The organism is Guptibacillus hwajinpoensis (assembly GCF_020524165.1).
Lineage (GTDB): Bacteria > Bacillota > Bacilli > Bacillales > Guptibacillaceae > Guptibacillus > Guptibacillus hwajinpoensis_D.
Map to the genome: position 1 here is coordinate 57,672 of NZ_JAIVKU010000004.1, position 115,343 is coordinate 173,014.

Annotated in this window: 120 protein-coding genes, 7 tRNA genes, 2 riboswitches and 1 other annotated feature (1 of these 130 only partly in view); of the genes, 99 read left to right on the forward strand and 28 right to left on the reverse strand. The window is 39.3% G+C overall.

All coding sequences use genetic code 11. From position 1 onward, the window contains the following. Nucleotides 1–51: 51 nt before the first annotated feature. Together LC090_RS07265 and sigK are read left to right on the forward strand one after the other, a co-directional pair. Nucleotides 52–210, forward strand: coding sequence for a hypothetical protein (locus LC090_RS07265; RefSeq protein ID WP_226656755.1), 159 nt, complete (start codon nt 52–54; stop codon nt 208–210). A gap of 128 nt (nt 211–338) precedes the next feature. Beyond that, nucleotides 339–1,046, forward strand: coding sequence for an RNA polymerase sporulation sigma factor SigK (gene sigK, locus LC090_RS07270; RefSeq protein ID WP_159783352.1), 708 nt, complete (start codon nt 339–341; stop codon nt 1,044–1,046). A gap of 457 nt (nt 1,047–1,503) precedes the next feature. On the opposite strand, the gene LC090_RS07275 is transcribed toward sigK, so the two are convergent. Further along, entirely contained in the window at nt 1,504–2,250 is a 747-nt protein-coding gene (locus LC090_RS07275) for a GDSL-type esterase/lipase family protein (protein WP_226656757.1), read from the reverse strand. 114 nt (nt 2,251–2,364) lie between these two features. Continuing rightward, nucleotides 2,365–3,483, reverse strand: coding sequence for a radical SAM/CxCxxxxC motif protein YfkAB (gene yfkAB / locus LC090_RS07280; RefSeq protein ID WP_226656759.1), 1,119 nt, complete (start codon nt 3,481–3,483; stop codon nt 2,365–2,367). A 187-nt stretch (nt 3,484–3,670) separates the two neighbouring features. On the opposite strand from yfkAB, the gene LC090_RS07285 reads away from it, so the two are divergent. Then, entirely contained in the window at nt 3,671–3,826 is a 156-nt protein-coding gene (locus tag LC090_RS07285) for a hypothetical protein (protein ID WP_168212300.1), read from the forward strand. A 41-nt stretch (nt 3,827–3,867) separates the two neighbouring features. Here the strand turns inward: LC090_RS07285 and mnhG are convergent, their stop codons facing one another. Genes mnhG through LC090_RS07315 form a run of 6 tightly spaced genes read right to left on the reverse strand, consistent with a single transcriptional unit; the run spans nt 3,868 to nt 9,128 of the window. Next, nucleotides 3,868–4,233: a monovalent cation/H(+) antiporter subunit G gene (mnhG, locus tag LC090_RS07290; protein WP_369522751.1), complete on the reverse strand. Its 366-nt coding sequence runs from the start codon at nt 4,231–4,233 to the stop codon at nt 3,868–3,870. Then, the gene (locus LC090_RS07295; RefSeq protein ID WP_224593558.1) at nt 4,205–4,495 is read right to left on the reverse strand and encodes a Na(+)/H(+) antiporter subunit F1; all 291 of its coding nucleotides are present in this window, start codon (nt 4,493–4,495) and stop codon (nt 4,205–4,207) included. Before LC090_RS07295 ends, mnhG begins: the two co-directional genes overlap by 29 nt. Then, nucleotides 4,492–4,968, reverse strand: a complete 477-nt coding sequence (locus tag LC090_RS07300; RefSeq protein ID WP_226656763.1) for a Na+/H+ antiporter subunit E — start codon at nt 4,966–4,968, stop codon at nt 4,492–4,494. Before LC090_RS07300 ends, LC090_RS07295 begins: the two co-directional genes overlap by 4 nt. A gap of 5 nt (nt 4,969–4,973) precedes the next feature. After that, on the reverse strand, nt 4,974–6,455 hold the full coding sequence (locus LC090_RS07305) for a Na+/H+ antiporter subunit D (RefSeq protein WP_226656765.1): 1,482 nt from the start codon (nt 6,453–6,455) through the stop codon (nt 4,974–4,976). Continuing rightward, nucleotides 6,448–6,786, reverse strand: coding sequence for a Na(+)/H(+) antiporter subunit C (locus tag LC090_RS07310; protein ID WP_226656767.1), 339 nt, complete (start codon nt 6,784–6,786; stop codon nt 6,448–6,450). Before LC090_RS07310 ends, LC090_RS07305 begins: the two co-directional genes overlap by 8 nt. Further along, a complete protein-coding gene (locus LC090_RS07315) occupies nt 6,786–9,128 on the reverse strand; it encodes a Na+/H+ antiporter subunit A (protein ID WP_226656769.1) in 2,343 nt (780 codons plus the stop codon). Before LC090_RS07315 ends, LC090_RS07310 begins: the two co-directional genes overlap by 1 nt. A 178-nt stretch (nt 9,129–9,306) precedes the next feature. Here LC090_RS07315 and LC090_RS07320 point away from each other — a divergent pair, with 178 nt between their 5' ends. Beyond that, on the forward strand, nt 9,307–9,765 hold the full coding sequence (locus tag LC090_RS07320) for a hypothetical protein (protein ID WP_226656771.1): 459 nt from the start codon (nt 9,307–9,309) through the stop codon (nt 9,763–9,765). 37 nt (nt 9,766–9,802) lie between these two features. On the opposite strand, the gene LC090_RS07325 is transcribed toward LC090_RS07320, so the two are convergent. Beyond that, nucleotides 9,803–9,946: a sporulation histidine kinase inhibitor Sda gene (locus LC090_RS07325; RefSeq protein ID WP_226656773.1), complete on the reverse strand. Its 144-nt coding sequence runs from the start codon at nt 9,944–9,946 to the stop codon at nt 9,803–9,805. 356 nt (nt 9,947–10,302) lie between these two features. Between LC090_RS07325 and LC090_RS07330 the strand changes: the two genes are divergently transcribed. Genes LC090_RS07330 through LC090_RS07365 form a run of 8 tightly spaced genes read left to right on the forward strand, consistent with a single transcriptional unit; the run spans nt 10,303 to nt 15,317 of the window. Next, nucleotides 10,303–10,818, forward strand: coding sequence for a YqeG family HAD IIIA-type phosphatase (locus LC090_RS07330; RefSeq protein ID WP_226656775.1), 516 nt, complete (start codon nt 10,303–10,305; stop codon nt 10,816–10,818). A 2-nt stretch (nt 10,819–10,820) separates the two neighbouring features. Continuing rightward, nucleotides 10,821–11,930: a ribosome biogenesis GTPase YqeH gene (gene yqeH / locus LC090_RS07335; protein WP_226656777.1), complete on the forward strand. Its 1,110-nt coding sequence runs from the start codon at nt 10,821–10,823 to the stop codon at nt 11,928–11,930. A gap of 10 nt (nt 11,931–11,940) precedes the next feature. Beyond that, a complete protein-coding gene (gene aroE, locus LC090_RS07340; protein WP_226656779.1) occupies nt 11,941–12,786 on the forward strand; it encodes a shikimate dehydrogenase in 846 nt (281 codons plus the stop codon). Continuing rightward, nucleotides 12,780–13,070 carry a ribosome assembly RNA-binding protein YhbY gene (yhbY, locus tag LC090_RS07345; protein ID WP_226656781.1) on the forward strand — a complete coding sequence of 97 codons (291 nt, stop codon included), beginning with the start codon at nt 12,780–12,782 and terminating at the stop codon, nt 13,068–13,070. Before aroE ends, yhbY begins: the two co-directional genes overlap by 7 nt. A 17-nt stretch (nt 13,071–13,087) precedes the next feature. Beyond that, a complete protein-coding gene (locus LC090_RS07350; protein WP_425590634.1) occupies nt 13,088–13,660 on the forward strand; it encodes a nicotinate-nucleotide adenylyltransferase in 573 nt (190 codons plus the stop codon). Then, nucleotides 13,647–14,213 (forward strand): bis(5'-nucleosyl)-tetraphosphatase (symmetrical) YqeK, encoded by a 567-nt coding sequence (yqeK, locus tag LC090_RS07355; protein ID WP_226656786.1) that lies wholly within the window; start codon nt 13,647–13,649, stop codon nt 14,211–14,213. The genes LC090_RS07350 and yqeK overlap by 14 nt, the downstream gene beginning before the upstream one ends. 20 nt (nt 14,214–14,233) lie before the next feature. Continuing rightward, complete coding sequence (gene rsfS / locus LC090_RS07360) at nt 14,234–14,587, forward strand: ribosome silencing factor (protein WP_226656788.1); 354 nt, start codon at nt 14,234–14,236, stop codon at nt 14,585–14,587. Between the two features lies 1 nt (nt 14,588). Continuing rightward, complete coding sequence (locus LC090_RS07365) at nt 14,589–15,317, forward strand: class I SAM-dependent DNA methyltransferase (RefSeq protein WP_226656791.1); 729 nt, start codon at nt 14,589–14,591, stop codon at nt 15,315–15,317. An 89-nt stretch (nt 15,318–15,406) separates the two neighbouring features. Here the strand turns inward: LC090_RS07365 and comER are convergent, their stop codons facing one another. Next, nucleotides 15,407–16,243, reverse strand: a complete 837-nt coding sequence (gene comER, locus LC090_RS07370; protein WP_226656793.1) for a late competence protein ComER — start codon at nt 16,241–16,243, stop codon at nt 15,407–15,409. Between the two features lie 101 nt (nt 16,244–16,344). Here comER and LC090_RS07375 point away from each other — a divergent pair, with 101 nt between their 5' ends. From LC090_RS07375 to LC090_RS07385, 3 genes are all read left to right on the forward strand, one after another. Next, entirely contained in the window at nt 16,345–16,956 is a 612-nt protein-coding gene (locus LC090_RS07375) for a helix-hairpin-helix domain-containing protein (protein ID WP_226656795.1), read from the forward strand. A 64-nt stretch (nt 16,957–17,020) separates the two neighbouring features. After that, nucleotides 17,021–17,584, forward strand: coding sequence for a ComE operon protein 2 (locus LC090_RS07380; protein ID WP_226656797.1), 564 nt, complete (start codon nt 17,021–17,023; stop codon nt 17,582–17,584). 17 nt (nt 17,585–17,601) lie between these two features. Continuing rightward, nucleotides 17,602–19,869, forward strand: coding sequence for a DNA internalization-related competence protein ComEC/Rec2 (locus LC090_RS07385; RefSeq protein WP_226656799.1), 2,268 nt, complete (start codon nt 17,602–17,604; stop codon nt 19,867–19,869). A gap of 21 nt (nt 19,870–19,890) precedes the next feature. Here the strand turns inward: LC090_RS07385 and LC090_RS07390 are convergent, their stop codons facing one another. Further along, entirely contained in the window at nt 19,891–20,022 is a 132-nt protein-coding gene (locus LC090_RS07390) for a YqzM family protein (RefSeq protein WP_224593611.1), read from the reverse strand. A 402-nt stretch (nt 20,023–20,424) separates the two neighbouring features. Between LC090_RS07390 and holA the strand changes: the two genes are divergently transcribed. Further along, nucleotides 20,425–21,447 (forward strand): DNA polymerase III subunit delta, encoded by a 1,023-nt coding sequence (holA, locus tag LC090_RS07395; protein ID WP_226656802.1) that lies wholly within the window; start codon nt 20,425–20,427, stop codon nt 21,445–21,447. A gap of 45 nt (nt 21,448–21,492) precedes the next feature. Here the strand turns inward: holA and rpsT are convergent, their stop codons facing one another. Next, entirely contained in the window at nt 21,493–21,759 is a 267-nt protein-coding gene (gene rpsT, locus LC090_RS07400) for a 30S ribosomal protein S20 (RefSeq protein ID WP_224593615.1), read from the reverse strand. A gap of 156 nt (nt 21,760–21,915) precedes the next feature. Here rpsT and gpr point away from each other — a divergent pair, with 156 nt between their 5' ends. The 12 genes from gpr to deoC all read left to right on the forward strand — a co-directional run bounded on the left by gpr (nt 21,916) and on the right by deoC (nt 35,812). Further along, the gene (gpr, locus tag LC090_RS07405) at nt 21,916–23,034 is read left to right on the forward strand and encodes a GPR endopeptidase (RefSeq protein WP_425590635.1); all 1,119 of its coding nucleotides are present in this window, start codon (nt 21,916–21,918) and stop codon (nt 23,032–23,034) included. Between the two features lie 65 nt (nt 23,035–23,099). Next, complete coding sequence (locus tag LC090_RS07410) at nt 23,100–23,447, forward strand: DUF3679 domain-containing protein (protein ID WP_226656804.1); 348 nt, start codon at nt 23,100–23,102, stop codon at nt 23,445–23,447. Between the two features lie 169 nt (nt 23,448–23,616). Continuing rightward, on the forward strand, nt 23,617–25,449 hold the full coding sequence (gene lepA / locus LC090_RS07415) for a translation elongation factor 4 (RefSeq protein WP_226656807.1): 1,833 nt from the start codon (nt 23,617–23,619) through the stop codon (nt 25,447–25,449). Between the two features lie 103 nt (nt 25,450–25,552). Continuing rightward, nucleotides 25,553–26,695, forward strand: coding sequence for a radical SAM family heme chaperone HemW (gene hemW / locus LC090_RS07420; protein ID WP_226656809.1), 1,143 nt, complete (start codon nt 25,553–25,555; stop codon nt 26,693–26,695). A gap of 202 nt (nt 26,696–26,897) precedes the next feature. After that, on the forward strand, nt 26,898–27,938 hold the full coding sequence (hrcA, locus tag LC090_RS07425) for a heat-inducible transcriptional repressor HrcA (RefSeq protein ID WP_224593624.1): 1,041 nt from the start codon (nt 26,898–26,900) through the stop codon (nt 27,936–27,938). Nucleotides 27,939–28,030: 92 nt separating this feature from the next. Further along, the gene (gene grpE / locus LC090_RS07430) at nt 28,031–28,603 is read left to right on the forward strand and encodes a nucleotide exchange factor GrpE (RefSeq protein ID WP_226656811.1); all 573 of its coding nucleotides are present in this window, start codon (nt 28,031–28,033) and stop codon (nt 28,601–28,603) included. 31 nt (nt 28,604–28,634) lie between these two features. Further along, the gene (gene dnaK / locus LC090_RS07435; protein WP_226656813.1) at nt 28,635–30,467 is read left to right on the forward strand and encodes a molecular chaperone DnaK; all 1,833 of its coding nucleotides are present in this window, start codon (nt 28,635–28,637) and stop codon (nt 30,465–30,467) included. A 347-nt stretch (nt 30,468–30,814) separates the two neighbouring features. Further along, a complete protein-coding gene (dnaJ, locus tag LC090_RS07440; RefSeq protein WP_226656815.1) occupies nt 30,815–31,924 on the forward strand; it encodes a molecular chaperone DnaJ in 1,110 nt (369 codons plus the stop codon). Between the two features lie 92 nt (nt 31,925–32,016). Further along, nucleotides 32,017–32,961, forward strand: a complete 945-nt coding sequence (gene prmA, locus LC090_RS07445) for a 50S ribosomal protein L11 methyltransferase (protein WP_226656817.1) — start codon at nt 32,017–32,019, stop codon at nt 32,959–32,961. Between the two features lie 12 nt (nt 32,962–32,973). Then, nucleotides 32,974–33,726: a 16S rRNA (uracil(1498)-N(3))-methyltransferase gene (locus LC090_RS07450; protein ID WP_226656819.1), complete on the forward strand. Its 753-nt coding sequence runs from the start codon at nt 32,974–32,976 to the stop codon at nt 33,724–33,726. Nucleotides 33,727–33,730: 4 nt separating this feature from the next. Beyond that, complete coding sequence (gene mtaB / locus LC090_RS07455) at nt 33,731–35,086, forward strand: tRNA (N(6)-L-threonylcarbamoyladenosine(37)-C(2))-methylthiotransferase MtaB (protein WP_226656821.1); 1,356 nt, start codon at nt 33,731–33,733, stop codon at nt 35,084–35,086. Between the two features lie 54 nt (nt 35,087–35,140). Further along, a complete protein-coding gene (gene deoC, locus LC090_RS07460) occupies nt 35,141–35,812 on the forward strand; it encodes a deoxyribose-phosphate aldolase (RefSeq protein ID WP_226656823.1) in 672 nt (223 codons plus the stop codon). A gap of 45 nt (nt 35,813–35,857) precedes the next feature. Here deoC and LC090_RS07465 read toward each other — a convergent pair whose 3' ends face one another. Next, nucleotides 35,858–36,790, reverse strand: coding sequence for a Na/Pi symporter (locus tag LC090_RS07465; RefSeq protein ID WP_226656825.1), 933 nt, complete (start codon nt 36,788–36,790; stop codon nt 35,858–35,860). Between the two features lie 261 nt (nt 36,791–37,051). Here LC090_RS07465 and rpsU point away from each other — a divergent pair, with 261 nt between their 5' ends. The 31 genes from rpsU to LC090_RS07620 all read left to right on the forward strand — a co-directional run bounded on the left by rpsU (nt 37,052) and on the right by LC090_RS07620 (nt 65,766). Then, a complete protein-coding gene (gene rpsU / locus LC090_RS07470) occupies nt 37,052–37,228 on the forward strand; it encodes a 30S ribosomal protein S21 (protein ID WP_224593651.1) in 177 nt (58 codons plus the stop codon). 17 nt (nt 37,229–37,245) lie between these two features. Further along, nucleotides 37,246–37,689: a GatB/YqeY domain-containing protein gene (locus tag LC090_RS07475; protein WP_226656827.1), complete on the forward strand. Its 444-nt coding sequence runs from the start codon at nt 37,246–37,248 to the stop codon at nt 37,687–37,689. Nucleotides 37,690–38,096: 407 nt separating this feature from the next. Beyond that, a complete protein-coding gene (locus LC090_RS07480) occupies nt 38,097–39,383 on the forward strand; it encodes an NfeD family protein (protein ID WP_226656828.1) in 1,287 nt (428 codons plus the stop codon). 21 nt (nt 39,384–39,404) lie between these two features. Next, nucleotides 39,405–40,394, forward strand: a complete 990-nt coding sequence (gene floA, locus LC090_RS07485) for a flotillin-like protein FloA (protein WP_098444295.1) — start codon at nt 39,405–39,407, stop codon at nt 40,392–40,394. Between the two features lie 35 nt (nt 40,395–40,429). After that, a complete protein-coding gene (locus LC090_RS07490; RefSeq protein WP_226656829.1) occupies nt 40,430–40,870 on the forward strand; it encodes a hypothetical protein in 441 nt (146 codons plus the stop codon). Between the two features lie 330 nt (nt 40,871–41,200). Beyond that, a complete protein-coding gene (locus LC090_RS07495) occupies nt 41,201–42,133 on the forward strand; it encodes a phosphate ABC transporter substrate-binding protein (RefSeq protein ID WP_226656830.1) in 933 nt (310 codons plus the stop codon). A gap of 115 nt (nt 42,134–42,248) precedes the next feature. After that, entirely contained in the window at nt 42,249–43,187 is a 939-nt protein-coding gene (gene pstC / locus LC090_RS07500) for a phosphate ABC transporter permease subunit PstC (RefSeq protein WP_226656831.1), read from the forward strand. After that, nucleotides 43,188–44,075 (forward strand): phosphate ABC transporter permease PstA, encoded by an 888-nt coding sequence (gene pstA, locus LC090_RS07505; RefSeq protein ID WP_226656832.1) that lies wholly within the window; start codon nt 43,188–43,190, stop codon nt 44,073–44,075. Nucleotides 44,076–44,145: 70 nt separating this feature from the next. Continuing rightward, nucleotides 44,146–44,886, forward strand: coding sequence for a phosphate ABC transporter ATP-binding protein PstB (gene pstB, locus LC090_RS07510; RefSeq protein ID WP_226658408.1), 741 nt, complete (start codon nt 44,146–44,148; stop codon nt 44,884–44,886). A gap of 105 nt (nt 44,887–44,991) precedes the next feature. Then, a complete protein-coding gene (gene pstB, locus LC090_RS07515) occupies nt 44,992–45,747 on the forward strand; it encodes a phosphate ABC transporter ATP-binding protein PstB (RefSeq protein ID WP_273850836.1) in 756 nt (251 codons plus the stop codon). 15 nt (nt 45,748–45,762) lie between these two features. After that, entirely contained in the window at nt 45,763–46,422 is a 660-nt protein-coding gene (phoU, locus tag LC090_RS07520) for a phosphate signaling complex protein PhoU (RefSeq protein ID WP_226656833.1), read from the forward strand. Nucleotides 46,423–46,581: 159 nt separating this feature from the next. Continuing rightward, complete coding sequence (gene yqfC / locus LC090_RS07525; RefSeq protein ID WP_226656834.1) at nt 46,582–46,872, forward strand: sporulation protein YqfC; 291 nt, start codon at nt 46,582–46,584, stop codon at nt 46,870–46,872. 45 nt (nt 46,873–46,917) lie between these two features. Continuing rightward, complete coding sequence (gene yqfD / locus LC090_RS07530; protein WP_226656835.1) at nt 46,918–48,105, forward strand: sporulation protein YqfD; 1,188 nt, start codon at nt 46,918–46,920, stop codon at nt 48,103–48,105. Between the two features lie 6 nt (nt 48,106–48,111). Next, nucleotides 48,112–49,074, forward strand: a complete 963-nt coding sequence (locus tag LC090_RS07535) for a PhoH family protein (RefSeq protein WP_226656836.1) — start codon at nt 48,112–48,114, stop codon at nt 49,072–49,074. A 194-nt stretch (nt 49,075–49,268) separates the two neighbouring features. Beyond that, a complete protein-coding gene (locus LC090_RS07540; RefSeq protein WP_226656837.1) occupies nt 49,269–51,395 on the forward strand; it encodes an HD family phosphohydrolase in 2,127 nt (708 codons plus the stop codon). Further along, nucleotides 51,392–51,865 (forward strand): rRNA maturation RNase YbeY, encoded by a 474-nt coding sequence (gene ybeY / locus LC090_RS07545; protein ID WP_226656838.1) that lies wholly within the window; start codon nt 51,392–51,394, stop codon nt 51,863–51,865. The genes LC090_RS07540 and ybeY overlap by 4 nt, the downstream gene beginning before the upstream one ends. Beyond that, entirely contained in the window at nt 51,849–52,238 is a 390-nt protein-coding gene (locus LC090_RS07550; protein ID WP_226656839.1) for a diacylglycerol kinase family protein, read from the forward strand. Before ybeY ends, LC090_RS07550 begins: the two co-directional genes overlap by 17 nt. Before the next feature lie 12 nt (nt 52,239–52,250). Next, nucleotides 52,251–52,649: a cytidine deaminase gene (locus tag LC090_RS07555; protein WP_226656840.1), complete on the forward strand. Its 399-nt coding sequence runs from the start codon at nt 52,251–52,253 to the stop codon at nt 52,647–52,649. Then, nucleotides 52,642–53,550: a GTPase Era gene (gene era / locus LC090_RS07560; RefSeq protein WP_226656841.1), complete on the forward strand. Its 909-nt coding sequence runs from the start codon at nt 52,642–52,644 to the stop codon at nt 53,548–53,550. Before LC090_RS07555 ends, era begins: the two co-directional genes overlap by 8 nt. Before the next feature lie 100 nt (nt 53,551–53,650). After that, complete coding sequence (locus LC090_RS07565; RefSeq protein WP_226656842.1) at nt 53,651–53,788, forward strand: YqzL family protein; 138 nt, start codon at nt 53,651–53,653, stop codon at nt 53,786–53,788. 39 nt (nt 53,789–53,827) lie between these two features. Further along, nucleotides 53,828–54,577 carry a DNA repair protein RecO gene (gene recO / locus LC090_RS07570; protein ID WP_226656843.1) on the forward strand — a complete coding sequence of 250 codons (750 nt, stop codon included), beginning with the start codon at nt 53,828–53,830 and terminating at the stop codon, nt 54,575–54,577. A 187-nt stretch (nt 54,578–54,764) separates the two neighbouring features. After that, a complete protein-coding gene (locus tag LC090_RS07575) occupies nt 54,765–55,406 on the forward strand; it encodes a helix-turn-helix transcriptional regulator (protein WP_425590636.1) in 642 nt (213 codons plus the stop codon). A gap of 15 nt (nt 55,407–55,421) precedes the next feature. Then, nucleotides 55,422–56,246, forward strand: a complete 825-nt coding sequence (locus LC090_RS07580) for a pyruvate, water dikinase regulatory protein (protein WP_226656845.1) — start codon at nt 55,422–55,424, stop codon at nt 56,244–56,246. 253 nt (nt 56,247–56,499) lie between these two features. Further along, nucleotides 56,500–56,991 carry a YaiI/YqxD family protein gene (locus LC090_RS07585; RefSeq protein WP_226656846.1) on the forward strand — a complete coding sequence of 164 codons (492 nt, stop codon included), beginning with the start codon at nt 56,500–56,502 and terminating at the stop codon, nt 56,989–56,991. A 19-nt stretch (nt 56,992–57,010) separates the two neighbouring features. Then, a complete protein-coding gene (dnaG, locus tag LC090_RS07590) occupies nt 57,011–58,831 on the forward strand; it encodes a DNA primase (RefSeq protein ID WP_226656847.1) in 1,821 nt (606 codons plus the stop codon). Between the two features lie 48 nt (nt 58,832–58,879). Then, complete coding sequence (gene rpoD, locus LC090_RS07595) at nt 58,880–59,995, forward strand: RNA polymerase sigma factor RpoD (protein ID WP_224593706.1); 1,116 nt, start codon at nt 58,880–58,882, stop codon at nt 59,993–59,995. A 346-nt stretch (nt 59,996–60,341) separates the two neighbouring features. Further along, a complete protein-coding gene (locus LC090_RS07600) occupies nt 60,342–61,481 on the forward strand; it encodes an acyl-CoA dehydrogenase family protein (RefSeq protein WP_226656848.1) in 1,140 nt (379 codons plus the stop codon). 92 nt (nt 61,482–61,573) lie between these two features. After that, nucleotides 61,574–63,226, forward strand: a complete 1,653-nt coding sequence (locus tag LC090_RS07605) for an AMP-binding protein (protein WP_226656849.1) — start codon at nt 61,574–61,576, stop codon at nt 63,224–63,226. A gap of 220 nt (nt 63,227–63,446) precedes the next feature. Then, a complete protein-coding gene (gene cccA / locus LC090_RS07610) occupies nt 63,447–63,809 on the forward strand; it encodes a cytochrome c550 (RefSeq protein ID WP_224593715.1) in 363 nt (120 codons plus the stop codon). 128 nt (nt 63,810–63,937) lie between these two features. Then, a complete protein-coding gene (locus LC090_RS07615) occupies nt 63,938–64,648 on the forward strand; it encodes a tRNA (adenine(22)-N(1))-methyltransferase (RefSeq protein WP_226656851.1) in 711 nt (236 codons plus the stop codon). Continuing rightward, nucleotides 64,645–65,766, forward strand: coding sequence for a Nif3-like dinuclear metal center hexameric protein (locus LC090_RS07620; protein WP_226656853.1), 1,122 nt, complete (start codon nt 64,645–64,647; stop codon nt 65,764–65,766). Before LC090_RS07615 ends, LC090_RS07620 begins: the two co-directional genes overlap by 4 nt. Nucleotides 65,767–65,796: 30 nt before the next feature. On the opposite strand, the gene LC090_RS07625 is transcribed toward LC090_RS07620, so the two are convergent. Both LC090_RS07625 and LC090_RS07630 read right to left on the reverse strand, forming a co-directional pair. Next, the gene (locus LC090_RS07625) at nt 65,797–66,741 is read right to left on the reverse strand and encodes a 4-hydroxy-3-methylbut-2-enyl diphosphate reductase (protein ID WP_226656855.1); all 945 of its coding nucleotides are present in this window, start codon (nt 66,739–66,741) and stop codon (nt 65,797–65,799) included. 92 nt (nt 66,742–66,833) lie between these two features. Beyond that, entirely contained in the window at nt 66,834–67,424 is a 591-nt protein-coding gene (locus LC090_RS07630; RefSeq protein WP_226656859.1) for a YqfQ family protein, read from the reverse strand. 274 nt (nt 67,425–67,698) lie between these two features. On the opposite strand from LC090_RS07630, the gene LC090_RS07635 reads away from it, so the two are divergent. Together LC090_RS07635 and LC090_RS07640 are read left to right on the forward strand one after the other, a co-directional pair. Continuing rightward, on the forward strand, nt 67,699–68,976 hold the full coding sequence (locus tag LC090_RS07635) for a DEAD/DEAH box helicase (protein WP_226656861.1): 1,278 nt from the start codon (nt 67,699–67,701) through the stop codon (nt 68,974–68,976). A 121-nt stretch (nt 68,977–69,097) separates the two neighbouring features. Beyond that, nucleotides 69,098–69,991: a deoxyribonuclease IV gene (locus LC090_RS07640; RefSeq protein ID WP_226656863.1), complete on the forward strand. Its 894-nt coding sequence runs from the start codon at nt 69,098–69,100 to the stop codon at nt 69,989–69,991. A 28-nt stretch (nt 69,992–70,019) separates the two neighbouring features. Here LC090_RS07640 and LC090_RS07645 read toward each other — a convergent pair whose 3' ends face one another. Beyond that, nucleotides 70,020–70,280, reverse strand: a complete 261-nt coding sequence (locus LC090_RS07645) for a DUF2624 family protein (protein WP_224593734.1) — start codon at nt 70,278–70,280, stop codon at nt 70,020–70,022. Nucleotides 70,281–70,420: 140 nt separating this feature from the next. On the opposite strand from LC090_RS07645, the gene LC090_RS07650 reads away from it, so the two are divergent. Next, nucleotides 70,421–71,287 (forward strand): YitT family protein, encoded by an 867-nt coding sequence (locus tag LC090_RS07650; protein WP_226656865.1) that lies wholly within the window; start codon nt 70,421–70,423, stop codon nt 71,285–71,287. A gap of 78 nt (nt 71,288–71,365) precedes the next feature. Beyond that, nucleotides 71,366–72,166: a lytic transglycosylase domain-containing protein gene (locus tag LC090_RS07655; protein WP_226656867.1), complete on the forward strand. Its 801-nt coding sequence runs from the start codon at nt 71,366–71,368 to the stop codon at nt 72,164–72,166. Between the two features lie 88 nt (nt 72,167–72,254). Here LC090_RS07655 and LC090_RS07660 read toward each other — a convergent pair whose 3' ends face one another. Both LC090_RS07660 and LC090_RS07665 read right to left on the reverse strand, forming a co-directional pair. Next, on the reverse strand, nt 72,255–74,360 hold the full coding sequence (locus LC090_RS07660) for an RNA degradosome polyphosphate kinase (RefSeq protein WP_305076509.1): 2,106 nt from the start codon (nt 74,358–74,360) through the stop codon (nt 72,255–72,257). Between the two features lie 96 nt (nt 74,361–74,456). Further along, complete coding sequence (locus LC090_RS07665; protein WP_226656869.1) at nt 74,457–75,995, reverse strand: Ppx/GppA family phosphatase; 1,539 nt, start codon at nt 75,993–75,995, stop codon at nt 74,457–74,459. 153 nt (nt 75,996–76,148) lie between these two features. Here LC090_RS07665 and LC090_RS07670 point away from each other — a divergent pair, with 153 nt between their 5' ends. The 3 genes from LC090_RS07670 to LC090_RS07680 are packed head-to-tail and all read left to right on the forward strand — an operon-like array spanning nt 76,149 to nt 78,202. Beyond that, nucleotides 76,149–76,925, forward strand: coding sequence for a metal ABC transporter ATP-binding protein (locus LC090_RS07670; RefSeq protein WP_226656871.1), 777 nt, complete (start codon nt 76,149–76,151; stop codon nt 76,923–76,925). A 3-nt stretch (nt 76,926–76,928) separates the two neighbouring features. Beyond that, nucleotides 76,929–77,768, forward strand: a complete 840-nt coding sequence (locus LC090_RS07675) for a metal ABC transporter permease (RefSeq protein WP_226656873.1) — start codon at nt 76,929–76,931, stop codon at nt 77,766–77,768. A 17-nt stretch (nt 77,769–77,785) separates the two neighbouring features. Beyond that, a complete protein-coding gene (locus LC090_RS07680; RefSeq protein ID WP_226656875.1) occupies nt 77,786–78,202 on the forward strand; it encodes a Fur family transcriptional regulator in 417 nt (138 codons plus the stop codon). 12 nt (nt 78,203–78,214) lie between these two features. Here the strand turns inward: LC090_RS07680 and LC090_RS07685 are convergent, their stop codons facing one another. Beyond that, complete coding sequence (locus LC090_RS07685; protein ID WP_226656878.1) at nt 78,215–78,793, reverse strand: hypothetical protein; 579 nt, start codon at nt 78,791–78,793, stop codon at nt 78,215–78,217. 157 nt (nt 78,794–78,950) lie between these two features. Here LC090_RS07685 and LC090_RS07690 point away from each other — a divergent pair, with 157 nt between their 5' ends. Next, on the forward strand, nt 78,951–79,352 hold the full coding sequence (locus tag LC090_RS07690; protein WP_226656880.1) for a DUF4190 domain-containing protein: 402 nt from the start codon (nt 78,951–78,953) through the stop codon (nt 79,350–79,352). 70 nt (nt 79,353–79,422) lie between these two features. Here LC090_RS07690 and ispG read toward each other — a convergent pair whose 3' ends face one another. After that, on the reverse strand, nt 79,423–80,541 hold the full coding sequence (gene ispG, locus LC090_RS07695; protein WP_226656883.1) for a flavodoxin-dependent (E)-4-hydroxy-3-methylbut-2-enyl-diphosphate synthase: 1,119 nt from the start codon (nt 80,539–80,541) through the stop codon (nt 79,423–79,425). Nucleotides 80,542–80,681: 140 nt separating this feature from the next. After that, nucleotides 80,682–81,011, reverse strand: a complete 330-nt coding sequence (locus tag LC090_RS07700; protein WP_226656885.1) for a hypothetical protein — start codon at nt 81,009–81,011, stop codon at nt 80,682–80,684. 181 nt (nt 81,012–81,192) lie between these two features. Between LC090_RS07700 and LC090_RS07705 the strand changes: the two genes are divergently transcribed. From LC090_RS07705 to LC090_RS07750, 10 genes are all read left to right on the forward strand, one after another. Further along, nucleotides 81,193–82,068 carry a DUF1002 domain-containing protein gene (locus tag LC090_RS07705; protein WP_425590637.1) on the forward strand — a complete coding sequence of 292 codons (876 nt, stop codon included), beginning with the start codon at nt 81,193–81,195 and terminating at the stop codon, nt 82,066–82,068. Nucleotides 82,069–82,138: 70 nt separating this feature from the next. Further along, complete coding sequence (locus LC090_RS07710) at nt 82,139–82,795, forward strand: NfeD family protein (protein ID WP_226656887.1); 657 nt, start codon at nt 82,139–82,141, stop codon at nt 82,793–82,795. 117 nt (nt 82,796–82,912) lie between these two features. After that, a riboswitch (SAM riboswitch) is annotated at nt 82,913–83,018 on the forward strand. 96 nt (nt 83,019–83,114) lie between these two features. Continuing rightward, nucleotides 83,115–83,258, forward strand: a complete 144-nt coding sequence (locus tag LC090_RS07715) for a YezD family protein (protein ID WP_224591871.1) — start codon at nt 83,115–83,117, stop codon at nt 83,256–83,258. 98 nt (nt 83,259–83,356) lie between these two features. After that, entirely contained in the window at nt 83,357–84,079 is a 723-nt protein-coding gene (locus LC090_RS07720; RefSeq protein ID WP_226656889.1) for a phosphoadenylyl-sulfate reductase, read from the forward strand. Beyond that, nucleotides 84,076–85,140, forward strand: a complete 1,065-nt coding sequence (locus tag LC090_RS07725) for an inorganic phosphate transporter (RefSeq protein WP_226656891.1) — start codon at nt 84,076–84,078, stop codon at nt 85,138–85,140. The genes LC090_RS07720 and LC090_RS07725 overlap by 4 nt, the downstream gene beginning before the upstream one ends. Nucleotides 85,141–85,165: 25 nt before the next feature. Then, complete coding sequence (gene sat / locus LC090_RS07730) at nt 85,166–86,314, forward strand: sulfate adenylyltransferase (protein WP_226656893.1); 1,149 nt, start codon at nt 85,166–85,168, stop codon at nt 86,312–86,314. Nucleotides 86,315–86,328: 14 nt separating this feature from the next. Then, nucleotides 86,329–86,952, forward strand: coding sequence for an adenylyl-sulfate kinase (gene cysC, locus LC090_RS07735; RefSeq protein ID WP_255648055.1), 624 nt, complete (start codon nt 86,329–86,331; stop codon nt 86,950–86,952). Nucleotides 86,953–86,998: 46 nt separating this feature from the next. Next, the gene (cobA, locus tag LC090_RS07740; RefSeq protein ID WP_226656895.1) at nt 86,999–87,781 is read left to right on the forward strand and encodes a uroporphyrinogen-III C-methyltransferase; all 783 of its coding nucleotides are present in this window, start codon (nt 86,999–87,001) and stop codon (nt 87,779–87,781) included. Between the two features lie 13 nt (nt 87,782–87,794). Further along, nucleotides 87,795–88,541 carry a sirohydrochlorin chelatase gene (locus tag LC090_RS22125; RefSeq protein ID WP_226656897.1) on the forward strand — a complete coding sequence of 249 codons (747 nt, stop codon included), beginning with the start codon at nt 87,795–87,797 and terminating at the stop codon, nt 88,539–88,541. After that, entirely contained in the window at nt 88,538–89,119 is a 582-nt protein-coding gene (locus LC090_RS07750; RefSeq protein WP_226656899.1) for a precorrin-2 dehydrogenase/sirohydrochlorin ferrochelatase family protein, read from the forward strand. Before LC090_RS22125 ends, LC090_RS07750 begins: the two co-directional genes overlap by 4 nt. A gap of 88 nt (nt 89,120–89,207) precedes the next feature. Here the strand turns inward: LC090_RS07750 and metH are convergent, their stop codons facing one another. The 5 genes from metH to LC090_RS07775 form a co-directional block, all read right to left on the reverse strand. Further along, complete coding sequence (gene metH / locus LC090_RS07755) at nt 89,208–92,651, reverse strand: methionine synthase (protein ID WP_226656901.1); 3,444 nt, start codon at nt 92,649–92,651, stop codon at nt 89,208–89,210. Further along, nucleotides 92,632–94,488 (reverse strand): bifunctional homocysteine S-methyltransferase/methylenetetrahydrofolate reductase, encoded by a 1,857-nt coding sequence (locus tag LC090_RS07760; protein WP_226656903.1) that lies wholly within the window; start codon nt 94,486–94,488, stop codon nt 92,632–92,634. The genes metH and LC090_RS07760 overlap by 20 nt, the downstream gene beginning before the upstream one ends. After that, nucleotides 94,485–95,684 carry a cystathionine beta-lyase gene (metC, locus tag LC090_RS07765; protein ID WP_226656904.1) on the reverse strand — a complete coding sequence of 400 codons (1,200 nt, stop codon included), beginning with the start codon at nt 95,682–95,684 and terminating at the stop codon, nt 94,485–94,487. Before metC ends, LC090_RS07760 begins: the two co-directional genes overlap by 4 nt. Continuing rightward, complete coding sequence (locus LC090_RS07770; protein WP_226656905.1) at nt 95,674–96,801, reverse strand: methionine biosynthesis PLP-dependent protein; 1,128 nt, start codon at nt 96,799–96,801, stop codon at nt 95,674–95,676. The genes metC and LC090_RS07770 overlap by 11 nt, the downstream gene beginning before the upstream one ends. Nucleotides 96,802–96,876: 75 nt before the next feature. Then, a riboswitch (SAM riboswitch) is annotated at nt 96,877–96,987 on the reverse strand. An 85-nt stretch (nt 96,988–97,072) separates the two neighbouring features. Beyond that, the gene (locus tag LC090_RS07775) at nt 97,073–97,879 is read right to left on the reverse strand and encodes a DUF1189 domain-containing protein (protein WP_226656907.1); all 807 of its coding nucleotides are present in this window, start codon (nt 97,877–97,879) and stop codon (nt 97,073–97,075) included. Nucleotides 97,880–98,115: 236 nt separating this feature from the next. Here LC090_RS07775 and LC090_RS07780 point away from each other — a divergent pair, with 236 nt between their 5' ends. The 10 genes from LC090_RS07780 to LC090_RS07825 all read left to right on the forward strand — a co-directional run bounded on the left by LC090_RS07780 (nt 98,116) and on the right by LC090_RS07825 (nt 102,267). Next, nucleotides 98,116–99,744: a Na/Pi cotransporter family protein gene (locus LC090_RS07780; protein ID WP_226658412.1), complete on the forward strand. Its 1,629-nt coding sequence runs from the start codon at nt 98,116–98,118 to the stop codon at nt 99,742–99,744. 118 nt (nt 99,745–99,862) lie between these two features. Beyond that, nucleotides 99,863–100,345: a DUF456 domain-containing protein gene (locus LC090_RS07785; RefSeq protein WP_226656909.1), complete on the forward strand. Its 483-nt coding sequence runs from the start codon at nt 99,863–99,865 to the stop codon at nt 100,343–100,345. A 133-nt stretch (nt 100,346–100,478) separates the two neighbouring features. Further along, nucleotides 100,479–100,553: transfer RNA gene (locus tag LC090_RS07790), tRNA-Asn, on the forward strand. A 3-nt stretch (nt 100,554–100,556) separates the two neighbouring features. Continuing rightward, nucleotides 100,557–100,633, forward strand: a tRNA-Met gene (locus tag LC090_RS07795). 21 nt (nt 100,634–100,654) lie between these two features. Further along, nucleotides 100,655–100,730 (forward strand) — tRNA-His (locus LC090_RS07800). A 12-nt stretch (nt 100,731–100,742) separates the two neighbouring features. Then, nucleotides 100,743–100,819 (forward strand) — tRNA-Ile (locus LC090_RS07805). Nucleotides 100,820–100,829: 10 nt separating this feature from the next. Next, a tRNA-Ser gene (locus LC090_RS07810) sits at nt 100,830–100,922 on the forward strand. A 194-nt stretch (nt 100,923–101,116) separates the two neighbouring features. Continuing rightward, nucleotides 101,117–101,193: transfer RNA gene (locus tag LC090_RS07815), tRNA-Met, on the forward strand. 150 nt (nt 101,194–101,343) lie between these two features. Beyond that, nucleotides 101,344–101,419 (forward strand) — tRNA-Phe (locus LC090_RS07820). 236 nt (nt 101,420–101,655) lie between these two features. After that, the gene (locus LC090_RS07825; RefSeq protein ID WP_226656911.1) at nt 101,656–102,267 is read left to right on the forward strand and encodes a superoxide dismutase; all 612 of its coding nucleotides are present in this window, start codon (nt 101,656–101,658) and stop codon (nt 102,265–102,267) included. A gap of 47 nt (nt 102,268–102,314) precedes the next feature. On the opposite strand, the gene LC090_RS07830 is transcribed toward LC090_RS07825, so the two are convergent. Then, a complete protein-coding gene (locus LC090_RS07830) occupies nt 102,315–102,602 on the reverse strand; it encodes a hypothetical protein (RefSeq protein WP_226656913.1) in 288 nt (95 codons plus the stop codon). Between the two features lie 101 nt (nt 102,603–102,703). Between LC090_RS07830 and LC090_RS07835 the strand changes: the two genes are divergently transcribed. The 11 genes from LC090_RS07835 (at nt 102,704) to LC090_RS07885 (ending at nt 114,247) form a co-directional block, all read left to right on the forward strand. Next, nucleotides 102,704–103,954, forward strand: a complete 1,251-nt coding sequence (locus tag LC090_RS07835) for an MFS transporter (protein WP_226656915.1) — start codon at nt 102,704–102,706, stop codon at nt 103,952–103,954. Between the two features lie 112 nt (nt 103,955–104,066). Beyond that, nucleotides 104,067–106,085 carry a peptidoglycan D,D-transpeptidase FtsI family protein gene (locus tag LC090_RS07840; RefSeq protein ID WP_226656917.1) on the forward strand — a complete coding sequence of 673 codons (2,019 nt, stop codon included), beginning with the start codon at nt 104,067–104,069 and terminating at the stop codon, nt 106,083–106,085. Between the two features lie 104 nt (nt 106,086–106,189). After that, entirely contained in the window at nt 106,190–108,172 is a 1,983-nt protein-coding gene (locus tag LC090_RS07845) for a glycoside hydrolase family 15 protein (RefSeq protein ID WP_226656919.1), read from the forward strand. Nucleotides 108,173–108,248: 76 nt separating this feature from the next. Next, nucleotides 108,249–108,398 carry a 50S ribosomal protein L33 gene (rpmG, locus tag LC090_RS07850; protein WP_048308894.1) on the forward strand — a complete coding sequence of 50 codons (150 nt, stop codon included), beginning with the start codon at nt 108,249–108,251 and terminating at the stop codon, nt 108,396–108,398. A 75-nt stretch (nt 108,399–108,473) separates the two neighbouring features. Beyond that, nucleotides 108,474–109,043 carry a 5-formyltetrahydrofolate cyclo-ligase gene (locus tag LC090_RS07855; protein WP_226656921.1) on the forward strand — a complete coding sequence of 190 codons (570 nt, stop codon included), beginning with the start codon at nt 108,474–108,476 and terminating at the stop codon, nt 109,041–109,043. Beyond that, nucleotides 109,040–109,810 (forward strand): DUF92 domain-containing protein, encoded by a 771-nt coding sequence (locus LC090_RS07860; protein WP_226656923.1) that lies wholly within the window; start codon nt 109,040–109,042, stop codon nt 109,808–109,810. The genes LC090_RS07855 and LC090_RS07860 overlap by 4 nt, the downstream gene beginning before the upstream one ends. After that, a complete protein-coding gene (gene mobA / locus LC090_RS07865; protein ID WP_226656925.1) occupies nt 109,798–110,412 on the forward strand; it encodes a molybdenum cofactor guanylyltransferase in 615 nt (204 codons plus the stop codon). The genes LC090_RS07860 and mobA overlap by 13 nt, the downstream gene beginning before the upstream one ends. After that, complete coding sequence (locus tag LC090_RS07870; RefSeq protein WP_226656926.1) at nt 110,405–111,424, forward strand: ThiF family adenylyltransferase; 1,020 nt, start codon at nt 110,405–110,407, stop codon at nt 111,422–111,424. The genes mobA and LC090_RS07870 overlap by 8 nt, the downstream gene beginning before the upstream one ends. Nucleotides 111,425–111,538: 114 nt before the next feature. Continuing rightward, nucleotides 111,539–111,735: a binding site (T-box leader), on the forward strand. Nucleotides 111,736–111,821: 86 nt separating this feature from the next. Then, nucleotides 111,822–113,207, forward strand: a complete 1,386-nt coding sequence (nhaC, locus tag LC090_RS07875; RefSeq protein WP_255648058.1) for a Na+/H+ antiporter NhaC — start codon at nt 111,822–111,824, stop codon at nt 113,205–113,207. Nucleotides 113,208–113,258: 51 nt separating this feature from the next. Further along, the gene (locus LC090_RS07880) at nt 113,259–113,435 is read left to right on the forward strand and encodes a hypothetical protein (protein WP_226656927.1); all 177 of its coding nucleotides are present in this window, start codon (nt 113,259–113,261) and stop codon (nt 113,433–113,435) included. Nucleotides 113,436–113,545: 110 nt separating this feature from the next. After that, nucleotides 113,546–114,247, forward strand: coding sequence for an HAD family hydrolase (locus tag LC090_RS07885; protein WP_226656928.1), 702 nt, complete (start codon nt 113,546–113,548; stop codon nt 114,245–114,247). A gap of 15 nt (nt 114,248–114,262) precedes the next feature. Here LC090_RS07885 and LC090_RS07890 read toward each other — a convergent pair whose 3' ends face one another. After that, the gene (locus LC090_RS07890) at nt 114,263–115,171 is read right to left on the reverse strand and encodes a hypothetical protein (protein WP_226656929.1); all 909 of its coding nucleotides are present in this window, start codon (nt 115,169–115,171) and stop codon (nt 114,263–114,265) included. A 108-nt stretch (nt 115,172–115,279) separates the two neighbouring features. Here LC090_RS07890 and LC090_RS07895 point away from each other — a divergent pair, with 108 nt between their 5' ends. Next, nucleotides 115,280–115,343, forward strand: the beginning of a protein-coding gene (locus tag LC090_RS07895) for a M42 family metallopeptidase (RefSeq protein ID WP_226656930.1). The gene runs 989 nt beyond the window's last position; the window shows 64 of its 1,053 coding nt (coding positions 1–64); its start codon is at nt 115,280–115,282; its stop codon lies off the right edge, out of view.

A 115,343-nucleotide genomic window follows, 5' to 3' on the forward strand; every position in this document is an offset into this window, starting at 1 on the left:
AGCAATCCCTTTCTAATTGAATACACTGGTCTATGAGGAGTGTGGCAGTGTATGGAATGGTTTGAACTGACGGGGGTTGGAGGAATTGTTGCAGTTCTTGCGGTGATACGTATGAAATATGGCCGTTATTCTGCCCACCATCGCTATTTACGTGAAGAGTATATGTCTGAAAAATGGGCAAGAGAAAAGAAGAGAGATCAGAGCGAGTGACTAGACGTTTCCTTTTTAAGGGGACGTCTTCTTTTTTTGAATGAGAATTCCGCAAGGACAGACACACAGGCGTGGGCAATTACATAAACTTAAGATATAGTAACAGCCCATCATTGGGAGGTGAGTATGTGTCCTTACTGGCAGCGCTTGCTTACGTGTGTAAGGAAGTTCTTTTCTTTGTCTCGTTTGTGAAAAATAATGCTTTTCCTCAGCCTCTTTCAAGAAAAGATGAAAGAAAGTATTTAGAGTTAATGGCTGAAGGAGATGAAGATGCAAGAAACCGCCTCATCGAACACAATCTCCGTCTCGTAGCCCATATTGTGAAGAAATTTGAAAATACGGGCGAAGATCCTGAAGATCTCATCTCTATTGGTACAATTGGTTTAATCAAAGCAATTGAAAGCTACTCCACAGATAAAGGAACAAAGCTAGCAACCTATGCAGCAAGATGCATTGAGAATGAAATACTTATGCATCTAAGAGCGTTAAAAAAGACAAAAAAAGATGTGTCTTTACATGATCCGATCGGTCAGGATAAGGAAGGAAATGAGATTTCTCTTATTGATGTGTTAAAAGCGGAAACGGAAGATATTGTAGAATTAATTCAGCTAAATATGGAGAAAAAGAAAATCTATGAGTACATTCATATTTTAGATGATCGAGAAAAAGAAGTCATCGTAGGACGCTTTGGTTTAAATCTGGAAAAAGAATTAACACAACGAGAAATTGCGCGACAGCTTGGCATTTCTCGGAGTTATGTTTCGAGAATTGAAAAGCGTGCATTAATGAAACTGTTTCATGAATTTTATCGAAATCGAAAAGAAAGCGGTGCATAACCCTGCTCACACGCAGGGTTTTTATTTTGGATAAAAGTGTTAGCCATTGATCAAGATAAAATTGTAGTAAAGAACATTTGTTCGTCATATAATAAGAACAAATGATCGCATAGAAAGGAAATGGACTATGTATAAAAGATTGGGGAAATTTCTTGAATATCAACAAAATATAGAAATGATTTATTTATCTAATGATAATAAAATTAGTAAGAGAATCGTTAAACTGTATTCGGTAACCGAAGAAAGTGTTACTGGGTATTGTTACTTGAGAGGGAACGTGCGAACGTTTAAGACGGAGCAAATTTTAGCAATATTACCTTCAGAAAACGATCGAATGAAAGAAACTGAGCTCAATAAAAAAAAGAAACTCCGGAGGTTTCCCTCCGAAGCATTTTAAGGTTGGTCTATTGTAGTTTAACACACAAAAGCGAAAAAGTAACCAAGTTTCTAAAATGAATTATTCTTTAGTATCTTCATTTGTGTTATAGGTAGAAAGAATTTTTCGAGTCCAAATTTTATAGCCCTCTCCATTAAGATGGAGACCATCGAATGTATAGTCTTTGTTTAACTGACCAAACTCAACTAGCTCCGGATAGATATCAATATACTGATAGTCATACAGATTAGAGAGGTCTTCTAAACGCTTGTTTAAATCGCGGATTGTACCATTATTTAGAGGGTGGCCAGTTAAAGCCGTGTTAACGGGGAACAAACTTTGGACGTAGACCTTTGTATTTGGCGATCTGGTCTTAAGAATATCAAGTATTTGTTTATAATTTGTCTCAATTTTATTAACGGTTTGCCCAGCAATCATATCGTTAATCCCGATCAATAAATACACCCGATCCGGTTTGGCAGTGACCACCTCATCGATTCGGTTAAGAACACCAGTAGTTGTATCACCAGCTATACCTCGATTTAAAACTTCATGATCACTGAGGGCTTCCCCCCACTCAAAATAATCCGTTAAGCTATCACCAAGGAAAATGGTCTCACTGTCTTTGTGAGTGTATGAGTCGTAAATACTCTTTTTCGTTTGATAATATTTTGTATAGTACGTAATGTTTTTCTTATTGGATTCTGAATCGTTCTCCGGCATTTCATTTGCATTGGTCCTAAGAAAATCGGTTTGATTTCCAGCCAGTGCAAGCAAAACGACAAGAGATCCGGCAACAAGAACCAGAATCCATGCTTTTTTCCTCACAAATATCACACTCCTATTGATTACGATAGGTATTATACCCTATATACAGTGAAGTGAAAGCTGAATTTGCTTATGGAACAAAAAATGAGTAAAAAAACCCCCAAAAGTGGAGGTTTAGAGGGTAATATTTGTTTCTTTTTGTAAGAAATCCACATTTTTGTAATAGGCATCTTTTACAAGAAGATTTGGTCCAAGACATTTAACAGCTGGACAATGACAGCTTATGCTTTTCGAGATTTTGCTATCCTGCCATTTTTCGTAAGCATCATTTAAATTTGTGTTTTTAATATTTCCAAGTGCAGGAGTGTCTCCAAAATCGGTTACAATGATGTCTCCATCAAAAATATTCATATTTAATCTTGATCGACCATCCGGGTCATTTCTAACAGTTACATTTGGCTCTGCATATAACCTTTCAAGAAGGTTAAGATCTTCTGGATTTGAACTACATGGGTAAAAAGGAAGTGTACCAAATAATAACCAGACGGACGGATCGCGTTCATTTAATAGACGATGTATCCCTTCGCGAATTTCTTCTAATGAAGCAATGTCAAGACCAGATGCAAAATCTGATGGGTACATTGGATGAATTTCATGCCTTTGACAGCCCATCTCTGCAATTTGCTTGTGAATGCTCACGATATTTGGAAGCGTTCTTCGGTTGATCATGGTTTCGGCTGAAACGATAACCCCTCTAGAAGTTAAATCTTTTGCATTTTCAACCATACGATGAAAATAAGCTTCACGCTGAGCGAGGGTAGGTTTACGGTCCATTACCGCGAATCCAATATCTGTAAAATCATCAATACTTCCATAGTTATGTGAAATATGTAAGACGTCCAAGTAAGGCAAAATCAAATCATAGCGCTTGCGGTCAAGCGTTAGGTTAGAGTTGATTTGCGTACGAGCACCTCGGTCATGTGCATATTTAAGTAGTGGTGCTACATACTGTTTCACCGATTTCATTGAAAGCATAGGCTCGCCACCTGTAATGCTTAGTGCACGAAGTTTTTCTACTTCGTCCAGTCTATCAGTCAAAAGGTCCAGTGGAAGCGGATCAGGATCTTTGGGTTGAAGAGTATAACCAACCGCACAGTGCTCACACCGCATGTTGCATAGTGTTGTTGTTGTTAGTTCAATATTGGAAAGGACCATACTCCCGTATTCTTCAACATCCATATAAGCTTCCCATGGGTCATAGGTGGGTGTTATTGTTTTCGTTGATGTTGTCATTAATATCGACCCCTTTTAGTAATTGCAAGGCTTCATACCTTTCTTAATTGTAGAGCATTAAGAAAGAGATGAACAGCGATAGTGATGAATTTAGAAAACTCCGCCAATGTCCATACATCTTATTCGAGTCTCTCATAGACTATACTATCTAGCAGAAGAATGTCTAAGGGAGAAAAGGAGGGGGCGTATGAGTTACGGCTATCCTGGCTGTGGTTATCCCTATCCGCCATACCCATATCCATATCCAGGATATGGAGGAGGGTACTTTGCTTTAATTGTCGTACTACTGGTTTTATTGCTTGTGATCGGCGGAGGATACTATTATTATGCGAATTATAGATAATGTTGGTTATCGAGAAAAGTGAAAAAGCAAACACGCTAGGGCTATCCCTTGTGCGTGCTTGCTTTTTTTTGTTGCGCTTTATCGAGATCATCTCTTGTCGTTTTTTCCCATAAAGGGACTCCTTTTTGATAGGCTGCTCTAGAAATCATATGTCCAGAGACCGGCGCTGTCATAAGGATGAAAATAATTCCCAAAATAAGCTTACCGCTCACCATTTGTTCTTCGAAAATAAAATACAGGAAAGCAGCGATGAGAATTCCTGCTACTCCTAGGGTTGCACTTTTGGATGCAGCGTGTAGACGAGTGTAAACGTCAGGAAGTCGAAATATTCCTAGTGCCCCAGAAAAAAGGAAAAACGTACCGATAAGCATGAAAATGCTAATCACGACTTCTTTCAATGATAACACCCTTTTCCAAGAATTTAGCAATAGCTACTGTTCCTATAAAAGCAAGTATTCCAATGAGAAGAATAATATCATTGAAATAAGCAGTTTCTAGCTTAATTGCTAGAATTCCAGCTATTGCCATTAGATTAATCCCAATTGTATCTAGTGCAACTGCCCGATCAGGGTTAGACGGTCCTTTTATCGCACGGTAAAGTAAAAACAAGGTAGAAATCGCAATGATGACGATACAAATTGTTGATACGGTAGAGAGAAGGGAGCTCATCTTGTCACCTCCATAATGGCTTTCTCAAATGTTCCTTTAATTTCTTTAATTACCTCGTCAGCATCAGGAGCATCCATCGCATGAATATAGATATGCATGTTGTCGGGCGCGACGGATACGGTTAACGTGCCGGGTGTTAGGGTGATTAGGTTGGCGAGCATCGTAATTTCCCAGTTTGTGCGAACGTCAATGGGAACTTCGATAATACCAGGATTCATTTTATGCTTAGGACTATAGACTAGTTTCACGACTTGTATATTCGCCATAATCAATTCTTTAATAAATAAGAACAACAATTTGATAATCGCCCAGAGACGATAGAAATAAAAGCGATCTGGTATAAAACGCTCCATTAAAAGAAGCAGTCCGATACCAAATAAATAACCGATAAAAAACGTACTAAACGAATAGCTTTCAAAAAGGAACATCCAGAGAACGGCAATGATTAGATTAATTATAATTTGTATGGGCATGCCATCTACTCCTTCATAACGGAATCAATGTAGTTTATTGGATCAACCATTTGATCGGCAATGGTTTGGACAGTCGGATATACGAACTCTGCTCCTAGTCCAAGAAATACGGTGAATACCAATAGAAAAGCCGCCGGCAAGATTTTACCTTTAATAGGATTTCCGCTTGGTACGTATTCCGATTTGGGCTCGCCCCAGAATCCATTGATAAAGATCCGAATAACAGATAGAAGTATTAATAGACTTGTCATTAAACCAATTATGCCCAGTACATAATGACCTTCTTCGAATGCTCCTCTTAGAATCAAAAGTTTACCGATAAATCCACTAAACGGGGGTAACCCTGCAAGCGCAAGTGCGGCAATGAAAAAGAGCCACCCAAGTAGTGGTTGATTTTTAATAATGCCGCCCATTTTCCTTAAATCTGAAGTGCCGGCATAAGCAACCATAGCACCTACTAGGAAGAAGAGCGCTGCTTTTATAATCATATCATGTAGAAGATAATAAACCGTTCCGGCGAGTGCAGTGGCTGAGAAAACGCCTATGCCAAGAATCATATAACCGACCGCTGGAATAATGTTGTAAGCGATAATGAGTTGGACATTGTTCGTTGACAACGCTCCAATTACGCCAAAAACAAGTGTAAACCCTGCAAGTATCAATAAAATCTGGTGCGTGACAGACAGATTGTATACAAAAATCAACGAGAATACCCTGAGAATTGAGTAGACTCCAACTTTAGTGAGAAGCGCCCCAAATAACGCTGATATAACGGTTGGCGGAACAGTATAAGACTTAGGTAACCAGAAATAAAGTGGGAACAGGGCGCCCTTAGTAGCAAATACAATTAGGAGGAGAATAGCGATAGTGGTTAACACGCCATCTTGTTGAACTTCTCCTACCCGTTCTGCCAATTGGGCCATATTTACGGTTCCTACTACTGCATAAAGAAAAGAGACGGTTGTAACAAAGAGCATGGAAGAGAATAAGTTAATAATAATGTACTTAAATGATTCTCTAAACTGTTCTTTTGTACCTCCAAGAACAATCAACCCATATGAAGCAATTAGGAGTACTTCAAAGAATACGAATAAATTAAACAAGTCTCCTGTTAAAAAGGCTCCGCTTACCCCTGCGATGAGAAGTTGAAAGAGCGGATAAAAGTAGTATCGCTCACGCTGTTCATCTAATGATTTAAATGCATAGAAAGCACATGCAACAGAGATGATATTCGCTGTTACAACGAGTAGCATAGCGAGCGGATCAGCTACAAGAACGATGCCATAAGGCACTGTCCAATCCCCTGCTTTTAATACGATGGTACCATTTTGAATGACATTAAAGGCAATGATCGAAACAACGGCAAGATTGACTAAAACCATAATGCGCGTGATCAATCGTACAAGTGGTAACCGCTTATTCAAGAATACAAGAATAATTCCTGTTAAGAGCGGCAATAAAATTGGAAGTATAGCTAAGTTACTCATTGTCATTACCCCTCAATTTCTCCATATTATCGGTACCATTCGTTTGGTACGTCCGATACGCTAGCACAAGAAGAAATGAAGTCACACCGAAGCTAATAACAATGGAAGTTAGTATAAGGGCCTGTGGAAGTGGATCAACATAACTCGTTACTCCCTCAGATAGAATCGGTGGTTTTCCACGATTCAATTTTCCCATCGTAATAATAAAGAGGTGAGCCCCATGGGACAAAAGTGCCGTACCGATAATGATTTTAAGAATTTGTTTCTGCAAAATCATATACACTCCTGCAGTGAAAAGCATACCTGCAAGGACAGACATAATGATTTCCATTAATCATTTCCCTCCTTCTTACCCGGACGAAGTTTAATCATTGTATAAATTCCAAGAGCGGCTAGTCCAAGTACAAGGATTTCAAGCATTGTATCAAGTCCACGGAAGTCAACAAGAATAACGTTAACGACATTGTCTCCTCCGCCTAATTTATAAGAGTTCTTTAGGAAATAATCGGATATTGGCTCAAATAGCTTTGTGCTATGGGAAGCGATGCCAACCATTGTCACAAGAACACCGACTGATATTGAAATAACCCAGTTAATAGTATTTGTTCCTTTAGATTCTTTCTTTTTATCAAAGTTAGGTAGGTGATAAAAACAAAGTAAAAATAAAGCAACAGTGACTGTTTCAACAATAAGCTGTGTTAGAGCTAAATCTGGTGCTCGGAAAAAGACGAATAGGAGCGAAAGTCCGTAGCCAACGATTCCAAGAACTAGTATGGCTGCAATACGATTCTTCATAAAGACCGTAGCGAAAGCAGCGCCAGCCATGACGATCGCAATCATGACTTCCGGTACAGCGATTGGTGCCAGGTTATCGTAGTTTATTTGAAAACCACCAGTTACGCTCATAGTGATCCCAACTAATGCGATAAAAAAGACGAAAATGTAAATCATGTAATGGCGAAGAGAACCCGTCATATATCCATTTGTTAGTTTTTTTGAGCCACTGAGCAACCCATTCATGAGTCCATCATAAGCTTTTGCAGCCGATAATTTACCAGGGAATGCTTTATAGATGTGCTGCCACTTTTCACGAGTAAGGTACAAAGCAGTACCTAAAATAAGGACAGAAAGGCTCATATAAAGCGCTGGTCCAAAACCATGCCAGAATTTAATATGTGTCTCCCCTACAGATCCGTTAACAGCATCTACCATAGGCGATAGAAGTGCATGGCCAAATGCGTCCGGAATAAACGCGATGATAATGACTAGCAGAACAAGAATCATCGGTGAAATAAGCATTCCGATCGGTGCTTCATGTGGTTGTTTCGATAATGTCTCCCGCTGTCTTCCAGTAAACGTACGGAAGAAAAGCATGATGGAATAAATAAACGTAAAAATACTTCCACCGACAGCGAAATATGGGAAGAAAGGTGATACTGCTTCAACAATGGTTGAAGCATTTTCGAAATGAAGTGATGAATCAAAAAACATTTCTTTACTTAAGAATCCGTTTAAAAATGGAAGCGGGAAACCGGCCATTGAAAATGTGCCAAAGAAAGCTAATGTTGCTGTAATCGGCATGAATGTAAATAGCCCCCCGAGCTTTCTAATATCTCGCGTACCCGTTTCATGATCAATGATACCCGCGACCATAAATAGACTTCCTTTAAATGTCGCATGGTTTAAAATGTGGAATACGGCAGCAAGTATAGCTAACTCGGTTCCAAAACCTAACATCGCCATAATCATTCCAAGCTGACTGATTGTGGAATAGGCAAGGATCGCTTTCAAATCGGTTTGTGTAACGGCCATATAGGAGCCCCAACATAGTGTGAGTAAGCCAAAGCCGCTAACAATTAAAAAGAATAGGTCCGTTCCAGCAAAGACAAGGCTTAATCTAGCAACGAGATAAATCCCTGCTTTAACCATTGTAGCCGAATGTAAGAAGGCACTAACTGGTGTTGGTGCTTCCATGGCATCCGGTAACCACGTATGAAATGGAAATTGAGCCGATTTTGTAAAGGCCCCAAGAAGAACTAGAATAAGGATGAATGGAAAGAGTGCAGAGTTAACAATCATTTCCCCATTTTCAATAATCCCTCGAATACTTGAAGTTCCTGTAATGTCAGCCATTAATAAAAAGCCACCAAGCATAGCAAGCCCACCGAATACAGTAATCATCATGGACTTAAGGGCGCCTGAAGTCGATTTTTCTCTTTGGTACCAGTAGCCAATAAGTAGGAATGATGAAATGCTCGTTAGTTCCCAGAAGGTGTAGAGGACAAATAAATTGTCAGATAACACAACTCCGAGCATAGCTCCCATAAACAATAGGAGATAAACATAAAAATGGCCAAGCTTTTCCGCTTTATTTAAATAATAGATGGAATAAAGGACAACGAGCGAACCAATTCCAGTGATCAGAAGCGCGAAAAATAGGCCAAGACCATCAATATAGAATGTAACGTTCACGCCAAGTGAAGGAATCCACTCAAACGTCTTTAGTGTATGTACACCCTGCATAACTCCCTTTAAAAACGTTAGAAAATACCCGAACAAAAGAATCGGAACTAAAAGAACAAACCATCCTAAATGGACTTGTTTCACGCCCCGATAAAGCAACGGGATGAAAAACGCTGCCAGAAAAGGTAGCAAGACAGCTGCATGAAGCATTCTACAAAAACCTCCCCACTAATGCTCAATATGATAAAAGTTCAAATGAACTCATATTGCAATAACTCAATTGTAATCAAAAACCGACACATTTATCAACTTTTCATGTTTGAAAATACAACTTTCTCGTATAAGTTTTCCAAACAACGCCGATTCTATTTGCGAAAGGAGAATGCACATGATAAAATCCATTTCTATTCTTTTTCCTATTATAATGTTATTAACGGCGTGTCAAAGCGTTTATAAATCTGAGGATTCATCACCGTTCGCACCAAGAGAGTATTTTAGAGCGATTGAAGTTGAACCACTTGGAGCTGCGCTATTGAAAGAACATACTCCGCGAAGTTCTATAGAAGCTATTCGAAAAACGATGAAAAATGAATCAGCTATTAATGATGTTATTATTCTGTCTCGTGATAACCAAACAGTTGTTGCAATAAAACCTTTTGCTTATAAACGAAGAGATGTTGATTCTCTGCTAACAAAGTACCATGATTTACTACAGGCTGAAGGAGTGGCAGCTGTCTTCCTAACAGAGCCTAATCAATATAGAAGTGCAAAGAAGATGAAGAATGAAAATGAAGTTAGCAGTGAAGAGTGGGAGTCTACTTGGGGAAGTTATTTTGAAGGGGAATAAACAAAAAGCCAACCTGGATAAACAAGGTTGGCAAATGTTAAATTCCAATGAGCGAAACTTGTTTATCAAGTCTACGTCTCTGAATTTCACGTTGAATGAGATGAATGAATTCACTACTAAGTTTAAGTTCCTTTGCCTTATAAAAGGATTCAATCAACAAGTCATCTGATAACTTCTCCATGATTTTGCACCTCCAAAATAAGGTTCTATTCTCCGATTATTCCGCATAATTTGTATGTGGATCTTTTATTTGAAGTTAGCTTACCATGGAACGATTTGTAGAACAACCGTTCCGTTATCCACAGTTATGAGTGGATAATTTGTGGGTATAGTGTTTATATCTTACTTATATACAATAGTTAAATGGCTAAATTGTGTTAATAATGTTATCCACAATTTTTGGGAATGACAATATTTGTCGAAAAATTTTGATTTTATATCGTCTTTTTTTCATTGAATATGTTTGTAAGTTAATAGTTGTGCGTAATGAAAATATTGATACAATAGGGATGTCACTAATACTAGGAGTGTTGCAATTTGCTAAATACGTTTCTGCCAAATGAACATGTGCAAGACATCTTTCAAATTAGTCCGAAGCTACTAAAAGAACGAGGTGTAAAAGGCATCATTACTGACCTTGATAACACACTTGTGGAATGGGATCGCGCAGATGCTACCCCTGAACTATTAAAATGGTTTCAACAAATGAGTGATGAAGATATTCTTGTTACTATCGTTTCGAATAATAATAGGACCAGAGTGGAGAAATTTGCTTCTCCCGTGGAGGTACCCTTTATATATGAAGCTAGGAAGCCAATGACAAAGGCGTTTCGCAAAGCATTGAAAGATATGAAGCTTAGCGCAGAAGAGACAGTTGTCATAGGAGATCAGATTTTCACAGATGTTGTTGGAGGAAATCGAATGGGTCTTCACACAATTCTTGTTGTTCCTGTAGCTAAAACGGATGGGTTTTTCACGAAATTTAACAGAAGAATGGAAAGTGTTTTCCTTGCTTGGATGAAGCGTAAAGGGAAGATAAATTGGGAGGAATAGGTTTGGATAATGAACAAATCATTTGTGCAGGATGTGGCGTACACATTCAAACAGAAGATAAAAACGCACTAGGATATGCACCACCTTCTGCGCTTAAGAGAGATGTGATCATCTGCCAGCGCTGTTTCCGTTTGAAGCATTACAATGAAATTCAAGATGTTTCTTTAACGGATGATGACTTCTTGAAGATCCTTAATGAAATTAGTCAAACAGATGCTCTAATCGTTAAAATTGTTGACATTTTTGACTTTAATGGAAGCTGGTTACCAGGTATTCAACGATTTGCAGGCGGAAATCCTGTATTATTAGTTGGAAACAAGGTTGATCTACTACCTAAATCTGTGAACAAGTCAAAGCTTATCAAATGGATGCAATCGAGTTCCAAAGAAAATGGGTTAAAGCCAGCGGATGTTATGTTAATGAGCGCTGCTAAAGGCGATGGTGTGATGGACGTTGCTGCTGAAATTGATCGTCTGAGAGACGGAAGAGACGTTTATATTATTGGGTGTACGAATGTAGGGAAATCAACATTTGTAAACCGACTAATACAGGAATTTGGCGGCGATGAAGAACAAATGATTACGACTAGCCAATTCCCGGGTACCACGCTTGACTTGATTGATATTCCGCTCGATGATGGGAATACGTTATATGATACTCCCGGGATTATCAATCACCATCAGATGGCTCACTTTGTAAATGCTGAAGAATTAAAGTTAATCAGCCCGAAAAAAGAAATAAAGCCAAAAGTATTCCAATTAAATGAAGGACAGACCCTTTTCTTCGGAGGACTTTCACGTCTTGATTTTGTGGAGGGTGGAAGACAGTCCTTTATTTGTCATGTTTCCAATGATTTATATATTCATCGGACGAAGATGGAGAAAGCTGATGAGCTTTATCGAGAACATCTTGGAGAACTTCTTTATCCTCCTGGCGATCAAACCAAAAAGGAGCTTCCTGCATTAGTTGGACATGAGCTTCGAATAAAGGAAGAAAAAATGGATATCGTCTTTTCAGGACTTGGATGGGTAACAGTATCTGGTAATGGGACGACTGTTAAGGCCTATGCTCCTGAAGGCGTTGGGGTTTCAATCCGAAAATCATTAATTTAGGAGGCAGGTAATGGGAAAACTATATGGACTTATTGGTCATCCTATCGCGCATTCGATGTCACCAATGATGCATAACGGTGAGTTTAAAGAGCTTGGCTTATCACATCATTACCAGGCATTTGATCTTTCACCAGAACAGTTAGAGGATGGCGTCGAGGCAATGAAGATGCTTGATATTCAAGGGTTCAATGTGACCATTCCTCACAAAGTAGCCATTATCCCATTACTCGATGAGGTGGAGCAAGAAGCTCTTGATATTGGTGCTGTCAATACTGTTTACAAGCGTGATGGTAAATATATTGGCACAAACACAGATGGAAAAGGTTACTTACTTTCCTTGTTCACTCTACTAAAAGAAAACAATTTGGAAAATAAAAAAGTACTTGTGATTGGAGCAGGTGGCGCTGCTCGTGCTGTTGCAGTAAGTATCGCTAGGGCTGGTGTGCTTTCATTAACAATAGCAAACCGTACGCTTGAGAAAGCAGAGAATCTCTCGAGCGTTTGCAACACATATACCTCTGCGAATGCAATAACACTTCAAGATGCGGAAGCAGAGCTTCATCACTTTGATGTTATGATTAATACAACCTCTATTGGAATGAGTCCCCATCTAGATCGGATGCCTCTATCTGTAGAAAGGTTGAACGCGGGTACTGTTGTAAGTGACTTAATTTATAATCCGCTTGAAACCAAATGGTTGAAGCTTTCAAAACAAAAAGGTGCTGTAACAGATAATGGCATTTCCATGTTTGTAGAACAGGGAGCACTTGCTTTTGAACAATGGACAGGCGTAACTCCCGATCGACAAAGAATGAGAAATGCGGTTTTAAAAGAGTTAGGAGGATATTCATGTTAACAGGCAAACAAAAACGTTTTTTACGTGCAAAAGCTAATCGTCTTAATCCTATTTTTCAAGTAGGTAAAGGCGGCGTTAATGAAAATATGACAAAGCAAATTGAAGAAGCTTTAGAGGCGAGAGAGCTTATTAAAATAAGCATTCTTCAAAATTGTGAGGAAGATCGTAATAGTGTTGGAGAGCAATTGTCCACTGAAACTGGGGCAGAGCTCGTTCAAATTATCGGTAATATGATTGTGCTTTATAAAGAATCAGAAGAGAATAAAGAAATTATTCTTCCATAATGGCTGAGGAAAAAAGGTTGAGAGTCGGCATACTTGGTGGGACATTTGACCCCCCTCATCTTGGACATTTAACGATTGCACAGGGGGTACTTGAAACATGCAAGCTTGATGAAATATGGTTTATGCCTAGCCATCGCCCTCCTCATAAAAATGGTAAAGATATTACTGATAATCATCAAAGGGTTAAAATGGTGCAACTTGCAATTGAAGGAAATCCTAATTTCAAACTTTCATTAATTGAATTTGAACGTAATGACCGGTCTTATACGGTTGATACAATTGAAATTTTGAAAGAGAATTATCCCACCATCGATTTTTATTTTATAATTGGTGGAGATATGATAGAGGATTTACCAAACTGGCATCGCATTGATGAATTGTCTCATATGATTTCATTTATTGGAGTTAATCGTCCAGGTTATCATCCAGATAAGGAACGATTTAAGGTATCTGTTATTGATGTGCCACAAATCGATATTTCATCAAGTGAATTAAGAAGAAATTTACACGAAAATAAGAGTGGGAGATATTTACTTCCTGAATCCGTCCGAACTTTTATTGAAGAGGAGGGATTATATGAATCGAACTGAAGCGTTAAAGATTGTTAAGCCTCATTTAACAGAGCATCGCTATGTTCATACAATTGGGGTAACGGATACAGCGGTTGAGCTTGCCGAGAAATATGGAGCAGATTCTCAAAGAACTGAAATTGCTGCTGTTTTTCATGATTACGCAAAGTTTCGACCTAAAGATGAAATGCGCCAAATTATACTTGAGCAGTCGCTCAAAGAAGATCTACTCGAGTATTCACCCGAACTTTGGCACGCTCCGGTTGGAGCTTATTTAGTGCGGTGTGAGATAGGCATAGAAGATGAAGAGATACTAAATGCGATTAAATACCATACGTCAGGTCGTCCGAATATGACGTTAATGGAAAAATGTGTATTTATCGCTGATTACATTGAACCAGGCAGGTCATTTCCTGGGGTAGATGAGGTTAGAGAAGTTGTTCAAAAAGATCTTGACCAAGCAATTGCGTTGTCTCTCAGGAATACTGTGCAGTTTTTAATGAAGAAGAATCAGCCCGTTTACCCGGCGACGTTCTTAACGTACAACAGCATTGTGAATTCTTTGAATTCCTGAGAAGAAATGGAGGAAACTAAATGAATGAAAAGCAAATGATTAACCTTGCTGCCAGAGCAGCTGACGATAAAAGAGCAGAAGACATCGTAGCTCTTAATATGAATGGAATCTCCTTAATTGCGGACTACTTTTTAATATGCCACGGGAACTCAGAAAAACAAGTTCAGGCGATTGCTAAAGAAATTAAAGATCAGGCATTAGAACAAGGTATGGATATAAAACGACTAGAAGGTTATGATCAAGCCCGCTGGGTCCTTGTAGACTTAGGGAGCGTTATTGTTCATATCTTCCATAAGGATGAACGTCACTATTATAACCTTGAGAAGCTTTGGGGAGATGCACCGCATTTACCACTTGAGGAAATTCTAGCTTAAGATGCAATCATATGAACGCTTTTCTTATGTTTATGATCGTTTGATGGAAGAAGCTCCCTATGGGGAGTGGGTAGACCTCGTACAAAAGGAAGCTGCTACTGGTAAAGTTCTTGATTTGGGTTCCGGAACTGGCGAATGTTCCATTCAACTTGCTAAAGTTGGTTTTGAAGTGACGGCGGTTGATCTATCTGAGCATATGCTCTCGGTGGCTCAGGACAAAGCGATTCAAGCAAAACTTCCTATCAAGTTTTTACAGCAAGATATGCGTGAGCTTGATACAGGGGAGATGTATGATGTTGCTACAATTTTTTGTGATTCATTAAATTATGTGACTGATCTTGAAGGGGTTCAAAACACTTTAGCGAAAGTATATCAGCACCTGAAACCTGGTGGTGTCTTATTGTTCGATGTCCATTCTCTTTACAAGATCCAGTCTCTTTTTGTAGGCAATACTTTTTCAAGTAGCGAAGATGACATATCCTATATATGGAACAGTTTTGCTGGTGAAGAAGAAGGGGCCGTTGAACATGAACTTAGCTTCTTTGTTGAAAATGAAGAGGGACTATATGAACGATTTGATGAAGTTCATTATCAAAGAACGTTTTCAATTGAGGAATATAAGAAATGGTTAAGTGAAGCTGGTTTTGACACGATTTCGGTGACGGCTGATTTTACTTCACACCCACCAAACCCAACATCTGAACGCTTGTTTTTTAGAGCAGTAAAATAATAAAAAGAGTGATTTCAAACGAAATCACTCTTTTTTAATTTCAATTAAAGGAGTTATTATATTCGTGGCGAATCAAATTACAGACCACTTTATTTCTGCTTCGATTCTTCCTTTACTTGCAGTTTAATACCTTCTCGATCCTCTTCGAATTTTCTATGAGTGCTTTGAATCAAATGATGAAACATCTCTCCCGTTTCTGCTTCGAGAACTTTCAATCCTTCTCCGGTAACGCCTCCTTTTACGGTCACCTTTCGTTGTAAAGTCTCTAAAGAAAAATAATCTTTTTCAAGAAGTTTCCCCATTCCAATAAGCATTTCTGTTGCCAGAATTGTCGCTTGCTCATTTGATATGTTTGTTTCTGATACTGCTCCTTCGATGAATTGTTGAATCAAATAACTTAGAAAAGCTGGCCCGCAACTCACAATATCAGATGAAACTCTTGTGATTTCTTCATCTGTTTCAATTGGGGTAGAGATTTGTGACATTAGATAAAGTAGTTTAACTTTGTTTGCTTCGGAACATCGACTTCCAAACGTAACAAGTGATGCACCACTAAGTGCTCTGTTCGTAATGCTTGGGATAGTTCTAGCTACATCACAACTGACAAAGGATTCGATCTCACTCACCTTTATCGGGCTTGTGATTGATACAATTAAATGTTGCTGTCTTAGATTGGGCTGTATTTTTTTTAACAGCGGGAAATATTCATGAGGTTTCACACAAATAAAGATCATGTCAGATTTTTTTACCACTTCTTCTGCGCTCTTAACGACATGTAATGAAGGGTATTGTTGCTTCAATATCATAGCCTTTTCACTAGAACGATTTACAATTGTGAGATGGGAAGGTATTACGGCGCAAGAATCAATAAAGGAAGACACAAGTATTGTCCCCATATTGCCGGTACCAATGACACCGATTTTCAACGAACTCCCCCTCCTTCCAAACACATTTCTCCTACAACATATGTAAGAAAGTCTCGTTATATGTTAATGACCAACAAACATTCGAAAGGTATGAAAGCGTAATGAACCATCTTAAAGCGTTAAACCCTCGTGAAAAAGTTCTTCTCTGTATTATTTTGCTCACAGTTGGAATTGGTTTGTTTTTTTATTATGATATGCCTCATGGTAAGGAAGAACAGTTTCCATTTGAAGAAGGGGAAGCGGAGGTACACGAGGAAGTAAAAGATGTTTCTCCTTCCTCTTCAGAAAATGGGAGTACAATAGTCCTTGTAGATGTCAAGGGAGCAGTCGAGACACCAGGTGTTTATGAAGTACATGCAAATGGGCGGGTGAAAGATGTTATTCAAAAAGCGGGGGGTTTTCTGAAAGAAGCAGATCAAACTCAGCTGAATCTCGCTGGGAGAGTAGCAGATGAGATGATGATTTACGTTCCGTTATTAGGGGAAACACCAGTGGCGATTAATGGAAATAATGACCCCTCACTGATTTCAATCAATTCCGCTGATCTTACTGAGCTCCAACAACTTCCCGGTATAGGGCCTGCTAAAGCAGAGGCAATTATTCAATATAGAGAAGAAAATGGTTTATTCGGTGCTGTGGAGGATCTGCAGAACATAAGTGGAATAGGAGAAAAAACGTTTGAGAAGTTAAAGGATTTCATCACAGTTCAATGAGTGATTGACGTGGAGGTTTATTTCGATCAAACTAATAGAAGATAAAAACATTGGGGGAAAAACTATGGAACGTATTTCGTGGGATCAGTATTTTATGGCTCAAAGCCATTTGCTTGCTCTTAGAAGCACGTGTACTCGTTTAACTGTTGGCGCAACAATTGTAAGAGACAAACGGATGATTGCTGGAGGGTACAATGGATCTGTTTCTGGCGGCGTCCATTGTATTGACGAAGGATGTTATGTCATCGATAACCACTGTGTTCGAACCATTCATGCCGAGATGAATGCCATTATCCAATGTGCTAAATTTGGTGTGCAAACTACCGGAGCTGAAATATACGTCACTCATTTCCCATGTATTAATTGTTGTAAAGCGATTATTCAAGCGGGAATTAAAACGGTCATTTATGCTGAAGATTATAAAAATCATCCATATGCTATAGAGTTATTTGAAGATGCCGGTGTTGTTGTTAGACAAGTAGAACTTGAAGAAATGATTCTTGATACGAATAGTCAAGAAAAACTTGATTTAACTGCTGATTTATTAGACAAGCTATCGGCTGCAGGTGTTGATGCAACCGAAGTAAAGCCTTTATATGAGAAAGCTTCCAAGCTATACGGCATGTAATGAAAGGGAATTTATGGGTGTTGGCTCTTTCTGCACTACTTGGCGTATTCAGTGTTGATTCCCTCTATGCCGTTTGTTTTGGAATGATTTTGTTGCTTTGGTTATGGAAGGATAAGAATAGGCTAATGGTATTTGTTAGCCTTACCTTCCTGCTGTTTTTTAGTTATACTGCTTTTGTAAATGGTACTAATTTCACTTCATTAAAAGAAGGAGAAGTAGCTTTAAACGGAAAAATCACCTCGCTTCCCCAAATCGAAGGAGATTCTCTTTCTTTCGAAATAAAAACGGTCTCGGAAAATTTAAAGGTGCAGTATTACATCGCGACAGAAAAAGAAAAGAATGAATTGAAACTTTTACAAGTTGGACACACCTGTTCACTGACAGGATCACTTAAGCCCCCATCGCATTTAAGAGTTCCTTCCCTTTTTGACTACGAACGTTACCTCTATCATAAGAAAATTCACTGGATTTATGTGCTGAATGACAAACCCTCATGTGAGTCATTATCCGAATCGTTTATTATTAAAATTCAACAATACCGTCAACATGTTATGACTGATATTGCATTAACTTATCCTAGTCAGATTCAAGGGATTGCAGCTTCTTTATTGGTCGGAGATCGCAGTTTATTACCGACAGACGTTATTGAAGCGTATCAAGAATTGGGCCTTAGTCATGTACTTGCTGTATCTGGTTTGCACGTAAGTGTCATAGGAGGACTTATTTTTTGGATCGTGATACGAATAGGTGTGACAAGAGAGAAAGCGTATAGTACACTATTCCTTTTTTATCCTTTTTATCTGATCTTTACAGGGGGAGCGCCGTCGGTAGTAAGAGCCTCACTAATGGCTATGGCAGTTGTTCTTAGTTTGCGATATCAGTTAAAGATAAACCCTCTTGATGGAATTGCAGTAGCCTGTTTAATAACGCTGTTAGTCAATCCTTACTATGCATATCATATTGGGTTTCAGCTTTCTTTTCTTATTGCATTTGCTTTAATCGTTTCCTCTCAAACAATTTTATTGCGTTACCAACATCCGTTCACCAAACTTCTTGCTTTATCCATTCTCGCTCAAGTCATTTCTTTTCCGCTTGTCATTTATCACTTTTATCAAATTTCTTTCCTTAGTTTAGGGTTAAACCTCATTTACGTTCCGTTTATTTCAATCATCGTATTACCAACGCTGTTACTTCTTTTCCTATTAAATCATCTTTCCCTTACATTCCTTTTTACACCTGTGTCTGAACTACTCGCTACGGTAATCACGTTTATTCACCAGTTTTTTTTGTTTCTTTCAGAATTAAATATGAATGTGGTTATTGGAGCGATGTCAGAAGGAGGACTCATTCTTTCTTTAGCCATTTGTTATTCTGTAGCACTCTTATGGGAGCGTGGAGAGATTATGAAAGCGGGTTTCATCTGGTTGCTCTATTGTGGGATTCTATATATTGTTCCCTATTTAAGTCCATCCGGAGAAATTTCGTTCATTGATGTAGGTCAAGGAGATAGCATCGTGATCACGCTCCCTTTCAAACAACAGGTTATCTTAATTGATACAGGGGGGAAGCCAGGTTTTGGTGAAGATGAAAAGTGGCGAGAAAAAGATTCCATTTTTGATACTGGGCGTGATATTGTTCTTCCGTATTTAAAATCGAAAGGCATTCGTGAGGTGGATTTGTTAATTCTTACTCATGGTGATTTTGATCACGCAGGTGGAGCGGCTGAAGTTTTAGAAGGAATACCTATCAAAAAAATATTACTTGATCAAAGTAAAGAACAGACAGAAATCGAAATGAATTTACTACAAACTGCAAGAGAGAAAAAGATACCTGTTACAAACGCAAAAGAGGGACAATCATGGAGCGTTGGGGAAGCGCAGTTTACCATTATTCAAGCATTACAAACGGAGGAGGAGAACGACGGGAGTATCATTATGCAAGCAAATGTTGGTGGGTACAGGTGGCTATTTACAGGTGATCTTGAAGAGGAAGGAGAACGTCAGCTCCTTTATAAGAAATCTCTTTCTCAAATTGATGTGCTAAAAGTAGGGCATCATGGAAGCGCCACTTCTAGTTCGAAAGAGTTTCTAGAAACAATCTCCCCTATGTTAGCTGTCATTTCAGTGGGAGAAAATAATCGCTACGGGCACCCTAATGAAGAAGTAGTAAATCGGTATAAAGAACTCGGTATTTCCATTCTTAGAACAGACGTCTATGGTACAATTCGATACACTTATAAATGGAATGATACTGGGAAATGGTCCGTTATGCTAAATGGAAAATAGACTGCCTAGAAGGCAGTCTATTTAGCCAAGAGCTTTAATAATTACAGCCGTGAAGAAAATGATGGAAAAGAATAAAAATGGAACTGCAAAGCCGACAGCTGACTGAACAGCGTCGTTATCCTTAGCTTGAACATCTTTTTCGAACTCGTTCATTTGCCTTCCCTCCTGCTTTCCCCTTAGTATTCATTGTTCACTACTTAAGTAGTCGTTATGTAGGGGATTTCCTAAAAAGGTACATTTCAAACAATATTGTATCATGGATTCCACTTTATGTCTTTACTCTTCAACAACTGATGGGGTTTCATCAGAAGGAAATTATGCGAAAGAATCAATCCCTTTCCTGTAAAGAGTTGTCACCCATACTTTAAGTTTGCATAGGATATCCTATCTACTACAAACCGAACATCGTTGCTTCGTAAGAGTCCTAGGCCTTACGAAGGAGCGTTTACTATAAATGGGAGGCTGGTTATAGCAGCCGGCTTCCCTTTTCTACTTGCCAACATCGTTTTGACGGATTAGGATAGAAATGGACGAATGAAAACGAGGTGTACATAGATGTCCATTTCAGACTTAAAGAAGAAAATTAAACAGGACAAGTTAGACTCCCTTTACCTGTTAACAGGAACTGAAGCATTTTTGATTGATGAATTGCAAAAAATGATTATTGATTATGCACTGCCAGAAGAAGAAAGGGAATTCGGACTAGCTTTTTATGATTTGAACGAAACTCCAGTACAGGCAGCAGTAGAAGATGCTGAGACTCTGCCCTTTCTAGGAGAAAAACGCGTCATTATATTAAAGAACCCGTTGTTTCTAACAGGAGCAAAGGATAAGAGCAAAGTTGAGCATGATCTTGATTCACTTCAGCGATATGCTGAAAACCCATCACCTTTTACGATACTTATTATTGAAGCTCCTTATGAAAAGTTAGATGAGCGTAAAAAATTGGTGAAAACAATTAAGAAAGCAGGAGCTTATGTAAAAGCAGAAGCATTACAAGAAAGTCATCTTGGGGACTGGCTTCAGCAACGCGCAAAGGCGCATGGTGTTAGCCTTGATCAGGAGGGTGAAGAGAGGCTTGTCCAATTAACAGGTAGTCATTTAATGTTATTGCAACAGGAAATTGATAAAATGGCGCTCTACGTGGGTGAAGGTGGCATTGTGAATGCAGAGGTTGTTGACCTGCTTGTCGCAAGAACTTTGGAAAATGATATTTTTGCCCTCATCGATCGTATCGTCAGAAAAGACTTAAATAAAGCTTTCCGTATTCTATATGATTTACTAAAAATTAACGAAGAACCCATTAAAATTCTTTCCTTAATTGGTAGACAATTCCGTATCATATATCAGGTTAGTGAACTTTCGAAAAGAGGATATGGACAAAAGCAAATGGCTTCTACGCTTAAGTTGCATCCGTATGCTGTGAAAATTGCCCAACAACAAAGTCGCAGTTTTGAGGAAGAAAAATTACGCTATATTCTAGATCAAATTGCAGAATCCGATTATGAAATGAAAACAGGTAAAATGGATAAAAAGCTAATTCTTGAATTGTTAGTTACGAAAATTAAGAATGCATAAAAAAGCTGTTGGGGGATCCCAACAGCTTTTAACGTTATAAAGGAATTACGCAGAAATCTCGTTGTACATTTTAGTAAGACGAGACTTTTTACGTGCTACTGTGTTTTTATGAATGATTCCTTTGTCAGCAGCTTTGTCGATGCGCTTAGAAGCTTGGCTAAGAGCTGACTTTGCAGCTTCAACGTCTTTAGCTTCTACTTTCGCTTCAAAATTCTTGATTGCAGAACGCATTTCAGATTTAAAAGCGACGTTATTAGCGCGACGATCTGATGAAGTTTTCACGCGTTTTACCGCAGATTTAATGTTTGGCATACCTTTCACCTCCTTGCAAGGCTTAACAATTCCATGTCATATCCGTGCATAGAACAAGAAACATTCTATCAAATAGGACAGGGAATTGCAATAGAGAATGAAAACCTTATTTCAGGGATACGCTAACAGGTAACAGATAGTACAAGAGGTGATCTGATGGGAAACGTTGAACTTGAAAAATATCAAGTAAGAACTGATCTTGCAGTAGAAGCGCAGGAAATGGTGAAAGAAAAAAAAGCGAAGAACATGAAGGAAGAGCAACCTGAAGGATTAAAGGGAGTTATTGTGAAAGAAAGAAATGAACAGGGTGTAAGTATTACAACGGTAGATGTCACAAAAGAAGGCGAGAAAGAAATTGGCAAAAAAGCCGGACACTATCTAACCTTTGAGGTTCAGGGAATTAGAAAAAAAGATTCAGCCCTCCAACAGACCGTTCAAGATGTTTTCGCTCATGAATTCGCTGCATTTTTGAAACAACAGAATATCACAAAAGAAGCGAGTTGTTTAATTGTAGGACTCGGAAACTGGAATGTTACTCCTGATTCACTAGGCCCTCTCGTTGTTTCGAACTTGCTTATAACAAACCATTTATTCGAGCTGCAACCTGAAACGGTTTCAGAAGGGTTTCGACCGGTAAGTGCTATTACGCCTGGTGTAATGGGGATTACTGGAATTGAGACGAGTGATATTATTCATGGTGTTATTGAAAAAGCGAAACCAGATTTCGTCATTGCAATCGATGCACTTGCATCACGTTCAATCGAACGTGTTAACACTACCATTCAAATATCCGACACCGGTATCCACCCTGGGTCTGGAGTGGGAAATAAACGAAAAGAGTTAAGCTTTGATACACTGGGCATTCCTGTTATCGCCATTGGTATTCCGACTGTTGTAGACGCGGTTTCGATCACGAGTGACACAATCGATTTTATCTTAAAGCATTTCGGAAGAGAGTTAAAAGAAAAGGGTAAGCCATCAAAATCTCTTGCGCCAGCAGGCATGACATTTGGCGAGAGAAAAACGTATACAGAAGAAGATTTACCGGATGAAGGGAAAAGACAGACCTTCCTTGGGATGGTTGGTACGCTTGAAGATGAAGAAAAGCGAAACTTAATTCGTGAAGTTCTTGCTCCAATGGGGCATAACTTAATGGTTACTCCAAAAGAAGTGGATGTTTTTATAGAGGATATGGCGAATGTGATTTCTGGAGGGCTAAATAGTTGCTTGCATGGAGAGGTTGATCAACAGAATAGTGGCATGTATACACATTAGGCATATGAATTATTTTTAGGCATACGTATAAGAGGGACAGGCTTAATCAGGAAGGAGCCGGAGAGATGGCGACATTTTTTCTGAAAACTTTTCTTCTTGTTTCATTGCTTTTATTCGGAGTACTTCTAGGAATGGAGCAAGCTTCTAAAAATATGAACAGCATGCAAGCAAGTGAAAATACAGGTGCTTTTCAAATTAATACTTCGAACGGTGTAGAGGCTGAAATCCTAGGAACTTCTATTACACCTCATGATTTACAAAGTAAGCAAAAAACAATTGAAGATGCGAACGAATTTAATGTACTAGGACAATTAGGTAGCACTTTGAGCAACTGGCTATCATCGCTTATTCAAGCAATTTTAGCATTTGTGCTTACGGTAATTACAACTTTATTATCATTTTTTCAAAGGTAATAGGGCGCGGTTGTGCCCTTTTTTTGGTTTGCTATACCTTTAATACCTTAATGAAATAAGATAGGGGGAAGTTGGACTTCGAAGATATAGGCGGATTGCGGATTGAATCTAGACAGCGGTATTGCTATAATCTATACTAGCGTAGTTTCGCCTTAGGAGTGATTAGTAGATGAACCTTGAAGAAAAATTGAAAAGACAGTCCAGGATTCGAAATTTTTCCATTATCGCACATATTGATCATGGGAAATCGACTCTTGCCGACCGTATTTTAGAACGGACAGGTGCGTTAACTGACCGTGAAATGAAAGATCAGACGCTTGATGCGATGGATCTTGAACGTGAACGAGGCATTACGATTAAACTGAATTCTGTTCAGCTTACTTATACAGCGAAAGATGGAGAAGAATACATTTTTCATTTAATCGATACACCCGGTCATGTCGACTTCTCTTATGAAGTATCTAGAAGCCTTGCAGCCTGTGAAGGAGCACTGTTAATTGTCGACGCAGCACAGGGGATTGAAGCCCAGACGTTAGCAAACGTATATCTGGCACTCGATAATGATCTAGAAATCCTTCCAGTTATCAATAAAATTGATTTGCCGAGTGCAGAGCCTGAACGAGTGCGTCAAGAAGTAGAAGATGTTATCGGTTTGGACGCTTCTGAAGCTGTACTCGCTTCTGCTAAGTCTGGAATTGGTATCGAAGACATTTTAGAACAAATTGTAGAAAAAGTGCCAGCGCCACAGGGAGATCCTGAAGGTCCGTTACAAGCCCTTATCTTTGACTCACTCTATGACCCGTATAGAGGGGTCGTTGCATATATTCGAATTACTGAAGGGTCTGTAAAAGTCGGAGATAAAATCCGCATGATGGCTACAGGAAAAGAGTTTGAAGTGAATGAGCTAGGTGTATTTAATCCGAAGCCAGTTGCTAAAAAGGAACTTTCTGTTGGTGATGTAGGATTCCTTACTGCTGCCATTAAAAATGTGGGCGACTCTCGTGTAGGTGATACGATTACATCAGTGAAAAATCCAGCTGCAAACCCACTTCCCGGATATCGCCGAATGAATCCGATGGTGTATTGTGGTTTGTATCCAGTAGATTCGGCACAGTACAATGACCTTCGTGAAGCACTTGAACGCCTGGAGCTTAATGACTCTTCCCTTCAGTATGAAGCAGAAACCTCACAGGCATTAGGTTTTGGTTTCCGCTGTGGTTTTCTTGGACTTCTTCATATGGAGATTGTTCAGGAGCGAATTGAAAGAGAGTTTAACATTGATCTCATTACGACAGCGCCAAGTGTTATTTACCAGGTGAAACTGACTGATGGGGAAGAAATTATTATCGATAACCCTGCTATGATGCCAGATGCACAATCCATCGCTGAGGTACAAGAGCCTTATGTAAAAGCAACGATTATGGCACCTAACGACTATGTTGGAGCGATTATGGAATTGTGTCAGGGCAAACGCGGTGACTTCATTGACATGCAGTATATGGATGAAAGTCGTGTCAATATCGTTTATCATATTCCTCTTTCTGAAATCGTATATGATTTCTTCGATCAATTGAAGTCAAGCACGAAAGGATATGCTTCCTTTGACTATGAATTGATTGGTTACCGAGCATCGAACCTAGTGAAAATGGATATTCTTTTGAACGCTGAAAAGATTGATGCACTTTCTATAATTGTTCACAGAGACTTTGCTTATGATCGCGGGAAAGACATTACAGAAACTTTGAAAGATCTTATTCCAAGACAGCAATTTGAAGTGCCGATCCAAGCTTCTATCGGGCAAAAGATTGTTGCGCGATCAACCATTAAAGCGATGCGTAAAAACGTACTTGCAAAGTGTTACGGTGGCGATATTTCACGTAAACGTAAGCTTCTTGAGAAACAAAAAGAAGGTAAAAAACGAATGAAAACGGTAGGAAAAGTCGAAGTGCCACAGGAAGCATTTATGGCTGTTCTTCGCCAGGATAATACAAAGAATAATTAAGGTGCTTTAGTTGAAGTACTGAGTTGATTTTTATACTATGTAGGTTAGAAGACCGCAGAGCGTTTCTGCGGTCTTTACATTATGTTAGAAAGCAGTGATTGAAATGGTTAACGCTGTTTATTTACACATCCCCTTTTGTGATTATATTTGTCACTATTGTGATTTTAATAAAGTGTTTATGCAGGGACAGCCTGTAGATGATTATTTAGCTCATATGGATTTGGAAATGAAGCATACTCTTGAACAGTTTCCTACAGATCGTATTGAGACTATCTTCGTAGGGGGAGGCACTCCTACCGCGCTTAATGAGGAGCAGCTAGAACGTTTTTTGAAAGATGTTCAAAATCGTTTTGGCCCTTATCTGTGTGATTCTATTGAATTTTCGATGGAAGCAAATCCAGGGAGCGTCACACCTGAGAAGCTAAGAATTATGAAAGCTTATGGTGTAAATCGCTTAAGTATAGGAGCTCAAGCATTCCAGGATTCTCTCCTAAATAAACTTGGGAGAGGGCATTCAGTTGCAGAAATTGGGGAAATTGTTCAGATGGCACAGAACGAAGGTTTTGTGAATCTCTCTTTAGATCTTATGTTCGGTTTACCAGATCAAACCATTCATCAGTTTTCAGAGTCAATTACAAAAGCGATTGAATTAGGAATCACGCACATTTCGTCTTATTCCTTACAAGTCGAGAAAAAAACGGTTTTCTACAATAAATGGCGTAAAGGTGAATTACCACTTCCTACTGAAGAAGCAGAAGCTGATATGTATGAAATGCTAATAACGCGTCTTGAAAAAGCTGGTCTATTGCAATACGAGATTAGCAATTTTGCAAAACCGGGTTTTGAAAGCAAACACAATATTACTTATTGGAAGAATAACGAGTACTACGGAATAGGCGCTGGTGCTCACAGCTATATCGATGGGGTCAGAAGAGCAAATGCCGGTCCTCTTAAGCAGTATATGACGAAGATCGATGAAAGTGGTTTTCCATATATGGATGATAACGTTCTAACGGAAAACGAGCGAATGGAAGAAGAAATGTTTATGGGCCTACGCATGAAAGAAGGCGTTTCAAAAGAAGCGTTTCAAAAGAAATTCAATCATTCGATTGAAGATGTATTTAGTGAGCAAATCAATAAGTTAGTTCAAAATCAACTTATACAAGACACTGGTACACACATTACCTTAACAGAACAAGGGTTCTTTTTAGGAAACGAAGTGTTTCAGGAATTTCTTGCGATTTAATTTCTTTGAGGCAAGAGAGAATGACTGAATAAAACGGTTTATTTTAGGGGGAAGATCGTGTTATTTCTCTCCTTTTCATAAAAAATATTGTTTGGGTACAATAATGGTTAACGTAATGATTGACAACTAAAATAAGTTTCTGTTACCTTATTATTAGATTTAGCACTCAGTACCTTAGAGTGCTAACAGAGGTGATGAGGAGATGTTAACAGAACGTCAACTATTCATTTTGCAGTTGTTAATTAACGACTATATTCAAACGGCTGAACCCGTTGGCTCACGAACAATTTCAAAACGTGAAGACGTAACATTTAGCTCTGCCACTATACGCAATGAGCTTGCTGATCTGGAAGAGATGGGATATATCGAGAAAACGCACAGCTCTTCAGGCAGAGTCCCTTCTGAAAAAGGTTATCGTTTTTATGTCGATCATCTTCTATCTCCACCTTTGCTTTCTAAAAAAGATGTGAATAACATTCATTCTCTTTTCGCGGAGAGAATGGTGGAAGTAGAAAAAGTGATTCAGCAATCAGCGGGTATCCTTTCCGAACTTACGCAGTATACGTCAATTATTCTTGGACCGGAAGTTTTTGAAACAAGGCTTCGCCAGATACAAATTATCCCACTGTCTAAGGATACGGCTGTCGTGATATTAGTTGCTGATAGCGGGCACGTTGAGAATCGAACCATGAAAATACCACCATCAGTTAGTATGTCTGATATTGAAAAAGTTGTTAACATCATGAATGAGCGCTTGAGGGATGTTCCACTTATTTCCTTGAAGTCTACTATGATGAAAGAAATGGCGACTGTTTTGAAGAAACATATCGAGAATTACAATCAAGTGAATACAATGCTTGAAAGTCTTTTCCTCTATACAAATGCAGAAAAAGTTTACTATGGAGGTAAGACAAATATTCTGACTCAGCCTGAATTTAAAGATATAGACAAAGTCAGGTTATTACTTAATACGTTCGAACAGGATGAAGTCATGTATAATGTTCTTCGTCCGGAGAAAAACGGGATTGAAGTTAAAATAGGGCAAGAGAATGATCTTGAAGCGATGCAGCACTGTAGCATTGTTACAGCAGATTATTTTATTGAAGGAAAAAGAATGGGCTCCATTGCTTTACTTGGACCGACTAGAATGGAATATCATCGGTCAATGAGCATTCTAGGTTTCCTTGCAAATGATCTGACTAAGACACTTACAGATCGATATCAAAGTTTCAAACACTGGTAATTTGGTAATAGTGTAGAAGGTGGGAGAAACATTTCTTCCATCCTTTTCTATGAGCGAATGATTTGGTATATTTCGATAGGGAGGTGAAATTCGTGGAAAAGCAAAACAGTCATCAAGAGGAAGAAGAACTTCTAACGGAAGAGGAAGAGAATCTTGAGCAAAATGCTGAAGAGAACGATGAACCTGAAGTGATTGAAGTATCTGAAACCAATGAAAATGAAGAGCTTGTGAACTTGCAACAGCAAGTAGAAGAGCTTGAGAATAAATATATGCGCACTCAGGCAGAATACGATAACTTCCGCCGTAGAACACGTGAAGAACGTAGTGCAGATGCAAAATACCGTTCTCAGAAATTAGCTGAAGGATTACTTCCAGCAATCGATAATTTTGAACGTGCGTTAGCTGTTCAAAGCGATAGCGAGCAAGTAACGTCATTGCTAACTGGAATGGAAATGGTGTATCGTCAATTGAAAGAAGCACTTGCTAATGAAGGTGTAGAAGAAATTGGTACTGTCGGAGAAGCATTTAACCCGCATCTCCATCAGGCTGTTATGCAGGTTGAATCAGATGAACATGATTCAGATGTGGTTGTAGAGGTCTTACAAAAAGGCTATCAATTAAACGATCGCGTCCTTCGACCAGCAATGGTAAAGGTAAGCTCTTAACTACATATTAAGAAATAGGAGGTAGAATGTAATGAGTAAAATTATCGGTATTGACTTAGGTACAACGAACTCATGTATTGCAGTAATGGAAGGCGGAGAAGCTACCGTTATCCCGAATCCAGAAGGTAGTCGTACAACGCCATCTGTCGTTGCATTTAAAGATGAGGAACGCCTTGTAGGTGAAGTTGCGAAACGTCAAGCAATTACAAACCCAAACACAATTCAATCGATCAAGCGTCATATGGGTACTGATCATAAAGTAGATGTTGAGGGTAAATCATTTTCTCCTCAAGAAATTTCTGCAATCATTCTTCAAAAGCTAAAATCTTATGCTGAAGATTATCTTGGAGAAGGCGTTGAAAAAGCGGTTATTACAGTACCTGCTTACTTTAACGATGCTGAGCGTCAAGCAACAAAAGATGCTGGTAAAATCGCTGGTCTTGAAGTAGAGCGTATTGTAAACGAACCAACTGCTGCAGCACTTGCTTACGGCCTTGATAAAGAAGATGAAGATCAAACGATTCTCGTATTTGACCTTGGTGGTGGTACGTTTGACGTATCAATCCTTGAACTTGGTGGAGGCGTATTTGAAGTTAAGTCAACTGCTGGTGACAATCGTCTTGGTGGGGACGACTTTGACCAGGTGATCATTGATCACTTAGTTGCTGAATTTAAGAAAGATACTGGTGTAGATCTTGCTCAAGATAAGATGGCACTACAACGTTTGAAAGACGCTGCTGAAAAAGCGAAAAAAGATCTTTCAGGAGTAGCGCAAACACAAATCTCTCTTCCATTTATCACAGCGGACGCTTCAGGCCCTAAACACCTTGAGCTAAACCTAACTCGTGCTAAATTCGAAGAACTTTCTGCAAGCCTAGTAGAGCGCACAATGGCTCCTACTCGTCAAGCTCTTAAAGATGCTGGAATGTCTCCTTCTGAACTTGACAAAGTCATTCTTGTGGGTGGGTCTACTCGTATTCCTGCAGTTCAAGAAGCGATTAAGAAAGAAACTGGACAAGATCCACACAAAGGGGTAAACCCTGATGAAGTGGTTGCTCTTGGTGCAGCTATTCAAGCAGGTGTAATCGCTGGTGACGTAAAAGACGTTGTCCTTCTTGATGTAACACCACTTTCTCTTGGAATTGAAACGATGGGTGGCGTATTTACAAAACTCATTGAGCGGAATACAACGATTCCTACAAGTAAGTCACAAACGTTCTCAACAGCGGCTGATAACCAGCCTTCAGTAGACATTCACGTCCTACAAGGTGAGCGTGAAATGGCTCAGTATAACAAAACACTTGGTCGCTTCCAGTTGACTGATATTCCTCCAGCTCCACGAGGAACGCCTCAAATCGAAGTATCATTTGATATCGACAAAAACGGTATCGTTAACGTTCGGGCGAAGGATCTTGGTACGAATAAAGAGCAGTCAATCACCATTAAATCCTCAAGCGGTCTTTCTGATGACGAGATTGAAAACATGGTGAAAGACGCTGAAGCGAACGCTGAAGAAGATAAGAAGCGTCGTGAAGAAGTTGAAACTCGCAATGAAGCTGATCAGCTAGTATTTACTACTGAGAAGACTCTTAAAGACCTTGAAGGTCAAGTAGAGGAAGAAGAAGTAACAAAAGCAAATGAAGCGAAAGATAAAGTGAAAGCAGCTCTTGAGAATGACGACATTGAAGCTATTCGCACTGCGAAAGATGAGCTTCAAGAAATCGTTCAAGCTCTTTCAATGAAAGTATATGAGCAAGCAGCTCAAGCTCAACAGGCGCAACAAGGTGAAGCTGAAGGAGCAGAACAAGCTGATGATAATGTTGTTGACGCTGAATACGAAGAAGTAGACGACGACAAAAAGTAAGAAAATGATACGAAAAAAAGTCAAAGTCAGGCGTATCTTGACTTTGACTTTTTTCGTCTAATTGGTTAACCACTTTTTGACGAAGTGGCGTTAAAAGGTTCAATGAAATGGTTTTAGAGTTTAGAAAAAATCACAAGTCACGTTTTTTTCCATACATGATAGGTTTGAACTTTTTGGGTAATCGTAGGAAAATAACCTTTTGTCGGCACCATTTTCTTTATGGAGCTATTGGGAGTTTATCCTTCGGTAACTAGTAACGTTCACTGGTGCTAACGATATAGTATTGCAGAGCGTATAAACTCAATGATATGATAAACGTTATGTGAAGAGAATCGGGAGTGGATACGATGAGTAAACGAGATTATTATGAAGTGCTTGGCGTTAGCAAAGATGCTTCGGAAGCTGAAATGAAAAAGGCTTATCGCAAGCTTGCTAAGCAATACCATCCTGATATTAATCAGGAACCTGGTGCAGACGAAAAGTTTAAAGAAGTGACAGAAGCGTATGAAGTATTAAGCGACTCACAGAAGAGAGCTCAGTATGACCAGTTTGGGCATGCGGATCCGAATCAAGGTTTTGGTGGCGGCGGCGCTGATTTTGGCGGCTTTGGCGACATCTTTGATATGTTCTTTGGTGGCGGTGGCCGACGTAATCCAAACGCGCCAAGACAGGGTGCAGACCTTCAATATTCGATGGAATTAACATTTGAAGAAGCGGCTTTTGGTAAAGAAACGGATATTTATATACCAAAAGAAGAGGAATGTTCTACCTGTGATGGTTCAGGTGCGAAACCTGGAACATCGCCTGAGACGTGTCATCATTGTGGTGGTGCAGGTCAATTAAACGTTGAACAAAACACGCCATTTGGTCGAGTTGTTAACCGTCGTGTTTGTCACCACTGTGAAGGTACAGGTAAGCTTATTAAGGAAAAGTGTAAGACTTGCCGTGGTAAAGGAAAAGTGGAAGTGAAGAAAAAGATTCACGTGAAAATTCCTGCTGGTATTGATGAAGGTCAACAAATCCGCATTACCGGAAAAGGGGAAGCCGGTGTTAATGGTGGCCCTCCAGGAGATCTGTTTGTAGTGGTTTATGTGAAATCACATGATTTTTACGAACGTAGCGGAGATGATGTACTATGTCAAATGCCGATCACGTTCTCTCAAGCGGGTCTAGGTGATGAAATTGAAGTTCCGACCCTACATGGAAAAGTGAAACTTAAAGTTCCAGCTGGAACCCAGAGTGGTACGAATTTCCGTTTGAAAGGTAAAGGCATTCAGAACGTTAGAGGATACGGTCAGGGAGATCAGCATGTGAAAATTCAAGTGATTACGCCTAAACACTTAACCGAGCGTCAAAAAGATCTTCTACGTGAATTTAGTGAAATTTCCGGACAGGTGCCTGATGAACAACATGAGAACTTCTTCTCGAAAGTTAAAAAGGCATTTAAGGGAGAATAAGCAAGATGAAAGCTGGTAGCAAGCAGGCCGTACATTATGGCCTGCCTGTTTCCTTTCCGAAAAAAAGGATCCAAAAGAGGAGTGGGCAATGAATGAAATGGTCTGAAATAAGCATTCATACAACAAACGAAGCGATTGAAGCGGTATCCAACATTCTACATGAAGCAGGAGCCAGTGGGGTAGTGATTGAAGACCCGATGGATCTTGTGAAAGTATGGGATACTACTTTCGGAGAGGTTTATCAGCTTAATCCTGATGATTATCCTGAGGAAGGCGTTATTTTAAAAGCGTATTTACCTGTTAATAGTTTTCTTGGTGAAACGGTTGAACAAATCAAAGAAGCCATTAATGGATTGCTTGTCTATGATATTGATCTCGGTCATAATACTGTTCAAATTAGTGAAGTGAATGAAGAAGAATGGGCTACAGCATGGAAGAAATATTATAAACCTGTCAAAATCTCTGAACGCATCACTATTACACCGACATGGGAAGATTATCAGCCGGTGACAACAGATGAAATTATTATTGAGTTAGACCCTGGTATGGCATTTGGAACGGGTACGCATCCGACAACGGTGTTATGCGTCCAAGCACTTGAGAAAATTATTCAGCCAGGTCAGCGTGTCATTGACGTTGGTACCGGATCTGGGGTCTTAAGTATTGCAGCAGCGAGTTTGGGAGCAGATTCAGTAGATGCTCTGGATCTTGACGAAATAGCCGTTAAAAGCGCTGCCCTAAACACGAAACTTAATAAAGTTCATCACAAAATTAATGTAAGTCAAAATAACCTTCTAGAAGGTGTGGAAGAGTCCTATGATGTGATTGTAGCGAACTTACTATCAGAAATTATTGTTCGTTTTACAGATGACGTTGCAAGGGTTCTTAAGCCAGGTGGAGCTTTTATTACTTCTGGTATTATTACTGCTAAGAAGCAAGAAGTGAAACAATCGATTATGGATCAGGGTCTGGAAATCGAAGAGACGTTACAAATGGAAGATTGGGTCGCGTTTATTGCGAGGAAGCCTCACGCTTAAGGAGAGAATTTGATGCAACGATATTTTATTTCTAAATCTCAGCTTCATCAGGATCATGTTATGATTGAAGGGGAAGATGTCAAGCATATTTCAAGAGTGATGAGGATGACCGCTGGTGATCAAATTATTTGTTGTACAGAAGACGGTGAATCAGCGATCTGCGAAATAGATGAAATTTCACCTGATGTCATCAAAGCAATTCCAAAAGAGTGGCTTGACGAGCAAAAGCGCTTAACTGTTAATGTAACAATTGTACAGGGGTTACCTAAGGGTGACAAACTTGAAACTGTCATCCAAAAGGGAACAGAGCTTGGTGCAGATCAGTTTATCCCTTTTAAAGCCGAACGTTCTGTTGTAAAATGGGATGAGCAAAAAAGCGCTAAAAAATTGCAGCGACTAAAAAAAATTGCAAAAGAAGCGGCCGAGCAATCTCATCGCACAACGATTCCAGCTATTGATATGCCTCATTCTCTATCTTCACTGATTAAGATAAGCCAATCATATGATTATAAATTAATTGCTTACGAAGAAGAAGCAAGAGCAGGAGAATCTGCTAAGCTCGTTCAAACGCTTCACGAGGCAAATCGGAACGACCGAATCATGGTTGTATTTGGTCCGGAAGGTGGACTATCAGAAAATGAAGTCGATGCTTTGAAAAAAGCTGGGTTCTCATCATGTGGACTCGGTCCTAGAATTTTACGTACAGAAACGGCTGCTATGTATGTACTAGCAGCGATTTCTTATCATTTTGAATTAACGAGGTGATGATATGCCTTCAGTTGCATTCCATACATTAGGTTGTAAAGTGAATCACTATGAAACGGAAGCGATTTGGCAGTTGTTTAAAGATCATGATTACGAGCGGGTGGAGTTTGATCATGCATCTGATGTTTACGTTATAAATACTTGTACCGTTACAAATACGGGGGATAAGAAAAGCCGACAGGTCATTCGTCGAGCAATCCGTAAGAATCCGGATGCGGTGATTTGCGTTACGGGTTGCTATGCTCAAACGTCACCTGCTGAAATTATGGCAATTCCTGGTGTGGATGTTGTAGTGGGGACACAGGATCGCGTTAAAATGCTTGATTACATTGAGCAATACAAACGCGAACGAGAGCCTGTAAATGGCGTAGGAAATATAATGAAAGCACGTGTATATGAAGAACTTGAAGTTCCTGCATTTACTGATCGTACACGTGCATCTCTTAAGATCCAGGAAGGCTGTAACAATTTTTGTACCTTCTGCATTATTCCGTGGGCGAGAGGTCTGCTAAGATCTCGTGAACCTGAAGCTGTCATTACACAAGCACAGCAACTCGTAGATGCGGGTTACAAAGAAATCGTACTTACTGGTATTCACACAGCAGGATATGGAGAAGATTTAAAGGATTATAATTTTGCTCAGCTTCTTCGTGATCTTGATGAAAAAGTAAAAGGTTTGAAACGAATTCGTATTTCTTCTATAGAAGCAAGTCAGGTGACTGATGAAGTGATTGACGTATTAAATCAGTCTGAAAAAGTGGTTCCGCACCTGCATATTCCTCTTCAATCAGGATCAAATACAGTGCTTCAGCGTATGAGAAGAAAATATACAATGGAAATGTTTGGAGAGCGGCTGGAACGTTTGAAACAAGCACTTCCAGGACTTGCGATTACTTCGGATGTCATTGTAGGTTTCCCTGGTGAAACAGAGGAAGAATTTAAAGAAACGTATGACTTTATTGCAAAGCATAAATTTTCAGAACTTCATGTTTTTCCATTTTCTAAGCGTACGGGTACACCGGCTGCTCGAATGGAAGACCAGGTTGATGATGAAATTAAGAATAAGCGAGTTCATCATTTAATTGAGCTATCCAATCAGCTTGCAAAAGAGTATGCGTCTCACTATGAAGGAGAAGTTCTTGAGGTAATTCCTGAGGAAAAATACAAAGATGATCCGAATTCAGACTTATACGTTGGCTATTCAGCGAACTATATGAAAGTGATTTTCGAAGCCTCTGAAGAGATGATTGGGAAAATTGTTAAAGTGAAAATTACAAAAGCTGGATACCCTTATAATGAAGGACAATTTGTTCGTGTTATGAACGAGGATGAGCCAACAGCTGCCGTTGCTTCATTTTAAAGGTAGAAGTCTGATGGAACAGGTTACTTAAACAGAATTGGAAGGATGACGATCATGAATAAAGAACTAGCAAAAATGATTGACCACACAGCGCTTAAACCGGATACAAGTCGAGAGCAAATTGAAAAACTTTGTGAAGAAGCAAGAGAATTTAACTTCGCTTCTGTCTGCGTAAACCCTACATGGGTGTCTCTTGCTGCCGAGAAGTTAGAAGGAGCAGAAGCGAAAGTTTGTACCGTTATCGGTTTTCCATTAGGAGCCGTTACAACTGAGACAAAAGCATTTGAAACAACTGATGCCATTCAAAAAGGTGCTACTGAAGTTGATATGGTTATTAATATCGGCGCACTTAAAGACGGTAACAATGAACTGGTGGAGCAAGATATTAAAGCTGTTGTTGAAGCAGCAAAAGGCAAAGCGCTTGTAAAAGTTATTATCGAAACATGTCTTTTAACAGATGAAGAAAAAACACGTGCATGCGAGCTTTCCGTTAACGCGGGTGCTGATTATGTAAAAACTTCAACAGGTTTTTCAACTGGTGGAGCGACAGTAGAAGATATTAAGCTGATGAGAAAAACAGTTGGACCAAACATTGGCGTAAAGGCATCTGGAGGCGTTCGTGATTTAGAAGGTTCTCAAGCGATGATTGATGCTGGTGCTACACGTATCGGTGCGAGTGCCGGAGTGAAAATTGTTCAAGGTGAAACGGCTGATACAGATTATTAATTAATATGAAAAACCATCACTTCTAGCATAAGAAGTGATGGTTTTTCAGTTCAATCTATAATTGTGTAACCTTTCGATTGATAAGGCGAGCAACCGTGTAAAAGGTAAGAACAAAAGTGCTGAAAGCACGTTAAATAAAATGGAAACATGTGCAAGTTGGACGTCAGGTAAAGAGGTTAAACTTGCTGCTAATGAGCCGAAGAAGCCAATTAATGGAAAGAATAGGATGACGCCAATAAGGTTGATCCAAACGTGCGCATAGGCGGCAAGTTTTGCTTCCTTGCTACTACCAATACTAGCTATTAATGCAGTAATACATGTCCCAACATTTGATCCATATAGAATCGCGATAGCTGCGGGCAAGGAAAGGAGATCCTGATTAATAAACCCCATTGTAATACCTGTTGTGGCTGAACTTGATTGGATAAGAGCAGTAAGTAAAGTTCCAATGCCTATTCCATATAGCAAACTAGAATTTGTTTCGTAAATCACGTGTTCAAAAAAGGAAAGGGTAGATAAAGGGATGGCTAGCGCTTCTAGTCCATGCATCGCTACAAAAATGCAACCTAGTCCAAAGGATACAGTTCCTAAACTAAAACTTAGCTGATGGCGAATTTGAAGCAAAATAAACCCGGCAAGTAATAAGGGTAATACAAGGTGATCTGGATTAAGCGTCATTAATTCCGCAGTTAGTGTGGTGCCGATATTTGTACCAAGAATAATGCCGATGGACTGTCTAAATGTAAGTAGCCTAGCCGCAATCAAACTGATGGTTAGGACCATAACGGCAGAACTGCTTTGTAAGATGCCGGTGACAAGTGCTCCTGTTAGTAAACCACGAACTGGTGTGGAAGAGGCAAGATAAAGCCACTTCTGTAACTTAGTAGTGGAAATCGAATTTAACCCAACACGAAGTATGCTCATTCCAAAAAGAAAGATACTTATAAAGACGATAAAAGAGGCGAATTGTGGACTCATTTTTCACAAATTCTCCTTTCCGTTATAAAGTTTATGGACAAGATTCCATCTACATGCTCGTTATTTTTTGATAAAGGTGTTTCCGTTTTATATGGAAACAAGTGAGTCTTCTCATTTTCAAAATAGGAAAGAAGGATTAAAAAGAAATTTAATCAAAGAATTGTTGATAAACCGGACGGGATGTATTATAATTGCAGGTGACATGTCTTTGATAGAAAGTCATGTGTTATGATTGTGTATGTTTTGGAGGGAGGGATAGAGATGGCGGAAACTCGCGTGCGTAAGAACGAGTCGATCGATGATGCTCTGCGTCGCTTCAAGAGAACGGTTTCTAAAGAAGGCACTTTGGCTGAAGTTAAGAAGCGCAAGCACTATGAAAAGCCAAGTGTAAAGCGTAAAAAGAAATCTGAGGCAGCAAGGAAAAAGCGTAAGTTCTAAGAGAGGGTGTTAGGTCAGTGAGTCTAAATGACCGTTTAACAGCAGATATGAAAGTAGCGATGAAGAACAAAGAGAAACACAAACTATCTGTTATTCGGATGGTGAAATCTTCACTTCAAAATGAATCCATTAAATTGGGGCATGAACTAACTGAAGAGGAAGAACTTACCGTTCTCACTCGCGAAGTCAAGCAACGCAAAGACTCCCTCCTTGAATTTGAAAAAGCTGGTCGAAGTGATCTTGTGCAGAATCTCGATGAAGAGCTGTCGATTTTATCTGTCTACCTGCCGAAACAACTCTCTGAAGAGGAAGTTGAACAGATTGTTCAGGAAGTGATTTCTGAAACTGGAGCTTCTTCTAAGAAAGATATGGGTAAGGTAATGGGTGCGCTTATGCCTCGTGTAAAAGGCAAAGCGGACGGCGGACTTGTTAATCGTCTTGTACAAAAGAACTTATCATAAAGTGATACTTTCAACTTAGGAGATGACGTATTTCCTTAAGGTGACTAGTTGAAACAATCGAACCTTGAGGTGAAGTTGATTTTTCTTTTTTAAACTGAAAAAGGAAATGATAGAACTTCGCTTTAAGCGTGGGATAAATATGATTAAGCGCAAACACGTCCTGTAGGAACAGGGCGTGTTTTTCTATAATTCATATCTTTTTACGTCAATTTTATTTAGATAATTGAGGCTAGTTTTCGTATATTTATTTATAAACTAGTAATTGGTAACTTAATTTGTCATACTAAAATTAATTATTTTACATAAGACTGAAACTTTATGTTGGCCTCATCCGTATACTTAAATAGCTGGAGGGAGGGATCACAATCATAAAAAATACAATGCGTTTCTTTGTATCTGTTTGCTTCATGATAATGGTTATTCTTCCGTTTGCAGGAAATGTTGTATTAAGTAAAGGCGAGGGTGATCTTGTTACATTTATTCCTGTAGAACAAGAAGTGGAACGTGGATTAGAGGCCTTTCTAAAGCGATCAATTCAGGATGCGGAGGATCAGGGCACTGATCATATTGTATTAGAGATTAATACACCTGGTGGAGCAGTAAATGCTGCCGATAACATCGCTAAAATCATGAAAGGGTCAGAAGTCCCAATCACAGCCTATGTATCCAATCGTGCCCTTTCAGCGGGAGCTTATATTGCATTGAATGCTGATCAAATCATTATGGAACCCGGTGCTTTAATGGGGTCTGCTGCTATTATTGACCAGGCAGGAAATGCAGCTGACAAAAAAGCCGAGTCTTTTTGGCACGCTGCAATGAAATCGGCTGCAGAGCTCAATGATCGCGATCCGAAGTATGCATTAGCTATGGCTGATCCAGACGTCGACCTACCGGATTATAACGCTCCAAAAGGAGAACTTCTAACACTTGGTGACCAGGAAGCAGTAGAGGTAGGATACGCAGAAGGGATAGCAGAGGATCGCACCGAATTACTTAGCATGCTTGATCTTGAAGATGCCAAAATTAGTAATGCTGAAGTGAGTATTGCAGAAAGAATTGCTCGATTCGTAACAAATCCAATTATTATCCCGATTTTATTATCAATTGGAAGTCTCGGGCTAGTATTGGAACTGTATTCACCTGGATTTGGCGTGCCAGGATTTATGGGAGCCGGTGCATTACTTCTCTTTTTCTTTGGTCATATGATTGCCGGGTTTGCCGGATGGGAATCCTTGCTTCTATTAATTGTAGGGGTTGTGCTCATTGTTGTGGAAGTGTTTATTCCAGGGTTTGGAATATTCGGTGTTCTTGGCGCGATTGGGGTAGTCGCGAGTATCGTTCTAGCTTCAGGGCAATCAATGCAATACGTCTTATTAGCAATTCTAATCGCGGTTGCAGTTACAGTTGGTGGTTCCTACCTGTTTATTCGGATCTTTGGCTATCGAGGTTTCTTCAAAAAAATCATTCTTTCCGATTCAACAAAAACAGAGTTAGGGTATGTATCTAACACTACTCGAGATGAGTTAGTAGGTATGGAAGGAACAGCCGTGACACCGCTTAGGCCATCTGGCATTGCAGATTTTGGAGATGAGCGTATGGATGTTGTGACTGAAGGTGGTTATTTACCGTCTGGCACAAAAGTGAAAATTGTGAAAACGAATGGCTCTAGAGTCGTTGTAAGAGCAAGTAAATAAGGGGTAACAGGGAGGAAAATAATGGACACTAGTACATTAGGATTATTGGTAATTGTAGGGTTAGTCATTATTGGTTTAGCTATACTCTTTACGTTTGTACCTGTCATGTTGTGGATCTCAGCACTTGCAGCAGGAGTTCGCGTGAGTATATTTAACCTTGTAGGTATGAGGCTTCGTCGCGTTATTCCATCGCGCGTTATCAACCCGTTAATTAAAGCAGTAAAAGCAGGTCTTGAATTAAACACAAATCAATTAGAAAGTCATTATCTGGCTGGCGGTAACGTTGACCGCGTTGTCAATGCGCTAATAGCGGCGCATCGAGCTAATATTGAACTTAGCTTTGAACGCTGTGCAGCAATTGACCTTGCAGGTCGAGATGTGTTAGATGCCGTACAGATGAGTGTAAATCCAAAAGTTATCGAAACACCATTTATCGCAGGTGTTGCGATGGATGGGATTGAAGTGAAAGCAAAAGCACGAATCACCGTACGTGCCAACATCGATCGTCTTGTAGGGGGAGCTGGTGAAGATACTGTCATTGCACGTGTAGGTGAGGGAATTGTAAGTACGATTGGTTCATCTGAAAATCACAAAAAAGTTCTTGAAAATCCTGATATGATTTCTCATACAGTTTTATCAAAAGGACTAGATGCAGGAACAGCGTTTGAGATTCTATCCATTGATATTGCGGATATTGATATCGGTAAAAACATTGGTGCAGTTCTACAAACGGATCAGGCTGAGGCAGATAAGAATATTGCACAGGCAAAAGCAGAAGAACGTCGTGCCATGGCAGTAGCACAAGAGCAAGAGATGAGGGCTCGAGTAGAAGAAATGCGTGCGAAGGTAGTGGAAGCAGAGGCGGAAGTACCAATGGCAATGGCCGAAGCGCTTCGTTCTGGTAACATCGGTGTGATGGATTATATGAATCTGAAGAACATTGAAGCAGACACGGATATGAGAGACATGATCGGTAAGCCGAATCAGGAAGAAGATGAGGATGATCGCTAAATTCTTAATTACCTTCTGTTCGGGTGGTGACAGTAGTGGATAATCTGATTGAGTTGCTGCTAAATAATATTGTATTTGTCATTATCGCTATAGGAGGAATCGTTAGTTTCTTTAAGCGTATGGGAAATGAAGAGGATCAAAGTAAGAAGCCCCCTCAAGCGCGTCGTCAGGCAGAAGTAGGAAATAAACAACATTCTGACAGCTCTCCGAGCCATGCTGAAGAAAGTCATGGGAACAAGGCTGATAAGGTTAGTGCATACCAAGAAGCGTTAGAGCGAATATCCGATCGCGACAAACCAAAGTATGACTTAAAAGTGCAGAGATCTGTTCGAAAACAAAGTAATAAGAAACATCGAAGTTTATCTATAAGTAAAAATGATGTGAGAAATGGTGTGCTTTGGTCAGAGATTCTGGGCCCGCCAAGATCTAAGAAGCCTCATTCTTTCAATAACAGTGCAAGATACCAAAGGAAATAAGAATTAAATTGATTTAACAGGCTGTTAGGTGAACCCTTTCCAGCCTGTTTTTTTATGTCCTTTTTTCGGCATTTACCGATAAACAATTAAAAAGAACAATTATTAATGGTTAAACTGAGAAGTGAGAGCGCATACTACCTTTAATGACCTGAAGATGCTTTTAACGAAGTTGAAAATTGACGAATTTCTTTTTTAAAACTACAAATTCGGCAATTTACAAAACCTTTACATTCGATTCATATGGAGTTAAAAATCTTCGGTTAGTATTGTATTTGTGAGTTGGTCAAGCCAGCTGATAATAATTACAGAATAAATGGGGGTTACAAAGAAATGAAGAAGTTCAAGAGCTTAGCAATTATGTTTACTTTCGTTTTAGTAATGGGAGTACTTGCTGCTTGTGGCGGCGGAAATGAGAATTCTTCTAATTCATCTAATGGTAACGGTGGCGAAGAAGGATCATCAGAAGCTGTATCAGGTTCTATTATCGTAGGTGGATCAAGTGCACTTCAACCTCTAGCAGCAGCTGCAGTTGAACAATTCCAACAAAATAACCCAGATGCTCAAATTGACGTTCAGGGTGGCGGTAGTGGTACTGGCCTTTCTGAAGTTGCAGCTGGTAATTTCGATATTGGTAATGCGGACTACTTCGCTGAGTCAAAAGAAGGTATTGAAGCAAGTGAGCTTGTTGATCATAAAGTAGCAGTTGTAGGTATGACTGCAGCGGTAAATGCTGAAGCTGGCGTTACTGACATTTCTAAAGAAGACCTTATTAAAGTATTTACTGGTGAAGTGACTAACTGGAAAGATGTTGGCGGAGAAGATATGGAAATTCAACTAGTTAACCGTCCTGATGGTTCTGGTACTCGTGCAACATTTAATGAATTTGGTCTAGATGGTGCTACTCCAGCTGAAGGAATTACAGAAGATTCTTCAAACACTGTGAAAAAGATCGTTAATGATACTCCGGGAGCTGTAGGTTACCTTGCTTTCTCTTACTTCGATGATAGCTCTGATTCAAATGTAAAGAAAATGGCTATTGACGGCGTTGAAGCTACTGATGAGAACGTAACAACAGGTGATTTCCCAATCTGGGCTTATGAGCACATGTATACGAAAGGTGAGCCAGAAGGTCTTGAAAAAGCATTCCTTGATTACATGATGAGCGACGAAGTTCAAACTTCACTTGTACCTGACCAAGGCTACATCCCTGCAAGCAAAATGAAAGTTGAACGTGACGCTGAAGGTAATCAATCAGATCTATAATATAATTGTAATAAGTTTTAAATAGGAAACATTAATAGGGTTGGCTCTGTATCCTGGTTCTTAAAAAACCAGTGTGGGGGTCAGCCCGTTTCCCATGATAAATAGGAGGATCGCTATGTCTAACATTAATCATTCTTCAACCTCCAGCTCAACTCATCGACTAATCAAAAATAAAAATGGGTCAGTTAAAAGAAATGAGTTAAGAGGGAAAGTTGTAGTATATTCTTGCGCAGCTTTAATTATTATCGCTACGATCGCAATTACCTTGTTTTTAACAATAAAAGGGCTACAATCCTTTATCGTAAATGGTGTGAATGTAGGTGAGTTCTTAACAGGTCTAACGTGGAGTCCTTCAGGAGAAGGGGACGTGTCTTATGGAGCATTCCCATTTATATTCGGATCTTTCTCGGTAACATTCCTTGCTGCGTTATTTGCTGCTCCCCTTGGCATTGGTAGTGCGATATTTATGACCGAGATTGCGAAAACATGGGGTCAAAAAGTATTACAACCTGTTATTGAAATACTAGTAGGAATTCCTTCGGTAGTTTATGGACTTATAGGATTAACCGTTATTGTTCCACTTATAAGAGAGCACTCCAGTGGAATAGGCTTTAGTTTATTAGCAGGTATGATTGTTGTAGGTGTTATGATTCTACCTACTGTCACAAGTATTTCTGCAGATGCACTAAAATCTATCCCACAGGATATTAAAGATGCATCGTATGGTTTGGGCGCCACAAGATGGCAAACGATTTATAAAGTGATTCTACCAGCAGCAATGCCATCCCTCGCCACAGCTGTAGTACTTGGAATGGCGAGAGCGTTTGGTGAAGCCTTAGCTGTACAAATGGTAATTGGTAACTCAAAAGCCTTACCTGAATCGATTACAGATCAGGCGGCAACATTAACATCAATTATTACTTTAAGCATGGGACATACAACGTATGGTAGCTTGCATAATAATTTGCTTTGGTCCTTAGGGTTGATCTTACTAGTAATGTCTTATGTCTTTATTATTATTATCCGTTTTATATCCTCAAGGAGGAAAGTTTAAATGAACAGGCGTATAAGTAATAACATTGCAACTTCAGTATTTATTTTATGTGCTGTAGTTATGATAGCAACTCTAGTATATTTATTAGGCTATATTCTTACGAATGGTTTTGCTGAAATAGATTGGTCATTTCTAAGCTCAAATTCTAGTTCATTCCAGGAAGGTGGAGGGATTAAGAATCAGCTATGGAATTCGTTTTATATTCTGATGATGACCATGCTATTTTCCGTTCCACTTGGCGTTCTCGGCGGTATCTATTTAGCAGAATATTCTAAGCCCGGAAAAATTACAAATGTGATCAGAACAAGTGTAGAGGTTCTTTCTTCTCTTCCTTCAATAGTAGTAGGTATGTTTGGTTTACTCGTATTTGTACAGTACATGGGGTTAGGGTACTCCATTATTGCTGGTGCTCTAGCGTTAACCGTTTTTAATTTACCAGTTATTGTACGTGTAACAGAGGATTCGATTCGTTCGATTCCGTTAAAACAAAAAAATGCAAGTTTGGCTTTAGGTATAACACATTGGCACACTGTCAAAACGGTTCTAGTTCCAGCTGCCTTTCCAGGAATTTTAACAGGTGTGATTCTTTCAGCAGGCCGAGTTTTTGGTGAAGCGGCTGCGCTATTATTCACAGCTGGTCTTTCAACACCAAATTTGAATTTTACAAATTGGAATCCTTTTGAATCGACATCTCCGCTTAATCCATTTCGTTCAGCAGAAACGCTGTCTGTTCACATTTGGAAAGTTAACTCACAGGGGATTATGCCAGATGTTCTTGAGATTGCAAATGGGTCAGCGGCAGTTTTGATCATTTTTGTATTAATATTTAATTTATCAGCAAGAATTATTGGCGGATTTATCTTCGCTAAAATATCTGGTAAAAAATAGGAGTTGACGCGTCGTGCAAGCAAGCGATCTAGGTAAAGAAAAGAAGGAAGCGAATGCCGTTTCCCCTTTAATGGATATTAAAAATCTAAGTGTTTTTTATGGAGAAAAGGAAGCAGTAAAGAACGTTTCAATGCCGATCGAAGGGAATAAAGTGACTGCTTTTATTGGTCCTTCTGGTTGCGGAAAATCGACTTTATTAAGAACGATTAATCGAATGAATGACCAAATTGATAGTGCTCATTACAAAGGCGAAATCATGTATGATGGCGTTAATCTTTTGGATAAAAAAATCGATGTGGTCTCTTTAAGAAAAGAAATTGGCATGGTGTTTCAGGAACCAAATCCATTTCCGAAACCGATTATCACAAATTTAACCCATGCGCTAAAGTTTTATCGTACTAAAAAGAGTGAAATACAGGGTATCGTTGAGACGGCTTTAAAACAGGCGGCTTTATGGGATGAAGTAAAAAACCGTTTGAATAGCTCTGCACAATCTTTATCAGGCGGGCAACAACAACGTTTATGTATTGCAAGAGCTCTTGCATTGAAACCACAGGTACTTTTATTAGATGAACCAACATCTGCTTTGGATCCTATTTCTAGTGCTAAAGTAGAAGACTTAATTATTGAATTAAAGAAGCATTATACGATTGCAATTGTTACTCATAATATGGAACAGGCTGCGAGAATTTCTGATTACACTACCTTTATGTACAACGGAGAATTGATTGAGTATGGTGAGACTTCTCGGTTATTCACAAATCCGAAAGAACAAAGAACGGAAGAATATTTAACAGGGAAATTTAGCTGAATCGCGAATAGTATCATTACAACTTTAAAAAAGAATGCAATCATTGCGTTTATTATACAAGCAATCGGAAAAAATTCTTATGAAAATGTAAAGGAATGAAATCATATGGGGAATTATTCTTATGAGGTCGAGAATTTAAATCTCTGGTATGGAGATAACCAGGCACTATTTGAAGTAAGTATGAAGATTCCTTATCGTGAAGTGACGGCAATTATCGGACCTTCAGGGTGTGGAAAATCAACATTTCTTAAAATGCTTAATCGAATGGTGGAAATGATCCCTAAAGTAAGAGTATCTGGCACGATAAAGTATAATGGTAATAATATCTTAGAAAATTATCGGGCGGAAGAGCTAAGAACGAATGTAGGAATGGTCTTTCAACATCCCAATCCATTTCCAAAGTCTATTTATGAGAATGTTATTTATGGAGTGCGAATTCAAGGTATCAGAAATAAGAAAAAGTTGGATGAAATCGTTGAAAAGAGTTTGAAGCAAGCTGCTATATGGGATGAAGTAAAGGATCGTTTGCATACAAGCGCGACTGGTCTTTCAGGTGGACAACAACAACGTATATGCATAGCTCGTGCGCTAGCTGTAGAGCCTGATGTCATTTTAATGGATGAGCCTACGTCTGCTCTTGATCCAATCTCAACTCTAAAAGTAGAAGAATTAATTCATGATTTGAAAGACAAATACACGATTGTTGTCGTTACACACAACATGCAACAGGCTTCAAGGATTTCTGATCAAACAGCATTCTTTTTAAATGGCGATCTTGTAGAATTTGATAAAACGGATAAGATTTTCTCTAATCCAATGGATAAACGAACAGAAGATTACATTAGTGGTAAATTCGGTTAATAGGAGGAATTGGAGATGACGACAAGACGTTTCTTTACAGAGGAATTAAATGAATTACAGGTGAAAATCGCTGAATTAGCAGAAGATACCAAGAACGTTTTAAAGAAATCTGTTGATGCGCTATTTGAAAAAGACATCGATTCGGCACAATCCATTATAGATAATGATCACTTTTTTAATCAGAAAGAGCAAATGATCAATGAAACAGCCATGATCCTAATTGCTAAACAGCAGCCTGTCGCAACTGATCTTCGTCGTTTGATCATTGCAATTAAAATTTCAGCGGATTTAGAAAGAATGGCTGATCATGCTAAAAATATTGCGAAATCAACAAAACGATTAGGTGCTCATCATAATATCACGATCAATCCTGAAATAAGAGAAATGGCGAATCTTGCTATGGGTATGGTGGATATTGCGAGGAAAGCCTACGAAACTGAGGACATTTCACTAGCGAAAGAATTGGCTTCAAATGATGATAAGATTGATGAGAAATATGGTGAAGTGACGAGAGAGCTATTAGAAGAAACAGCTAATAATCCTCAGCAAATTCAACATATTATGCAAATGGCCTTTACCTCCAGATATATCGAGCGTTATGCAGATCACATTACGAACATTGGTGAAAGCATCTTCTATTTAGTTAAAGGTGTTTCATACGATTTAAATGACTAAATGAAAAAGCTTATTCCCCTGTCAGAAACTTCTGGCAGGGGTTTTTTTGTGTTCAAAATATCTTTTATTTCCCAAACGTTTCAAGGATTTGTTCTTTCATGTAAGTGGGATAGTTTTGTGGTTTCGGTCATAAAGATTAGAGGAGAGGGGGGAGTATCCATGGCAAAATGGAAGCACAATCTAAAAAGTTGGTTAACGAGGAGATTAGAGCTTCCTGCAGATGCGGTCATGGATTTGCCGCGGATCACAATGGTTGGGCAGCTGCATATCTACATAGAGAATCATCAAGGTGTTCTCAAATTCTCTAATGATGAAGTTCGCCTTCTTCTTAAAAATGGACAATTGGTTATTAAAGGATCCGATTTTATGTTGAAAACCATCCTTCCCGAGGAAATCTTACTTGAAGGTAAAATTGAACATGTTTCCTACTTAGATAAACCTAAAAACTGATATAAGCCTTACGATATTCTCGGGCTGACTATACGGGAGGCTGTTATGAAGGAATATATTAAAGAACTCTTTTCTGGATATGTAAGAATCAAAGTAGTCGGGTCGTATACAGAGCTTTTCATTAATCGTTGTATTGAATATAACATTCCGATTTGGAACATCTCACGTGTGAACAATGACACGATTCTTTTATCCCTCTATACTGCTGACATTAAACGAATCAGGCCGCATTTAAAGAGGACAAGATGTAAAGTTCGCATTACTGCTCGAAAAGGGTTTCCTTTTTTGGTGAAAAAAGTGGTCTACTCTAGAGGTTTCCTGAGTGGGATCGTCAGCTGTATTTTACTCATTTTGATCTTATCGAATATGGTGTGGTCGATCACAGTGAATGGTGCTACACCTGAAGTAGAGCATAAGTTAAAGCAAGTGGCTGAAGAACTTGGGGTGAAAAAAGGAGAATTTATATTTCAGTTGCCATCCAATCAGGAACTACAGCAGAAAATGACTGAAAGTCTTGAAGAAATTACCTGGGTGGGTGTGAAACGAAGCGGTTCAACGTATCACTTTGAAGTCGTTCAAAAGCAATTGCCTGAAAAACAGCCTGCCTTAAATGCAAGGCACATCGTTGCGGATAAAAAAGCTATTATTACTAAAATATATGTAGAGGAAGGCCAGGTTCAAGTAAAAGAAAATGACTATGTTAAACCTGGTCAGCTCCTCATTTCAGGATTTATTGGGAAAGAAGAAAAAAGCGAACTTGTCCCTGCGCGAGGAGAAGTTTATGGGAAAACTTGGTACGTCACAAACGTATCTATTCCTTTAAAATCAACATTTAAAACGAATACTGGAGAAAGAAAAACAAAATTTTCTGTTGGATTTTTTGGTTTTCATCTCCCGGTTTGGGGATTTTCTAATCCGGAGTTTTCTCAATTTGAAACAATAGTACAGGAAACGAATTTACGTTTCTTAAAATGGGAAATTCCTCTGTCCTTTCAAACAAAAGAGCTTCTCCAAACCAAAGAAGTAACAAGAGAGTATACAGAAAAGGAAGCGCTTTTGGCAGCTAGTCAGGTTAGTAGAGAAGACATTCTCAATAAAACCTCAGAAAAAGCAGAAATTAAAGAGGAAAAGATTTTGCACCATGAGGTAGAGAATGGTAAAGTAAACGTAAAGATACACTATGAAATTATCGAAGAGATTGGGAAAGACATACCGATTATTCAAGGAGATTGAGGTCTATTGTCAGAATCTTATGTTGATCTTACATTACAGCTAGAAAATTCTAATGAAGCTCAAAGCTTATTTGGCCCTGGCGATGAGCATTTAAAGATAATCGAGGAAGCACTTGAAGTGTCACTTGTGACTCGTGGAGAAGGCATATCTGTTAGAGGGAATGAAGAAAATGTAACAATGGTAAAAGAAGTTGTGCATACCCTTCACACCCTTATTAAACGAGGAGCGAGTATCTCTGGGAGAGACGTTGTTTATGCATGCCAATTAGTGCAACAGGGGATGCTTGACCAGCTTCTAGAGCTTTATCAAGAGGAAATCACTACAAATGCAAAGGGAAAGCCGATTAAGGTGAAAACACTTGGTCAGCGCCATTATGTATCGGCGATGAAAAAAACTGACCTGGTGTTTGGTATTGGACCAGCTGGAACCGGAAAAACGTATCTTGCAGTGGTTATGGCGGTAACAGCACTGAAATACAATCAAGTGAAGAAAATTGTTCTTACTCGTCCAGCAGTTGAAGCTGGAGAAAGTTTAGGCTTTCTGCCAGGAGATTTGAAGGAAAAAGTTGATCCTTATTTACGTCCATTATATGATGCCCTTCATGACGTGCTGGGTGTTGAACAAACAACTCGTCTTATAGAAAGAGGTACGATCGAAATTGCTCCGCTGGCGTATATGCGAGGTCGTACGCTTGACGACAGTTATGTCATTTTAGATGAAGCCCAAAATACAACGTCTCAGCAAATGAAGATGTTCTTAACGCGATTAGGTTTTGGCTCAAAAATGATTATAACTGGGGATATTACACAGATCGATCTTCCAAAAGGAAAAGAATCGGGTTTAGCAGCAGCAGAAAAAATTCTTAAGCGAGTAAAAGATGTCTCATTCATTTACCTTCAGCAGACAGATGTTGTCCGCCATCCATTAGTTCAACGTATTATTGATGCATACGAACATGAAACGAAATAAGCGAAAAAAGGTCCGTTTGAAAAACGGGCCTTTTTTGAGCCTTATAGAAAAGGTAGCTAGTTTAAAAGAAGGCGGCACGAGATTAGCTGGATGAGGGGGTAACTTCTTTAAAGATTGTACTCCATTTATTAGGGAATTCTGATAAAATATGAAGAAGAGTAGTAGAGGCCAGAACTTATGAGGTGAAGGAAGCTATGATTGCGAAGATTAAGCACTTGTTGCAGAATAATCTCCGTAATATCGAACGAATTAAAATGATCAAGTGGTCGCTTTATGGATTGGTAGCGCTTATTTTGTATTTAACGATGCTATCCAATATAATACCAGAGTCACTGGATGTTTCCCTTTATTCTAGAGCGGATCATGATATCGCTTCACCAATCACGATCGAAAATAAAACTGCTACAGAAGATGAGCGGTCTAAAGCCGCACAAATTGATGCAAAATATGTTTACCGTGATCAAGTTTCTCAGTCCCAGTTTGATAAATTAAATGATTTGTTTTCCGGAATTGATAAGGTAAAGAAAAATGAACCAGAGAAAAAAACAACTCAAGAAAAAGTGTCAGAGCTCAAATCAATCATCTCAGTTTCAATGTCAGATGAACTTTCAGAGGATACTTTGAAGCCGTTAGTTGAGGCGGAACCTTCACAAATTAGTTTAATAAAGGAACTAACGTTATCTGAAGTAATGGAGGTTATGACAGATCGAGTATCAATTGATAATTTAGAGCAATCTAAATCGGATGTTGAAGATCGATTGTCTCTCACATCGCTCCCAACTGATCAAAAGAAAGCTATGATTACAGTAGCACAGCAAAGCATTGTACCAAATTACTTCCTTGATCCAGAACAAACAGAACAAAGTCGTCAAGAAGCGATTGAAGCTGTTCAGCCTGTGATGATACGCGAGGGACAAATCATCGTGGAAGAGGGCGCAATGATTAACCGTGAAGTAATGGAACAGCTTCGGCTTGCGGGTTTACTTGATGAAGGATTTGATGCTGTTCCGTATGTAGGGTTAGCCCTTCTTGTGTTACTACTTACAGGGTATTTGTATTACTTCTTTCAAGACGTTAAATCACGTGTGCGTTCTTCAAATACAAACCTTCTTATTCTTGTTTTAATCTACTTTAGCACACTTATGGTGCTAAAGTTATCAAGCTTATTACAAGGGATAGAAGTTCCTGGAATTGCTTATATCGTTCCAGCAGCAGTAGGGTCCATGCTGATAAAAATGCTTTTTAACGAACAATTAGCCATTGCTTCAAGTATCCTCTTTGGTGTTTGTGCTGGCGTATTTTTTAACGGAGAAATTTCTGGACCGATGAATGCTTCACTTGGATTCTATGTATTAATGAGTTCGCTATCAGGGGTATTTTTCCTTGGTAAAAGAAATCATCGATCAAATATTCTAAAAGCAGGATTGCTTGTTTCATTAATAAACATGGTGGCAGTGGCTATATTATTAATGTTAAAGAACGGGCAATATAGTGGCATCGAACTTAGCTATCACTTTGTTTTTGCCTTTTTATCTGGGTTCTTATCCTCCATGTTAACGCTGGGATTAATGCCGTTCTTTGAAGCTGGCTTCCGCATTATTTCGACTACAAGGTTAATTGAGTTATCAAATCCTAATCATCCGTTGCTTAGAAAAATACTTGTAGAGACTCCTGGCACGTATCATCATAGTGTCATGGTTGCAAATTTGTCAGAAGCAGCGTGCGAATCCATTGGAGCGAATGGTCTACTAGCGAGAGTGGGCGCTTATTATCACGATATAGGTAAAACAAAACGACCTCACTTCTTTATTGAAAACCAAATGAATATGGAGAATCCACATGATAAAATTTCACCACATTTAAGTAAGACAATTATTGTTTCCCATGCATCTGATGGAGCTGAGATGCTAAGGAAGCATCGTTTGCCAAAAGAAATTGTGGATATTGCTGAACAGCATCATGGTACAACGCTTTTAAAATATTTTTATTACAAAGCAAGTGAACAAGCGAATCAGCCGGTTTCAGAGAAGGAATTTCGCTATCCTGGACCAAAAGCCCAGACTAAGGAGGCGGCAGTTGTAGGAATTGCAGACTGCATTGAAGCAGCAGTCAGATCGATGACGAAACCAAATCCAGAAACCATTGAATCTCTTGTAAGAAAAATCATAACGGAAAGATTAGAAGACGGTCAATTTGATGAATGCGATTTATCGCTTAAAGAGCTCGATATTGTTGCAAAAACGATTCTTGAAACATTGAACGGTATTTTCCACAGTCGCATTGAATATCCGACAGAAATAAAAAAGAAGGTGACTTCATGAATTTAACAATCGACTTTATTGATGAAACAGAAACATTAAAACAAGAACAATTTGAAATGCTTGAAAAATTATTGAGCCATGTAGCAAGTGAAGAAGAGGTTGAAGCAGGAAGCGAAGTGTCCATTATGTTTGTGAATAATGAGCGGATCACGGAGATTAATCGTGATTATCGAGGGAAAGATCAACCTACTGATGTCATTTCATTTGCACTTGATGATGAAGAAGAAGGCGACGATCCAATCTTATTCGATGAACAAATACCACACCTGCTTGGAGAAATTGTCATTTCTGTCCCAAAAATAGAAGAGCAGGCTGCTGATTATGGACATAGCTTCGAACGCGAACTTGGTTTTTTATGTGTTCATGGGTTCCTCCATTTACTTGGTTATGACCATATGACAGAAGAAGATGAGAAAGAAATGTTTGGTAAACAAAAAGTGCTACTAGAGCAATATGGCCTCACAAGATAAACGTTCCCGGCTGATACGGTTTTTACGCAGTTTTCTCTATGCGTCTCAAGGTTTTCGTTACTTAATAAAAAATGAACAAAATTTTCTCTTCCATCTCCTAGCAGGTGCTGCAGTCATTATAGCTGGGGTAGTATTGGGTTTATCAGCCATTAAAATGTGTTTATTGCTAACTGTAATCGGTATTATGCTAAGTTTGGAAGCCCTAAATACGGGCATTGAACGAACGATTGATTTAATTACGGAAAAAGAACATCCTATAGCGAAAGTGGCAAAAGATGTTTCCGCTGCAGCTGTCTTTCTTTTTGCAATTATTTCAGTTATAATCGGTTTCCTTCTCTTTTTTGAACCGATTGCTCAGATGTTTCAGTCATAAGGAGGATTTATAATGGATAAGCAAATGTTGATTGATGAGGCTAAAAAGGCAAGAGAGAGGGCATATGTTCCTTACTCGAAGTTTAAAGTAGGTGCGGCTCTGCTTTCTGATGATGGTACAGTATTCGGTGGGTGCAACATTGAAAATGCAGCTTATAGCATGTGCAACTGCGCTGAGCGTACAGCATTATTTAAAGCTTACTCAGAAGGACATAAGACCTATGAAGCTATAGCTGTGGTTGCTGATACAAAGCGCCCTGTTCCACCGTGTGGAGCTTGTAGACAGGTTATCTCAGAGCTGTGTGATCCAGAAATGAAAGTAATCTTAACCAACCTAGAAGGAAAAATACATGAATTAACCGTCAGCGAACTGCTTCCTGGCGCATTTTCACCGGAGGATTTGAATGAGTAAAGAAGTGTTTAAGTCAGGATTTGTATCAATCGTTGGTAGACCAAATGTGGGGAAATCGACGTTGCTAAATGAAGTAATCGGACAAAAGATTGCGATTATGAGCGATAAAGCACAGACGACGCGAAATAAAGTACAGGGCGTATATACAAGAGATGATGCTCAAGTTGTATTCATTGATACACCAGGTATTCATAAACCAAAACATAAACTTGGTGATTTCATGATAAAAATGGCGCAGAGCTCTTTGAATGAAGTCGATTTAATTTTATTTGTCATAAATGCTGAAGAAGGATATGGTGCTGGTGATCAGTATATTATTGATCGATTGCAAAATGTAGAAAGCCCCGTATTTCTAGTTATTAATAAAATTGATCAAGTTCACCCTGATCAATTGTTTCCAATGATCAATTTTTACAAAGATAAATATTCATTTGCAGAAATTGTACCTATTTCTGCCTTGCAAGGAAATAACGTAAACACTCTTCTTGAGCAAGTGGTTGATTACCTTGAAGAGGGCCCTCAATATTATCCTAGTGATCATGTGACCGACCACCCTGAGCGCTTTATTGTGGCAGAGCTTGTGAGAGAGAAAGTTCTTCATTTAACCAGAGAAGAAATTCCTCACTCGGTTACAGTTGTAACTGAACAAATGGTGAAACGTGAAGATTCTGACGTAATTGACATCCATGTAACCGTGATAGTTGAACGCTCATCCCAAAAAGGGATCATTATTGGAAAACAAGGAAAGATGTTAAAGGAAGTTGGGAAACGAGCGAGGCAAGATATTGAAGCTCTTCTAGGTTCTCGAGTGTTTATGGAAATTTGGGTAAAGGTTGTGAAGGATTGGCGTAATAAACCTTCATCTTTACGTGATTATGGTTACCGCGAAGATGACTATTAAGTGAAATTTTGTTAAAAATTCCATCACATAAACCGACTTATGTAAGGTCAAGCTAGAGGTAAGAGATAAACTTTTTACAAAATGAAAGGTGGGATCTAAAGTGTTAGAGTTTACCTGGAAAATATTTTGTGAAACAGGAAACATTGATACTTATCTTCTTTTGAAGGAAATGGAAACACCGAATGATGAAGAAAATGATTCTCTCGCCGAAGTAGAAGAAGTAACTCGCCTCTCTTGACCTTTTGGAATTGTAACAGGAAACGGTTGGTGAAAGTTCTTGTTAAAGAAGGTTGAAGGAATTGTGATTCGAACCGTGGACTATGGTGAAACAAATAAAATACTGACGATTTATTCCAGAGAGACGGGTAAGGTTGGCGTCATGGCAAGAGGCGCAAAAAAACCAAAAAGCCGTCTTTCTGCTGTTTCTCAACTTTTCGTTTATGGGCAGTATCTCTATCAGCATACAAGTGGATTAGGCGGATTGAACCAGGGAGAAATCATTGACTCATTTCGCTCCATTCGAAATGATTTATTTCTTACTTCTTATGCAGCATATGCAGCTGAGCTAGTTGATAAACTAACGGAAGAAAGAAAACCGAATCCATATTTATTTGAAATGTTGCATCAGGTTCTTCATGAATTGGATGAAGAGAAAGACCCTGAAGTGATTTTGTTTATTTTTGAATTAAAAATGCTTCGAGTTGCAGGAATTACCCCTCAGCTAGATCGTTGTGCAAACTGTGGGCTACCCGAAGGAAAATTTTATTTTTCAATCAATGAAGGTGGATTGCTTTGTCATCGTTGCCTTACAGTAGACCCTTACCACATACCAATCATGAAGCGAACAGCAGAGCTTCTTCATTTATTCGCTCATATTGATCTTGGAAGGTTGGGGAATATCTCTTTAAAAAAAGAAACGAAGAAAGAAATCAGACAAATCCTTAACCTTTATTTCGATGCTTATTCCGGACTTTATTTAAAATCAAAACGATTTTTGGATCAGTTGGATCGATTTAATCTTGATTAATTAGCCTGCGGAGTTTAAATCCGTAGGCTTTTTATTTACGCAATAGTAGCATGCGATGATAAATTATTAGTATTGGTCTCATCAATTTTCAATGTTATTCGAGGTGTAGACAAAATGATGTGGGGTACTTTCGTTAAAATGGTATAATCGTATATAATAATGAAAATAAAGTATAACCTTATTAAAGGTGGTGATTTTTATCCAACTAAATAATAGACAGGAAACAATCCTTCAGATCGTGAAAAATGAAGGGCCAATTACTGGCGAGCATATTGCAGAAAAGCTCAGTTTAACGAGAGCAACGCTTAGACCAGACCTTGCAATCTTAACAATGGCAGGGTACCTTGACGCAAGGCCAAGAGTCGGTTATTTTTATACAGGTAAAACTGGTTCACAGCTTCTAACGGAGAAGATTAGAAAAATTAAAGTTGATGAGTACAAATCAATACCTGTTGTCGTTCAAGAAAACGCAAGTGTATATGATGCCATCTGTTCAATGTTCCTTGAAGATGTTGGTACATTGTTTGTAGTAAATGAATTAGCGCATCTGGTAGGTGTTTTATCTAGGAAAGATCTTTTAAGAGCTGCCCTCGGTAAGCAAAATCTCGAAAGTATTCCAGTAACCATTATTATGACGAGAATGCCGAATATTACTGTGTGCCAAAAAGATGATCTTTTAATTGAAGTAGCAAATCAGCTAATTGAGAAACAGATTGATGCGCTGCCAATTGTTAAAGAGGTTGAAAACGGTATTGAGGTTGTTGGAAGAATAACGAAAACAAATGTTACGCGAGCGCTAGTGGATCTTGCCAAAGATGAAATTATTTAGCTTAGGGGGGTTTATATGACGAATTCATCGAATCGTGCCATTGTATATGTTATATCTGATTCGGTTGGTGAAACAGCAGAATTAGTTGTTAAGGCAGCCGCGAGTCAATTTGATCCAACCGATTTTGATGTTAGAAGAGTTCCTTATGTTGAGGATACGGCGACCATTCACGAAGTGATGACTCTTGCGAAAGAAACAAAAGCAATTGTCGCTTTTACACTGGTAGTCCCAGAATTAAGAGAATTCCTTCTGGATGTAGCAGCAGAAGAAAACATTCAAGCAGTCGATATAGTTGGTCCAATGATTGATCACATGCAGGCTGTCATAGGGAAAAATCCACGGAATGAGCCTGGGCTTGTACATAAACTCGATGAAGACTATTTTCGTCGAGTAGAGGCGATTGAATTTGCAGTCAAGTATGATGATGGAAGAGACCCACGTGGAATCGCTCTCGCAGATATCGTACTGGTGGGCGTCTCTAGAACTTCTAAGACTCCACTGTCTCAATATTTAGCCCATAAGAGACTGAAGGTGGCAAATGTTCCAATTGTTCCGGAAGTGGATCCTCCAGAGGAATTGTTTAATGTTGCAGAAGGAAAATGCTATGCACTTAAAATAAGTCCTGAAAAGTTAAATAACATACGTAAAGAACGACTAATTGCGCTTGGCTTAAATGCAGAAGCTAGCTATGCGAATATGACAAGGATAAAAGATGAACTGGAATATTTCGACACGATTATTAATAAAATGAACTGTCAAGTCATTGATGTATCAAATCGAGCCGTTGAAGAAACAGCCAATTTAATTTTAAGTTTACACAAAGGGAAACATACATCTTAATAGCATCTATAAAAAAATGCCCATCAGAGAGACAAAATGTTCTGGATGATGGCATTTTTTTATCGTTTTAATCTGTTCAATTTAATATTTTTAGTATATAATCAAATATTGTCAATAAAATTTGTCTATAATCATTAAAGAAGGCTTTCAGAAGAATACAATAGTTATCTTAACTAGCTCAATCTAAAATTCTGAAAGTTAAAACATAAATTTCAAAAGAAGGATAACTCAGGGAGATGTAGAATAGAGAATTATGACGAAAAAGAAACTGACGCTTTTTGTCGATGCAGATGCATGTCCTGTTTTAATTAAAGAAGAAATAATGGCTTTTCAAAAAGCCCTTTCAGAAGCCGAAACGATTTTTGTTGCCTCATATGCTCATATGAGCACAACGTTCCGTGAAGCGACGTGGGTTATGGTAGACTCTGAAAAAGAAGAAGCGGATCTCTATATTCATCGCCATGCAAAAAAAGGGGATATAGCAGTAACACAAGATTATGGTCTTGCTAGTTTGCTCCTTCCAAAAGGTGTTTTTGTACTTTCTCCAAGAGGGAAACAGTATACAGAAGAAAACATCTCGACTCTTTTACATACACGGTATTTAGCATCTAAAAGTAGAAGAGCTGGTAAGCACACGAAGGGTCCGCGAAAGTTTACTGGTGATGATCGAGTTCAATTTCGAGAAGCCTTAATTAAAATATTGTCGAATTATGAAGGGGATTATTTTTATTTGTCGAAACTATAGAATCTGTTGGTGATAAATCATGAGTGGCAGAATTCCAGAAGAAAAAATTGAAGCGATTCGTCGATCGACAGATATCGTAGATGTCATTAGCGATTATGTTCAACTGAAAAAGCAAGGAAGAAATTTCTTTGGACTTTGTCCTTTTCACGGTGAAAGTACTCCTTCATTTTCAGTAGCACCTGATAAGCAAATATATCATTGTTTTGGCTGTGGTGCTGGCGGTAACGCTTTTTCATTTCTAATGGAAATTGAAGGGTATAATTTTATAGAGGCTGTTCAAACTTTAGGTCAAAAATCTGGTATTGATTTACCTGAAGTACAGGACAACCAGAGCGGTAGTGCAAAAACTACTTCTGAAAATGAGGTTATCTATAAAGCCCATGATTTTCTGACGAAGCTATATAATCACTGTATGGTTAAGACACCAGAAGGCGAACAAGCTCGGACTTATCTTAATGAACGTGGATTTTCAAGAGAGATGATTGAAAAATTCCAGCTAGGTTTTGCACCTGACTCATGGGATTACGCAACATCTTATTTAGAGAAAAGAAACTATCCCCTTTCAAAAGTTGCTGACGCAGGGTTACTTGCCAAAAGAGAATTCGATGGAAAATATTTCGATCGCTTTCGAAATCGAATTATGTTCCCAATCTGGGATCCCAAAGGAAGACCTGTTGCTTTTGGGGGACGAATTATAGGAGATGGCGAACCGAAATATTTAAATAGTCCAGAGACAAAGCTTTTTCAAAAAGGGAAGTTTCTCTATGGTTTTCATTTGACTCGTTCCGCCATTCGCTTAAAAGACCAGGCGATCCTATTGGAAGGCTATGTCGATGTGATTACAGCATACGGAAATGGGGTACAAAACGTTGTAGCAAGTCTTGGTACAGCATTAACAAAAGATCAAGCAAAGTTGTTGCGAAGACAAACTGAATCGGTTGTGATTTGCTATGATTCAGATAAGGCTGGAATAAGTGCTGCAACAAGAGCAGCAGATGAACTAATTGAAGCAGGTTGTTACGTTAGAATCGCTAAAATGCCAGGAGGACTAGATCCCGATGACTATATCCGAACATACGGTGCAGAACGGTTTGAAAAGGATGTAATAGGGGCAGCGTCAACAGTAATGGCTTTTAAAATGGAGGTTTTTCGATCAGGAAAAAACCTATCGGATGAAGGAGAACGAATCCGCTATATCGAAGAAGTACTTAAAGAAATTAGCGTTCTTTCTAATGCTGTTGAACGAGATCATTATTTACGACAGCTATCGGATGAGTTCTCACTTTCGCTCGATGCTTTAAAGCAGCAGGTTTCCCAGTTTTTTAAAGAGGGGAAGAAAAATAAGGATAATGCCCCGCCGAAAAGGGATAATAATGCTAGGAAAAATTTCTATGTTAAGAAAAAACTCTTGCCTGCTTTCCAGAATGCAGAACGTATACTACTTGCTTATATGATGCGGGATCTGGAAGTGGCAGAAAAAGTACAGGAAGAGGTTGGCGGTTCGTTTAATATTGACGAGCATAGTGCGATCGCTGCATATCTGTATAGCTTTTATGCTAACGGCCATGAAGCTGACGTGAGTCAATTCATGGAGCAGCTGACTGATCCTAACCTTGTCAAAATTGCTTCTGAACTGGCCATGATGGATTTAAATAATGACGTGTCGGATAAAGAATTACACGATTACATTCGACAGGTGTTAAATTATCCAGAATGGATAAAGATAGAAGAGAGAGAAAAAGAAAAAAAAGAAGCGGAAATGAAGCAAGACTTTGTCCAGGCAGCTAAGATCGCTATGGAGATTCTTGAAATGAAGAAGAACTTAAAAAATTCATTTTAAGAATGTGACTGATTTTTATTGTTGAGATGTATGGAAGGAGGGGATCGAATGGCTGAAAAACCAACTCGCCAGCCGGCGGAAGGTGAATTAACCATCGATCAAGTGAAAGAGCAGTTAGTAGAGCTTGGTAAGAAGACAAGCTTAATTACTTACTCTACGATCGTTGAACGGTTGTCGCCGTTTGAACAGGATTCGGACCAAATGGATGAATTCTTTGAATATCTAGAGGAACAGGGTGTCGAAGTTATAGAAGACAATTCAGACAACCCGTCACCTCAGGAAGTTGAAAAAGAAGAAGAATTCGATTTGAATGACTTAAGCGTTCCTCCGGGTGTGAAAATAAATGACCCGGTTCGAATGTACCTAAAAGAAATAGGTCGCGTTGATCTTCTTTCTGCACAGGAAGAAATCAGCCTTGCACAACGCATTGAAGAAGGTGACGAAGAAGCGAAGCGACGTTTAGCTGAAGCCAACCTTCGATTAGTTGTTAGTATTGCAAAACGCTATGTTGGACGCGGTATGCTCTTCCTTGACCTTATTCAAGAAGGGAATATGGGTCTTATCAAAGCCGTTGAGAAATTTGATTACCGTAAAGGTTACAAATTTAGTACGTATGCAACATGGTGGATTCGTCAAGCGATTACTCGTGCCATTGCGGACCAGGCAAGAACCATTCGTATTCCGGTACACATGGTCGAAACAATAAATAAATTAATTCGAGTTCAACGTCAACTTCTTCAGGACCTTGGTCGTGAACCTTCTCCTGAAGAGATTGGTAAAGAAATGGATCTATCACCGGAAAAAGTCCGTGAAATATTAAAAATTGCACAAGAACCAGTTTCATTAGAAACGCCGATTGGTGAAGAAGACGATTCTCACCTTGGCGACTTTATTGAAGATCAGGATGCTCTTGCCCCATCTGACGCTGCCGCTTATGAACTACTGAAAGAGCAGCTTGAAGATGTGTTAGACACGCTGACCGATCGTGAAGAAAACGTATTGAGACTTCGGTTCGGACTAGATGATGGACGAACAAGAACGCTAGAAGAAGTAGGACGTGTCTTTGGTGTTACGCGTGAGCGAATTCGTCAGATCGAAGCGAAAGCTCTACGTAAACTTCGCCATCCAAGCCGTAGCAAACGGTTAAAAGATTTTCTAGAATAAAATGAATGACTCTCTGACTGCTTATGCAGTTGGAGAGTTTTTTCTTTTTATGCTCTCTTGTCGAAGCCTTAATGAGTGCTTAGTTAAATAAGATTGATCATACCGATTAAAGAATACATTTCTTGTCATTTATTTTACTGACTTTTCTTTCGTTTTGCAAATGGACCTTTTGGATTTAGAAGCAGGCTATTCTGTCAGAGTAAGGATTAGCAAGGGAAGAGTTGAAAAAAATATTAGATATAATTATTTTTATTTTCTAAAATGTTGAAAAAATGAAACTTAAAAGAGATAATAAAATGTAAGCGTATTCAAATTGGTAGCATTCTATTATAGGAGGTTAGTGGTAATGAATTTTGACTTAACGAAAGAACAAAAAATGATTCAAAAAATGATTCGAGAGTTTGCTGATGAAAAGGTTGCACCAGGTGCAGAACAGAGAGACAAGGAAAAGAGGTTTCCTAAAGAAATTTTCCAACAGCTCGGCGAACTAGGAATTATGGGTCTTCCATTTCCAGAAGAGTATGGTGGTGGGGGAGCAGATACAATAAGTTTTGCTATCGTGGTAGAAGAATTAAGTCGAGCATGTGGCTCAACTGGAATTACATATTCAGCACACGTATCACTTGGCGGAGCACCACTTCATCTGTTTGGCACAGAAGAACAGAAGCGAAAATACCTTGCGCCCATTTGTTCAGGTGAATCGTTAGGTGCTTTTGGTTTAACTGAACCTAACGCGGGCTCAGATGCAGGTGGGACGGAAACAGAAGCTTCTCTCAAAGATGGTCAATGGATGATCAATGGAAGTAAATGTTACATTACAAATGCTTCTTATGCGGATCACCTTGCCTTAACCGCGATAACTAATAGAAAAGACGGGGAAAAAGAAATAAGTGCCATTATCGCACCTACTTCCGCACCTGGATTTAAGGTGATAGATAACTACGAAAAGTTGGGATTGCATTCTTCTAATACAACAGAACTAGTTATGGAAGATGTTGTTGTTCCAGAAGAGAACTTGCTCGGGAAGCGAGGAGATGGCTTCAGGCAATTTCTCATGACTCTTGACGGCGGTCGAATAGGAATTGGTGCTATGGGAGTAGGAATTGCTCAGGCGGCTTATGAGAAGGCTTTGCAATATGCAAATGAACGGAAACAATTTGGTCGGTCGATTTCACGTTTTCAGGCTATCCAATTTAAATTAGCGGATATGGCGATGAAAATAGAGTTGGCTCGAACGATGGTATATAAAGCTGCCTGGTTAAAAGACCAGGGAAAGAAATTCACAAAAGAAGCTTCAATTTGTAAATTATATGCTTCCGAAATTTGTATGGAAGTTTGTGATCAAGCTGTGCAAATTCACGGCGGAAATGGGTATATGCGTGATTATCATGTTGAGCGCTATTTTAGAGATGCGAAATTGCTTGAAATTGGAGAAGGAACGTCAGAGATTCAACGTATGGTTATTGCTCGGGAAATTGGATGTTAAGCTGAACGAGCGCTCGGTTAGTAAGGTGTTTTCTATTTTAACAGTTGTTCAATACTTAGTTGTGAATTTAATCCATGGAGAGGGGTGCGGCTATGACGGGATTGCTTCATGAGACGATCGGATCGATGCTTGAAAGACAAGTTGCTCAATTTGGAACGAAAGAAGCTGTCGTTTACGCAAAAGAAAACATTCGCTATACTTTCAGTGAATTTGATAAGGAAGTCAATCGAGTAGCAAAGGCGCTACTCGATCTAGGTGTGGCGAAAGGAGAGCATGTTGCGATTTGGGCAACAAATGTACCTGAATGGCTCCTTTTACAATTTGCTACAGCTAAAATAGGAGCGGTGTTAGTGACCGTTAATACAAATTATCAATCAACTGAACTTGAATATGTATTAAAACAATCAGACGCTACGCATCTTTTTTTAATAAATGGTTTTAAAGGCACTTCTTATCCTAAAGCTTTTCTTGACCTAAAGAAAAAGGGTGACCAAGTAAGTAAGGGGAAATGTGAATTTCATGACCTTCCTCATTTGAAAAATGCTATTTTTATTGGTAGTGACCCTCATCCTTCTTTGATGAGTTGGGATGAATTTATTCACTGCGGGTTCTCTATCACAGAAGAGGACTTAGAGAAAAGAAAGAGCCAGCTCGATCCTGATGATGTGATTAATATGCAATATACGTCAGGTACGACTGGTTTTCCAAAAGGCGTCATGCTCACTCATTACAATATTCTGAATAATGGGTATCAAATTGGTCAGTGCATGAAGCTTACGGAAGCAGATCGTCTATGTATTCCTGTCCCCTTTTTCCACTGTTTTGGTTGTGTTCTTGGCACTTTAGCAGCATTTACTGCCGGTGCCACAATCCTCCCTATCATTGAGTTTGAACCTAAGCTGGTATTAAAGACAGTTGAGCAGGAAAAGTGCACAGCGCTTCACGGTGTCCCTACTATGTTTATTTCTGAGCTTAATCTACCCGAATTTAATTCGTTCGATTTAAGTTCTCTCCGCACTGGCATCATGGCTGGCAGTCCCTGTCCAATTGAAGTAATGAAAAAAGTAATGAACATAATGAACATGAAGGAAATTACCATTGCCTATGGTCAAACGGAAGCTTCTCCAGTTATTACACAAACGAGGACTGACGATCCGGTAGACTCTAGAGTGAATACAGTGGGACAAGCTTTGCCGGGTGTCTCAGTAAAAATAGTGGATCCGATAACAAATGTAGAGGTGGACAGCAATCAAGTAGGTGAGTTATGCACAAAAGGATATCACGTTATGAAAGGGTATTATCAAATGCCCGATGCAACCAAACAAGTGATTGACTCTGATGGGTGGCTTCATACTGGAGATTTGGCCAAAATGAACGAAAGCGGATATGTTCAAATTACAGGCCGATTAAAAGATATGATTATTCGTGGTGGGGAGAATGTTTATCCTCGAGAGATTGAAGAATTTTTATACACACATCCTGCTGTACAAGATGTGCAAGTAATCGGGGTTCCGGATGAGAAATATGGCGAAATTGTCGTGGCATGTATTCAATTGAACGATAAAAAATCAGTAACTCCAGCAGATATTGTGGATTTTTGTGAAGGGAAAATTGCAAGATATAAAATTCCTTCACATGTTTTCTTTGTAGAAGACTATCCAATGACTGCTTCTGGAAAAATTCAGAAATATAAACTACGCGAATCTGTAGTAAAATGGGCTAATTTACATTCTGGAGTAGAATAATGAGTAATATGGCCTGGCATCAGCGATTGTGCTGATGCCGTTTGTTTTATTAGGAAAATTTGCTATCATAGAGATAGAGAGAATAACTATGACAAATATGTGATTTGCCTCGCTTCCCCTTTTCTTTCATAGCGTTTTCAAGTAAAATAAGTTATGATTTGTTTACTCTTACATAATTGGGGAAAACGACATCAGCGAATCGGTACAAGGAGGAAAAGAAATGAAAAAGAATCCGCTTATTCCATTTGCATGGACAGCCGTTATCGGATTAATTCTCATTATTGGTGTTTCTTTCTGGGCATTGCAGCAGGGCGGCGAAGAGAGCGCTGAGGGCGAAGGCGAAAAGCAAGAACAGGCTGAAGCATCAGCACCAGAAGATATCTATGCTCAAAACTGTGCATCTTGTCACGGTGGCGATCTTGGCGGTCAGGTAGGCCCAGCTTTAAACGCTGTTGGAGGTAAATACTCCAAAGATGAAATTCTCGACATCATTAATAATGGTAAAGGTGGAGGCATGCCTGCGGGAGTTATCCAAGGAGAACAGGCTGAAGCAGTAGCTCAGTGGCTATCCGAGAAAAAATAAGAAGTGAAAAAAGCTTTCTGTGAGAACAGGAAGCTTTTCTATTTGTAAGAAAAATGATTTCCTTTTCATCGTTATCAAGCGTGTGTAAAGGGTAAACTATAAAGAAGAAAATTGGGTAAGGTGAAGAAATGAACGATAAATTATTATCAGAACGATTGAAGAGGGTAGCAAGCTTCGTACCTGAAGGGAGTAGAGTAGCGGATATAGGGTCTGATCATGCCTATTTACCTTGCTATCTAATGAATAAGCAAATCATTACTTCAGCAGTGGCGGGGGAAGTTAACGATGGCCCTTATCAATCAGCGGTTAACCAGGTTAAACGTAGTGGATTTATAGAAGAAATAGCAGTTCGTAAAGGAAATGGTCTTGAAGTTCTTTCGCCTGGTGAAGTAGACGTCATTACAATTGCTGGAATGGGTGGTCAGCTTATTCGAGATATTCTATTAGAAGGACAAGAAAAGCTAACCAATGTGAAGAGGCTTGTATTACAACCTAATGTAGCCGCGCATCTTCTACGTGAACGACTTTCTGATTTGGATTGGGAACTTGTTGAAGAATGTATCCTTGAAGAAGATCAGAAAGTGTATGAGGTGCTTGTATTTGATGCTGGGAATGGCAAGCGACCATACGAGGGTATGGGGCACAAGGAGTTGCTTAAAAGTATGCTGGTTGGCCCGATCCTTTTAAAGAATCAAAATGATGCTTTTCGAAAGAAATGGCAAAATGAATTAACAAAGAGGGAACGGATTTTAATGTCGCTATCAAAAACAAACGGTGTTTCAGATAAAGAAGCACAGGTGAAAAATGAACGTGACATCATTAAGGAGGTTCTTTCATGAGTAAGCTAGTTTCAGGTCAGGCGATTATTCAAGAGTTTGAAGCATGGTCTAAAAAGAAATATGCAGAAGAGGGAGATCCCATTGGGTTGCAGGTCGGCAGCCTGAATAAAAAGATCAAGAAGGTGATGACCGCGCTTGATGTACTTCCTAATGTGGTTGAAGAAGCGGTGCGTGAAGGGGTCGATTTAATTATAGCTCATCACCCGATTCTTTATCGACCACTTAAAAAGATCAATTTAGATACAGAACAGGGTAGGATGATTGAAACCCTCATTAAAAATGATATTACGGTTTATGCTGCTCATACGAACCTGGATGTAGCGCCGGGTGGAGTGAATGATATGTTAGCAGAAGCGTTAGGATTAAAGCATACAAGCGTACTCGTTGAGACCTTTCAACGTACGCTTAAAAAGGTTGCTGTGTTTGTACCAGCATCTCATCAGGAAGAGGTACGAGGCGCTCTTGCAAGTGCAGGAGCGGGCTTTATAGGCGAATATAGTGATTGTACGTTTTCTTCTCAAGGAACAGGGCGATTTAAACCTACTGACGATGCAAAGCCGTTTCTTGGGGAAGCAGGGACTCTAGAATCTGTAGAAGAAGTGAAAGTTGAAAGTATCTTCTATGAAGATCAACAAACTAAGATCATTAACGCTGTAAAAAAGGCTCACCCTTATGAAGAAGTAGCTTATGATATTTTTCCACTTGATAATGAACCAGAAAAGTTAGGTTTAGGTAGAGTTGGTCTTCTTGATAGGGAAATGACATTAGAAAGCTTTGCAGATTACGTTAAAGAAAAGCTCGGTGCTGAAGGGGTCCGGGTTGTGGGTGATCTTCAATCGACGATTAAAAAAGTCGCTGTACTGGGTGGAGATGGGAATAAGTTTGTTCATGCCGCTCGCTTTAGCGGCGCTGATGTTTTTGTTTCGGGTGATATTTATTACCATGTAGCTCACGATGCTATGATAGAGGGGCTTCAAATTATCGATGCTGGACATAACATTGAAAAAATTATGATTGAAGGTGTGCGAAAAAAGATGCAAGCTTTCCTAGAAGAGAAGAAGTACGATACAACCATTATCTCTTCTCAAGAACGAACAAACCCGTTTCAGTTTAGATAACAAAATCCCGCCGGTACCGGCGGGATTTTGTTATTTTTTCACTTTTACTTTTGGAAGAATCTTGGATGAAGGTACATTTCGTTCACGTTTCCACGTTTCTTCGTTGTTCGGATCATATTGATCAAGAAAACGGATGACTTCTTTCGTGATAGGAGTTGGCGTAGATGCGCCAGCGGTGACACCAACTGTTTCAACACCTTCAAGCCATTCAAGCTGTAATTCTGAAATGTCGGCAATTCGGTAGGCGGGTGTTCCTGCCACCTCAATTGAAACTTGTGCTAGTCGGTTCGAATTATTACTTTTTGGATCTCCTACAACAAGAACTAGATCTGTATCGCCAGCTTGTTCAGCGACAGCTTCTTGACGCACCTGAGTTGCGTTACAAATCTCATTATGGATAACAGCGTGTGGGTATCGTTCAGTTGCTCTTTCCATAATTTCTTGTACATCCCACTGGCTCATTGTTGTTTGATTTGTAATAATAATTTTTTCACTATCAATTTCTAGATTGTCGACTTCTTCAGGTTTTTCTACAAGATGTACGATTTCAGGAGCGATCCCCATTGCCCCTTCAGGCTCAGGGTGTCCTTTTTTACCAATATAAATGACGTGGTAGCCTTCCTGCTGCTTTTCACGAATTAAATCATGCGTTACCGTAACATCAGGACAAGTGGCATCAAGCACGGTAAGTCCCTTTTCCTCTGCAAGCTCACGCACCTGAGGTGAAACACCATGTGCTGTGAAAATAACAGTTCCGGACTCTACCTTTTTAAGAATTTCCATTCGGTTTGGCCCATCAAGGGTAATAATGCCATCATCTTCAAAAGCATCTGTCACGTGTTTATTATGAACGATCATCCCGAGAATAAAAATCGGACGCGGTAAAGTTTTATCGAGGGCTGCATTACGTGCAATCACCATTGCATCTACAACGCCATAGCAATAACCTCTAGGTGAAATTTTAGTTACTTTCATCGAGTACCTCCTCAATCCATGTATGGATTGTTGTATATCTAATCTTCCTTAATTATAAAGGAGATACAGAGATAACTCAACGAAACACGTTGTTACACATAGAGTTTAGGCTTCGATTTCATACTTTGTTTATTTGGACTCGGTTTCGTTTTTTTCTTATCACTTGTTGTTGGTGGGGTTTTTCCTTTTTTTTTCGCCGGAGATTTTTTTTTCTTTTTAGATGTTTCCTCTGCGGCATCATCCTCTTCATCTTCCGTTTCGCCGGAGGATTTTTGGTATTCTTTAAACAATGCGATCATCTCTGGAAGCTGTTTAACCATAGGGCCGTATTGCTGGACCATCGGTTTAATGGTGTCGGCTGCCTGCATAACCTTTTGTACGTTTTGGATCATCCCCATCATATCCATGCCACCCTGGCCAGCTCCGGGAAGAAACCTTGATAACATTCCAGCCTGCTGAGGAAAACCAGGAACCGGACCACGCATGGCAGGAAATGATCCTGGAGGCATTGGGAGCCCCCCGCTCGCCTGACCTCCACCGCCTCCTAAAAATCGAGATAATAGTCCTCCAGATTGTGGAGGCTGTGGATAGCCTGGGCCAGGACCTTGAAACCCTCCGCCGGAAAATGGAAAGCCCATGCCAGGACCAGGACCACCTTGAGGGGAGGGAGGAAATTGATTCATGTCATACCCTCCTTCTTATAACTTGAACAATATAAGCTGTTGGTACTATTAAGGTATGCTGAAAATTTGAACGTGTGAGAGAGGTCAAATTAGGAAATATAAATAATAGATAGGATATTATTGATCGATCGCTTTAAGAAAAAAGCGCGATTATTTCATACGTTTTGAGGATAGTCCGCACATACAGAGTGCAAGGTCTTTCCTGAACATATGGCGCTTTAGTTGAATTTGTTTTATAATATAAGATGGATTAATGGATGGAGGAACAACAATAATGAAACAATTTGATAGATTAGGGCTCAAGCCTTTCTTAATTGAAGCGCTAGAAGCTCAGAAATTCACGAGACCGACTGAAATTCAAGAGAGACTTGTGCCAGCTATACGGAATGGTGAGAGTGCCATTGGGCAATCACAAACAGGGTCTGGTAAAACACTCGCCTTTCTTCTCCCGCTTATTCATCGAATTGACCGTGAGAAAAATGAGTGTCAGGCTGTGATTACAGCACCAACTCGTGAACTGGCTGACCAAATATACAATGAGGCACTTAAATTAATAGCGCCACTTTCTGAAGAAGAAACTATATCCATCAAAAAAGCGGTAGGTGGAACGGATCGCAAACGTATGATTAGTCGTATGAAGAATACGCCTCATATCGTAATTGGAACTCCAGGAAGAATTAAAGACCTCGTGGAAGAACAGGCGTTAAGCGTTTTTCCTGCTACAATGCTTGTTGTAGATGAAGCAGATCAAATGTTAGACATGGGGTTCATTGAAGATGTAGATTATATTGCTTCCCGGATGGCAAAAGAATTACAAATGCTCGTATTTTCTGCTACGATTCCAAAGAGTTTGCAACCATTTTTGAAGAAATATATGGACAACCCCAAATTCGTAGAAGTTAATGCGGAACAAGTAACGGCAGATAAAGTAGAAAATATATTTATCCCAGCTCGTTATCGTGAGAAGAAAGAGCTCTTGCTTAATGTTACAAAAGCGATTAATCCTTACCTAGCTCTTGTCTTTACAAACACGAAGCAAACGGCAGATGAAGTAGCTGACTTTTTAATTGAAAATGGTCATAATGTGGAGCGGCTACATGGCGGTGTTCAAGCTCGTCAACGTAAACAAATTATGAAGAAGATTCAAGAAGCAGAATGTCAGTATGTTGTTGCGACAGATCTTGCTTCAAGAGGTATTGACATTAAAGGCGTCTCACACGTTATTAATTTTGAATTGCCAAAGGATCTTGATTTCTACATTCACCGTGTAGGACGAACTGCACGTGCTGGCCAGGACGGAATTGCTTTTACTCTAGCAGAACCATCTGACCAACAGGCGATACAAAAGCTGTCAGCAAAGGGAATTAGTATTTCATACAAAGAGGTTAAGAACGGTGAATGGGTGGAAGCGAAGCCAGTAACACCTCGTAAAAAACCAACGTCATCAAAACCAGAAGTTTTTGTACCAAAGCCGAAGAAAGTTAAACCAGGTTACAAAAAGAAAATGCAGCAAGAGCGCGATAGAATTCAGCAAAAGCGTGGTAGAAAATAACTCAAAAACCCTCTTAATACAGAGGGTTTTTGTCTGCTTTATTATCATGTGAAGGGTTTGTTGGAATCAAGTGAAAACCAAATACGTTTTATGCGATTAAAAAAAGGAAGGACTGAAGGAAATGTTAAAAATAGGATCTCACGTTTCAATGAGTGGCGATAAAATGCTGCTTGGAGCTAGTGAAGAAGCTGTCAAATACGGGGCTACAACCTTTATGATCTATACGGGGGCCCCTCAAAACACACGGAGAAAGGCAATTGAAAAGCTGAACATCGAAAAGGGTGCTATTCATATGAAAGAACATGGCATTGAAGATATCGTTGTACATGCTCCATATATCATTAATATTGGAAATACGACGAAACCAGAAACGTTTCAGCTTGGAGTCGATTTTCTCCGATCCGAAATTGAGCGCACTCACGCTCTTGGTGCCCGCCAAATTGTTTTACACCCTGGTGCTCATGTAGGGGCCGGAGCAGACAAAGGAATCAAGAAAATCATCGAAGGATTAAACGAAGTTCTTACGCCAGATCAAGAGGTGCAGATTGCTTTAGAAACAATGGCAGGGAAGGGCTCGGAATGTGGAAGAAACTTTGAAGAGCTTGCTCAAATTATTGACGGGGTTACCCACAATGATAAGCTATCTGTCTGCTTCGATACGTGTCATACTCATGATGCAGGCTATAATATCGTTGATGATTTTGACGGTGTCTTGAATGAATTTGACCATATTGTTGGAATTGAACGATTGAAAGTTCTTCACGTAAACGATAGTAAAAATGAACGTGGAGCAGCAAAAGACCGTCATGAGAATATAGGCTTTGGTTACATTGGTTTCAAAGCACTGAATAAAGTGATCCATCATCCTCAATTAAAAGAGATCCCAAAAATTCTAGAAACGCCATATGTAGGGGAAGATAAGAAAAATAAGAAAGCGCCTTACAAACTTGAAATTGAAATGCTTCGCAATCAAAGGTTTGATGAAGATTTAAAAACTAAGTTGATGACTGTCTAACAAAAAACCGCTGTATAGCGGTTTTTTGTTATTGATTTAAAAAAGATAGAATCAATTTGTTCACTCGCGACGCAACGGAAGGACTAACTTCACGACTGATTTTCATTAAAATCCGCTTTCTTTGCGTTTGATTCGCAATATCGATGTTTTCCTGTTTTAATATTTGGACAATTTTCTTTGCATCTCCTGCAGAAAGTGTAATACCATATTGTTTAGATAGCTGAAGCAATTCTTCAGTCGTGATTCGATTTAATTTGAAGTTTACAAGTTGAAGCTGTATAGGATTCATCACGATGCCCCCTTTGCCTATCTCATACTATGCAACCTTCTCGTGAAGGTGTTCGAATTCAGTATGCGTCTTTTAGTACATGGAGATTTTTTATATAATAAGTGATAAGATCCTTACTTTGCCACTTTTTGGAGGGTGAAATGGAAAAAAAACAGCATAGGAAAGAAAGTAAAACGCACTTAGTTTACAGATTACTTATGATCATGATCGGCGCTTTTTTGGCTGCAGCCGCTATCGAATTATTTCTTGTACCTAATCAGTTAATTGATGGGGGAATAATTGGCGTTTCTTTGATCCTCGATCATCTCACACCCTTTAACTTTGCGATTTTAGTTGTCGTTTTAAATCTGCCATTTATGTATTATGGCTACAAGCAAATAGGAAAAACATTCGCTTTTTCAACATTATTTGGGATCATTGGGCTTGCAACGTTTGAGACGTTTCTTCATCATACAGATCCATTTACGACTGAACCAATTCTGGGTACTGTATTTGGTGGCCTGACTTTAGGGCTTGGCGTTGGACTTGTTATTCGACACGGGGGTTCAATGGACGGGACAGAAATATTAGGAATTTTATTGACCAAAAAAATCCCTTTTTCAATTGGCGAATTTGTTATGTTTACAAATATCTTTATTTTTACGTGGGCTGGGTTTGTATTCAGTTGGGAAAATGCGATGTATTCCGTCATGGCGTATTATATTGCGTTTAAAACGATCGATACGGTGATTCAAGGCCTTGATGAAACAAAAGCAGTGTTAATTGTTTCTGACTTGTATGAAGAAATTTCTGATGCGATTCTTGATCGATTAGGAAGAGGAACGACGAAACTAGTTGGTAAAGGTGGCTATACTGACGAAGAGAAAGAGGTTATTTATGTCGTGATTACACGCTTAGAAGTAACAAAGTTAAAAAGTGTTATTTATGATATTGACCCGCAGGCGTTTATTACAATTATGAATACTCAGGAAACGCGAGGGGCTAAATTTAAATCTCCTATCCATTAGACCTCGAATTCCGGGGTCTTTTTCCTTATAAAATAAAGGAACGATTTGAGCAAAATAGTAGAAAGGTTTGAGAAAATAATGATAGGGTATAACCTTAACTGGTGCTCTTCAGCTTTATTAATACCAGTTGAAAAGGAGTGCAACACTATTAATTTTATTCAAACCAACCTAAAAAAACCTCTGTCAATGATCACTGCAATTGTTCTAGCACTTGTTTTAGTAATCGTTCTTGTACAATTTCATTTATTTAATGAGCAAGTTGCCGATGCAAAAACAACACCCGGGGAATTGGATCAGAAATCATCCCAGAACGATCAGATCAAAACACAGACTGCGATAAGTAAGTTAGAGAAAGAGACGGGTTATTCTCTTGATACGAAATCCGTTAGTGTAAAAGAGTGGAAGCAGGCGAAAGCGTACGCAGAACAATTCTATCGCGATAGTGAGGGGAAGTTTAACGAGAAGTGGGGATTGTTTTTAACCTACCAGTCAATGAAAGCCGATATCGATCCTGCAGTTGTTTATGAGCTTTTGAAAGTTGAGACAGGTAATACGTTTGATCCTAAGCTGATCGGGCCGGAAACAAAGTACGGTCATGCCTATGGAATGGCTCAATTTATGAAAAATACGGCTCCGTGGATAGCTGATATGGCAGGTATTGACTACTCGGAGGAAAAATTATTTGATCCTTATTTTTCAATTACGCTTTCTGTGACCTATCTTGATTATCTTTATGACAAATATGGCAATTGGGATGAAGCTCTGACAGCGTATAACCGTGGCATCGGCGGATTGAAAGCTTATGTAGCAGAAAAAGGAACACCTAAAAGTAGTTATTCAGAAGAAATTAAAGAAATGGCTAGCCATCATGAGATGTGATGAAAGCTAAAAAGCACCCACGCTTCAATATTTTAAAGAAGCAAAAAAATCCTCAGCTTTCGTTTGAAGCTGAGGATTTTTTGTGGTGCTACATATAAGAAAAGGGATTCTGCATTAATTTTTGTTGGCTGTTAATAGAGGGTTCGTTTGGTTTTTTTTCTACATAGTGGTAGAGGCCTTTACTATCTTGAATCCTAGCTTTTACATTATCTTTTAGGATCAAATCTAGCGTAGCTCTTACTTTTTGCCTAAGATTGGATTGCAGGATAGGGAATAGAATTTCGATCCGTTTATCCATATTTCGTGTCATCATATCTGCTGATGAAAGATAGATGTTTTCCTCACCGCTATGGTGAAAATAAAAAATGCGGGTGTGTTCAAGAAATTGTCCAACAATACTCCGCACAGTAATACGACTGCTCACACCTTCTATACCTGGTCGTAGGCAGCATATCCCTCTCACGATAAGGTCAATTTTTACACCGGCTTGTGAAGCTTTATAGAACTGCATAATAAGGTCTTTATCTGTAAGAGAATTCATTTTAGCGATGATTCGCCCTCGTCCAGTTCTTTTATGATGTTCCATCTCTTTCTCAATAAGCTTAATAAATGTTTCTTTAATTTCACCAGGCGAAATGGAGAAATGATACCAATCAGGTTTTGTACAATAGCCACTTAAATAATTGAAGAAATTTGTGGCGTCAATCCCTATTTGTTGATTAGAAGTTAAAAGTCCCATATCAGTGTAGATTTTTGCCGTCGTATCATTGTAATTTCCAGTACCAAGGTGTACAAAACGCTGAATGACATTCTGTTCTTTGCGTACTACGAGGGTAATTTTACTATGTGTTTTTAAAGATGTCATACCATAAATGACATTCACACCTGATTTTTCAAGTTTCTTGGCCCACTGAATGTTGTTTTCTTCATCAAACCTTGCTTTTAATTCTACTAGAACCGTGACAAGTTTTCCGTTTTCTGAAGCCTTAGAAAGAGCGGTAATAATGGGGGAGTCATCACTCACTCTATAAAGCGTTTGCTTGATTGCGAGTACTTTAGGATCAACTGAGGCTTGTTTAATAAAATCAACAATTGGATCAAATGATTCAAAAGGGTGATGGAGGAAAACATCTTTATTTAACAAAGTTGAAAATATCGAGCGCTCGTTTTGAAGGGCTCGGGGAATCTTGGGAACGAGACTTTCAAATAATAAATGGTCATGGGTACTGCTAAGCGTCTTGTAAAAGCCGAACAAAAAAGTAAGATCAATCGGACCGTCTACAATGTAAACATCCTTCTCGTGGAGCTCGAGCTTTTCAATTAAAAAACGTGTTGCAGCATTATCATTCCAATCCTTTCTAATTTCAAGGCGAACCGCAGCGCCCCACTTTCGTTTTTTCAATTCTTCTTCAATCACTTCGAGGAGATCCCGAGCGCCTTCTTCGTGAATGGAAAGATCCGCATTGCGAGTAATACGAAATTGAGAAGTAGAAATAACTCGGTAACCTTCAAAAAGCTTATAACAGTTATGACTTATTACATCTTCTAAAAGGACAAAACATCGTTTTGAATCAGTTGAAGGAATCTCAATAAAACGATGAAGTGCTGGAGGGATGCGTACGATCGCGAGATAATTATCTGACATTTTCTCATTTTCCTTATGTAACATCACAGCGATATTTAAAGCTTTATTTGGAATAACAGGGAAAGGGCGATAGGCATCAATTGCCATAGGCGTTAAACTAGGGTAAATTTGGTTTTCAAAATGGTCATTCACAAAGGTGAGTTGAGTTTTCGTTAATTCCTCACATTTCAGCATATAAATGTTTTCTTCTTGCAATAAAGGAAGGAGAGTATGAGTGAAGGTTTTATATTGGTGATTAACAAGTCTATGGTTGATTTCGAAAATTTTGGCCAGCTGATCTTTAGGGGTTAACCCAGCTTTATTCTCAGGTTTTTCAAAACCGGCAGCCACCTGGTCCTTAAGACCTGCAACTCGAACCATGAAAAACTCATCTAAATTTGAGCTGAAAATGGAAAGGAATTTCAGACGTTCTAAAAGAGGATTGCGCATATCGATCGCTTCTTCTAAGACCCGCTCATTAAAACCAAGCCAGCTCAGCTCTCGGTTATTATAATAATCGGAAGAAGCTATATTTACTCGTGCTATGCTTTGGTCTAAGTAGTCCATCATATAATCATCCTTTATCAATATCTGTTAAGCCAATTTTACCAGAAAAAGTACCCATTCTACTTAATTGAATTGTAATGATCATGTAAAAAATCATGACTAAAGACGGAAGTTTAATGTCACATCTTTGGAAAGTGCCTTTTCAAGATGTTTAATGTGCTTTTCGCATTTTTCTTGCTCAAAAAGAAAATCATCATTGCATGTAATGGTTAGTGTAAAGGAATGTTGTTTTTTGTTATCAACAGTAAAATGTTCAATGATATTTCGATTAGTGGTGTTTAAGAAATAGGAGAGTTTTAGAATAGCTCCAAGGAACTCAATTTGATCTAATTCGCCTTCTTTAAACCAAGATGTAAAGGGTGATGCAAATTGGGAAAATGTTGATTTGTTTTTAAAGGATGCGAGAAGTGCTAGAATAATTCGCTGTTTATGATTCATTCCATCAAGAGCAGTGTTAGATAAAATATAGAAGGTATGTTGGCTAACTGATTCACTCTCGATGTGGTCCCCAAGATAGTTTAATTGAGCAGCTTGGGAAAGAAGGTGGTCTATGGTCCTGCCATCAGTAAAGGTTAGGTAACCTTCATCAAGAAGCGTTTTTGAGAGCTTCAATGCGATGGTTTTGTTAACTTCTACTTTGTTGTGGTTTATGTTGTATTTTGCTTTTAAAACTTCGATGTTGCGCTCTGTAATGTTCGGATATCGATCTTTCATTTTACTTGAAATGAGTTTTTCATACATAAACCCTTCACGCAATCCTTTTCTGCACATAAGAAATTCAGGAGCATTTACATATGAAGTAAAAGCTTCAATTGCTTGTACCGCTGGGATAATAATATCGGCTCGTTCTTTTGATAAACCATCTACTTTCTTACGTGTACTCAATGAAATGTCACTTAAGAATTCGATGATCGGTTCAATTTGTTCAGTAGGAAATTCATAGTGGTGAATTCCGGAGAGGGGATAATCGAATTTCTTTTGATGGATTAAGGATAAATTACGTGCGCTTCCACCGATTCCAGCAACACGTAGTTTTCTATTTTTAATCCAAGGAATGGATTTAAACTGTTCTATTACAAACTTTCTTAGTTTTGTTAATTCTTTTTTTGATGGTTTCTCATTAATAATAAATTCTTTTTGAAGTGTAAGTGCTCCAAATGGAAAACTGTGAAAATGGATCATTTCCCGATCTTCCATATAAGTAATTTCTGTGCTACCTCCCCCAATATCAATGGTATAACCATTTTCAAGGTTAGTTGATTGAACGACTGAAAGATAACCATAATAGGCCTCTTCTTTTTCACTTAATATTTTCATGTTAAAATCAGTTTCGCCTTCGATCATGCGACGTATTTCATTTTGATTTCTAGCCTGGCGAACTGCAGCAGTGGCAATAATAGGAACATCTTTCAATTGATAAGATCTCGTGATTGCTTGAAAATGCCGTAACGTTTTAAGAATAATATCCAGTCCATCTTTGTTAATGGTTAAGTCATCTTCGAGGTATGTACGTAAGCGTGCTGAGTATTTCAAATTTTGTTCTTCTTCTAATTCTCCGAAAGCATTTAACCTGTATATCATAAGTCGAATCGTATTTGAACCCATATCAATGACGGCATCGTAAGATTTTAGAGGCAAGACGAAAATCCTTTCTGAAATTCAATTTTGTTTTTATTATACATGAAGATTGAAACACGAATAACATCATCAATGAAATTTACAAATATGCTAAAAGTAATGTATACTACATAATGTAAATCGTAATGATTCTTATAGATGGTAGGTAATAAAATGAGCACTTCTAATAATTTAATTGATCTTCAGAACATTTCTTTCCATTACGGAGATGGGTATGTCCTAGAAGACATTTCTTTTTCGATTCCAAAAGGGGCCTTTGTTGGGCTTGTTGGCCCAAATGGATCTGGAAAATCAACTTTAATTAAACTGATTTTTGGTTTGTTGAAACCACAAAAGGGTCATGTTCAAATCTTTGGAAAGAAAATAAATAAATTCCACGATTGGAGTAAGATTGGCTATGTATCACAAAAAGCCAATAGCTTCAATTCGGGTTTTCCTGCTTCTGTTTTTGAAGTGGTCTCAATGGGGTTAACGAGCAAATTGGGTTTATTTAAATTTATGAAGGCCCATCATCGAAAAGCGGTTATAGATGCTCTTCATTTAGTGGGAATGAGTGATTTTGCTTCTAGTAACATTGGGGAGCTCTCAGGTGGCCAGCAACAGCGGGTATTTATTGCAAGAGCTTTGGTCAGTCAGCCGGAGATTCTTATTCTTGACGAACCGACAGTAGGGGTTGATGCAAACTCTACAAGTGATTTTTATGAACTTCTCGGCAAGTTGAATAAGGAGAATGGGATTACGTTATTACTCGTGACGCACGATATCGGAACGATTACAGATAAAGTGACGCACGTTGCTTGTTTAAACAAAACGCTTCATTTTCATGGAGAGACAAATGAATTTGAACAGTTTAATGAACGTGAATTATCAGGATTTTATGGCCATCATGTTCACGTACTAAGTCACGATCATGATCATGGAGGCATATAGAAAATGATTCAAGCTTTATGGAAATTTGAGTTTTTACAGAACGCCTTTATGGCCGGAATTTTAATCGGAGTTATTGCGCCACTACTTGGCGTGTTTATTGTGGTGAGAAGGCAAGCGTTGATCGCTGATGCCTTATCACATATTACACTTGCTGGAATTGCTGCTAGTCTCCTTCTAGGTAAGTATTTTACCTTTTGGCAAGGCATTAATCCTGTTTATATGGGGATGGGTTTTTCAGCGGCGGGTTCGTTATTTATTGAACAGCTTCGAAAAGTCTATAAACATTTTGAAGAGCTAGCTATTCCGATTACCCTTTCTGGAGGGATTGGTCTTGGAGTTGTTTTTTTATCATTAGCTGATGGGTTTAATTCGGATCTTTTTAATTATTTATTCGGAAGTGTGATTGCGATTAGCCGTAGTGATTTAATAGCTGTTGCGATTATTACTGTTATTGTTGTCATGATTGTAACCCTTCTATATAAAGAATTGTTCTTCCTTTCCTTTGACGAAGAACAAGCAATCGTATCAGGGGTAAGGGCAAAATGGATTCATTTCATATTTATTTTACTTGTGGCTTTTGTGATCGCTGTTTCCATGCAAATTGTAGGCGTTCTATTAGTTTCTGCTTTAATGACCCTTCCAGTTGCTGCGAGTATTCGTATAGCACGAGGATTTAAGCAGACGATTGCGTATTCAATTATTTTTGGTGAGGTAGCTGTCCTTGGAGGCCTGGTTCTGGCCTATTATCTAGATATTGCGCCAGGTGGGACAATCGTTCTTTTATCAGCACTAATTTTACTATTTGTTCTTTTGTTCAAGCGTATGAAACAATGGAAATCTTAACATAATGAGGTGGAAGTATGAATGTCTCTACAGCATTGCGTATTCTTAAAAAAGAAGGCTACAAATATACCGAGAAGCGTGAAGATCTTGTTACGTTATTTGCGAAAGAGAAAAGGTATCTCTCAGCGAGGGATGTGCTAAATCACATGCAAAAAAATTATCCAGGAATGAGCGTTGATACAATTTACCGGAATTTAACATTATTTGCCGATCTAGACATTTTAGAAGAGACGGAGTGGAATGGTGAAAAGCGTTATCGTCTCAGCTGTTCGACAAAAAGCCATCATCATCATCTCATATGCCTAGATTGCGGTAAAACACTTCACATTGAGACATGTCCTATGGAGGGTATTCCAGTTGGGGACACAGAATTTGAAGTAACTGGTCATAAATTCGAAGTGTATGGACGCTGTGGTGAATGTCAGGCGCAATAAAAACGGTAGAGCTTAAGCTCTACCGTTTTTATTATAGTGTTGAAGCCAATAGCGAGCTTGAGACCACGTCTCTAACCGTGAAACATTAGCAGGCACATTTCCCTGGTTGTACGGTGTATTGAAAAGAATAACAGGTATCTGACACTCTTCTGCGATGGCACATGCATTGTCATGTTTGTCTTCAAAAAATACATCCACATGATTTTTTTTAATTGAATCAATTTTATCGTGTTTTCCAATCAGCTCGATGTGATGGTATGGAATGGAATTTGCATTAAACCAATTTGTCGTAGTTTCAAGAAGGTGATTTCCCCGTGCACTAATGTAAAAAAGGTCGTAGTTTTCTTCCCATGCTTCTAAAGTTGGGTGAGCTTCGTCCGCAATCATCGCGTTGGCGTATATGTTTTGTTCGTTGGCTTTTAACCATTTGAAAAATTCATCCTTATGGATGCCGAGAATATTCGCAAGGTTATATTCTGTCAGATCATCTAAAGACAATTGCTTATTAAAAGATGAATTTAAATACGGTAGGAACGTTTTAGGACTTGTGACTGTACCATCAATATCAAGTCCGAGTCTTTTAATTGTCATGATAAAACCCCTTTTTGAAATCTCTTTTATTATCATAACATAGAAATAATGGACTAACTGCAGATTTGGAAGGATCTTACTGAAATCTTGAACATAATCTCTCCTTTTCTTACGAATACTAAGCATGCTCCACAACAAGGCAAAGTGAGGGATGTATATGACAGAAGACAGACATGATGAGGATCTGGACCTAATTGAGGAGCGAGAAGTTCACGCTGATGTGGATTACTCTGAAGAAGCAGCAGCGGAAGTAGCTCCCGGTGTGATGGACCGCCCTTATTTGCAGTCGCCTGAAAATGAACGTCCAACTTCTGAAGAGCATCATGAACACTTTGAAGCTAAAAGGCAAGAACAGGAGAAAACGGGAGTAGGTATTGGTGTAGCCGCGCTTGCTTTATCCGTTATTTCACTGTTTATCCTTCCCGTCATTCTTGGAGCAGCGGGAATTGTCGTCGGATTTGTTGCTAGGAGAAAGGGACTGACAACGCTAGGATCATGGGCAATAGGTGTCGGTGCCGCTTCAATGATTATCAGCTTATTCTTCGCACCGTTCTTTTAGTTGAAAACCTTTATAGAAAAGCCAGGCACTCATGAGTGCCTGGCTTTTCCTGTCTATAGTAGAAGACTTTTTAAGATTTAGCTTCCGCTTTTTCTTTTTCTTCTTCCATTTTCTTATAGTGTTCTTCAGCTATTTTGTCAACTTCCTTTTTCAGTTCCTCTACCATTGTTTCTTCAGGAACCTTACGGATGATTTCTCCATGGCGGAATAGAAGACCTTCACCGCGTGCACCGGCAATACCAATGTCTGCCTCACGTGCTTCACCTGGACCGTTTACGGCGCAGCCAAGCACAGCTACTTTAATCGGTGCTTTAATTGTTGAAATATACTCTTCAACTTCATTTGCGATCGAAATCAAGTCAATTTCAATACGCCCGCATGTTGGACATGAGATTAATGTTGCGGCGTTCGCAGCGAGACCAAATGATTTAAGAAGTTCTCTAGCGACTTTTACTTCTTCAACCGGGTCAGCGCTTAGTGAAATACGTGCTGTATTGCCAATCCCTTTTGAAAGGATAACACCGAGTCCAGCGGCGCTTTTAACTGTACCTGCAAAGAGGGTTCCTGATTCTGTAATCCCAAGGTGCAGGGGATAATCAAATGAGCGAGCTGCAAGCTCATAAGCCTCTGTGGCAAGTTGTACATCAGAGGCCTTCATGGAGACAATGATATCGTAGAAATCAAGGTCTTCAAGAATCTTAATATGGTGAAGGGCACTTTCAAGCATACCCTCAGCAGTTGGGTAGCCATATTTCTCAAGAATTTTACGCTCAAGTGAACCTGCGTTTACCCCGATACGGATCGGAATCCCTTTTTCTTTAGCTGCTTTTACAACTGCTTCCACTTTTTCACGCCGTCCAATGTTACCAGGATTAATTCGAATCTTGTCAGCTCCACCCTCAATGGCTTTAAGAGCTAACTTGTAGTTGAAATGAATGTCAACGACAAGAGGGATATTAATTCTTTTTTTGATTTCTGGAATCGCATCTGCAGCTCGGTCATCAGGACAAGCAACGCGTACGATCTGACAACCCGCTTCTTCTAAACGATTAATTTCAGCAACAGTTGCTTCCACATCGTGTGTTTTAGTGGTTGTCATACTTTGAATAATCACTTCATTGTTACCGCCTATTGTTAAAGGACCTACTTTAACAGGTCTTGTTTTACTACGGTGGGTAATTTCATTCATGCGAAAATCGCTCCTTTTACATGTAGGATTGCTTACCTCATGATTTAGATCGCTTTTATATGTTCCCTTAGTAGGGAATAAGACTCATCTGTAATACTATCCCATTGTAGCAACTTTAGAGAGCTATTGACAAGAAATAATCACTGAGCTGATGTATTGGAATAAGTTGGTATTTTATATTCTTTTCCTATTTGAATTTGTGTAGGGTGAATTTGATTCAATGTTTCAAAATCATGCACAATTGTTTCAATCGACACAGGTACGGAGCCGTTTGCTTCTTCTACAAGAGAAAGAACAGTATCACCGGCGTTGACCGGATAGACGACATAGGGAGCAGAACCTTGTTGGGGAGCAGAGACTTCTACAGCTTCAGACTCCACGCTTGGTTGGGGGAGTGTACCAGTAGTTAAATCATAATAAGTAGTATGAAGAATAAGGAGAAAAAGGATTCCCATTAGCAACTTTTTCATTGCTTTCACCACCCCTTCAGCTTCTTTTTCTTTCTATAAAGATATGCTTGTCCTTCCATGATATGACAGGTTTCTTAATGAATGTTCTTTTCTTTCGAACAAGTGTCGAGTAGAATACAAGGAGATGAGCAGTTTGAAATTTCTCATCAAGCAAGCCTTACGTTAAAAAGGAGATCAAAACATGTTTAAAAAAGTAATGCCATTTTTTCTGTCGATGTTGTTGATCATGTCCATTGTGCCAATTGTGACGTTCGCTGATGCTAGCGTTGGTGATATCATTGTGACTCTGGGTGAAGATTTGTCAGAAGGTCAAAAGCAAACATTATTAGAAGAAATGAATGCGCCAGAAGATGTTATGACAGTAACGGTATCAAACGAAGAAGAGCACAAATACCTTGGTAATTATATTAGTAAAGCCTTAATTGGAACACGCGCCTTATCTTCCTCGTCAATTACGATTGGTGAAAAAGATGCTGGATTAAGCGTTGAAACGAAAAATATTAATTGGGTTACAGATGAGATGTATGCCAATGCTTTAATTACTGCAGGAGTAAAAGATGCTGATATTTATGTAACAGCCCCAACGGAAGTGTCTGGTACGGCAGCGTTAACGGGTTTAATCAAAGCGTACGAGTTAAGCTCAGATGAAGTCATTCCTGAGGAGCAAAAGCAGGTTGCAAATGAAGAATTGGTAACAACTGCGAAATTAAGCGACAGTATTGGTGCTGATAAAGCAACAGAGTTAATGACGAAAATAAAAGATGACATTGCTTCAAACCCACCTGCAACTGAAGATGATTTAAGAAAAAGGATTAAACAAATAGCGAGTGATTCAGGAATTGAACTAACTCAGGAAGAGCTTGACGGCCTGGTGGCACTTTTTAATCGTATGAAGAACCTGGATATTGATTGGGATCAAATGAAAAGTCAGCTAGAGAATGCCCGAGAGAATCTTGATGAATTCCTAAACAAAGATGAAACACAATCTTTTATTCAAAAAATAATTGATTTCTTTATTGCGCTTATAGATGGAATAAAAGGGGTATTTCAATCGTAAAGTGACAATGGACTGAAACTTTCTTCCTATTTAAACGTATAAGAAGAGGAAGGAAAAGGAGGGAGCGAGGATGGAGATCCTATCTTTGCCTGCAGTTGGTTTTCTTGTCGTCTTACTTAGTGTGCTTTTCTTATTTGGAGAGTTGCTTGTTAAAGTAAAAGGATTTTTTGGATTGATTGGAATCTTGTTGCTGACTTTCTATTTTAGTTTTCATTTAACATCCCTATCTTCTATGTTTTGGATGGGACTTGTGTTCGCGGTTGGAATTGGATTGGTTATCTTGGATGGGAAATTATTGAATGACGGAACGTTTGGGTTGATTGGTTTAGCGATGATGGTAACGGCTGTAGCGATACCTTCTCCTACTTTTTTGTATGGACTACTTGTATCCAGTGGATTTTTAATTGGTACTGCAGCTTCGTTCCTATTTTTAAAGGTATTCCCTGCCAGGTCCATGTGGACGAAGATGACATTAAAGGATCGTTTAAGCAGCGAAATGGGATACAATTCAATGAATGCAGAGTATAAAGGTTTAGTTGGAGGAACAGCCGTTGCGCTAACACCATTTCGACCGAGTGGAACAATTGAAATGAATGAAAAAAAGTATAGTGCCATTTCAGCAGGAAGTTGGATCGATAAAGATACGGTAGTTGTCGTAACATCAGTAGATGGAACGCGAATTGTCGTAGAAGAAAAGAAAGAAGAAAGCAGACGTCATCCAATTTGAAAAATGAGCCTCGAGTCATAGATTCGGGGTTTTTTTCATACATTAATCTAATCCGTTTATCCCGATCTATAAACTAGGGTTGACAGATTGTTTGATAATAGTTAAGATTTAGAAAATAACTTATCAAGAGAGACCGAGGGACTGGCCCTATGACGTCCAGCAACCTGCCTGCGAGGCAAGGTGCTACTTCCAGCAAAATGGAGTCCATTTTGGAAGATAAGCTGAATCAAGGTAACTTGGTCTGTCTTTCCAATTTGGGAAGGCTTTTTTAGTTGTTTAGCCTCTCCTATAGATTATGAAGAGTAAGGGAGGTTGCAAGATGGGGAGCAAGGAGCAGAACTTTTCAGACGTTGCAGCGCGTATTGAGCGAATGCTAAGCACGTTAAAGTATGGATCGATCACACTTGTTATTCAAGATGGAAAGGTGATCCAGCTTGAAAGAAATGAGAAAGAGCGACTTTAATTGTAGCGCTGACTAGAGACACTAGAGGCGGTTCTAACCATAGAGGTTAGGACTGCCTCTTTATTTATGATGATTTAATTGGAATAGGAGGTTTTGTAATGGAATGGTTATATGAGAGCTGGTCAGGTGAGGAGCCGGAATTCGATCAGCATTCAAATACTAAAGGAGCATTGGAAGTGCTCGATTGGGCTTATCAAACTTATAAAGAAGACATCGTCTACGCGTGTAGTTTTGGTGTCGAAGGTGTTGTTCTCATTGATTTGATATCTCGAGTGAATGAGACGGCGGAAATCGTTTTTTTAGACACCGGTCTCCACTTTAAAGAAACGTATCAGTTGATCGAGAAAGTGAAAGCGAAATATCCAAAACTTCGGATAAAAATGAAACAGCCAGAGGAGTCAGTCGAAGAACAGGCATTAAGTAAAGGAGAAGCGCTTTGGGAACGTGATCCAGGTCAATGTTGTAACTTGCGTAAAATTGTTCCATTACATGAAGAGCTTGATAGTGTAAGTGCCTGGATATCAGGTTTAAGGAGAGAACAGTCCCCTCTTAGGCAAAAAACGAATTATTTAAATCGTGATGAGAAATTCAAGGCGATCAAAGTTTGTCCACTTATTCATTGGACATGGAAAGAAGTTTGGCGGTACGTGTATGAGAATGACTTACCATACAATCCTCTTCATGATCGAGGGTATCCGAGTATTGGCTGTGCTGTATGCACGGAAAGTGTATTGAATGGAAGTGATTCTAGAGCTGGGAGATGGGCAAATCAAGAGAAAACAGAATGCGGCTTGCATCTTGATTCGGCATCAAGCCGATGACGATTATAGTTATTAGCGTGGCGCTATTTTTTGCTATGAATATTGGAGCAAGTGGTGCTGCTGCATCGATGGGCGTTGCTTATGGAGCGGGAGCCATTAAAAATAGATACACAGCTTTAGTGATATGTGCAATTGGAATTGTAGCAGGAGCCACTTTCGGTGGAGGAAATGTCATAAAGACAATGGGGAGCGGCATTATCCCTTCATCTGTACTTAGTTTAAAAGTAATCTTAATTATTTTCATAGCCGCTACCACAGCCCTTTTTTTAGCAAATATGTTGGGTATCCCCTTATCAACCAGCGAAGTGACTGTTGGTTCGGTGGTAGGAGTAGGGATTGCTTACCGTGCATTGTTCTTTCCAAATATTTTGGTCATTATGCTCTTATGGATCATCATCCCTGTTATTGCCTTTGTGGCAGCTTTAATAGTGGGAAAAGGATTGGCAGTTCTAAAAATGCGGTTCAAACTAACGCCACGATGGAAAAAAATCCTTACCATCGTTTTAATCTTAGCAGGATTTCTTGAAGCTTTCTCGGCAGGAATGAATAATGTGGCCAATGCGGTTGGTCCCCTTGTCGGAGCGGGGGTTCTTTCTCTATCACATGGAGCTCTGTTAGGAGGAGCATTTGTGGGGCTAGGTGCACTTGTGTTTGGAAGTCGTGTACTTGAAACGAATGGTTACCGCATTACACGTTTTTCATTAGGGGAAGGCTGTGCGATATCGAGTACAAGTGCAGGACTTGTTATAGGTGCTTCGTTATTTGGAATTCCAGTTCCACTCACACAAGTCACTACTTCTTCAATCATTGGAATCGGAACAGCGAAAGATGGTTTTCAACTCTGGCAAAAAGATGTGATTACGAGAATGTTAAAGGTTTGGGCTGTTTCACCGGTTTTTTCCTTAGTTATTTCGTATAGCATGATTAAACTTTTTCTAGAAAGTGATTTGTACACATTAATTGTAATAGGCAGCGTTATTCTTGCAACGGTCGGATCAGGAAGCTTAATCCGATCCATTCGCACACAAAAAAGAACGTTACAAGAAAAAGAAAGTTTATAATTCATTTTATTTTGGAGGGACTACTATGACAACAATTCATGCGCACGGTGGAAAGTTAATAAATCGTTTTAACCCGGATAAAAAGATAAATGGAATTCATAAAGAAATTGAATTAGATAAAACAGCTTTAAGCGATCTCGAATTAATCGGAACTGGGGCTTATAGTCCATTAACTGGATTCCTTAATGAGGATGATTACAATGCCGTGGTCCATAAGCTTAAACTAGGAAACGGTTTACCCTGGAGTATTCCGATCACGTTACCAGTGACGGATGATGTCGCTGAAAAAATTGTTATTGGTGATGAAGTGAAGCTTATCAGAGAAGGAACTGTGTATGGAACAGTTACCGTAGAATCCATCTATAAACCCGATAAGGTTGTAGAAGCAAAACATGTTTATTTAACAGAGGACAACGATCATCCGGGCGTGAAGAAAGTCTATGATCGGCCAGACGTGTATATTGGTGGACCTATTACACTACTTAAAAGAAGTGAAAAAGGTCAATTCGATCGCTATCATTTTGATCCAGCTGAAACAAGAGCTTATTTTGAAAATCAAGGTTGGAAAACGGTAGTTGGATTTCAAACAAGAAATCCTGTTCATCGTGCTCATGAATACATCCAAAAAACCGCCCTTGAAACAGTAGATGGGCTGTTCTTAAATCCACTTGTAGGTGAAACAAAGTCAGATGATATTCCAGCAGAAATTCGGATGGAAAGCTATGAAGTCTTGCTTGAAAATTACTATCCTGCTGATCGTGTTCATCTGGGGGTTTTTCCGGCTGCGATGCGCTATGCCGGACCAAGAGAAGCTATTTTTCATGCACTTGTTCGCAAAAACTTTGGATGCACACATTTTATTGTAGGAAGAGATCATGCTGGTGTAGGTGACTATTATGGCACATATGATGCACAGAAAATCTTTAGTCAATTTTCAAGTGAAGAATTGGGCATTACACCGCTCTTTTTTGAACATAGTTTCTATTGCAAGAAGTGCGATAGCATGGCTTCTGCGAAGACGTGCCCTCATGGAAAAGAACATCATGTCATTTTATCGGGTACGAAAGTACGGGCGCTTTTACGTAATGGCGAGCAACCACCTGCCACATTCAGTCGTCCTGAGGTAGTTGAGATACTCATTAAAGGAATGAGCAAAAAGGCCGTCAAAGCTTAAGGAGGAGATTTGAAATGACAGTGAACCATAATTTAACCTGGCACGATACAGTTGTAACAAAAGAAATGAGACAGCAAAAGAATGGGCATAAAAGTGCTGTTCTTTTCTTTACGGGGTTGTCTGGTTCTGGTAAATCAACACTTGCGAATGATGTTTCAAGGAAGCTCCATGAATTAAACATTCAAAGCTATGTACTCGATGGAGATAATATTAGACAGGGATTAAACAATGACCTTGGTTTCAAAGAAGAAGATCGGAAGGAGAATATAAGGCGTATTGGTGAGGTTTCAAAGCTCCTCGTTGATAGCGGTCAATTTGCAATCACAGCTTTTATTTCCCCTTTTCAGAGTGATCGACAGGTTGTTCGTGAACTTCTCTCAAACGATGAGTTTATTGAAGTGTACGTAAAGTGTCCCCTAGATGAGTGTGAACTTCGAGATCCTAAAGGATTGTACAAAAAAGCTCGTAGTGGAGAAATCCCTCATTTTACAGGGGTTTCTTCTCCTTACGAAGAACCAATTAATCCTGAATTAACAGTTGATACGTACAGGGAAAGCAGAGAAAAATGTGCAGAGATTGTTCTTTCTTATCTTGAGAATCATCAGTTAATTACGACCGGAGCATTCAATCAAGCGTAAAAGTTAGGTTTTATGAAATAAATCGCGTTATCGAGGAGGAAATGAAATGGGGAAAGTTTTCCTAGTTGGAGCAGGGCCAGGTGACATAGATTTAATCACAGTAAAAGGTGTGAAATGCATTGAGCAAGCAGATGTCATTCTTTATGATCGACTAATTAACAAAGAACTATTAGAGTACGCCAAAGAAGGCGTTGAGCTCATTTATTGTGGCAAGCTACCAGATTATCACACTTTAAAACAGGAAACCATCAATCGTTTTCTCGTAAAGCATGCGCTGAAAGGAAAAGTCGTGACAAGATTAAAGGGAGGTGATCCCTTTGTGTATGGCAGGGGTGGTGAAGAAGCTGAAGCCCTTTCCAAACACGGTATTCCGTTTGAAGTTGTACCGGGCATTACTTCAGGGATTGCAGCTCCTGCATATGCGGGTATACCAGTCACTCATCGCGAATTAAGTTCTACATTTGCTTTTGTAACGGGACACCGTAAAGAAGGTGAAGAAGAAGAATTACGCTGGGAAAGCCTCGCAAAAGGAATCGATACCCTTGCCATTTATATGGGAGTAAAAAATTTACCGTATATCTGCTCCATGCTCCAGAAATATGGAAGGGAGAAAGAGACCCCTGTAGCTCTCGTTCACTGGGGAACAACACAAACTCAACAAACAGTGACAGGCACACTTGAAACAATAGTAGATGAAGTAAAGAAAGCGGAAATCCAAAATCCAAGTATGATTGTTGTAGGTGAAGTTGTAAACTTAAGGTCGAAATTGAAATGGTTTGAGACATCTGAAGATCCACATGTTACGAAGACGGTTGTTAGCGCATTATAGGAGGTGAATAATCGTGAAAGCTGTTCTCTATATTTGTCATGGAAGTCGAGTGAAAGAGGGAAGAAATCAGGCGGTAGAATTTGTTAGTAAATGCAAAGAAGATCTTTCTTATCCCATTCAAGAAACCTGCTTTCTGGAGCTTTCAAAACCGAATATATATGAGGGTATCATCACATGTATGGAACAAGGTGCGAAAGAAATTGTTGTAGTACCCGTTTTGCTTCTGGCAGCAACTCATGCGAAAAAAGATATTCCAAACGAAGTTGAACGTATTTCTAGAGAATTTCCGTGGATAACTTTTCACATTGGGCGTCCTTTAGGTGTTCATGATAAGCTGATTTCGGTCATTGAAGAAAGAGTAATAGAAATGGGCGTCCCTCTTCAAAAGGATGCTACTGCGTTACTTGTGGGGAGGGGAAGTAGTGATCCTGATACAATAAGTGACCTAGACCAAATCGCTAAACGGATTCTAGAGAAAATGCCGTTTCAAAAAGTGTCTGTGTGCTATCTTGCAGCGGCGAAACCGACATTTGATGAAGGAATTAAACAGGCTCAACTAGGTTCAAATAGTCAAGTTTTTGTCATTCCATATCTTTTGTTTACAGGTATACTAATGAAAGAAATGGAACGAAAAATAAGTAGACTTGAAAAGGGTGGTCCAGATTTTAATCTGTGTCACTACCTTGGATACCACGATTTAGTGACAGAGGTATTGAAGGAAAGGGTTGTAGAAGCATTTGAGACGAGGGTAACGGTATGAGCGAGTATCCCGTTTCTCTAAACTTGACAGGGAAAAGTGTTCTTATAGTGGGGGGAGGTCGTATCGCCTTAAGAAAGATTAGAGGTTTGCTTGGGTGCGGTGCGATTCTTACAGTGATAAGTCCTGAAATGAATGAAGACATCAAGAAACTTGTAAATACCGACAATATTTATTTAGTTGAACGGGAAGTTAGAGCGAGTGATTTACAAGACGTATTTTTGATTATTGTAGCGACAAACTCGTTTGAAGCGAATGAATTTGTCATGAATCAAGCGGGAGATCATCAGCTAGTCAATGCGTCTCATCAGGCTGATCGAGGGAATGTGTCTTTACCTGCTACACTAAAACGAGGGAGACTAATTATTTCTGTTTTTACAGGGGGAGCAAGTCCGCTCCTCGCAAAGAAAATTCGAGATGATCTCTCTGTTCAGTATGATGAGTCTTATAGTGAACGTGTGGAGTATTTATATGAAAAAAGGTTGTCGATAAAGAGTGAGAACAGAAGCGAGAGTGAAAACAGGAAAGTATTAGAAAATGCTGTGAATCATGCATTAAACGATTCACCCGAAATCAATTAGTTTAAACAGATACATAATCGATTGGTCATTGTAATGATTCTATTGAGGAAGACGTAAAAAGAGGAGCCCTGGCTCCTCTTTTTACGTCTTATAAAACATTAAAGTATCTTCCTTCTGGATGGGCAAAAACCATGGCAGTAACAGAAGCTTCTGGTTCCATCATACATCCATCTGTGAGTGCTATCCCTATATCTTCTGGTCGAATCAGTTTAAAAAGTTTTTTCTGATCATCTAGTTCAGGACAAGCGGGATACCCAAATGAAAAGCGTTGGCCCTGGTACTTTGCTGAAAAGCGATTTTGCATTGTGAAATCCGTTGGGTCAGGAAAGCCCCATTTATCACGCATCAACTGATGAACGTGTTCGGCAAGCCCTTCTGCTGTTTCAAGCGCAAGTGCTTGTAGCGCATGGCTTTCCAGATAATTCCCCTGGTTTTTTAACTCTACTGAACGTTCTCGAATGCCTCTTCCTGCTGTAACTGCAAAGAACCCAACATAGTCCATCTCGCCGCTAGATACAGAGCGAAGGTAATCTGCAAGACACAAGAAAGGTTCTTTTGGTTGACGTGGAAATGAAAATCGTTCAATGATCGTTTGATGATCATAAGGAGAGTAAATGATGACATCATTTCCATCAGATTGTGCTGGGAAGAACTGATATTTCGCTGAAGGTTGTATCCAACTTTCATTTTTGGCATGTGTTAAAAGCTGATCCACCACCTCTTTTAAATGAACGGCTTTCTCGTTTTTTTCTGCAAGTAGTCTTGATACCTTTCCTTTAAGCCCGAGATGATGACCGATTAGCATTTGCATATTGATGTAGGGTTCGATATGGGCAACCGAGTAGTTTCTTAAAATATGAGGTTCTAGATCATACGGTTGATGAACTCGTACATCAGTCGATACAGTAGAAAATGGTTTAACGGCAAGCGCTGTTCCGCCGTTTGAAATCGGTTTTGAGTGCAACTCAGAAGAAGCTTTTTTGGTCGCATGTTCTTCTACGAGTTTTCTTTTTTCTTCTTCGTTACTTAACTGGTTTGAAAGTGCTAATCCTTCCATAGCGTCTTTTGCATAGAAAACAGGTCCATCATATTCAGCAGAAATTTTGTTGTCGGTAAATTTTCGTGATAGGGCGGCGCCTCCTACCATGATGGGTATCGAGATTTTAGCTTGCTTCATATCTTGAGCAGTCAACACCATTTGCTGAGCAGATTTAACGAGTAGTCCAGAAAGACCGACAAAGTCTGGCTGGTGGTCTTGAACCTGTTTAATGAGGTCGGTTGGTGTAACCTTAATGCCAAGATCAATGACTTCAAAACCATTGTTACTTAATATGATTTCGACCAGGTTCTTACCAATATCGTGCACATCACCTTTTACAGTCGCTAAAAGTACTTTTCCTTTCGAATTAGAAGAATCTTCTTTTTGCATATGAGGTTCAAGGAAAGCGACAGAGGCTTTCATAACTTCTGCACTTTGAAGGACTTCTGCAACAATTAATTGGTTATCGTTAAATAATTTCCCGACTTCTGCCATCCCTTTCATTAAAGGGCCATTAATGATTTGAAGCGGTGATTCATATTGAACCAAAGCTTTTTCTAAATCGGGAATAAGTCCTTCTTTTGTACCTTCAACGACATACAAGGCAAGACGTTCCTGAAGTGTGAGCGTGGAAGTCTGCACTTTACTTTCTTTCTTTTTGCCCCGATAAAATGCAGTGAAATCTGCTAGTGTCTGATCATTTGTTTGAAAAAGGAGCTCGTCGGCAAGCTGTACTTCTTTCTCAGAAATAGAAGCATATCTTTCGAGCTTTTCGGTATTCACGATCGCATAATCTAATCCGGCTTTTGTACAGTGGTACAAGTAAGCAGCGTTTAATACTTCTCTTCCTACTGGAGGAAGACCAAAAGAAACGTTACTTATGCCAAGGATTGTCTGACAGTCTGGTAATTGCGATTTAATGAGGCGTATCCCCTCGATGGTTTCGGAAGCTGAGCCAATGTATTGCTCATCACCAGTACCAATTGGAAAAACAAGCGGGTCAAAAATAATATCAGATGCGTTAAGTCCGTATTTTGAAACGAGTAAATCATGAGATCGTTTAGCAATTTCGAGCTTACGTTCTGCTGTAATCGCCATGCCGGTTTCGTCAATTGTACCAACGACAATGGCAGCGCCGTACTTATGAATAAGAGGAACGACAGCTTCAAAGCGTTCTTCACCATCTTCAAGATTAATGGAATTAATGATCGCTTTCCCTTGTGAATAAGAGAGAGCTTTTTCGATAACTGCATCATCAGTAGAATCGATGATAAGAGGGGTTTTAACCTTATTTACAACATATTTCATAAAATTTTCAATATCTCTTAATTCATCACTATCTGGATTTGCGAGGCAAATGTCAATTACCTGAGCCCCTTTTTTTACTTGTGAGCGAGCAATTTCTGACGCCTCTTCAAACTTTTCTTCTGCGATCAGGCGTTTAAATTTCCTTGAACCAATCACATTTGTTCGTTCTCCAACGAGTATAGGTCTGGTGCTATCATCGTATATAAATGGTTCAATTCCAGAAACGGCGTGAGGATGACTCGCAGGAGCTTTTCGAGGGTGTAGTCCTTTTATAGCCTCTGAAATGGCTTTTATATGAGCAGGAGTTGTTCCGCAACAGCCACCGACAACGTTAAGCCAACCTTTTTCAACAAAGCCAGAAATTTTAGCTGCTAAGCTTTCGGGGGTTTCGTGGTAATTTCCTTCTTCGTCAGGAAGACCAGCATTGGGATAGCAGCTTACTGACGTTGTAGCTAATTCAGAAAGGGAGCGGAGATGATCTCTCATAAACTCTGGTCCTGTTGCACAATTTAGTCCAACGACTGCTGGATTCATATGTTCAAGCGATAAATAAAATGCCTCAATACTTTGACCAGCGAGTGTTGTGCCCATCGGTTCAATAGTCCCCGAGATCATTAAAGGAACGGTCATCCCCAATTCCTGAAATGCTTTCGAAATACCAATATAAGCAGCTTTTACGTTAAGCATATCCTGACTAGTTTCAATTAATAGAAGATCGACGCCTCCGTTTAGTAAGCCTCTAGCCTGAATGGCATATGAGTTCGAAAGTGATTCAAAAGTCGTTCCGCCTGTGACGGATAATGTTTTGGTAGTTGGTCCCATGGCGCCTGCAACAAAACGTGGTTGAGTTGTTGTGGTTACTTTATCAGCAGCCTCCTTTGCAAGCCTTGCAGAGGTGTAGTTTAGCTTTTCTGCAAGATGACCGAGATCATATTCATCTAAGACAAGATCTGTTGCTCCAAAGGTGTTTGTCTCAATAATATCTGCTCCGCTAGCTAAGTACTCTTCATGGATCGAGGAGATAAGCTCTGGCCGAGTTAAGGATAAGTATTCATTACAGCCTTCATATTCTTCACCACCAAAATCAGTAGCTGTTAGATTAGCCTGTTGAATCATTGTTCCCATAGCTCCGTCAAGAACAAGGATTCTCTTCGTAAGTAGATCTTCAAATGAGGTGTAGGCCATTTCGATTCTTCCTTTCTTCTGCAAGGCGAGTTTTCTCGTTAATGTATCGCGTTAATTCTACTGTTAATTCATAACGCAAGAAGGGGGTGATTAAATAAATTCCATTAAATAAATCAAATGCAGCATCGATTAACGACTTCGCGATTGCAAGCCCTGCTTCAATTGATTGCGTTGAATCTTTAGCGTGTAACATACGATTGCGTATGGAATCGGATAGCTTAATTCCCGGTACTTCATTATGGAGAAATTCAGCATTTCGGTAGCTTGTAAGTGGCATGATCCCAATGTAAATGGGACAAGTTAAATGTTTCGTCGCTTCATAGACTTCTAGTACCTGTTCTTCGTTGTAGATGGGTTGACTTATAAAGTAATCCGCTCCACACAGCTGTTTTTTTTCAAGTCGTTCAACAGCTCGGTCTAGATGGCGTACATTCGGATTAAAGGCAGCTGCTATTGAAAATGAAGTTTTAATTCCAAGCGATTTACCAGAATAAGAACGTCCTTGATTAAATTGTTTCATTAAACGAATGAGGTCAAATGATGAGACGTCGTAAACCGAAGTAGCGCCAGGGAAATCACCGATTTTAGTAGGGTCACCTGTTACGGCAAGAACTTGATTAATTCCAAGTGTATGAAGCCCCATTAAATGGGATTGTAAGCCAATTAAATTTCGATCACGACAGGCAACATGAACCAGTGGTCGAACATTATGCTGAGCTTTAATCATAGAAGCCATTGCTGTATTGCAAATTCGAGGTGAGGCAAGTGAGTTATCAGCGAGCGTAATCGCATCAACGCCAACTTCTTGCAGTGCCTTTGTACCCTCAAGATATTTATCAATGGATAATTTCTTTGGAGGATCGAGCTCAACGATAACAGATCGCTGTTTCTTTGCTAGTTCATGTAAGTGAGGCAACCTTTCTTCTTCGAAATCAATGATTCTAGACTCTTTTTCGTTAACAATTACTTCTTTCCTGGTAATAGGTTTTAGTCCCTTTAGTGCACTAGCTGCTGCAGCTATATGATCAGGTGTGGTACCACAGCAACCACCAATCAGTCTAACGCCTTGTTGACGTAGAGCTTCTGCACTTTGTTTGAAATAGTCTGGTGCGGTAGGATAAACAAGACGCCCCTCCTCATAATCAGGTAAACTCGCGTTAGGATAAGCAGAAAGAAAACCATTTGATAGAGGCACCTGTTCTAAGGATTGAATCATATGATAGGGGCCGAGTCGGCAGTTAACGCCGGTTACATTAGCTCCGGCGTTCTCGAGCTGTTTTAAGGCAGCAGCAAGAGAAGTGCCATCTTGTAGAATGCCTGGCTCATGCATTGAAACCTGTGCAATTAAAGGCAAATCTGTTTCCTTTCGAGCAATTTCAAGTACAGTCATGATCTCTTCTAGATCGTAATACGTTTCCAATAAAAGACCATCGACTCCCTCTAATAGAAGACAATATAACTGTTCTCTGAAGCTACGCTTAATTTCATCAAGGGGTGTCGATCTTGTATTTATCCCTCGTATTCCTCCTATTGTGCCAAGAACGTAAGTAGAGTCTGTCGCGGCCTTTCGAGCGAGTTTAACGCCTTCTGTATTGATTTCTTTAACGAGGTCTTCGAGGCCATATCTCGATAGCTTGCTATAGTTCGCGCCATACGTATTGGTTTGAATCACATCTGAACCAGCATGAACATAAGCTTGGTGAACATTTAGGACTTGATCCGGATGTGAAAGGTTCAGCGCTTCAAAACATTGATCGATGCCGTATGAATAAAGAAGGGTGCCCATGGCGCCGTCGCCGATCAGAATTTTGTGCTCTAGATCTTCAAGTAAGCTCATCCTTTGGCACCTCCGGCTGTTGAAACAGGGGCGTAAAGTTTAGTTATGGCAGCAAACCCTTGTTTAAAGTCTTGAAGCAAGTCATCAGCATTTTCAAGACCCACGGATAAGCGTAACAAGCCATCTGTAATGCCACGCTTGTTACGTTCGGCAGCTGACATTGATGCGTGAGACATTCTTGCAGGGTACGAGAGAATCGATTCAACCGCACCAAGACTAACGGCGTATACTGGGAGTTTCACGTGCTTTGTAAATAGTCGAACAGCGTTTTCATCAGGTAGTCGAAAAGATAGGACTGCGCCAGGGCCAGCTGCCTGGTAAAGGTGAGTCGAATGCCCCTGGTGGAAAGAAAATCCAGGATAGAACACCTCTTCAACAAGCGGCTCCTTAATTAGTGCATGAGCAAGTCGGAAAGCCGACCTTGAAGATTGCTCGAGCCGACAATGCAATGTTTTTAATCCGCGAAGTACTAACCAAGAATCATGGGCACTTAAAACAGAACCAAATGAGTTTTGTAAAAAGGCGAGTTTTTCACCTAACTTTTCATCTTTAACCACGGCAAGACCAGCAACTACATCACTATGTCCTGCAATAAATTTTGTTGCACTATGAAGAACGATATCCGCACCGAAATCCAGCGGTCTTTGAAGAGCCGGTGTCATAAAGGTGTTATCTACAAACGTTAAACAATGATTCGCTTTTGCTAATTTAACGACGGCTTGAATGTCAGTCACTTTAAGTAACGGATTAGAAGGAGTCTCAATGTAAATCACTTTTGTATTCGATTGAATCCCACTCGCCACTTGATTTAAATCAGTCATATCTACAAAAGTATGGCTAATTCCAAATCTTCCAAGAACATCATGGATCATCCGATAGGTCCCGCCATAAACATCTTCTGAAATCAAAACATGGTCATGTTGAGAGAGCAGCATAAAAGAGGTAGCGATAGCTGCCATACCGGAAGCAAATGCAAATCCCCTAACACCACATTCAAGATCTGCAATCGTCTCTTCTAATGCTTCACGAGTAGGATTACCAGAGCGACTGTAATCATATTTTCCTGGCTGATCAAAATCTAATTGATGGAAGGTTGATGCTTGTTGTATTGGAACACTGACGGCTCCTGTGCTTTTATCAAATTTATGATCGTTGTGAAGAAGTTTCGTTTGAAATGTATATGAATTAGTCGGCATGTCGCACACCATCCTCTTTGAAAATTGCTAGCGCTTGATCCAAATCTTTAACTAAATCGTTGATTAGTTCAATACCTACCGAAAATCTTAGAAGCCGATTACAAACACCTTTCTCTAGTCTGATTTTTTTGGGGATATCCGCATGTGTTTGAGTGGCTGGGTAAGTAATAAAGCTCTCAACGCCTCCAAGACTTTCCGCAAATGTAATCAGCTTCAAGTTCCTAAGGAAAGGATCGACCCATTCTTCAGACTGTAATCTAAATGAAAGCATCCCGCCTTTTTCAGGGTAGAAAACGTCTGTAATGGCTTCATGTTTTTTTAAGTACTCTGCGACAGCTTTTGCATTTTCCTCATGTTGCTTAAGTCGAAGAGGCAATGTTTTCATACCTCGAATGAGCAGCCATGAGTCGAACGGGGATAGAACAGCTCCAGCGCCATTTTGATACTGTTCAATTTCGGCACAGAGGCTTTTTCCTTTGGCAATGATAAGGCCTGCAAGCACATCATTGTGACCTCCAAGGTATTTCGTTGCGCTGTGGATAACGATATCTGCTCCAAGTAGGAGAGGATTTTGTAGAAGGGGGGTGAATAACGTATTATCCACGATTGACAATAAATTGTTTGTTTTAGCAATTGATACGATTTCTTCAATATCTGTTAATTTCATTAGTGGATTTGAAGGGTTTTCGATAAAGACCGCCCTTGTTGACTGCTTTATTAATGGTGTAATCGTCTCGATTTGTTGGCTATCGAAATAAGTGAACGATAAGTTGAAATGCTTTTCAGCATGAGCGAATAGTCGATAGGTGCCTCCATATAGGTCATCTGAAACGAGAATATGATCACCACTTTTGAATAGGGAGATAATAGCTTGGATAGCTGACATCCCAGAACTAAATGCGAAGCCTTGATCCCCGTGTTCGAGTTCAGTTACTGCAGACTCGAGGATCGAACGAGTGGGGTTTTTCGTCCTTGAATAATCAAAACCGGTGGAAACGCCAATCCCTTCATGCCTATAGGAAGTAGAGAAATAAACGGGAGGATTCACGGCACCTGTTAGAGGGTCTGATCTATTACCTAACTGTGCAAGTAACGTATTGTAATGGTTATTAGACATAATCAATCTCCTTTTCTTTGAGTAAGGGCAATAAAAAAAAAGCCCTCTATAAGAAGAAGACTTTGGTTGCTCTTCTTCTTATCTTCCAAGTTGAGTTCAACTTGCTGGAGTTAGCACCTTTCCAGAAAATATCCGGTGGTTGCTGAAGCTTCATTGGGCCAGTCCCTCTGCTTCTCTTGATAAGAATTGAAAGTATATGGAATTGTATTGTGTCGCTTTTTTCATAATCTACATCACTTTAAAGCGAATTGCAAGTGATTTGAGGAAATAATCAAAATTTTTCTTCGGATGAATTCGGTCTTTCATTCGTTACGCGCTTTTTTGGAAGAGGAATTTCTTTAATTGTTAGGTATAGTAGCATGATTGCCACAAACCAGTAGAGAAGAAATCCAAATGGTACAGTTGTTTTTATTAAAGCCATGATGGTAAAAAACAAGGTTGGGATCGTAACCGAATAAACGGATAGGATCCAAAGCTGTTTATAGGAGGCTTTTCTGCCGGCAAGGGACTTTAGGAATAACCCAATTGTCGCTAAAACGGTAATTCCAATAAATTTAAGACCTGTCTGGAATAAATAGACCACAAAGATTAAAAGTGGGATAAAAATAGGCAGCAAATCATCAAGATTTTTAGTGAGTTCATTTACCTCTTGTTTCGTAAAAGTCATTGAGCTGAAATTACTGTAATTAAACTCCTGCCTAGTTCCGTTGTCCATTACGATAATCCGATCTTTTAGGAAAGCTATAGCTGAATCATATGAATCCATATCATCAGGTTTAAATTCATCTGTCGCATCAAATATAAATGTGTTTTCATCTTCTCTTTTTATTAGTGGTTCTGACTGGTCACTTGTTAAAGAGCCGTTTTCTAACGTGAATTCAGGCAATTCCGACATATGTACTTTAAGATTTTCGTAAGCGTTGGTAAACGAAACGGCAGTCATAACCCCTATCGGTACGGAAGATAGAAGCATAAGGAGAAAGACATATAATATTGGTTTTCCTAGTTTTTGAAACCGAAACCGCGCCATCATCTTGGGCGAGAATAGGCTATAATACAGCTGTTTAAAAACGTTCAAATGAAGAAACTCCTTTCTGGGTGAGTGAGGTTACTCCCTTAATCCAGTTTATCTTATATAAGGAGAAGGGAACAATAAACTTGTTGAAACTTTCTCGAAATAAAGTTGATGAAATCATAATATCTTTACAATTCTATATTAACTCTTTACAAAGGGGGGAGCGATGTAGATAATAGACAAGGGACTTTGTTGAGTATTGTCGAAAAAAATAAAACATGGTGCAAGGGGTTGAAATGATGGAACTCAACGTTCAGGAGATGATCTTTCAGTTTGTGGGAGGTCTTGGTATTTTCCTGTTTGGACTAAAGTATATGGGAGATGGCCTTCAACGATCAGCAGGCGATCGATTAAGAGACATACTTGATCGGTTTACGACGAACCCATTTATGGGTGTACTCGCCGGGATCATTGTCACGATTCTCATCCAAAGTAGTTCAGGAACAACGGTTTTAACAGTCGGTCTTGTTAACGCAGGATTTATGACTCTAAAGCAAGCGATTGGCGTTGTAATGGGAGCAAACATTGGAACAACTGTTACAGCATTTATTATTGGTTTTCCTATTAAGGATTACGCCCTCCCAATTATTGCGATTGGTTCACTATTAATTTTCTTCTTTAAAAACAAGAAAATTAATTACGCAGGACAAATTGTATTTGGTTTTGGAGCGTTATTCTTTGGACTTGAATTAATGAGTACAGGAATGAAACCACTTCGTAGTCTTGAAGCTTTCCATGAACTCACATTGAACATGAGTTCGAACCCATTATTAGGCGTTGTCATTGGGACAGTATTTACTGTGATTGTACAAAGTTCCAGTGCAACAATCGGTGTACTACAAGGGCTTTATTCACAGAATGCGATGGATATTCAAGCTGCATTACCAGTTCTGTTTGGGGATAACATTGGAACAACAATTACAGCAGTTCTTGCTTCGATTGGTGCCTCTGTTGCAGCTAGACGCACGGCGCTGACACACGTTATTTTCAATTTAATCGGAACAGCGATATTCTTGATATTCTTGTTTGCCTATACACCATTTATTGAATATCTTAGAGATTCGTTAAATTTAACACCAGAAATGACAATTGCATTTGGACACGGTATCTTTAATATAACGAATACGGTGATTCAATTCCCATTCATTGCTGGGCTTGCATTTCTTGTTACGAAAATTATACCTGGTGATGATGCAACGATTGAATATAAACCAAAACACCTGGATCCAGTATTTATCGAACGTTCTCCTTCTGTCGCATTAGGACAGGCTAAAGAAGAAGTGATTCGAATGAGTGAATTTGCATATAAAGGTGTTAAGGAAGCATCTAACTATCTCATATCTAAAAGTCAAAAGAGCGCAGAAAAAACGGCTCAGTATGAAGAAGCTATTAACAATCTTGATAATCGAATTACAGACTATCTCATTCAGCTATCAGCAACTTCTTTATCTGGAGATGAATCAACACGACACGGTATGTTAATGGACTCTGTTCGTGATATCGAGCGTATTGGTGATCACATGGAAAATATTGTTGAACTAGTAGATTATCAAATCAGCAACAAAGTCAAAATGACTGACGTTGCAATGAAAGATCTAGATGAAATGTTTAATCTCACTCTTTCTGCACTTAATGAAGCCTTTGATGCGCTTGATAAATGGGATGTAGCTAAGGCTCAGGAAGTTGTGAAGCTAGAAGATAAGATCGACAAAATGGAAAGAACACTTCGTAAGCAGCACATTCTTCGACTAAATGAGGGTGAATGCACGGGAAGTGCTGGAATCGTTTTTGTTGATATTATTAGTAACCTTGAGCGTATTGGTGATCATGCGGTGAATATCGCAGAAGCCGTTATTGGAGAAGAATAACCATTTGAAGCAGAGGGAGGCCTCTGCTTCTTTTATTTGGCGAGATTTCCTAAATTATATAGAAGGAAAATAAATTTTCGGATAAAATAGACTACAATTGAGGGGGAGGGAAGAAGGTATGGATATTCTAGTTTGGGGTCTGATCATTGCGGCTTTTACGATTGCGTTTATTGGATTAATTTATCCGATTATTCCAGCAGTCCTATTTATTTATGTTGGTTTTATTTTGCATGGTATCTTTTATGATTTCGATTCAATGACCTTTTCTTTCTGGGTCATTCAGGTGCTGCTTACTCTTTTATTATTCGTGGCAGATTACGCGAGTAATTTATTTGGTGTCAAAAAGTATGGAGGATCGAAAGCAGCTATTTGGGGCAGTACGATCGGTTTGTTAGTAGGCCCGTTCATTATTCCGTTTGCTGGAATTATTCTTGGGCCATTTATAGGAGCGGTAGTAGCGGAGTTACTGGTTCATCGAAAACCATTCAAAGAGTCTGTGCAAGTTGGAGTAGGATCTTTGCTCGGTTTTCTTGGTGGTGCAGTAATGAAAGGGCTGCTACAAGCCATCATGATCATCGTATTTTTAGTCTATATTTTGTAGTTCTTGATGGTAAAATAAAAGAGTGATATAGTGTTTCTATCATTCATTTTTAATACTTTGCAATTAAATTTTAAAAACGTATTGACGCTTCTTTTGAATATATGGTATATTAGTTCTTGTCGTTAAGAGATATTCCACAGTAGCTCAGTGGTAGAGCTATCGGCTGTTAACCGATCGGTCGTAGGTTCGAATCCTACCTGTGGAGCCATATGGCGGTGTAGCTCAGCTGGCTAGAGCGTACGGTTCATACCCGTGAGGTCGGGGGTTCGATCCCCTCCGCCGCTACCATATAACATATGAATAACCATGGCGGTTGTGGCGAAGTGGTTAACGCACCGGATTGTGATTCCGGCATTCGTGGGTTCAATTCCCATCAGCCGCCCCACTAAATACATAAGGACCCTTAGCTCAGCTGGTTAGAGCTGACGGCTCATAACCGTCCGGTCGCAGGTTCGAGTCCTGCAGGGTCCACCATATGGATTTCGGAGGAATACCCAAGTCTGGCTGAAGGGATCGGTCTTGAAAACCGACAGGGGCTTAGTCGCCCGCGGGGGTTCGAATCCCTCTTCCTCCTCCATTTTTCTGAAAAGTGGTTTACGAAAAGATGCAGCATCGTTACATTTATATTGTCACTGGGTGGAGCAACGAGCGTTACATCACTGAATCAACATCGAGTTGTTTCGACGGATACGCATCGAAGCATTCCCTTTTAGAGGAAGAAACAGTGCACAGTATAATGAAGCAGGTGTAGCATGATTACATTCATATTATCGCGGGGTGGAGCAGTTCGGTAGCTCGTTGGGCTCATAACCCAAAGGTCGCAGGTTCAAATCCTGCCCCCGCAACCAAAATTAAATTTTAACTACGTCGATTAAACATCGAAGCTAAAATTTAATAGGAGTCCCCTAGGGGCAACCTAAGCTCATAGTAAGGCCAAATTACTTTTAACGTAAATGCAAACTACATACTAATTAAAATTAATACTGATAAAATGATTTGGCTCTGTAGCTCAGTCGGTAGAGCAGAGGACTGAAAATCCTCGTGTCGGCGGTTCGATTCCGTCCGGAGCCACCACTCAATAAAGATCCCACTCGTCATGATATGGCGAGTTTTTTTGTGTTTTCTCCTTTCTGATGTTTAATTCCATTCCCTGTGGGGAAACTTTACTTGTGTTGCGGAGATTCAAAGGTTTATTATTTGAAAACGCATGAAAAATCTGCTAGTGTAAACTTGTGACGACATCATGTTCAAGTGGCAATGAACGTTGCCCTGACAGCAAGTTACATATTAATTTAAGGAGGAGATTCACAATGGCTAAATTTGAACTACCAGAACTACCTTACGACTACAATGCACTAGAACCACACATCGACGAAGAAACAATGAAGATCCACCACGACAAGCACCACAACGCATATGTAACAAAATTAAATGGTGCACTTGAAGGTCACGAGGAGCACGCATCAAAAAGCCTGGAAGATCTTCTTGGCAACTTAGATGCACTTCCTGAAGGCATTCGCACTGCTGTACGTAACAATGGTGGCGGACATGCGAACCACTCACTTTTCTGGCAACTGCTAAGCCCTAACGGCGGTGGAGAGCCATCTGGTGATCTAAGCGAAGCGCTTAAAAAGAAATTCGGCAGCTTTGAAAGCTTCAAAGAAGAATTTGCTAACGCTGCTGCTGGCCGCTTTGGTTCAGGTTGGGCTTGGCTAGTAGTAAAAGGCGGAGAGCTTGAAGTAACAAGCACACCTAACCAGGATACTCCAGTTATGGAAGGTGTTACACCTATCCTTGGTCTAGATGTTTGGGAGCATGCTTACTACCTTAAGTACCAAAACAAACGTCCTGATTACATTAGTGCATTCTGGAATGTTGTTAACTGGGATGAAGTTGCTAAGCGTTACGAAGCAGCTAAATAAAACTAGTGAGGAAAGCCCCCCGCAGAAATGCAGGGGGCTTTTTTATATTATTCGATCAAAGTGTAAACCGCTCCAAAATGATCAAGTATATGATTTATTAGAAAATCGGTAAAGCTACAACCATTTTCAAAGTCGCTAGGTGAACATAGAAGGATTTGTTTATTTGATATGGTTAATGAGATCTTTTCATTTCGATAGTTGATCCTCCAATAGTGGGTCATTTTATTTATAAAATAAGAATTATGATCTGCACTTATCAAGTATTCAATGCGTTGAAGTAATTGATCTCGAAGCTTTTCATTAAGGTCGTCCGTTCGATATAGAAAATAATACATAACTAGTCCCCTTTTAAACATAGTTTATCCTTTTTGATTCGTCCGCATAACGAGCAGGAATTAAGTCAAAATAAGGGTGGATGAAAAAAGGGGAGTTTCAGATGAAAGTGATAAAACATATGATCGGTGAGATAGAAGTAACAAGAGATTTATTGTTATTGCTAACAATCGGTGGTTTATATGCTCTGAGCATCGCACTTTCAAATACGTTTGTGAATGTGTATTTGTGGAAGCAGTCCGGAGAGTTTGCTGATATCGGTATCTATAATCTTGCCGCGGTGATTAGCCAGCCACTAACCTTTATCCTTGCAGGAAGATGGGCGAAGAAAATGGACAGAGTGATCGTCTTACGAATTGGCGTCATTTTTCTAGCTCTCTTTTATATAACTGTTCTTTCTTTAGGTCAGAATGCGAGCCATTTACTGGTCTTACTTGGCGCCTTACTTGGAATTGGATTTGGTTTTTATTGGCTGGCATTTAATGTGTTAACATTCGAAATTACGGAGCCAGAAACCAGGGATTTTTTTAATGGTTTTCTCGGTTTACTTACCTCATTTGCAGGTATGATTGGTCCGATATTTGCGGGTGTCATTATTTCAAGTCTTGAAGCATTTACAGGATATAAAGTGATTTTTGGCGTTTCACTTGCTTTGTTTTTTGCAGCTGTTATTTTAAGTTTTTTTCTTGAACGTCGATCTGCGAAAGGGAATTTTTCTTTTACGCGAATCTTTCAAGAAAGGAAAGTTAATACCGATTGGCTAAATATCTTGCACGCTCATTTTTTTCAAGGAATAAGAGAAGGGACCTTTATTTTCATTATTGTTGTGCTCGTTTTTATTACGACAGAGAGTGAACTAGCAATTGGAACATTTGGGCTAGTGAATTCTGCAGTATCTTTCTTGGCCTACTATCTAGCTACGCGTCTTATAAAGCCTAGGTTCCGTAAAAAAGCCATTTTATATGGTGGCCTCATTCTATATGCGTCTGTCTTTCTGCTCGTTACAGATTTAACATTTGCACGGTTGCTAACATATGGAGTGTGTATTTCTCTTGCTTATCCGCTTCTACTGGTGCCGTATATTTCACTCACGTATGATGTCATTGGCAAGGCATGGAATGCTGCTGAAATGCGCATTGAGTATATTGTCGTTCGAGAAGTCTACTTAAATCTTGGGCGAATTGTCTCCATTCTTTTGTTCCTGTTAACAGTGAAGTTGTTTAACGATGAAAAAAGCATTCCCATCTTGTTATTAATTGTCGGAGCAGGACATACATTTATTTACCTTTTTGTTAGGAAGCTTCAATCAACTCCAGCAACGATCGTTGACCCTTCTCCAGACCCGTTACAATAGCTCATTAGTCCCTTTACTTTTTTATTATCACTAAGTATAGTAAGAAGAAGAGAGATCAGAGGCACCTGTCTGGAACAGGTGCCTATATTTGTTTGAGGGAAGGGAGTCTATCGTGAAAGCTAAGAAAAAGAAAAACCATGTACCTTTTAGGTTAAATATATTATTTTTATCTGTATTCCTTTTGTTTTCTACCTTAATTCTTCGACTCGGTGTGATACAGATTGTTAATGGAGAAGAGTACGAGCGCGTTTCTGAGCAAACAGAGAACGTGACGGCAGAATCAACTGCACCTCGTGGGAAAATGTATGACCGTTATGGACGAGTTCTTGTTGATAATAATCCTGAGTTTGCGCTTACATACATTCGGACACAAAATACAAAACAAGCGGAAAGACTCGAATTAGCCCGAAAATTAGCAGGTTATATCGATAAAGATACAGATGATGTCATCGATCGAGATCTTAAGGATTATTGGATTGTAACGAATCCAGATAAGGCGAAGAAAAAATTAACCAATAAAGAATGGGAAGAATTGGAGACAAGTGAAGCGTATCAACTCCAGATCGATCGGATTACTGATACTGATCTAGAAGAAATTAAAAACAATCCTGAAGAGTTAGAAGTGGCAGCAATAAAAAGGGCAATGGATACTGGATATGCTTTATCATCTCAAACAATCAAAATCGGTTTGACAGAAGATGAAATTGCAAAAATAAGTGAAAACCTCGGATCGTTACCGGGTATCGAAATTCAAGCTGATGCTACAAGAGAATATCCTTATGGAGATACGTTGCAAACTATATTTGGCAGAGTAGGGCCGATCCCTAAAGATGAGCTGAATTATTTTGGTTTGAGAGATTATGATCGAAACGATAAAGTTGGGATCAGCTATCTTGAAAAAGAATATGAAGAATATTTAAAAGGGCAAAAAGAAAAGCAAACCTACGTAACAGATAAATCTGGTGAACCAATAGGTGAACCAAAGGTGATTGAAGGACAAAGAGGAAATGATCTGGTCCTTTCACTGGATATTGATCTTCAAAAGGAAGTTGAGAAAATTCTTGATGAAGAGCTTAATGATGCGAGGCAATATGGAGCAACAAGAGGATATGTTGTCATGATGGATCCAAATACTGGTGAAATCCTTTCGCTAGCAGGTAAAGAATATAGAAGTGGGGAATTCAAAGACCGCACTTTTGGGGTTATCGGGGATTCTTATGCGATGGGATCGACGGTTAAAGGAGCAACGGTGTTAACAGGTTATCAATATGGTGTTATTAACCCTAATACAACGCTAGTGGACGAAGTATTATACTTTAAAGATGAAGGTAAGAAGTCGTCCTATACAGCAAATGCGATGGGACCAATTTCAGATCTTGTTGCTTTGCAACGATCTTCAAACGTGTATATGTGGAAAATCGCCATGGAAATGGCTGGTTATGATTATGCTCCTTATGAAAGTAGTAGTTATGACCCCAAAGCCTATGATGAACTAAAAGAATCCTTCTCTCAGTTTGGTCTAGGTGTGAAAACGGGGGTTGACCTACCTGGGGAAAGTGCAGGATTAAATGGCGGTCTGAGTGAGTTTGGGAAAATTCTGGACTTTGCAATAGGGCAGTATGATACCTATACACCTATGCAAATGGCTCAATATATTTCTACTATTGCTAATGGAGGGTATCGCATTGAACCTCATATTCTAAAAGAAGTTCATGAACCTTCTGAGAAAGATGGTTTGTCTAATACCATTCTTTTTCAGAATACCCCTGAAGTCCTTAATAAAATTAAAATGAGTGAAGACGAAGTTGCGCATGTACAAAAGGGAATGTGGATGGTAATGAATACGGCAAACGGTACTGCAGGTACACATTATCCATATTTCCAAAGTGATGATTATCAAGCAGCCGGAAAAACTGGTACCGCACAAATTGGCGATGGCTATAATTTAACACTTGTAGGTTATGCTCCTTATAACAATCCTGAAGTAGCGATCGCTGTTGTTATTCCAGAAGTGAATGATTCTTCATCTGGTTATGTAAATAAAAAAATTGGTGGGCGTGCCTTGGATGCCTATTTCGATTTAAAAGAAGAAGCGAAGAAACCAATTGGATACAAAGAAGATGCTGAATAAAAAACCGCCTAAAAGCGGTTTTTTATTTTTATATAAGTACCATGAGTAATGACCTGTCCATTTCTGCAATAGACTAGTGTAGGAGCTGGATAGGGGGGAGCAAGATGCCAAGACACTTAGTCATTGGAAACGGTCAACTGCTTATTAATATGGATCAGTTTCTTCAAATTCGAGATATTTACTATCCTTATGTGGGGCAACAAAATCATGTTCAAGGTCACGCCAACCGAATTGGCGTCTGGGTTGATGGGAAATTTTCATGGCTTCACTCATCGGAATGGGATATTCAACCAAATTATGACCTGGACACGCTTGTTACGTATAGCACTGCGGTGCATCCTCATCTTGGGATTAAACTTGTTTTTGAAGAAGGCGTTCATCAACGCGAAATGCTAATGATTCGTAAAATCACGATATTTAATCTAGAAAATCAAAGTCGCGATGTGAGACTTTTCTTTCATCAGGATTTGAATATTTACGAAACTGAAGTGGGAGATACGGCTTATTATTGTCCAGATACAAAGTCTGTGATCCACTACAAACGTTATCGGTATTTTTTATTCAACGGCGAAATAGATGGAGCAGGTATCAAACAATATACAACCGGTGTAAAACGGTTTCAAGCTGCAGAGGGAACTTGGCGAGATGCTGAGGATGGTCATCTTCACGCGAACCCTATTGCCCAGGGATCAGTCGATAGTACCTTTTCTCTTGAAACAAAACTAGAACCAAACTGTTCAAAAACCGCCTATTATTGGATGACTGTGGGTAGAACGAAAGAAGAAGTTAGTAGCATTCATGAATATGTAAGTGAGATAGGAACACAGTTAACTGTTGAAAAAATTCGCATGTACTGGAATCGTTGGGTGAATAAGTCGGTCTTACCGGAGACGGACCTGGGACCGGAGCTTCTTTCACTTTATAAAAGAAGCTTATTAATCGTTCGTACTCAAACCAATCAGAATGGCACGATTATTGCAGCAAACGATTCAGACATTTTACATTACAATCGTGATCACTACAGCTATATGTGGCCAAGAGATGGGGCGCTCATAGCTTCTGCTATGTCTAAAGCCGGGTATCATGGCATGGTTACCAACTTTTATCGCTGCTGTGCAGAGCTTCTTTCAAAAGAAGGGTATTTACATCATAAATACAATCCTGATGGCTCTGTAGGATCGAGCTGGCATCCTTACATCGATCGTTTGAAGCAACCTCAGCTTCCAATACAAGAAGATGAGACCGCTCTAGTTCTCTGGGCTTTCTGGGAACATTACCAATCAACAGGGGATATTGAGTTTGCTCAATCGCTTTATAAGTTTTTAGTACGGCCAGGTGCAAAGTTTTTACTGCAATTCATGGATGAAACGCTTGATTTGCCGCTACCCTCATACGATCTTTGGGAAGAAAGGTTTGGTATTTTTAGTTTTACCGCATCCGCCTGTTATGGCGGTCTAATGGCAGCTCATTCGTTTGCCAGACTGTTTGGCGAAGATGATCGTGCTGAGAGCTATTATAAAGGGGCAGAGCGAATTAAAAAGGGGATAGAAGTACATTTGTATGACGAAACACGTTCCTGCTTTTTAAGAGGACTTTATCGAAATAACGAAACGGGTGAGATAACGAAAGATTACACGATTGAAAGTAGCCTGTTTGGTTTATTCGCATTCGGGGTTTTTTCTGCTGATGATCCTCGAATGATTCGCACGATGGAAGAGATTGAAAACAAACTTTCTGTAAAAACTAGCATTGGCGGGGTAGCGCGTTATGTTAGTGATTATTATTTTCAACAATCTCAAAATGTTGATGAAGTACCAGGTAATCCATGGGTAATTTGTACTTTATGGATCGCTAAATGGAAGATTTCACTCGCTCAATCTCTTGAACAGCTACGTGAAGCAAAAAAGCATATTAATTGGGTCTACCAACAGGCGCTATCTAGTGGTATACTACCAGAGCAAGTTCATCCTTATTCGGGGAAACCTCTGTCTGTAGCCCCGCTAACATGGTCACATGCCACATATGTTGATGTTGTGAAAGATTACCTTGAGAAATATGAAGCTCTTTCATCAATAAAAACAACTTGATTGAAAGAGAATTGTTTGTTATCATAATGAAGTATGTTGTTAAATGAACAGTTTGATAGGATTTGGAGGGATATTCATGCGCGTACAAATTACATTGGCTTGCACTGAAACAGGCGATCGTAACTACATCACGACGAAGAACAAACGTACTAACCCTGATCGTCTTGAACTTAAAAAATACAGCCCAAGACTTAAAAAGCAGACGTTACATCGCGAAACTAAGTAAGCAGTAGGATATCCTACTGCTTTTTTATTTGCACATTTTCCCGTAGACTAGTAAGAGAAGAAATGGGGAGGATTGATGATGCAATCAAAGCATGAATGGCGAACGAATATGAAATTGAAAATAAACGAAATTCGTCCTGAAGAAAAAGCACTTCTAGATCAACAAATTTTGAACCGCCTCTATACATATGAACCATACAACACAGCAGAAACGATTGGGTTAACAGTTGCGATGAAAGGTGAAATAAATACAAAAGAAATTATCGAAAAAGCCTGGACTGATGGCAAACGAGTAGCAGTCCCAAAATGTAATCCTAAAACAAAACAGATGACCTTTCATTATCTAACAGAATGGGATCAGTTAGAGAAAGTTTATTTTGGCTTGGAAGAACCACATCCTGATAAAACTGCGCTATGTCCTTCTGTCGAAATAGATCTATTGCTTGTACCAGGGCTGATTTTTGATCGTCATGGCTTTAGAATAGGATTTGGCGGCGGCTACTATGACCGATACTTGAAGAGATATACAAACTCAACGGTTTCACTTGCCTATGAATTTCAACTTGTGGAAAAAGTGCCAACCGAAACGTTTGATTTACCTGTACAAGCCATTATTACAAATGACCGAATTGTTAACATAGTATGATTATTTATGCTTTCATATGTGCTCTGACAGGTTTTCTTGGTTACAAAGTTCAAGCGCTTTCGAAAAAAGGGGCGGTAGCGGCTACAGGAGTTGGGTGTTTGATCGCACTTGGATTTGCCTGGAAAGGACTTTTGCTTCTCGGCATCTTTTTTCTAACCTCCACGATTTGGAGTAAATATCAATCGGAGCAAAAAGGTGGTATCGAGGAAATTGTAGAAAAGGGTGCATCGAGAGATCAGTATCAGGTTCTTGCTAACGGTGGGGTGGCTGCTTTTGCTGGATTGATGATGGTTATTTTTCCTGGAGAGGTATGGACGTTAATTCTGTTAAGTGCGATTGCCACTTCTAATTCTGATACGTGGGCTTCTGAACTTGGTGTTCTCTCATCACGAAGACCCCTTCATATAAAAACATTGAAAATCGTTCCAGCAGGAACTTCTGGCGCAGTAAGTATGCTAGGTATCGTGGCGTCTTTTCTTGGAGCGGGTTTAATTGGTGTAGTCGGTTCTTTCGTTTTTGACCTATCTTATCAAGCAGCAGCTGTTGTTACAATCGCTGGTTTTGTCGGTTGCTTAAGCGATACGCTGATTGGAGCAACCATGCAGGAGGAGTTTCAATGTCTACATTGTGGAACAAGAACTGAGAGGCGCACTCATTGTGGAAAGCAAACTGTTGTACTAAGTGGCGTAAAAGGTATTAATAATGATTTAGTTAATTTCGTTTCTTCGGTAATGGGTGCTCTTATAGGAGGTGCATGGATATTATGAAAATAATAGGTATATTGCTTGCAGGAGGAGAATCTCGAAGGTTTGGATCTCCAAAAGCATTTGCTGCCTTTCACAATAAACCCTTTTATGAAGTGGTTCTTAATCAACTTTATCCTGTTATAGATGAAGCGATAATTGTTACGAAAACGAATTTATTAGAGAAATTCATTTTGGAAACAGCTAGAGATCTGAAAGTGATAAAAGATGAGGAAGCTTTCCAAGGGATGGGGCCACTAGCAGGCATTTATTCTGGGATTACTCATACGAGTGGGGATTATTATTTTACTGTAGCTTGTGATATGCCGTTAGTGACGGAGAGTTTATTTTCACTTCTAATAGAAGAACTGAATAAACACCCTAATGCTATGGCGGTCGTACCTGTGAGTTCTGGCAGGCGTCAGCCTCTTTGTGCGATTTACCATTCTTCATGTCAACCTATTATCGAACAACTTCTTATATCAGGGAGAAGAAGAATGAATGATCTCCTCGAATCCATTGACGCGCTTTATGTCGAAATTGAGAATTACGAAAATCAATTTTTAAATGTAAATACAAGAGAAGAGTATAACCTGGTTCAAAAAGGAGACAGATTAAATGGGTGACTTCAAAAGATATTCTAGACAAATGCTTTTTTCTCCTATAGGCGAAGAAGGGCAAAAGAATTTCAGTCAATCACGAGCCATTATTGTTGGAATGGGGGCGCTTGGCACCGCTATAGCCAATCATCTAGTGCGCGCAGGGTTTGGCTATATAAGGATTGTCGATCGTGATTATGTAGAGCAAAGCAATCTTCAAAGACAGATGTTATTTGATGAAGAGGATGTAGCTGCAGCGTTACCAAAAACAATTGCAGCAAAAAAGAAACTAGAAAAAATGAACTCGTCAGTTGAAATTGAAGCAATGGTAGCGGATGTTAACGCAAGTAATGTAAGTAAGCTAATAGAAGACGTAGACTTTGTTATGGATGGCACCGATAATTTTTCAACACGATTTCTTTTGAATGATGCTTGTTTCAAATATAATATTCCGTTCGTTTATGGTGGTGCAGTTAGTTCAAGAGGAATGACAGCACTATTTGTTCCTGGCGAAACACCTTGCCTTCGTTGCTTTATTCAGGGAGGAGAAGGAACGACAGGTGAAACGTGCGACACAATCGGTGTGATCTCTCCTATCGTAGATATTATTGCGTCGTATCAGGTAACGGAGATTATGAAATATATAGCGGGAAATCGTGAAAAGCTTCATAGAAGCCTGATGACAATGGATATATGGCATAATCATAGCTATGCGATGAAATTTTCTTCACCCAAAAAAGGATGTCCAACTTGTCAAACCAATGAATATCCAACATTAAAAGGTGGAGCAAAGCAGGATATCACCTCACTATGTGGGAGAGAAACAATTCAGATCCAGTTAGAAAGTCACTTTGATTTAAAAGAATGGGCATTAAAGCTAGAAAAAACGTCAAAAGTGAAGAAAACACCCTTCTTACTTAAAGCGCAACTTGAAGAAGGAGAAAGACTCGTGCTATTCCCAGATGGACGGGTACTTATTCAAGGGACAGAAGATAGTGGAAGAGCAAAAGCACTCTATGCAAGATATATTGGTATGTAAAAAAGCACCAGCCCCGTGGCTGGTGCTTTTTTACATGTTCATTCTTATCCTTGACATCCCTCCGATTCAATTATAGAATGGCAATGTTACTTAAACGCACAAAAGCATAAAAGTACAAAAGCGAGGATTCAGACGAGTAGCTTCTTTAGAAGAGCAGTGGTAGAGATCTGGTGGTTGCTGTAAACCAGAGCGTCTAAAAGTGAAATTACATCTGATGAGCGAGGTACGCGGCATCCTTCCGTTAAAGGGGATATGAGTGGGCAGGTAAAGCTGTCAATAAGGGTGGTACCGCGAAGAAATTCGTCCCTTCAATTGATGAAGGGCTTTTTTTAATGGAAAAATAAAGATAGAGCAAAACTAAGATGTGAGAGAATAGAGATCAAGGGAGAGAAAGATAATGAAAAAAATATCATTTCCAATAGCGCTGGTTGTCATTGCGCTATTAATGAGCTGGATGTTGTTTAGTATTATTGGCTTAAAAGTAGAACCGCATATTCCTCTTCTTGCTGGCGTAGTAGGAATGGGGATTTTGGGATTGCTTCTTGGTATGAAGTGGGAAGAGATAGAGAAGGCTTTACTACAAAGTATTACGACGGGCTTAAAACCAATTCTTATTCTTTTTGTAGTAGGGATGATGATCGCTGTGTGGATGCAGAGTGGTACGGTTCCGACCTTGTTGTATGGAGGCCTTCAGTTTATACAGCCTGAGTGGTTTCTCATCAGTGCCTTGATTGTGACAATTATTGTATCAACTTTTACAGGCAGTTCATTTACGACAATCGGTACGATTGGCGTAGCAATGATGGGAATAGGGGCAGCAATGGGTGTTAATCCTGCTCTTGCAGCTGGAGCAGTTATTTCCGGTGCATGTTTCGGTGATAAGATGTCACCACTTTCGGATACAACTAACTTTGCACCAGCAGTTGCAAGAGTAGATTTATTTACCCATATACGCCATATGATGCAGACAACGATTCCAGCTATTATTGTAACAGTTATTTTCTTTTTTATTATGAGTAAAAATTTGTCCTCTTCTGTTAACCCAGACGATCTCAACGAGGCGATGATGGTTCTGCAAAGTGAATTTAAAATATCATTATGGACGTTAGTTCCCCCCCTTATCGTGCTTGTACTTGCAATAAAAAGGGTGCCAGTTCTCGTCACTTTATTTGCTGGACTACTTGCAGGAATTATTGTGGCCATGCTAACACAAGGGGTATATTCGGCAACTTCTATTATCGAGACGATGCAAAATGGTTATGTTAGCAAAACACCTAGTGATCTTGTCAATGGAATCGTCAATAGAGGTGGACTACAATCAATGATGTGGAGCGTATCTCTCATTATTTTAGCACTTGCACTTGGGGGCGTTCTTCAAGTAATGGGAATTATTCAATCGCTCATGAGCGGTTTAACAAAACTTTTAAATAGGCGAGGACATTTGATTTCTGCCACTGCAACATCCGCCATTGGCGTAAATTTGTTAACTGGTGAACAATATTTGTCTATTTTACTTCCTGGTCAAACATTTGAGCCTTTTTATGACAAAGCGGGCATTGATCGTAAATTTTTATCGCGAACTCTTGAAGATGCGGGTACCCTGATTAATCCACTAATACCTTGGGGTGTTTCCGGGGCATTTTTTGCCGAAACACTTGGTGTATCAGTACTTTCTTACTTACCCTTTGCGATCTTCTTATGGCTCTCACCAATATTTACAGTTATCCTCGGCTATTGGAATAACAAGAAAATTGAAGTTACAGTTCCAAAAACGCACGGATAAAAACGGTATGACCTGCAAACAGTAGAAGTATAGTACAGTTTCAGGAGGCATATGATGAAAATAACGAAGGTACTTGTTCTCTTATCTCTAGTAGTTGTCATGTATGAATACCGCTATCGATTATTAAATGGGTTGCTGGGAGTTGCGGTCATTAGGCGGTTTGTCGTCGGCAACTCGCTAAAATTCCCAGGTTTACGAAACAAACTTTTCAGTTCGTTTTTATCATAACCTCTGCCTTATAGGGTGGAGGTTTTTTCTTTCTTCTAACTATAGAAAAGAGTAAAATAAGAAGAAACAACTGCGGCGATTTTTATTCACTCAGATTGGAGGAGCTTTACGTGAAGTATACTCACATCTATTTTGATTTAGATAATACCCTTTACGATCATGAAAAAGCGTTTAAAAAAACGATTTTACATTGTGCTGAAACCATGCTGCATAACAAAAGCTCTTCTCTTTCAGTTCATAAATGGTTTGCCGTTTTCAAATCTAATTGTGATCAATTTTGGAGTCATTATGAAAAAGGAGAATGGTCAAGAGAACATTACCAGGTTAGCCGTTTCTGTAAAACGAACGAATATTTTGATCTACCATGTTCTGAAAAAGAAGCATTTGAGTTTCAAGAAGAATACCAATCAAAAGTGGCCTCTTTCGCAGAGTTATACAATGGAAGTGCCTCTATTTTAGCGTTATTGAAAGAGAAAGGAATCGAACTAGGCATCATTACTAACGGTGGAAAGGTAACACAAACAGCAAAGATTGAGGCTCTACAATTGTTTCAATGGATTCCTAGGGAAAACATCTATATTTCTGAAGTGATAGGGATGGAAAAGCCTGGAACGTCAATTTTTCACTACGTTCACGATCGTTCGGGTCGTTATCTCTACATAGGTGATACCTTCGAGCATGATATCAAACCTGCATTGGAAGCAGGGTTTGATGCGATTTATTTTAATTCTCGCAACGAAAAGGTGGAGCTTCCAAATGAAGTCCCCGAAATCGATACTTATGATGAATTAAAGCAACTATTAGTTATTTAATAAAAAAACTTTACTTTATTGGGCTGCCGGATCTTTACGTTCTAGTAAAGGCTCATTAAGGTACTGGATTAACTCAACGTTTTTTCCGCCTTTCGTTTGAAAAAGAATAAGCAGATAAGGTGATTGTTTGTGAATTAGGATGACGGGAATCGTACTTCCAATCGGCGTTTCAGTGGAACCATTAGGAAGCAAGATGCCAAGAAAGTAGTTTTTGTATAAACCTTCCCAGATTCCTCCAATGGCATCTGTGGTTTGTTTGCGAGATAAACCAGGAAGTGTCTCGTTTTGATAGCGGATCAATGAGGTGAGAGGCAATATTGTGTAGTCTTCTGGATGTAGATTGTATTCAGCAACCATTGATTTAAAAACCATTTGTGCTTGCTGATCCATCGCATGATCAAGAATGTATTGCCACTCTTTTTCTTCTTCACTTGAAGCTTCTTTGAAGGATTCAAGTGGTGTCATGGGGGAATCGATCACGTAAAGCTGGTTATAGCTCATTTTTTGTGCGCTTTTAATCACATCATTTGGGTAGTGTATTTCCCCATAATGGTAAGTGAGGGCTTCGTAATGACCACTATCTTCACTCGTAATTTCTTTTTTTTGACGTATCGTTGCGGTATTTTCCTTCCAAGTGGACATGGAATCGATTAGGCGTCCCTCTTCATAAAGAAATGATAAATCTTGACGAAGATACGCTGTTTCTGAAAGAGTTGACTCAGTCTTCCAGTTCAATGTGTATTCATCTTCATCTTCCTGCGTTAAAATAGTGAGAGATGTACTAGCTGAATCAAATGAGACCTCCGGATCTGGGGGGAAGTAAGTAAATGATTCCCTCACAGGATTGCCACTAGTATTCACAAGGATGAGCGCAAAAAAACCAATCATACCAAGCATGATAACGTAGTGAATTCTTTTGATCATCCGGAACCCTCCGATTCAATAAGCTTGTCATCATATGTATGAGATAGAGAATCAAAATATGAAGACCGTTTTATTCCCAAAGAAAGCTAATTTGAGAGGATGGTAGCAATGAAAGACTTGTTTCATGCAGAAGAACTTCTACAAACAACCAAAGAATTGGTCAGTATTCCCA

What these genes read in the sequence shown, in the direction of transcription:
- dnaJ (WP_226656815.1), top strand. Translation starts at nt 30,815, where the DNA reads ATGAGTAAACGAGATTATTATGAAGTGCTTGGCGTTAGCAAAGATGCT.
- LC090_RS07770 (WP_226656905.1), bottom strand. Translation starts at nt 96,801, where the DNA reads ATGTCTAATAACCATTACAATACGTTACTTGCACAGTTAGGTAATAGA.
- LC090_RS07630 (WP_226656859.1), bottom strand. Translation starts at nt 67,424, where the DNA reads ATGAATCAATTTCCTCCCTCCCCTCAAGGTGGTCCTGGTCCTGGCATG.
- LC090_RS07855 (WP_226656921.1), top strand. Translation starts at nt 108,474, where the DNA reads ATGATGCAATCAAAGCATGAATGGCGAACGAATATGAAATTGAAAATA.
- LC090_RS07315 (WP_226656769.1), bottom strand. Translation starts at nt 9,128, where the DNA reads ATGCTTCATGCAGCTGTCTTGCTACCTTTTCTGGCAGCGTTTTTCATC.
- LC090_RS07700 (WP_226656885.1), bottom strand. Translation starts at nt 81,011, where the DNA reads ATGAAAAAGTTGCTAATGGGAATCCTTTTTCTCCTTATTCTTCATACT.
- LC090_RS07705 (WP_425590637.1), top strand. Translation starts at nt 81,193, where the DNA reads ATGTTTAAAAAAGTAATGCCATTTTTTCTGTCGATGTTGTTGATCATG.
- LC090_RS07540 (WP_226656837.1), top strand. Translation starts at nt 49,269, where the DNA reads ATGATTGCGAAGATTAAGCACTTGTTGCAGAATAATCTCCGTAATATC.
- cccA (WP_224593715.1), top strand. Translation starts at nt 63,447, where the DNA reads ATGAAAAAGAATCCGCTTATTCCATTTGCATGGACAGCCGTTATCGGA.
- LC090_RS07835 (WP_226656915.1), top strand. Translation starts at nt 102,704, where the DNA reads ATGAAAGTGATAAAACATATGATCGGTGAGATAGAAGTAACAAGAGAT.
- floA (WP_098444295.1), top strand. Translation starts at nt 39,405, where the DNA reads ATGGACACTAGTACATTAGGATTATTGGTAATTGTAGGGTTAGTCATT.
- LC090_RS07675 (WP_226656873.1), top strand. Translation starts at nt 76,929, where the DNA reads ATGATTCAAGCTTTATGGAAATTTGAGTTTTTACAGAACGCCTTTATG.
- gpr (WP_425590635.1), top strand. Translation starts at nt 21,916, where the DNA reads ATGGGAAACGTTGAACTTGAAAAATATCAAGTAAGAACTGATCTTGCA.
- LC090_RS07320 (WP_226656771.1), top strand. Translation starts at nt 9,307, where the DNA reads ATGATAAAATCCATTTCTATTCTTTTTCCTATTATAATGTTATTAACG.
- yhbY (WP_226656781.1), top strand. Translation starts at nt 12,780, where the DNA reads ATGTTAACAGGCAAACAAAAACGTTTTTTACGTGCAAAAGCTAATCGT.
- LC090_RS07615 (WP_226656851.1), top strand. Translation starts at nt 63,938, where the DNA reads ATGAACGATAAATTATTATCAGAACGATTGAAGAGGGTAGCAAGCTTC.
- lepA (WP_226656807.1), top strand. Translation starts at nt 23,617, where the DNA reads ATGAACCTTGAAGAAAAATTGAAAAGACAGTCCAGGATTCGAAATTTT.
- rpoD (WP_224593706.1), top strand. Translation starts at nt 58,880, where the DNA reads ATGGCTGAAAAACCAACTCGCCAGCCGGCGGAAGGTGAATTAACCATC.
- LC090_RS07725 (WP_226656891.1), top strand. Translation starts at nt 84,076, where the DNA reads ATGACGATTATAGTTATTAGCGTGGCGCTATTTTTTGCTATGAATATT.
- LC090_RS07645 (WP_224593734.1), bottom strand. Translation starts at nt 70,280, where the DNA reads ATGAATCCTATACAGCTTCAACTTGTAAACTTCAAATTAAATCGAATC.
- LC090_RS07860 (WP_226656923.1), top strand. Translation starts at nt 109,040, where the DNA reads ATGATTATTTATGCTTTCATATGTGCTCTGACAGGTTTTCTTGGTTAC.
- LC090_RS07555 (WP_226656840.1), top strand. Translation starts at nt 52,251, where the DNA reads ATGGATAAGCAAATGTTGATTGATGAGGCTAAAAAGGCAAGAGAGAGG.
- LC090_RS07685 (WP_226656878.1), bottom strand. Translation starts at nt 78,793, where the DNA reads ATGACAATTAAAAGACTCGGACTTGATATTGATGGTACAGTCACAAGT.
- LC090_RS07760 (WP_226656903.1), bottom strand. Translation starts at nt 94,488, where the DNA reads ATGAGCTTACTTGAAGATCTAGAGCACAAAATTCTGATCGGCGACGGC.
- LC090_RS07830 (WP_226656913.1), bottom strand. Translation starts at nt 102,602, where the DNA reads ATGTATTATTTTCTATATCGAACGGACGACCTTAATGAAAAGCTTCGA.
- phoU (WP_226656833.1), top strand. Translation starts at nt 45,763, where the DNA reads ATGACGACAAGACGTTTCTTTACAGAGGAATTAAATGAATTACAGGTG.
- LC090_RS07620 (WP_226656853.1), top strand. Translation starts at nt 64,645, where the DNA reads ATGAGTAAGCTAGTTTCAGGTCAGGCGATTATTCAAGAGTTTGAAGCA.
- LC090_RS07480 (WP_226656828.1), top strand. Translation starts at nt 38,097, where the DNA reads ATGATAATGGTTATTCTTCCGTTTGCAGGAAATGTTGTATTAAGTAAA.
- LC090_RS07390 (WP_224593611.1), bottom strand. Translation starts at nt 20,022, where the DNA reads ATGAACGAGTTCGAAAAAGATGTTCAAGCTAAGGATAACGACGCTGTT.
- rsfS (WP_226656788.1), top strand. Translation starts at nt 14,234, where the DNA reads ATGAATGAAAAGCAAATGATTAACCTTGCTGCCAGAGCAGCTGACGAT.
- pstA (WP_226656832.1), top strand. Translation starts at nt 43,188, where the DNA reads ATGAACAGGCGTATAAGTAATAACATTGCAACTTCAGTATTTATTTTA.
- LC090_RS07710 (WP_226656887.1), top strand. Translation starts at nt 82,139, where the DNA reads ATGGAGATCCTATCTTTGCCTGCAGTTGGTTTTCTTGTCGTCTTACTT.
- LC090_RS07300 (WP_226656763.1), bottom strand. Translation starts at nt 4,968, where the DNA reads ATGCCCATACAAATTATAATTAATCTAATCATTGCCGTTCTCTGGATG.
- metH (WP_226656901.1), bottom strand. Translation starts at nt 92,651, where the DNA reads ATGGCCTACACCTCATTTGAAGATCTACTTACGAAGAGAATCCTTGTT.
- rpsT (WP_224593615.1), bottom strand. Translation starts at nt 21,759, where the DNA reads ATGCCAAACATTAAATCTGCGGTAAAACGCGTGAAAACTTCATCAGAT.
- sat (WP_226656893.1), top strand. Translation starts at nt 85,166, where the DNA reads ATGACAACAATTCATGCGCACGGTGGAAAGTTAATAAATCGTTTTAAC.
- era (WP_226656841.1), top strand. Translation starts at nt 52,642, where the DNA reads ATGAGTAAAGAAGTGTTTAAGTCAGGATTTGTATCAATCGTTGGTAGA.
- LC090_RS07585 (WP_226656846.1), top strand. Translation starts at nt 56,500, where the DNA reads ATGACGAAAAAGAAACTGACGCTTTTTGTCGATGCAGATGCATGTCCT.
- LC090_RS07715 (WP_224591871.1), top strand. Translation starts at nt 83,115, where the DNA reads ATGGGGAGCAAGGAGCAGAACTTTTCAGACGTTGCAGCGCGTATTGAG.
- LC090_RS07880 (WP_226656927.1), top strand. Translation starts at nt 113,259, where the DNA reads ATGATGAAAATAACGAAGGTACTTGTTCTCTTATCTCTAGTAGTTGTC.
- LC090_RS07780 (WP_226658412.1), top strand. Translation starts at nt 98,116, where the DNA reads ATGGAACTCAACGTTCAGGAGATGATCTTTCAGTTTGTGGGAGGTCTT.
- LC090_RS07580 (WP_226656845.1), top strand. Translation starts at nt 55,422, where the DNA reads ATGACGAATTCATCGAATCGTGCCATTGTATATGTTATATCTGATTCG.
- LC090_RS07680 (WP_226656875.1), top strand. Translation starts at nt 77,786, where the DNA reads ATGAATGTCTCTACAGCATTGCGTATTCTTAAAAAAGAAGGCTACAAA.
- ispG (WP_226656883.1), bottom strand. Translation starts at nt 80,541, where the DNA reads ATGAATGAAATTACCCACCGTAGTAAAACAAGACCTGTTAAAGTAGGT.
- LC090_RS07650 (WP_226656865.1), top strand. Translation starts at nt 70,421, where the DNA reads ATGGAAAAAAAACAGCATAGGAAAGAAAGTAAAACGCACTTAGTTTAC.
- LC090_RS07285 (WP_168212300.1), top strand. Translation starts at nt 3,671, where the DNA reads ATGAGTTACGGCTATCCTGGCTGTGGTTATCCCTATCCGCCATACCCA.
- rpmG (WP_048308894.1), top strand. Translation starts at nt 108,249, where the DNA reads ATGCGCGTACAAATTACATTGGCTTGCACTGAAACAGGCGATCGTAAC.
- LC090_RS07635 (WP_226656861.1), top strand. Translation starts at nt 67,699, where the DNA reads ATGAAACAATTTGATAGATTAGGGCTCAAGCCTTTCTTAATTGAAGCG.
- LC090_RS07750 (WP_226656899.1), top strand. Translation starts at nt 88,538, where the DNA reads ATGAGCGAGTATCCCGTTTCTCTAAACTTGACAGGGAAAAGTGTTCTT.
- LC090_RS07305 (WP_226656765.1), bottom strand. Translation starts at nt 6,455, where the DNA reads ATGAGTAACTTAGCTATACTTCCAATTTTATTGCCGCTCTTAACAGGA.
- dnaG (WP_226656847.1), top strand. Translation starts at nt 57,011, where the DNA reads ATGAGTGGCAGAATTCCAGAAGAAAAAATTGAAGCGATTCGTCGATCG.
- dnaK (WP_226656813.1), top strand. Translation starts at nt 28,635, where the DNA reads ATGAGTAAAATTATCGGTATTGACTTAGGTACAACGAACTCATGTATT.
- LC090_RS07660 (WP_305076509.1), bottom strand. Translation starts at nt 74,360, where the DNA reads ATGATGGACTACTTAGACCAAAGCATAGCACGAGTAAATATAGCTTCT.
- LC090_RS07450 (WP_226656819.1), top strand. Translation starts at nt 32,974, where the DNA reads ATGCAACGATATTTTATTTCTAAATCTCAGCTTCATCAGGATCATGTT.
- LC090_RS07375 (WP_226656795.1), top strand. Translation starts at nt 16,345, where the DNA reads ATGAACCATCTTAAAGCGTTAAACCCTCGTGAAAAAGTTCTTCTCTGT.
- LC090_RS07410 (WP_226656804.1), top strand. Translation starts at nt 23,100, where the DNA reads ATGGCGACATTTTTTCTGAAAACTTTTCTTCTTGTTTCATTGCTTTTA.
- LC090_RS07670 (WP_226656871.1), top strand. Translation starts at nt 76,149, where the DNA reads ATGAGCACTTCTAATAATTTAATTGATCTTCAGAACATTTCTTTCCAT.
- LC090_RS07720 (WP_226656889.1), top strand. Translation starts at nt 83,357, where the DNA reads ATGGAATGGTTATATGAGAGCTGGTCAGGTGAGGAGCCGGAATTCGAT.
- LC090_RS07785 (WP_226656909.1), top strand. Translation starts at nt 99,863, where the DNA reads ATGGATATTCTAGTTTGGGGTCTGATCATTGCGGCTTTTACGATTGCG.
- mobA (WP_226656925.1), top strand. Translation starts at nt 109,798, where the DNA reads ATGGATATTATGAAAATAATAGGTATATTGCTTGCAGGAGGAGAATCT.
- rpsU (WP_224593651.1), top strand. Translation starts at nt 37,052, where the DNA reads ATGGCGGAAACTCGCGTGCGTAAGAACGAGTCGATCGATGATGCTCTG.
- cobA (WP_226656895.1), top strand. Translation starts at nt 86,999, where the DNA reads ATGGGGAAAGTTTTCCTAGTTGGAGCAGGGCCAGGTGACATAGATTTA.
- LC090_RS07690 (WP_226656880.1), top strand. Translation starts at nt 78,951, where the DNA reads ATGACAGAAGACAGACATGATGAGGATCTGGACCTAATTGAGGAGCGA.
- prmA (WP_226656817.1), top strand. Translation starts at nt 32,017, where the DNA reads ATGAAATGGTCTGAAATAAGCATTCATACAACAAACGAAGCGATTGAA.
- metC (WP_226656904.1), bottom strand. Translation starts at nt 95,684, where the DNA reads ATGCCGACTAATTCATATACATTTCAAACGAAACTTCTTCACAACGAT.
- LC090_RS07625 (WP_226656855.1), bottom strand. Translation starts at nt 66,741, where the DNA reads ATGAAAGTAACTAAAATTTCACCTAGAGGTTATTGCTATGGCGTTGTA.
- LC090_RS07640 (WP_226656863.1), top strand. Translation starts at nt 69,098, where the DNA reads ATGTTAAAAATAGGATCTCACGTTTCAATGAGTGGCGATAAAATGCTG.
- yqfC (WP_226656834.1), top strand. Translation starts at nt 46,582, where the DNA reads ATGGCAAAATGGAAGCACAATCTAAAAAGTTGGTTAACGAGGAGATTA.
- pstC (WP_226656831.1), top strand. Translation starts at nt 42,249, where the DNA reads ATGTCTAACATTAATCATTCTTCAACCTCCAGCTCAACTCATCGACTA.
- LC090_RS07605 (WP_226656849.1), top strand. Translation starts at nt 61,574, where the DNA reads ATGACGGGATTGCTTCATGAGACGATCGGATCGATGCTTGAAAGACAA.
- LC090_RS07465 (WP_226656825.1), bottom strand. Translation starts at nt 36,790, where the DNA reads ATGAGTCCACAATTCGCCTCTTTTATCGTCTTTATAAGTATCTTTCTT.
- LC090_RS07825 (WP_226656911.1), top strand. Translation starts at nt 101,656, where the DNA reads ATGGCTAAATTTGAACTACCAGAACTACCTTACGACTACAATGCACTA.
- pstB (WP_226658408.1), top strand. Translation starts at nt 44,146, where the DNA reads ATGGATATTAAAAATCTAAGTGTTTTTTATGGAGAAAAGGAAGCAGTA.
- LC090_RS07600 (WP_226656848.1), top strand. Translation starts at nt 60,342, where the DNA reads ATGAATTTTGACTTAACGAAAGAACAAAAAATGATTCAAAAAATGATT.
- pstB (WP_273850836.1), top strand. Translation starts at nt 44,992, where the DNA reads ATGGGGAATTATTCTTATGAGGTCGAGAATTTAAATCTCTGGTATGGA.
- hemW (WP_226656809.1), top strand. Translation starts at nt 25,553, where the DNA reads ATGGTTAACGCTGTTTATTTACACATCCCCTTTTGTGATTATATTTGT.
- yqeK (WP_226656786.1), top strand. Translation starts at nt 13,647, where the DNA reads ATGAATCGAACTGAAGCGTTAAAGATTGTTAAGCCTCATTTAACAGAG.
- mtaB (WP_226656821.1), top strand. Translation starts at nt 33,731, where the DNA reads ATGCCTTCAGTTGCATTCCATACATTAGGTTGTAAAGTGAATCACTAT.
- deoC (WP_226656823.1), top strand. Translation starts at nt 35,141, where the DNA reads ATGAATAAAGAACTAGCAAAAATGATTGACCACACAGCGCTTAAACCG.
- hrcA (WP_224593624.1), top strand. Translation starts at nt 26,898, where the DNA reads ATGTTAACAGAACGTCAACTATTCATTTTGCAGTTGTTAATTAACGAC.
- cysC (WP_255648055.1), top strand. Translation starts at nt 86,329, where the DNA reads ATGACAGTGAACCATAATTTAACCTGGCACGATACAGTTGTAACAAAA.
- LC090_RS07295 (WP_224593558.1), bottom strand. Translation starts at nt 4,495, where the DNA reads ATGAGCTCCCTTCTCTCTACCGTATCAACAATTTGTATCGTCATCATT.
- LC090_RS07325 (WP_226656773.1), bottom strand. Translation starts at nt 9,946, where the DNA reads ATGGAGAAGTTATCAGATGACTTGTTGATTGAATCCTTTTATAAGGCA.
- LC090_RS07265 (WP_226656755.1), top strand. Translation starts at nt 52, where the DNA reads ATGGAATGGTTTGAACTGACGGGGGTTGGAGGAATTGTTGCAGTTCTT.
- LC090_RS07655 (WP_226656867.1), top strand. Translation starts at nt 71,366, where the DNA reads ATGATAGGGTATAACCTTAACTGGTGCTCTTCAGCTTTATTAATACCA.
- LC090_RS07380 (WP_226656797.1), top strand. Translation starts at nt 17,021, where the DNA reads ATGGAACGTATTTCGTGGGATCAGTATTTTATGGCTCAAAGCCATTTG.
- LC090_RS07550 (WP_226656839.1), top strand. Translation starts at nt 51,849, where the DNA reads ATGGCCTCACAAGATAAACGTTCCCGGCTGATACGGTTTTTACGCAGT.
- LC090_RS07310 (WP_226656767.1), bottom strand. Translation starts at nt 6,786, where the DNA reads ATGGAAATCATTATGTCTGTCCTTGCAGGTATGCTTTTCACTGCAGGA.
- ybeY (WP_226656838.1), top strand. Translation starts at nt 51,392, where the DNA reads ATGAATTTAACAATCGACTTTATTGATGAAACAGAAACATTAAAACAA.
- nhaC (WP_255648058.1), top strand. Translation starts at nt 111,822, where the DNA reads ATGAAAAAAATATCATTTCCAATAGCGCTGGTTGTCATTGCGCTATTA.
- yqfD (WP_226656835.1), top strand. Translation starts at nt 46,918, where the DNA reads ATGAAGGAATATATTAAAGAACTCTTTTCTGGATATGTAAGAATCAAA.
- LC090_RS07845 (WP_226656919.1), top strand. Translation starts at nt 106,190, where the DNA reads ATGCCAAGACACTTAGTCATTGGAAACGGTCAACTGCTTATTAATATG.
- LC090_RS07495 (WP_226656830.1), top strand. Translation starts at nt 41,201, where the DNA reads ATGAAGAAGTTCAAGAGCTTAGCAATTATGTTTACTTTCGTTTTAGTA.
- yfkAB (WP_226656759.1), bottom strand. Translation starts at nt 3,483, where the DNA reads ATGACAACATCAACGAAAACAATAACACCCACCTATGACCCATGGGAA.
- holA (WP_226656802.1), top strand. Translation starts at nt 20,425, where the DNA reads ATGTCCATTTCAGACTTAAAGAAGAAAATTAAACAGGACAAGTTAGAC.
- LC090_RS07365 (WP_226656791.1), top strand. Translation starts at nt 14,589, where the DNA reads ATGCAATCATATGAACGCTTTTCTTATGTTTATGATCGTTTGATGGAA.
- aroE (WP_226656779.1), top strand. Translation starts at nt 11,941, where the DNA reads ATGGGAAAACTATATGGACTTATTGGTCATCCTATCGCGCATTCGATG.
- LC090_RS07870 (WP_226656926.1), top strand. Translation starts at nt 110,405, where the DNA reads ATGGGTGACTTCAAAAGATATTCTAGACAAATGCTTTTTTCTCCTATA.
- LC090_RS07890 (WP_226656929.1), bottom strand. Translation starts at nt 115,171, where the DNA reads ATGATCAAAAGAATTCACTACGTTATCATGCTTGGTATGATTGGTTTT.